114 protein-coding genes and 1 tRNA gene (1 of these 115 cut by a window edge) are annotated in these 112,459 nt (G+C 67.9%); 75 read left to right on the top strand and 40 right to left on the bottom strand.

From position 1 onward, the window contains the following. Window positions 1–483 carry the 5' portion of a sigma-70 family RNA polymerase sigma factor gene (locus tag ACSVDM_RS24050; RefSeq protein WP_439268070.1) on the bottom strand. It extends 399 nt beyond the left edge of the window, so only the first 483 of its 882 coding nucleotides appear in the window; its start codon is at window positions 481–483; the stop codon falls past the left edge of the window. A 172-nt stretch (window positions 484–655) separates the two neighbouring features. Between ACSVDM_RS24050 and ACSVDM_RS24045 the strand changes: the two genes are divergently transcribed. The 3 genes from ACSVDM_RS24045 to ACSVDM_RS24035 are packed head-to-tail and all read left to right on the top strand — an operon-like array spanning window position 656 to window position 2,788. After that, entirely contained in the window at window positions 656–1,813 is a 1,158-nt protein-coding gene (locus ACSVDM_RS24045) for a serine hydrolase domain-containing protein (protein WP_439268068.1), read from the top strand. A gap of 32 nt (window positions 1,814–1,845) precedes the next feature. Further along, on the top strand, window positions 1,846–2,271 hold the full coding sequence (locus ACSVDM_RS24040) for a DoxX family protein (RefSeq protein WP_439268066.1): 426 nt from the start codon (window positions 1,846–1,848) through the stop codon (window positions 2,269–2,271). Window positions 2,272–2,299: 28 nt separating this feature from the next. Continuing rightward, complete coding sequence (locus tag ACSVDM_RS24035; RefSeq protein ID WP_439268064.1) at window positions 2,300–2,788, top strand: carboxymuconolactone decarboxylase family protein; 489 nt, start codon at window positions 2,300–2,302, stop codon at window positions 2,786–2,788. Window positions 2,789–2,797: 9 nt separating this feature from the next. Here ACSVDM_RS24035 and ACSVDM_RS24030 read toward each other — a convergent pair whose 3' ends face one another. From ACSVDM_RS24030 to ACSVDM_RS24000, 7 genes are all read right to left on the bottom strand, one after another. Then, complete coding sequence (locus ACSVDM_RS24030) at window positions 2,798–3,703, bottom strand: hypothetical protein (protein WP_439268062.1); 906 nt, start codon at window positions 3,701–3,703, stop codon at window positions 2,798–2,800. A gap of 22 nt (window positions 3,704–3,725) precedes the next feature. Next, entirely contained in the window at window positions 3,726–5,798 is a 2,073-nt protein-coding gene (locus ACSVDM_RS24025) for a xanthine dehydrogenase family protein molybdopterin-binding subunit (protein WP_439268060.1), read from the bottom strand. Continuing rightward, window positions 5,795–6,787: an FAD binding domain-containing protein gene (locus ACSVDM_RS24020; RefSeq protein ID WP_439268058.1), complete on the bottom strand. Its 993-nt coding sequence runs from the start codon at window positions 6,785–6,787 to the stop codon at window positions 5,795–5,797. Before ACSVDM_RS24020 ends, ACSVDM_RS24025 begins: the two co-directional genes overlap by 4 nt. Further along, window positions 6,784–7,287 (bottom strand): 2Fe-2S iron-sulfur cluster-binding protein, encoded by a 504-nt coding sequence (locus ACSVDM_RS24015; RefSeq protein WP_439268056.1) that lies wholly within the window; start codon window positions 7,285–7,287, stop codon window positions 6,784–6,786. The genes ACSVDM_RS24020 and ACSVDM_RS24015 overlap by 4 nt, the downstream gene beginning before the upstream one ends. A 153-nt stretch (window positions 7,288–7,440) precedes the next feature. Next, complete coding sequence (locus ACSVDM_RS24010) at window positions 7,441–7,884, bottom strand: DUF4129 domain-containing protein (RefSeq protein WP_439268054.1); 444 nt, start codon at window positions 7,882–7,884, stop codon at window positions 7,441–7,443. Window positions 7,885–7,928: 44 nt separating this feature from the next. Beyond that, window positions 7,929–8,390 (bottom strand): hypothetical protein, encoded by a 462-nt coding sequence (locus tag ACSVDM_RS24005; protein ID WP_439268052.1) that lies wholly within the window; start codon window positions 8,388–8,390, stop codon window positions 7,929–7,931. A 157-nt stretch (window positions 8,391–8,547) separates the two neighbouring features. Next, window positions 8,548–8,862, bottom strand: a complete 315-nt coding sequence (locus tag ACSVDM_RS24000; protein ID WP_067639203.1) for a MerR family transcriptional regulator — start codon at window positions 8,860–8,862, stop codon at window positions 8,548–8,550. A gap of 111 nt (window positions 8,863–8,973) precedes the next feature. On the opposite strand from ACSVDM_RS24000, the gene ACSVDM_RS23995 reads away from it, so the two are divergent. From ACSVDM_RS23995 to ACSVDM_RS23980, 4 genes are all read left to right on the top strand, one after another. Further along, window positions 8,974–9,399, top strand: coding sequence for an Hsp20/alpha crystallin family protein (locus ACSVDM_RS23995; RefSeq protein ID WP_067489192.1), 426 nt, complete (start codon window positions 8,974–8,976; stop codon window positions 9,397–9,399). A gap of 180 nt (window positions 9,400–9,579) precedes the next feature. Continuing rightward, window positions 9,580–9,786, top strand: coding sequence for a hypothetical protein (locus tag ACSVDM_RS23990; protein WP_439268049.1), 207 nt, complete (start codon window positions 9,580–9,582; stop codon window positions 9,784–9,786). Between the two features lie 142 nt (window positions 9,787–9,928). Then, window positions 9,929–10,339, top strand: a complete 411-nt coding sequence (locus tag ACSVDM_RS23985; protein ID WP_439268047.1) for a helix-turn-helix domain-containing protein — start codon at window positions 9,929–9,931, stop codon at window positions 10,337–10,339. 128 nt (window positions 10,340–10,467) lie between these two features. After that, the gene (locus tag ACSVDM_RS23980) at window positions 10,468–11,649 is read left to right on the top strand and encodes a diguanylate cyclase domain-containing protein (RefSeq protein ID WP_439268045.1); all 1,182 of its coding nucleotides are present in this window, start codon (window positions 10,468–10,470) and stop codon (window positions 11,647–11,649) included. Between the two features lie 10 nt (window positions 11,650–11,659). Here ACSVDM_RS23980 and ACSVDM_RS23975 read toward each other — a convergent pair whose 3' ends face one another. After that, window positions 11,660–12,076 (bottom strand): hypothetical protein, encoded by a 417-nt coding sequence (locus ACSVDM_RS23975; protein ID WP_067639211.1) that lies wholly within the window; start codon window positions 12,074–12,076, stop codon window positions 11,660–11,662. Window positions 12,077–12,382: 306 nt separating this feature from the next. Between ACSVDM_RS23975 and ACSVDM_RS23970 the strand changes: the two genes are divergently transcribed. From ACSVDM_RS23970 to katG, 5 genes are all read left to right on the top strand, one after another. Beyond that, window positions 12,383–12,685, top strand: coding sequence for a hypothetical protein (locus tag ACSVDM_RS23970; protein ID WP_439268043.1), 303 nt, complete (start codon window positions 12,383–12,385; stop codon window positions 12,683–12,685). A gap of 36 nt (window positions 12,686–12,721) precedes the next feature. After that, entirely contained in the window at window positions 12,722–13,495 is a 774-nt protein-coding gene (locus ACSVDM_RS23965) for a GTP pyrophosphokinase (RefSeq protein WP_067639214.1), read from the top strand. A 41-nt stretch (window positions 13,496–13,536) separates the two neighbouring features. Beyond that, on the top strand, window positions 13,537–14,145 hold the full coding sequence (locus ACSVDM_RS23960; protein ID WP_356983358.1) for a class I SAM-dependent methyltransferase: 609 nt from the start codon (window positions 13,537–13,539) through the stop codon (window positions 14,143–14,145). A 77-nt stretch (window positions 14,146–14,222) separates the two neighbouring features. Next, complete coding sequence (locus ACSVDM_RS23955) at window positions 14,223–14,636, top strand: Fur family transcriptional regulator (RefSeq protein WP_174552199.1); 414 nt, start codon at window positions 14,223–14,225, stop codon at window positions 14,634–14,636. 29 nt (window positions 14,637–14,665) lie between these two features. Continuing rightward, entirely contained in the window at window positions 14,666–16,894 is a 2,229-nt protein-coding gene (gene katG / locus ACSVDM_RS23950) for a catalase/peroxidase HPI (RefSeq protein ID WP_439268040.1), read from the top strand. Window positions 16,895–16,943: 49 nt separating this feature from the next. On the opposite strand, the gene ACSVDM_RS23945 is transcribed toward katG, so the two are convergent. Both ACSVDM_RS23945 and ACSVDM_RS23940 read right to left on the bottom strand, forming a co-directional pair. Continuing rightward, window positions 16,944–17,447, bottom strand: coding sequence for a flavin reductase family protein (locus ACSVDM_RS23945; protein ID WP_439268038.1), 504 nt, complete (start codon window positions 17,445–17,447; stop codon window positions 16,944–16,946). A 220-nt stretch (window positions 17,448–17,667) separates the two neighbouring features. Further along, complete coding sequence (locus ACSVDM_RS23940) at window positions 17,668–18,723, bottom strand: hypothetical protein (protein WP_439268036.1); 1,056 nt, start codon at window positions 18,721–18,723, stop codon at window positions 17,668–17,670. A gap of 154 nt (window positions 18,724–18,877) precedes the next feature. On the opposite strand from ACSVDM_RS23940, the gene ACSVDM_RS23935 reads away from it, so the two are divergent. Beyond that, a complete protein-coding gene (locus ACSVDM_RS23935; RefSeq protein WP_439268034.1) occupies window positions 18,878–19,744 on the top strand; it encodes a class I SAM-dependent methyltransferase in 867 nt (288 codons plus the stop codon). Window positions 19,745–19,753: 9 nt separating this feature from the next. On the opposite strand, the gene ACSVDM_RS23930 is transcribed toward ACSVDM_RS23935, so the two are convergent. Genes ACSVDM_RS23930 through ACSVDM_RS23920 form a run of 3 tightly spaced genes read right to left on the bottom strand, consistent with a single transcriptional unit; the run spans window position 19,754 to window position 23,715 of the window. Beyond that, window positions 19,754–20,956, bottom strand: a complete 1,203-nt coding sequence (locus tag ACSVDM_RS23930; RefSeq protein ID WP_439268032.1) for an aminotransferase class V-fold PLP-dependent enzyme — start codon at window positions 20,954–20,956, stop codon at window positions 19,754–19,756. Between the two features lie 3 nt (window positions 20,957–20,959). Then, the gene (locus ACSVDM_RS23925; protein ID WP_439268030.1) at window positions 20,960–22,279 is read right to left on the bottom strand and encodes a pyridoxal-phosphate dependent enzyme; all 1,320 of its coding nucleotides are present in this window, start codon (window positions 22,277–22,279) and stop codon (window positions 20,960–20,962) included. Next, window positions 22,276–23,715: a Y4yA family PLP-dependent enzyme gene (locus tag ACSVDM_RS23920; protein ID WP_439268028.1), complete on the bottom strand. Its 1,440-nt coding sequence runs from the start codon at window positions 23,713–23,715 to the stop codon at window positions 22,276–22,278. Before ACSVDM_RS23920 ends, ACSVDM_RS23925 begins: the two co-directional genes overlap by 4 nt. A 178-nt stretch (window positions 23,716–23,893) precedes the next feature. Between ACSVDM_RS23920 and ACSVDM_RS23915 the strand changes: the two genes are divergently transcribed. The 6 genes from ACSVDM_RS23915 to ACSVDM_RS23890 all read left to right on the top strand — a co-directional run bounded on the left by ACSVDM_RS23915 (window position 23,894) and on the right by ACSVDM_RS23890 (window position 30,136). Further along, window positions 23,894–24,913 (top strand): glutathione S-transferase family protein, encoded by a 1,020-nt coding sequence (locus ACSVDM_RS23915; RefSeq protein WP_439268026.1) that lies wholly within the window; start codon window positions 23,894–23,896, stop codon window positions 24,911–24,913. 128 nt (window positions 24,914–25,041) lie between these two features. Continuing rightward, window positions 25,042–25,215 (top strand): CsbD family protein, encoded by a 174-nt coding sequence (locus ACSVDM_RS23910; protein WP_067639236.1) that lies wholly within the window; start codon window positions 25,042–25,044, stop codon window positions 25,213–25,215. A 187-nt stretch (window positions 25,216–25,402) separates the two neighbouring features. Further along, complete coding sequence (locus tag ACSVDM_RS23905; protein WP_439268023.1) at window positions 25,403–26,764, top strand: MFS transporter; 1,362 nt, start codon at window positions 25,403–25,405, stop codon at window positions 26,762–26,764. A gap of 46 nt (window positions 26,765–26,810) precedes the next feature. Then, window positions 26,811–27,470: a response regulator transcription factor gene (locus ACSVDM_RS23900; protein ID WP_357145058.1), complete on the top strand. Its 660-nt coding sequence runs from the start codon at window positions 26,811–26,813 to the stop codon at window positions 27,468–27,470. 16 nt (window positions 27,471–27,486) lie between these two features. After that, entirely contained in the window at window positions 27,487–29,163 is a 1,677-nt protein-coding gene (locus tag ACSVDM_RS23895) for a sensor histidine kinase (protein WP_439268021.1), read from the top strand. A 64-nt stretch (window positions 29,164–29,227) separates the two neighbouring features. Further along, entirely contained in the window at window positions 29,228–30,136 is a 909-nt protein-coding gene (locus tag ACSVDM_RS23890) for a TAXI family TRAP transporter solute-binding subunit (protein ID WP_439268019.1), read from the top strand. 202 nt (window positions 30,137–30,338) lie between these two features. On the opposite strand, the gene ACSVDM_RS23885 is transcribed toward ACSVDM_RS23890, so the two are convergent. From ACSVDM_RS23885 to ACSVDM_RS23875, 3 genes are all read right to left on the bottom strand, one after another. Next, the gene (locus tag ACSVDM_RS23885) at window positions 30,339–31,703 is read right to left on the bottom strand and encodes a serine hydrolase domain-containing protein (RefSeq protein WP_439268017.1); all 1,365 of its coding nucleotides are present in this window, start codon (window positions 31,701–31,703) and stop codon (window positions 30,339–30,341) included. 54 nt (window positions 31,704–31,757) lie between these two features. Continuing rightward, a complete protein-coding gene (locus ACSVDM_RS23880; RefSeq protein WP_439268014.1) occupies window positions 31,758–32,429 on the bottom strand; it encodes a cutinase family protein in 672 nt (223 codons plus the stop codon). Between the two features lie 149 nt (window positions 32,430–32,578). Further along, a complete protein-coding gene (locus ACSVDM_RS23875; protein ID WP_067639255.1) occupies window positions 32,579–32,938 on the bottom strand; it encodes an Rv2640c family ArsR-like transcriptional regulator in 360 nt (119 codons plus the stop codon). Window positions 32,939–33,037: 99 nt separating this feature from the next. Here ACSVDM_RS23875 and ACSVDM_RS23870 point away from each other — a divergent pair, with 99 nt between their 5' ends. The 5 genes from ACSVDM_RS23870 (at window position 33,038) to rph (ending at window position 38,657) form a co-directional block, all read left to right on the top strand. Next, window positions 33,038–33,550 (top strand): ArsI/CadI family heavy metal resistance metalloenzyme, encoded by a 513-nt coding sequence (locus tag ACSVDM_RS23870; RefSeq protein WP_439268012.1) that lies wholly within the window; start codon window positions 33,038–33,040, stop codon window positions 33,548–33,550. Between the two features lie 94 nt (window positions 33,551–33,644). Beyond that, window positions 33,645–34,214, top strand: coding sequence for a TetR/AcrR family transcriptional regulator (locus ACSVDM_RS23865; RefSeq protein ID WP_067639259.1), 570 nt, complete (start codon window positions 33,645–33,647; stop codon window positions 34,212–34,214). Between the two features lie 73 nt (window positions 34,215–34,287). Further along, on the top strand, window positions 34,288–35,322 hold the full coding sequence (locus ACSVDM_RS23860; RefSeq protein ID WP_439268010.1) for a medium chain dehydrogenase/reductase family protein: 1,035 nt from the start codon (window positions 34,288–34,290) through the stop codon (window positions 35,320–35,322). A gap of 29 nt (window positions 35,323–35,351) precedes the next feature. Further along, window positions 35,352–35,915, top strand: coding sequence for an ABC transporter permease (locus tag ACSVDM_RS23855; protein ID WP_067639263.1), 564 nt, complete (start codon window positions 35,352–35,354; stop codon window positions 35,913–35,915). A gap of 156 nt (window positions 35,916–36,071) precedes the next feature. Next, window positions 36,072–38,657, top strand: coding sequence for a rifamycin-inactivating phosphotransferase (rph, locus tag ACSVDM_RS23850; RefSeq protein ID WP_439268008.1), 2,586 nt, complete (start codon window positions 36,072–36,074; stop codon window positions 38,655–38,657). Here the strand turns inward: rph and ACSVDM_RS23845 are convergent. Continuing rightward, complete coding sequence (locus ACSVDM_RS23845) at window positions 38,654–39,346, bottom strand: LmeA family phospholipid-binding protein (protein ID WP_439268006.1); 693 nt, start codon at window positions 39,344–39,346, stop codon at window positions 38,654–38,656. The two genes, rph and ACSVDM_RS23845, sit on opposite strands and share 4 nt — an antisense overlap. A gap of 138 nt (window positions 39,347–39,484) precedes the next feature. Between ACSVDM_RS23845 and ACSVDM_RS23840 the strand changes: the two genes are divergently transcribed. Then, window positions 39,485–39,808 (top strand): hypothetical protein, encoded by a 324-nt coding sequence (locus tag ACSVDM_RS23840; protein WP_225279460.1) that lies wholly within the window; start codon window positions 39,485–39,487, stop codon window positions 39,806–39,808. 89 nt (window positions 39,809–39,897) lie between these two features. Next, entirely contained in the window at window positions 39,898–41,943 is a 2,046-nt protein-coding gene (locus ACSVDM_RS23835) for a heavy metal translocating P-type ATPase (RefSeq protein WP_439268004.1), read from the top strand. Between the two features lie 4 nt (window positions 41,944–41,947). Here ACSVDM_RS23835 and ACSVDM_RS23830 read toward each other — a convergent pair whose 3' ends face one another. Next, window positions 41,948–42,634: a ZIP family metal transporter gene (locus ACSVDM_RS23830; protein WP_439268002.1), complete on the bottom strand. Its 687-nt coding sequence runs from the start codon at window positions 42,632–42,634 to the stop codon at window positions 41,948–41,950. A gap of 107 nt (window positions 42,635–42,741) precedes the next feature. On the opposite strand from ACSVDM_RS23830, the gene ACSVDM_RS23825 reads away from it, so the two are divergent. Beyond that, a complete protein-coding gene (locus ACSVDM_RS23825; protein ID WP_225279459.1) occupies window positions 42,742–43,098 on the top strand; it encodes a hypothetical protein in 357 nt (118 codons plus the stop codon). 2 nt (window positions 43,099–43,100) lie between these two features. Here the strand turns inward: ACSVDM_RS23825 and ACSVDM_RS23820 are convergent, their stop codons facing one another. Further along, window positions 43,101–43,334: a hypothetical protein gene (locus tag ACSVDM_RS23820; protein WP_439268000.1), complete on the bottom strand. Its 234-nt coding sequence runs from the start codon at window positions 43,332–43,334 to the stop codon at window positions 43,101–43,103. A gap of 69 nt (window positions 43,335–43,403) precedes the next feature. After that, window positions 43,404–44,555: a lipase family protein gene (locus ACSVDM_RS23815; protein ID WP_439267998.1), complete on the bottom strand. Its 1,152-nt coding sequence runs from the start codon at window positions 44,553–44,555 to the stop codon at window positions 43,404–43,406. A gap of 164 nt (window positions 44,556–44,719) precedes the next feature. Here ACSVDM_RS23815 and ACSVDM_RS23810 point away from each other — a divergent pair, with 164 nt between their 5' ends. Together ACSVDM_RS23810 and ACSVDM_RS23805 are read left to right on the top strand one after the other, a co-directional pair. Continuing rightward, entirely contained in the window at window positions 44,720–45,901 is a 1,182-nt protein-coding gene (locus ACSVDM_RS23810; protein WP_439267996.1) for a sensor histidine kinase, read from the top strand. Then, window positions 45,898–46,563 carry a response regulator transcription factor gene (locus ACSVDM_RS23805; RefSeq protein WP_439267994.1) on the top strand — a complete coding sequence of 222 codons (666 nt, stop codon included), beginning with the start codon at window positions 45,898–45,900 and terminating at the stop codon, window positions 46,561–46,563. Before ACSVDM_RS23810 ends, ACSVDM_RS23805 begins: the two co-directional genes overlap by 4 nt. An 18-nt stretch (window positions 46,564–46,581) precedes the next feature. Here ACSVDM_RS23805 and ACSVDM_RS23800 read toward each other — a convergent pair whose 3' ends face one another. Then, on the bottom strand, window positions 46,582–47,352 hold the full coding sequence (locus tag ACSVDM_RS23800; protein WP_439267992.1) for an ankyrin repeat domain-containing protein: 771 nt from the start codon (window positions 47,350–47,352) through the stop codon (window positions 46,582–46,584). Window positions 47,353–47,515: 163 nt separating this feature from the next. Here ACSVDM_RS23800 and ACSVDM_RS23795 point away from each other — a divergent pair, with 163 nt between their 5' ends. From ACSVDM_RS23795 to ACSVDM_RS23770, 6 genes are all read left to right on the top strand, one after another. Beyond that, window positions 47,516–48,061 (top strand): DUF4822 domain-containing protein, encoded by a 546-nt coding sequence (locus ACSVDM_RS23795; protein ID WP_439267990.1) that lies wholly within the window; start codon window positions 47,516–47,518, stop codon window positions 48,059–48,061. A gap of 99 nt (window positions 48,062–48,160) precedes the next feature. Beyond that, on the top strand, window positions 48,161–49,483 hold the full coding sequence (locus tag ACSVDM_RS23790) for a PE-PPE domain-containing protein (protein ID WP_439267988.1): 1,323 nt from the start codon (window positions 48,161–48,163) through the stop codon (window positions 49,481–49,483). A 34-nt stretch (window positions 49,484–49,517) separates the two neighbouring features. After that, entirely contained in the window at window positions 49,518–50,438 is a 921-nt protein-coding gene (locus ACSVDM_RS23785) for a LysR family transcriptional regulator (protein WP_439267986.1), read from the top strand. 266 nt (window positions 50,439–50,704) lie between these two features. Continuing rightward, a complete protein-coding gene (locus ACSVDM_RS23780; protein ID WP_439268085.1) occupies window positions 50,705–51,907 on the top strand; it encodes a PP2C family protein-serine/threonine phosphatase in 1,203 nt (400 codons plus the stop codon). Between the two features lie 38 nt (window positions 51,908–51,945). Further along, window positions 51,946–53,499 carry a sensor histidine kinase gene (locus tag ACSVDM_RS23775; protein WP_439268083.1) on the top strand — a complete coding sequence of 518 codons (1,554 nt, stop codon included), beginning with the start codon at window positions 51,946–51,948 and terminating at the stop codon, window positions 53,497–53,499. Further along, window positions 53,496–53,939, top strand: a complete 444-nt coding sequence (locus ACSVDM_RS23770) for a response regulator (RefSeq protein WP_067488980.1) — start codon at window positions 53,496–53,498, stop codon at window positions 53,937–53,939. The genes ACSVDM_RS23775 and ACSVDM_RS23770 overlap by 4 nt, the downstream gene beginning before the upstream one ends. Before the next feature lie 6 nt (window positions 53,940–53,945). Here the strand turns inward: ACSVDM_RS23770 and ACSVDM_RS23765 are convergent, their stop codons facing one another. Then, the gene (locus ACSVDM_RS23765) at window positions 53,946–54,392 is read right to left on the bottom strand and encodes an ATP-binding protein (RefSeq protein WP_439267984.1); all 447 of its coding nucleotides are present in this window, start codon (window positions 54,390–54,392) and stop codon (window positions 53,946–53,948) included. A 162-nt stretch (window positions 54,393–54,554) separates the two neighbouring features. On the opposite strand from ACSVDM_RS23765, the gene ACSVDM_RS23760 reads away from it, so the two are divergent. Continuing rightward, window positions 54,555–54,926 carry an STAS domain-containing protein gene (locus ACSVDM_RS23760; RefSeq protein ID WP_439267982.1) on the top strand — a complete coding sequence of 124 codons (372 nt, stop codon included), beginning with the start codon at window positions 54,555–54,557 and terminating at the stop codon, window positions 54,924–54,926. Between the two features lie 54 nt (window positions 54,927–54,980). On the opposite strand, the gene ACSVDM_RS23755 is transcribed toward ACSVDM_RS23760, so the two are convergent. Next, the gene (locus ACSVDM_RS23755) at window positions 54,981–56,534 is read right to left on the bottom strand and encodes an acyl-CoA carboxylase subunit beta (protein WP_439267980.1); all 1,554 of its coding nucleotides are present in this window, start codon (window positions 56,532–56,534) and stop codon (window positions 54,981–54,983) included. A gap of 352 nt (window positions 56,535–56,886) precedes the next feature. Between ACSVDM_RS23755 and ACSVDM_RS23750 the strand changes: the two genes are divergently transcribed. The 9 genes from ACSVDM_RS23750 to ACSVDM_RS23710 all read left to right on the top strand — a co-directional run bounded on the left by ACSVDM_RS23750 (window position 56,887) and on the right by ACSVDM_RS23710 (window position 64,831). Beyond that, the gene (locus ACSVDM_RS23750) at window positions 56,887–57,048 is read left to right on the top strand and encodes a hypothetical protein (protein WP_439267978.1); all 162 of its coding nucleotides are present in this window, start codon (window positions 56,887–56,889) and stop codon (window positions 57,046–57,048) included. Between the two features lie 194 nt (window positions 57,049–57,242). Next, entirely contained in the window at window positions 57,243–58,505 is a 1,263-nt protein-coding gene (locus ACSVDM_RS23745; RefSeq protein ID WP_439267976.1) for a PucR family transcriptional regulator, read from the top strand. A 7-nt stretch (window positions 58,506–58,512) separates the two neighbouring features. Continuing rightward, window positions 58,513–59,226, top strand: a complete 714-nt coding sequence (locus ACSVDM_RS23740) for an alpha/beta hydrolase (protein ID WP_439267974.1) — start codon at window positions 58,513–58,515, stop codon at window positions 59,224–59,226. 455 nt (window positions 59,227–59,681) lie between these two features. Next, window positions 59,682–60,092, top strand: coding sequence for a DUF3592 domain-containing protein (locus tag ACSVDM_RS23735; protein WP_439267972.1), 411 nt, complete (start codon window positions 59,682–59,684; stop codon window positions 60,090–60,092). Between the two features lie 80 nt (window positions 60,093–60,172). Then, entirely contained in the window at window positions 60,173–61,081 is a 909-nt protein-coding gene (locus ACSVDM_RS23730) for a TIGR03564 family F420-dependent LLM class oxidoreductase (RefSeq protein WP_439267970.1), read from the top strand. Window positions 61,082–61,171: 90 nt separating this feature from the next. Continuing rightward, a complete protein-coding gene (locus ACSVDM_RS23725; RefSeq protein ID WP_439267968.1) occupies window positions 61,172–62,263 on the top strand; it encodes a mechanosensitive ion channel family protein in 1,092 nt (363 codons plus the stop codon). 57 nt (window positions 62,264–62,320) lie between these two features. Beyond that, window positions 62,321–62,394: transfer RNA gene (locus tag ACSVDM_RS23720), tRNA-Pro, on the top strand. 347 nt (window positions 62,395–62,741) lie between these two features. Next, window positions 62,742–62,903, top strand: coding sequence for a hypothetical protein (locus ACSVDM_RS23715; RefSeq protein WP_439267966.1), 162 nt, complete (start codon window positions 62,742–62,744; stop codon window positions 62,901–62,903). 1,286 nt (window positions 62,904–64,189) lie between these two features. After that, a complete protein-coding gene (locus tag ACSVDM_RS23710; protein ID WP_439267964.1) occupies window positions 64,190–64,831 on the top strand; it encodes a hypothetical protein in 642 nt (213 codons plus the stop codon). Window positions 64,832–65,017: 186 nt separating this feature from the next. Here ACSVDM_RS23710 and ACSVDM_RS23705 read toward each other — a convergent pair whose 3' ends face one another. Together ACSVDM_RS23705 and ACSVDM_RS23700 are read right to left on the bottom strand one after the other, a co-directional pair. After that, window positions 65,018–65,533, bottom strand: coding sequence for a type II toxin-antitoxin system Phd/YefM family antitoxin (locus ACSVDM_RS23705; protein ID WP_439267962.1), 516 nt, complete (start codon window positions 65,531–65,533; stop codon window positions 65,018–65,020). A 3-nt stretch (window positions 65,534–65,536) separates the two neighbouring features. Next, on the bottom strand, window positions 65,537–65,827 hold the full coding sequence (locus ACSVDM_RS23700) for a type II toxin-antitoxin system RelE family toxin (protein ID WP_439267960.1): 291 nt from the start codon (window positions 65,825–65,827) through the stop codon (window positions 65,537–65,539). Between the two features lie 1,762 nt (window positions 65,828–67,589). Between ACSVDM_RS23700 and ACSVDM_RS23695 the strand changes: the two genes are divergently transcribed. After that, window positions 67,590–68,225, top strand: coding sequence for a hypothetical protein (locus ACSVDM_RS23695; protein ID WP_439267958.1), 636 nt, complete (start codon window positions 67,590–67,592; stop codon window positions 68,223–68,225). Here the strand turns inward: ACSVDM_RS23695 and ACSVDM_RS23690 are convergent. From ACSVDM_RS23690 to ACSVDM_RS23675, 4 genes are all read right to left on the bottom strand, one after another. Beyond that, on the bottom strand, window positions 68,200–69,393 hold the full coding sequence (locus tag ACSVDM_RS23690; protein WP_439267956.1) for a hypothetical protein: 1,194 nt from the start codon (window positions 69,391–69,393) through the stop codon (window positions 68,200–68,202). The two genes, ACSVDM_RS23695 and ACSVDM_RS23690, sit on opposite strands and share 26 nt — an antisense overlap. Before the next feature lie 412 nt (window positions 69,394–69,805). Next, entirely contained in the window at window positions 69,806–69,991 is a 186-nt protein-coding gene (locus ACSVDM_RS23685) for a DUF2795 domain-containing protein (protein WP_067489007.1), read from the bottom strand. Between the two features lie 103 nt (window positions 69,992–70,094). Then, window positions 70,095–70,991 (bottom strand): glycosyltransferase family 2 protein, encoded by an 897-nt coding sequence (locus ACSVDM_RS23680; protein WP_439267954.1) that lies wholly within the window; start codon window positions 70,989–70,991, stop codon window positions 70,095–70,097. A gap of 2 nt (window positions 70,992–70,993) precedes the next feature. Further along, a complete protein-coding gene (locus ACSVDM_RS23675) occupies window positions 70,994–71,869 on the bottom strand; it encodes a glycosyltransferase family 2 protein (RefSeq protein ID WP_439267952.1) in 876 nt (291 codons plus the stop codon). 177 nt (window positions 71,870–72,046) lie between these two features. Here ACSVDM_RS23675 and ACSVDM_RS23670 point away from each other — a divergent pair, with 177 nt between their 5' ends. The 9 genes from ACSVDM_RS23670 (at window position 72,047) to ACSVDM_RS23630 (ending at window position 82,428) form a co-directional block, all read left to right on the top strand. Continuing rightward, window positions 72,047–73,024: a glycosyltransferase gene (locus tag ACSVDM_RS23670; protein WP_439268081.1), complete on the top strand. Its 978-nt coding sequence runs from the start codon at window positions 72,047–72,049 to the stop codon at window positions 73,022–73,024. A 31-nt stretch (window positions 73,025–73,055) separates the two neighbouring features. Next, the gene (locus tag ACSVDM_RS23665) at window positions 73,056–74,267 is read left to right on the top strand and encodes a glycosyltransferase (protein ID WP_439267950.1); all 1,212 of its coding nucleotides are present in this window, start codon (window positions 73,056–73,058) and stop codon (window positions 74,265–74,267) included. Further along, window positions 74,264–75,226, top strand: coding sequence for a UDP-glucuronic acid decarboxylase family protein (locus ACSVDM_RS23660; protein WP_439267948.1), 963 nt, complete (start codon window positions 74,264–74,266; stop codon window positions 75,224–75,226). The genes ACSVDM_RS23665 and ACSVDM_RS23660 overlap by 4 nt, the downstream gene beginning before the upstream one ends. Before the next feature lie 80 nt (window positions 75,227–75,306). Next, the gene (locus tag ACSVDM_RS23655; protein WP_439267946.1) at window positions 75,307–76,929 is read left to right on the top strand and encodes a carbamoyltransferase family protein; all 1,623 of its coding nucleotides are present in this window, start codon (window positions 75,307–75,309) and stop codon (window positions 76,927–76,929) included. Continuing rightward, complete coding sequence (locus ACSVDM_RS23650) at window positions 76,926–78,023, top strand: glycosyltransferase family 2 protein (protein WP_439267944.1); 1,098 nt, start codon at window positions 76,926–76,928, stop codon at window positions 78,021–78,023. The genes ACSVDM_RS23655 and ACSVDM_RS23650 overlap by 4 nt, the downstream gene beginning before the upstream one ends. A 3-nt stretch (window positions 78,024–78,026) precedes the next feature. Then, window positions 78,027–78,590, top strand: a complete 564-nt coding sequence (locus ACSVDM_RS23645) for a D-sedoheptulose-7-phosphate isomerase (protein ID WP_067489020.1) — start codon at window positions 78,027–78,029, stop codon at window positions 78,588–78,590. A gap of 64 nt (window positions 78,591–78,654) precedes the next feature. Further along, window positions 78,655–79,605 (top strand): glycosyltransferase family 9 protein, encoded by a 951-nt coding sequence (locus tag ACSVDM_RS23640; protein WP_439267942.1) that lies wholly within the window; start codon window positions 78,655–78,657, stop codon window positions 79,603–79,605. Then, entirely contained in the window at window positions 79,598–80,938 is a 1,341-nt protein-coding gene (locus ACSVDM_RS23635; RefSeq protein ID WP_439267940.1) for a UDP-glucose dehydrogenase family protein, read from the top strand. Before ACSVDM_RS23640 ends, ACSVDM_RS23635 begins: the two co-directional genes overlap by 8 nt. Window positions 80,939–81,117: 179 nt before the next feature. Next, on the top strand, window positions 81,118–82,428 hold the full coding sequence (locus tag ACSVDM_RS23630) for an FAD-binding oxidoreductase (RefSeq protein ID WP_439267938.1): 1,311 nt from the start codon (window positions 81,118–81,120) through the stop codon (window positions 82,426–82,428). A gap of 177 nt (window positions 82,429–82,605) precedes the next feature. Here ACSVDM_RS23630 and ACSVDM_RS23625 read toward each other — a convergent pair whose 3' ends face one another. Further along, a complete protein-coding gene (locus tag ACSVDM_RS23625) occupies window positions 82,606–83,907 on the bottom strand; it encodes a replication-associated recombination protein A (RefSeq protein ID WP_439267936.1) in 1,302 nt (433 codons plus the stop codon). Between the two features lie 234 nt (window positions 83,908–84,141). On the opposite strand from ACSVDM_RS23625, the gene ACSVDM_RS23620 reads away from it, so the two are divergent. After that, window positions 84,142–85,275: a metallophosphoesterase gene (locus ACSVDM_RS23620; protein ID WP_439267934.1), complete on the top strand. Its 1,134-nt coding sequence runs from the start codon at window positions 84,142–84,144 to the stop codon at window positions 85,273–85,275. A 108-nt stretch (window positions 85,276–85,383) separates the two neighbouring features. On the opposite strand, the gene ACSVDM_RS23615 is transcribed toward ACSVDM_RS23620, so the two are convergent. Then, a complete protein-coding gene (locus ACSVDM_RS23615) occupies window positions 85,384–86,055 on the bottom strand; it encodes a nuclease-related domain-containing protein (RefSeq protein WP_439267932.1) in 672 nt (223 codons plus the stop codon). Between the two features lie 299 nt (window positions 86,056–86,354). Between ACSVDM_RS23615 and ACSVDM_RS23610 the strand changes: the two genes are divergently transcribed. Beyond that, window positions 86,355–87,431, top strand: a complete 1,077-nt coding sequence (locus ACSVDM_RS23610; RefSeq protein WP_439267930.1) for an alpha/beta hydrolase — start codon at window positions 86,355–86,357, stop codon at window positions 87,429–87,431. 134 nt (window positions 87,432–87,565) lie between these two features. Then, a complete protein-coding gene (locus ACSVDM_RS23605; RefSeq protein WP_439267928.1) occupies window positions 87,566–88,123 on the top strand; it encodes a DUF6968 family protein in 558 nt (185 codons plus the stop codon). 130 nt (window positions 88,124–88,253) lie between these two features. On the opposite strand, the gene ACSVDM_RS23600 is transcribed toward ACSVDM_RS23605, so the two are convergent. Further along, complete coding sequence (locus ACSVDM_RS23600; RefSeq protein WP_439268079.1) at window positions 88,254–88,553, bottom strand: winged helix-turn-helix transcriptional regulator; 300 nt, start codon at window positions 88,551–88,553, stop codon at window positions 88,254–88,256. A gap of 150 nt (window positions 88,554–88,703) precedes the next feature. Here ACSVDM_RS23600 and ACSVDM_RS23595 point away from each other — a divergent pair, with 150 nt between their 5' ends. Next, on the top strand, window positions 88,704–89,567 hold the full coding sequence (locus ACSVDM_RS23595; RefSeq protein ID WP_439267926.1) for an NAD(P)-dependent oxidoreductase: 864 nt from the start codon (window positions 88,704–88,706) through the stop codon (window positions 89,565–89,567). Between the two features lie 231 nt (window positions 89,568–89,798). After that, on the top strand, window positions 89,799–90,545 hold the full coding sequence (locus ACSVDM_RS23590) for a dienelactone hydrolase family protein (RefSeq protein WP_439267924.1): 747 nt from the start codon (window positions 89,799–89,801) through the stop codon (window positions 90,543–90,545). 19 nt (window positions 90,546–90,564) lie between these two features. Here the strand turns inward: ACSVDM_RS23590 and ACSVDM_RS23585 are convergent, their stop codons facing one another. Genes ACSVDM_RS23585 through ACSVDM_RS23570 form a run of 4 tightly spaced genes read right to left on the bottom strand, consistent with a single transcriptional unit; the run spans window position 90,565 to window position 95,584 of the window. Further along, window positions 90,565–91,812, bottom strand: a complete 1,248-nt coding sequence (locus ACSVDM_RS23585; protein WP_439267922.1) for a cytochrome P450 — start codon at window positions 91,810–91,812, stop codon at window positions 90,565–90,567. 24 nt (window positions 91,813–91,836) lie between these two features. After that, the gene (locus ACSVDM_RS23580) at window positions 91,837–93,129 is read right to left on the bottom strand and encodes an NAD(P)/FAD-dependent oxidoreductase (protein ID WP_439267920.1); all 1,293 of its coding nucleotides are present in this window, start codon (window positions 93,127–93,129) and stop codon (window positions 91,837–91,839) included. Then, window positions 93,126–94,349 carry a cytochrome P450 gene (locus ACSVDM_RS23575; RefSeq protein ID WP_439267918.1) on the bottom strand — a complete coding sequence of 408 codons (1,224 nt, stop codon included), beginning with the start codon at window positions 94,347–94,349 and terminating at the stop codon, window positions 93,126–93,128. Before ACSVDM_RS23575 ends, ACSVDM_RS23580 begins: the two co-directional genes overlap by 4 nt. Next, the gene (locus ACSVDM_RS23570; protein WP_439267916.1) at window positions 94,346–95,584 is read right to left on the bottom strand and encodes a cytochrome P450; all 1,239 of its coding nucleotides are present in this window, start codon (window positions 95,582–95,584) and stop codon (window positions 94,346–94,348) included. Before ACSVDM_RS23570 ends, ACSVDM_RS23575 begins: the two co-directional genes overlap by 4 nt. 214 nt (window positions 95,585–95,798) lie before the next feature. Here ACSVDM_RS23570 and ACSVDM_RS23565 point away from each other — a divergent pair, with 214 nt between their 5' ends. From ACSVDM_RS23565 to ACSVDM_RS23540, 6 genes are read left to right on the top strand one after another with little or no spacing between them, the layout of a single operon-like run. After that, entirely contained in the window at window positions 95,799–97,451 is a 1,653-nt protein-coding gene (locus tag ACSVDM_RS23565; RefSeq protein WP_439267914.1) for an AMP-binding protein, read from the top strand. A 39-nt stretch (window positions 97,452–97,490) separates the two neighbouring features. Further along, the gene (locus tag ACSVDM_RS23560; protein WP_439267912.1) at window positions 97,491–98,279 is read left to right on the top strand and encodes a ferritin-like domain-containing protein; all 789 of its coding nucleotides are present in this window, start codon (window positions 97,491–97,493) and stop codon (window positions 98,277–98,279) included. Continuing rightward, window positions 98,279–98,815 carry a PaaI family thioesterase gene (locus ACSVDM_RS23555; RefSeq protein ID WP_439267910.1) on the top strand — a complete coding sequence of 179 codons (537 nt, stop codon included), beginning with the start codon at window positions 98,279–98,281 and terminating at the stop codon, window positions 98,813–98,815. The genes ACSVDM_RS23560 and ACSVDM_RS23555 overlap by 1 nt, the downstream gene beginning before the upstream one ends. Further along, entirely contained in the window at window positions 98,812–99,078 is a 267-nt protein-coding gene (locus tag ACSVDM_RS23550; RefSeq protein ID WP_439267908.1) for an acyl carrier protein, read from the top strand. Before ACSVDM_RS23555 ends, ACSVDM_RS23550 begins: the two co-directional genes overlap by 4 nt. Then, on the top strand, window positions 99,075–99,908 hold the full coding sequence (locus ACSVDM_RS23545) for an SAM-dependent methyltransferase (RefSeq protein ID WP_439267906.1): 834 nt from the start codon (window positions 99,075–99,077) through the stop codon (window positions 99,906–99,908). Before ACSVDM_RS23550 ends, ACSVDM_RS23545 begins: the two co-directional genes overlap by 4 nt. A 3-nt stretch (window positions 99,909–99,911) precedes the next feature. After that, window positions 99,912–100,754, top strand: coding sequence for an acyl-ACP desaturase (locus tag ACSVDM_RS23540; protein WP_439267904.1), 843 nt, complete (start codon window positions 99,912–99,914; stop codon window positions 100,752–100,754). Window positions 100,755–100,810: 56 nt separating this feature from the next. Here ACSVDM_RS23540 and ACSVDM_RS23535 read toward each other — a convergent pair whose 3' ends face one another. Then, complete coding sequence (locus ACSVDM_RS23535) at window positions 100,811–101,278, bottom strand: PaaI family thioesterase (protein WP_439267902.1); 468 nt, start codon at window positions 101,276–101,278, stop codon at window positions 100,811–100,813. A 155-nt stretch (window positions 101,279–101,433) separates the two neighbouring features. Here ACSVDM_RS23535 and ACSVDM_RS23530 point away from each other — a divergent pair, with 155 nt between their 5' ends. Further along, window positions 101,434–102,654, top strand: coding sequence for a cytochrome P450 family protein (locus ACSVDM_RS23530; protein WP_439267900.1), 1,221 nt, complete (start codon window positions 101,434–101,436; stop codon window positions 102,652–102,654). 97 nt (window positions 102,655–102,751) lie between these two features. Here the strand turns inward: ACSVDM_RS23530 and ACSVDM_RS23525 are convergent, their stop codons facing one another. Both ACSVDM_RS23525 and ACSVDM_RS23520 read right to left on the bottom strand, forming a co-directional pair. Next, window positions 102,752–103,453, bottom strand: a complete 702-nt coding sequence (locus ACSVDM_RS23525) for a hypothetical protein (protein ID WP_067639477.1) — start codon at window positions 103,451–103,453, stop codon at window positions 102,752–102,754. Window positions 103,454–103,541: 88 nt separating this feature from the next. Continuing rightward, window positions 103,542–104,474, bottom strand: coding sequence for a PDR/VanB family oxidoreductase (locus ACSVDM_RS23520; RefSeq protein WP_439267898.1), 933 nt, complete (start codon window positions 104,472–104,474; stop codon window positions 103,542–103,544). Between the two features lie 145 nt (window positions 104,475–104,619). Between ACSVDM_RS23520 and ACSVDM_RS23515 the strand changes: the two genes are divergently transcribed. The 8 genes from ACSVDM_RS23515 to ACSVDM_RS23480 are packed head-to-tail and all read left to right on the top strand — an operon-like array spanning window position 104,620 to window position 112,386. Continuing rightward, window positions 104,620–105,780 carry an acyl-CoA dehydrogenase family protein gene (locus ACSVDM_RS23515; RefSeq protein WP_439267896.1) on the top strand — a complete coding sequence of 387 codons (1,161 nt, stop codon included), beginning with the start codon at window positions 104,620–104,622 and terminating at the stop codon, window positions 105,778–105,780. Window positions 105,781–105,792: 12 nt separating this feature from the next. Then, window positions 105,793–106,317 carry a YiiD C-terminal domain-containing protein gene (locus ACSVDM_RS23510; protein ID WP_439267894.1) on the top strand — a complete coding sequence of 175 codons (525 nt, stop codon included), beginning with the start codon at window positions 105,793–105,795 and terminating at the stop codon, window positions 106,315–106,317. Continuing rightward, window positions 106,314–107,234 carry an alpha/beta hydrolase family protein gene (locus ACSVDM_RS23505; protein WP_439267892.1) on the top strand — a complete coding sequence of 307 codons (921 nt, stop codon included), beginning with the start codon at window positions 106,314–106,316 and terminating at the stop codon, window positions 107,232–107,234. Before ACSVDM_RS23510 ends, ACSVDM_RS23505 begins: the two co-directional genes overlap by 4 nt. Before the next feature lie 8 nt (window positions 107,235–107,242). Further along, window positions 107,243–108,373 carry an ABC transporter ATP-binding protein gene (locus ACSVDM_RS23500; protein WP_439267890.1) on the top strand — a complete coding sequence of 377 codons (1,131 nt, stop codon included), beginning with the start codon at window positions 107,243–107,245 and terminating at the stop codon, window positions 108,371–108,373. Window positions 108,374–108,404: 31 nt separating this feature from the next. Beyond that, window positions 108,405–109,772 (top strand): ABC transporter substrate-binding protein, encoded by a 1,368-nt coding sequence (locus tag ACSVDM_RS23495; protein WP_439267888.1) that lies wholly within the window; start codon window positions 108,405–108,407, stop codon window positions 109,770–109,772. After that, window positions 109,772–110,629: a metallophosphoesterase gene (locus ACSVDM_RS23490; protein WP_439267886.1), complete on the top strand. Its 858-nt coding sequence runs from the start codon at window positions 109,772–109,774 to the stop codon at window positions 110,627–110,629. The genes ACSVDM_RS23495 and ACSVDM_RS23490 overlap by 1 nt, the downstream gene beginning before the upstream one ends. A gap of 1 nt (window position 110,630) precedes the next feature. Continuing rightward, window positions 110,631–111,584 carry a carbohydrate ABC transporter permease gene (locus ACSVDM_RS23485; protein WP_439267884.1) on the top strand — a complete coding sequence of 318 codons (954 nt, stop codon included), beginning with the start codon at window positions 110,631–110,633 and terminating at the stop codon, window positions 111,582–111,584. Beyond that, window positions 111,574–112,386, top strand: coding sequence for a carbohydrate ABC transporter permease (locus ACSVDM_RS23480; RefSeq protein WP_439267882.1), 813 nt, complete (start codon window positions 111,574–111,576; stop codon window positions 112,384–112,386). The genes ACSVDM_RS23485 and ACSVDM_RS23480 overlap by 11 nt, the downstream gene beginning before the upstream one ends. Window positions 112,387–112,459 lie beyond the last annotated feature (73 nt).

Genomic DNA, 112,459 nt, shown 5'->3' with positions numbered 1-112,459 from the left:
ACGGCGCGCCTGGCTGGCGAGCTTCTTCACCGTCTGTGGCGTGCGGTCGACGATAGGAGCGATCTGTTCGTAGGGCATGGCGAACATGTCGTGCAGCACGAAGGCGAGCCGTTCGGCCGGACGCAGCGACTCGAGCACGACGACCAGTGCCAGGCCGACCGAATCGGCGAGCACCACTTCCTGTTCGGGGTCGGCGACGGTCTCGCTCGTGATCACCGGATCGGGCAGGCGATCGTTGTCGAGCGGTTCCTCGCCGCGGCTCTTGCGTGAGCGCAGCATGTCCAGGCAGACCCGTCCGACGACGGTGGTGAGCCAGCCGCCGAGGTTGTCCACCTCGGCGGTGTCGGTGCGGGCCAGCCGCAGCCAGGCCTCCTGCACCGCGTCGTCGGCCTCGGTGAGCGAGCCGAGCATCCGGTAGGCGACCGCCCGCAGGTGTGCGCGGTTGTCCTCGAACTGTTCGGCCAGCAACTGTGCGTTCTGCACGGGTCCTCCTCGATGTCGTCCCACCGTTATGACGAAAGCGGGACGCCGAGTGTGACCGTAGTGCCGTGACCAGTGTTTTTCCACCACCGGGTCACGTTCTGCCCGTGGCTTACGTCAGTGCGTCAGAACACGATCCGCCGCGGCCGGAAGCCGCGGCCGAAAGGAGAACATCATGGTCGAGGTGCACGGCTTCGTCGCCGAGGGATACGAACAGGTGCGGGCCGAATTCGCGGCCGTAGTGAGCGAGGAGGGTGACCCGGGCGCACAGTTGGCAGCGTTCGTGCGTGGTCGTCGAGTGGTCGACCTCTGGTCCGGCTCCGAGGTGTCCGGCACGACGCTGACCGGGCTGCATTCCACCAGCAAGGGCGCCGCCGCCCTGGTGATCGCGCTGCTGATCCAGGACGGTGTGCTCGACGTCGATCGGCCCGTGGCCGACTACTGGCCGCGGTTCGCCCAGTCGGGCAAGGAACGGATCACGGTGCGCGACATGCTGGTTCACCGCTCCGGCGTGGTCGGGGTCGACGGTGGCTTCACCGTCGCGGAACTGGCCGACGACCGGGTGATCGCCGAACGACTCGTCGGGCAGCGGCCCTATTTCGAGCCGGGCACCGTGCACGGATACGGCGGGTTCGTCACCTACGCCGTCGTCGGCGAGGTGGTGCGGGCCGTCACCGGCGCCACGGTGCGGGAACTGTTCGAGCAGCGCATCCGCGCGCCCTTCGACCTCGACATCCACCTCGGCCTGCCCGCCGACCTGGAGCACCGCTACCTGCCGATCCTGCCCTGGCGCGCCACACCGGAGGCCGAGGCCGCCTTCGCCGCGAATTCCCCCGCGCCGCACAGCATCGCGGGCATCGCCTACAACCTCAACGCCCACGGCTTCACCGCCGCCGATGTGATGGCGCTGCCCAACGACAGCACCGTGCGCAGGCTCGGCCAGGCCTCGGCGGGCGGGGTCGGCAGCGCCGCGGGTATCGCGGCGATGTACGCGGCGGCCACCACCGGGATCGACGGACGCGAACCACTGCTGTCGCTGGAGACCATCGCGACGGTGTCCACCATCCACTCCGGCGGTCGCGACCTGGTGCGCGGTGACAGCGCACCGTATGCGCTCGGTTTCGAAGCCAAGAGCCTGCTCACTCCGTTCCTCGGCGCCTACGCCATCGGGCACACCGGTTCCGCCGGCTCGGACGGGTTCGCCGACCCGCACAGCGGCTTGACCTACGGCTACACCCGCCGTCGCGCCGCCTTCGCCTTCAACGCCCCCGAGAACGCCCGGCTCGCCGCCGTCCTCCACCGGGCCGCGACCCACGTCGCGGCCGCCGCCTGACTGATTCCCTTACCGCACAGGAGAACTCACTGATGACTACAAACCTGTCCCGCGTCGCGAAATTCGCGCGCTGGGTGCCCGTTGCCGCAGTCCTCGCCGAAACCGCCGTCGGCGCCTACTGGGATCTCGCGCGGATCTCCTACGTCCGCGAATCCTTCGACCACCTCGGCTACCCGATGTACTTCGCCACCGTCCTCGGTGTCGCGAAAACGGCCGCGCTGGCCACCATTCTCACGCCCGGCCACCCGCGCACGAAGGAATGGGCCTACGCCGGATTGGTCTTCGTCTACGGCGGTGCGGCGGCGTCACACCTGGCCGTCGGCGACGGCCCCGACAAATGGGCCATGCCCCTGTTCTTCACCGCCGCCACCTTCGCCGCGCGCGCCTGGCTGCCCGCCGGTGGATCCACCACCGCGGCCCTGCGTTCTCTCACCGGCTCCCGAACCCGCATCGCCTGAGAATCACACCACCGGAAAGGAAACCATCATGTCCGACCGTTCCCGCCTGCCCAACCCCCAGCAGCTCGTCCCCGCCCTCGCCGAGGTCGGCGCCGCACTGTTCAAAGCCGTCGGCAACGGCGCGATCCCCCGCTCGACCGTCAGCCTGATCCAGTTGCGCGCGGGCCAGATCGTCGGCAGCACCTATCTGACGGCCCTGCACACCGGAAACCTGCGCGCCGCAGGGGAATCCGAGGACCGGATCGCCGTCGTCGCCACCTGGCGTGACGCACCGTCGTTCACCGAGCCCGAACGGGCCGCGCTCGCACTCACCGAGGCCGTCCTGCTTCCGGCCGCGAACGGCGAACGGGTCACCGCCGAGCTCTACGACGCGGCCGCGAAGCATTACGACGAGACGGGTCTGGCCACCCTCGCCATGGCGATCGGGCAGGTGAACTTCTTCGTCCCGCTCGCGCTCATCGGCAAGCCGCTGCCCGGCCGCCCGCCGGCCGAGCAGTGGACCCCCGTGCCCGCCTGATCCGGCACCTCAGAACAGGCTGGTCTGCGCCGGTTCCGGGGTGACGCTGATCGCCGGATCGAGTTCGATCCGGCGACCGACGAGGCGGGAGTCGTTGACCAACACCAGTTCAGCGGCTCCCGCCGGATCACGGCAGGCCAGGGTGTGGCCGTGGGCGGCCACCGCGTCGAACACGTATTCGCCTGCGCCGGCCGTGATTTCGATGGGATCCGGGAATCGGCCGCTGGCCTGGATGGTCGCGTAGAAGTCGCGACCGCCCGACCACGCGATATCGGTGCGGACGATGTCGTCGGGCAGGGCGCTCGCCGCGTGCGCGGCGGCCTCGGCCACTCCTTCTTCCACCGCCGACCACGGCCGTAACGGTCGGGTGAGGATCCGTGTCTTCGTGACGCCCGGCACCGATTGGCGAAGCCCGGCGCGCTCGGTCACCACCCGCTCGAGTTCGCGCACATGCAACCCGTCGGGCGAATCGGTGATGAAGCGGGCGGCCAGCGCACCCTGTTCGAACAGCCTGCGGTGCCTGCGCATCGCCGAGGCCGTCCCGACCTTGGCCATCCCGTCACCGAAGTACGCGATGTAGAGGTGGTGTGGGCGGGCCATGTAATCACGGACCTGTTCGGGCAGGGTGGCGAGCGGACCGCGATGACTGTGCACCACCGACCACCCCTCCCGGATCCGGCACCGTTCGCACTGGTGACCGGTGTCGATCCGCGCCTCGTGCGGGCAGGTCCGGCGCCCGGGTTCGCCGCCGAACGCACGGTAGCCGAGGCAGTAGCGGCCCTCGGTGACCCGGAACGCCAGCCGGGTGCCGAGACCGGGCAGCAGGTCGACGGTGCCGTCCGCGCGCAGCAATTCGTAACACCATCGGCCCTGCTCGTCCCAGCGCGTGCCGCAGTACAGGGCGGTGGAGGTCATCCGGCGAATCTAGGCGATGGGCTCAGACGGCGTCGAGGAGGTCCTCGAGGTGGATGGGAACATGGCGGACGCGGACGCCGGTGGCGTGGTAGATCGCGTTGCCGACGGCCGCCGCCGAGCCGACGATGCCGATCTCACCGATACCCTTGGCGCCCAGGGGATTCACGTGCGGGTCGTGTTCGTCGATCCAGCTGACGTCGATCTCGCCGATATCGGCGTTGACGGGAACGTGGTAGCCGGCCAAGTCGTGGTTGACGACCTCGCCGAAGCGGGTGTCGAAGACGCTCTCCTCGTGCAATGCCATGCCGATGCCCATGGTGATGCCACCGATGAACTGTGAGCGGGCGGTGCGCGGGTTGATGATGCGGCCCGCGCCGAACACACTCACCACCCGGGGCACCCGGATCTCGGCGGTGTCGGTGTCGACCCGCACTTCGACGAAATGCGCGCCGAAGGCGTGGGTCGAGAAGTCCTCCCGCGCCGGGTCTTTCGAGGTTTCCACCGTCGTCTCGGCACCGTCGGCCGGGTCGTCGCCGTAGCGGCGGCGGAAGTCCTCGGCAGCGGCGACCACCGCCGATCCCCACGACGCCATCCCGCTCGAACCACCCGCGACGGTTCCGGCGGGCAGCCGGGAATCGCCGATGCGCAGATCGATGCGGTCGCCGGTGACACCGAGGGCATCGGCGGCGATCTGGCCGAGTGTGGTCCAGGTGCCGGTGCCGATGTCCATGGCGTCGATGGCCACCTCGTAGCGTCCGCCGGTGAAACACACCCGCGCACTGTTGCCCGGATTCACATCGGCCGGATAGGTGGCCGCCGCGACCCCCGAGCCGACCAGCCAACGTCCGTCCCGGCGCGATCTCGGCTCCGGATCGCGGTCGGCCCAGCCGAACCGCCGTGCCCCGATACGCAGGCATTCGACCAGCCCACGACTGGAGAACGGGCGCCCCGATTCCGGATCGACCTCGGGTTCGTTGTGGATGCGCAGCGCGATCGGGTCCGCGCCGAGTGCGACGGCCAGCTCGTCCATCGCCGTTTCGGCCGCGTACATCCCGGGGCAGTGCCCCGGCGCCCGCATCCAGGACGACACCGGCACGTCCAGCGCCGCGAACCGGTGGGTGGTGGCGCGGGTACCGGACGCGTACATCACCCGCGACACGATCGCCGTCTGCTCGGCGAACTCCTTCACCTTCGAAACCTGTTGGACCACATCATGACTCAAAGCCGTCAAGGTACCGTCGTGATGGGCGCCGAGCCGGATCCGCTGCACACTCGGAGTGCGGTAACCGGCCAGGGAGAACAGCTGCTGGCGGGTGAGTGCCAGTTTCAGGGGTTTGCCGCCGGTGAACCGCGCCGCCATGGCCGCGAGCACGATATTGGCGTGCGGTTCGCCCTTCGACCCGAATCCACCACCGACATACGGTGCGATGACATGCACCTGCTCGGGTTCCAGCCCGAACAGCGGCGCCAGCGTCGAGCGCACCACGTGCGGGCCCTGGGTGGAGTCGTAGAGGACAAGACCATCCTCGGTCCAGTGCGCGATGGTGGCGTGCGGTTCCATCGGGTTGTTGTGCACCATCGCGGTGGTGTAGGTCTGGTCGACGGTCACCGGGGCCAGATCGAGTGCCTTCTCGACATCGCCGATGGTGGTGTCGGTGGCGAAGCCGCCGCTCACGTCCTCGGGTGCGTACAGGTCGGCGCGGTCGGCGTCGAAGACCACGTCGGCGGGGCTCTCGTCGTAGCTCATCCGGACCCGTGCGGCCGCCTCGCGCGCCACCTCGGGGCTGGTGGCCACAACCACCCCGATCAACTGGCCGCGGAAGGCGACCTCGTCGTTCTGCAGGATGAACAGTTCGTTGTCGTCGTCGGCGGCCAGCCGTGGGGCATTGAGATGGGTGAGCACCGCGACGACACCGTCCATCGTCTCGGCCTCGCGGGTATCGATCGCGCCGATCCGGCCGCGTGCGATGGTTGCCTGAATCGGGAAGGCATGCAAGGCATCCCGGAGCGGGTGTTCCATCGCGTACGGTGCCCGGCCGCGCAGCTTGGCCGGCCCGTCGACACGGGTGGGGGAACTGCCGATCGCGGGTGTCATCGCGCCCCCTGCTCGGTCAGGTCGCGCAAGGTCGCGACGAGGACTCTGCGTGCCAGTGGGATCTTGAAGGCGTTGTGCTGTTGTGGGCGTGCGGCGGCGAGTTCGGCGTCGGCGGCCTCGGCGAAGCTCGTCGCGGTGGCGGGACGACCGCGCAGCGCGGTTTCGGCGGCGTGGGCGCGCCAGGGTTTGTGCGCGACACCGCCGAACGCGATGCGGCAATCGCGGACCTGCCCGTCGGCGATATCGACGGCCGCGGCGACGGAAACCAGGGCGAAGGCGTACGAGGCCCGATCGCGCACCTTGCGGTAGGCGGAGTTGGCCACCCAGTCGAGGGCGGGCAGGTCGACGGCGGTGATGAGGTCGCCGTGGGCCAGGACGGTGTCGCGTTCGGGTTCGGTGCCGGGCAGTCGGTGCAGATCGACCAGCGGGATCTCGCGTTCACCATCGGCGCCGAGCACGCGGACCGTCGCGTCCAGCGCGGTCATGGCCACCGCCATGTCGGAGGGGTGGGTAGCGATGCACTGGTCCGAAGCACCGAAGACGGCTTGGTCGCGGTCGTATCCACCGATGGCCGAACAACCGCTGCCGGGCGTGCGCTTGTTGCACGGTGTTGTCACGTCCTGGAAGTACGGGCAGCGGGTGCGCTGCAGCAGGTTGCCCGCGGTGGTGGCCAGATTGCGCAGCTGAGGTGACGCGCCGGCGAGCAACGCGGCCGAGAGCATCGGGTAGCGGGCGCGGATGACCGGGTGCGCCGCGAGGTCGGCATTGCGCACCGTCGCCCCGACCCGCACGCCACCGTCCGGGCGTTCGGTGATGTCGTCGAACGGCAGCCGGCTCACGTCGACGAGCAGGCCGGGTGCGGTGATGCCGAGCTTGAGGTGATCGACGAGATTGGTTCCGGCGCCGAGGAATACGGCGTCCGGTTCGGCGAGCATCGTCGCCACCGCCTGTTCGGGCCCGATCGCGCGTTCGTAGCCGAAGTCCCTCACCGGGCGGCCTCCGCGATCGCGGCGACGATATGCGGATAGGCGCCGCAGCGGCACAGGTTGCCGCTCATCCGTTCCCGGATCTCGTCGTCGGTGAGCTCGACCGAACCGGTGAGATCGGCGGTGACATGACTCGGTGCGCCCGCCTTCACCTCCTCGAGCATGCCGACAGCCGAGCAGATCTGGCCCGGTGTGCAGTAACCGCACTGGAAACCGTCGTGCTCGAGAAAGGCCTGCTGCACCGGATGCAGCTCGTCACCGTCGGCGAGCCCGTCGGCGGTCACGATGGTGGCCCCGTCGTGCGCCACGGCCAGCGCCAGACACAGCGTGGCGCGACGCCCGTCGAGCAACACCGTGCACGACCCGCACTGCCCGTGATCGCACCCCTTCTTCGGAGAGGTCACACCGAGCTGTTCACGCAGGACGTCGAGCAACGTGGCCCGCGTATCGACACCGAGCTCCCGCGTATGCCCGTCCACGGTCAAACTGATCTGCGCACGCATCGAACGGCCTCTCGTCGTGGGACACCGACCTCACCACCGACCACCGCGGCACGCCCTCACGGGCCCGCCACCAGCTGCTACCCGAACAGGTGTGCTCCAGCACACATCGCCACCGTAGCAAAGACGCGGCGCGCGCCCCCACCTCGCCGGGCGCTAGGCGACGAGTTCGGCGGTGCGGCGTTGGAGGTCGGCGAGGACGGCGCGCAGGGATTGTTCGGCGCGGATGCGTTGCCAGCCGAGCATGTCGTGGGGGCTGAATCTGGCTTCTTCGAAGAGGGTGACGAGTTCGTGGGCGGAGGAGTCCTGCAGGACGCCGGTGGTGAAGGCGCGGGCCAGGACCTCGTTGGGGGTGTCGGAGATGAGGGGGGCGGCGGCGCGGTCGGCGGACAGGCCGCGTTCCATGGCGGCGTAGCAGGCGATGATGGCCTCGCGGGTGTCCTGGCCGGGGGCGATCATCGCGGCCAGACCCATTTCGGCGGCCCGGGTGAGCGAATCCACTTCGGGCGCGGGCAGTTCGGCGTCGGGCGGTGGGACGTGGTCGGGGACGCGACGCGCGGAACCGAACGCCGTGGCCAGACCGACCACCGCGATCGCCACCAGCAGCAGGGCGAGCGCGGTCGCGACGACGAGGGTGAGACCACTCAGATCCGGTGTGCTGAAAGGTGATTCGGAGCAGCGGCATCGAGCGAGGTCGGGCGGTCGCGTATCGGCGCGTCCTCGGGCGGCGTCTGCTCGGTTTTCGCGCCGGGCAGCAGGAACAGGGCGACGATCCCACCGGCGAACACCAGCGCCGCGGCGCCGACAGCGACCGGGACAAGAACCGACAGCCGTCCGACCCGCAACCGTGGCAGCCCGCCACCGGCGGTCTCGATCTGCGGCATCGCCAACGGCAAGCGGTGCTGGCTGATCAGGACCCCGGCCGTCAGAATGACCACCGAGACGAGCAACAGCACCGGCATCACCGCGACCGTCAGCGCGGAGGGCCGCTCCCCCGCCGCCGGGACGACCCCGGGAACCCGACCGCGCAGGGCGATGACAGCCCCGGTCATCAGGGCGATCACCAGCACCGATCGCAGGATCGGCACCCAACTCGTCACACGCACACTCGGTCTTTCGCAGGCGAAATTCGGCCGGACAGCCGCCCTGAAACCTAGGACCCGCCCTCACCCGGAAAAACCGTTAACCGAAGTCATTGGAAGATTCACGACACTTCCCGCACGACCCCATGCTCACCCACAGGAACAGACCACCAGGTCGGCGCTAATCCGGAGGCAGTTCGCCACGCAGACGAGCGTGCAGAACAGCGTTGGCGTCCTCGAGTTCGAGGATGCGGCCGATCCCCGCGAGGTTCACCCCCGCGGCGGCGAGCGCGACGATGCGCTGCAGGCGCGCCAGGTCGTTGCTGCTGTAGCGGCGGGTACCGCCGTCGCTACGCGCCGGGGTGAGCAGCCCGTGCCGCTCGTAGAGCCTCAGCGTCTGCACACCGACCCCCGTCAGTTCTGCTGTCACCGAGATCCCGTACACGGCCTGCGCCGGGTCGGGTAGCGGGGATCCCGCGTGCGGATCCAGCGACATCTCACTCCTCTCTTGCACTCTCGTGCCGAGAGTGCTAAAACAAATCTATGCCACATGGCATAGGTTACCTGACCTACGAGAGAGAAATGGAGTGAGTTGGAGGTGGCGACCATGCTGATGCGTACCGATCCTTTCCGCGATCTGGACCGTTTCACGCAGCAGGTGCTCGGCACCGCGGCCCGGCCGACGGTGATGCCGATGGACGCCTGGCGTGAGGGCGACGAGTTCTTCGTCGAATTCGACCTGCCGGGTATCGACCCGAGCTCGCTCGACCTGGATATCGAACGCAACGTTGTCACCGTGCGAGCATCGCGACCCGAACTCGACTCGAGCCGTGAGATGATCGCCGCGGAACGCCCGCGCGGGGTGTTCAGCCGTCAGCTGTTCCTCGGCGAGGGCCTCGACACCGACAACGTCCGCGCCGAATACACCGACGGCGTGCTGCGCCTGACGATCCCGGTGGCCGAGAAGGCCAAGCCGCGCAAGATCGAGATCGCACACTCCAACGGACACCAGCGCCAGGCCATCAACGCCTGACCCGTCCGGACGCTTCTCTGCGAGGAGGCGCGTCATGATCCCGCTGCCGGGTCCGCCTACCCAGCGCGGACCCCCGCCGCAACGGCGAGAACACCTCGAATGTCACGTCGCTCTTCCACCTCGGAGTGGGCCGGTCCGGCAGCCGGCCCACCCCGCCGAATCCGCATCTGGAGGTCGAGAATGATCCCTACCCGCGATGACGCCGACTTCGCCGAACAGCTCGCGGTGGCCGACGACGCCGACCGCGAAGCGGGCCTCGATCTGGACGCACTGACACCCCCGAGCGAATTCGTCCGCGCCGCCTGGGATTCCGCGAACCCGGCCGACGTATTCGACCAGTCGTGGATCACTCCGATGCCGGACGACGACTATCCTCTCGCCTACTGAGGCAGGCCACCGCATTTCGCCGTGGAACAAACGCCCGGGCCGAATTTCGTGATGGAAGCCACAAGTTAGCTGGCGCTATTGCCAGCGACACAGCGAGCGGCACAAGATGGTCTTCTGACCAACCTGATGTCGAGGAATCGCCGTGTCGCACTTCGCTACCCGCCTCAACGAGCTCTTCCGCAATCCACCCGAGCAGGTCGCGGACCGGTGCACCAACCGCCAGGTCGCACGCTCGTTGCAGGCGGCGGGGCATCGCATTTCGGCACCGTATCTGTCCCAGCTGCGGTCGGGCGGCCGCAGCAACCCTTCGTGGAGAACCGTTGCCGCACTGGCCGATTACTTCCAAGTGGAACCTGATTACTTCTTCGTCCGCGACCTGAACGAGTCGAGCGTCGACGACAGCACCCTGCTCGCGCGCCTGCAGCTCGACCGGCCACGCCTGTTCCTCGTGCAGACGATCGGCCTGTCCCGCGACTCGATCGACCTGCTCGTCACCATGGCCGAGCACTTGCGCGCGAGCGAGCGATTGCTGGATGTTCACTTCGACAGCTGAGCCCGCCTGACCCCGGCCGCACCGAATCGGTGCGGCCGAGCGGCCGCTTTCCGGCTCCGACGTGGCATGATCACCACCGACCGCATCGGCCGCGGCAAGGACGCCGCCCACCTGGAACCGGCTTCGCTATGAACCTCGACGACCACGCAGACGAGTGGGCTCGGCGCCTGGCCGAGCTCGGTCCGGTCTCGCGGGATTCGCTCGTCGAACAGGTCCGCCGCGTCGTCGCCGAGCTCGGTGAGGCATCGCACGAGTCCGCGTTCGAGGCAGGCGAACGAGCCGCGCGAGCGCTAGCCGACTTCGGCCTCACCGACCCGGCCGTCATCGCCGCGTCGGTTCCGGTACTACGCGCGGTCGCCGAATCGGCGAGACCGCGCGACCTCGCCACCGGCGATGCGCTGCTCGGCGGATTCGGCACCGGCTTCGCACGCGCCCTGTGCGCCGCGCCACCGCATGCCGAGGGCTATGAGATCGCCTTCCACCACTCCTCGATCGGCATCTCCATCGGCGACGAGAACGGCATGATCCTCGACGCCAACCCGGCCTTCGAACGGCTCATCGGCCGCGACCTGGCCGAGCTGCGCAGCACCACCGGTTTCACCATGTTCCCGGCCGACCGCCAGACCGAGGTGCGTGAACGGGTGATGCGCGCCCTCGACGACTCGCCCACCGGCAGCATCCAGATCGAAGGCCGATTCCCCCGCCAGGACGGGTCGATGGTGTGGACCTCCTGGACCGTCACCCGCTGCGCCTCGGCCGACGGCGAACGCCGGTACCTGCTCGGCTTCGGCGAAGACATCACCGAAAGACGCACGACCACAGAGCAATTGCAGTGGCAGGCGATGCACGACCCGCTCACCGCCCTGCCCAACCGGCGGTACCTGCTCGACCGGCTGCATACCGTCATCGATGAGGCGGATCCGGAGGCGAGGGCGGGGGTGTGCGCGCTGGATCTGGACAACTTCAAAGAGGTCAACGACTCGTTCGGCCACATCGTCGGCGACAAATTGCTCGCCGCCGTGTCGAACAGGCTGGAGTCGGCGGCCGCCGCGCACGGGTGCGTGCTGGCGCGTACCGGCGGCGACGAGTTCGTCGTCCTCGCCGAGCCACCGGCCGACCAGGACCTCCTCGACCGGCTGGTCGCCGCGCTCCACAAGGCGCTCAGCACCCCGGTCACCGTCGACACCGTGAGCATCGACGTGACGGTGAGCATCGGCGCGGTCCTCATCGCGCTGGTGGGCCAGGGGCCCGACCACCTGCTCACCCGCGCCGATCAGGCTCTCTACGCCGCGAAATACGCGGGCAGCTGAACGGTCCGAATCACTCCGGCGGCTCCGGTCTGCGGATCTCGTCGGGCACGGAACCACCGGCCACATCGGCGGCGATGCCGAGGTCCTCTTCGTAGCCGACCCGCGGAGCGACCTCGTTGCCGTCCTGATCGAGTTCGACCGAGGACGACCCGGCCGCCTGTGGCGCGGAACCGGGAACCACATCGGGTTCCTCCTCGGCCAGGCGTTCGTCCAGCCCACGCGGGGTGGCCTCTTCGGCCGGGGTCATCCCGTATTTCGTGACGCCGGTCCAGTGCTCGGGCGGGTCCATACCCGCTTCCAGCGGGTCTTCGCGCAGGCGGTCCTCGTCGAGGTCCTCACTGCTGTTGAGCGCGGCCGGATCGGTTTCGACCGAGTCGGGCGCGCCGGTGTCCTGGGGCGGGTCGTAGGTGTCGTCTGGTTCGGTCATGCCGTGGCCCTACCCCGCCGACCGCGCCGCAAACGGTACCGGTGTGCCAAAACGTAGCTGGCGCGGAGGTGCACACGAGCGCCGGAGCTCACGCCATGCCGCGAGACCACTACTTCCATGCTCGGTGACACGATTTAGCTGAAAAATTGCGACACGCAGATCGGTCCCATCCCATCCGTCCGCAGGACCGAATACATGACGGGTCACCGCCCCATCGGCGGGTGGCGATCCTCGCGCGTCACCGCCGACACGCCCCACTCCCGCTGCCCCCGTTGATATTTCGAGCCCGAACGCGAGGAATTCTCGATGATCACCGACGCACAACCCGACCGCTGCCCCGAGATCGCTCCCCCGGAACCCACTCCCGCGCCGGAACCCACACGCACCGACCTCGCCCCTCTCGCGCTGCCCGCCCTCGGTACCTCGGTGGTGATGCTCGGCCTCGGCGCACTCGCGGTATTCCCCCTCGGGCGCTGGATGCACGACTACGGCATCGTGCTCGTCCTCACCGCCTACATGCTCTACATCGCCTGCTTCACCGCCGTGGCAGCGTGGGGATTCGCCCAGCTCAACCACCATCGGCTCGACGAGGACGAACCGGGGCTGTGACGTCCCCGCGGTGCCCTCGGCGACGTAACGGGCACAATGGTCGGGGTGAAACCTTGGCAATCCGACACCGGCTCGGCATCCAACGGGCAACTGGTCGATGTCGACGACGTGCGCGCGCTGCGCGACCAGTTCGTCGACTTCATGCTCGGGTACAAGTTCGCGATCGACGAGGTCACCACCAAGATCAACATCCTGCGCGAGGACTTCAACAACACCCACGCCTACAACCCCATCGAGCACGTCGGCTCGCGGCTGAAGTCGCCCGAGAGCGTGCTCGAGAAGGTGCGGCGCAAGAACTACGCGATGAACCTGGCCGCCATCCGCGAGAACGTGCTCGACATCGCCGGTGTGCGGGTGGTGTGCAGTTTCATCTCCGATATCGCCACCATCCGGGACCTGCTGGTCAGCCAGGCCGACATCACCGTGCTCGAGGAGCGCGACTACATCACCCACCGCAAGCCCAACGGGTACCAGAGCCTGCACCTGATCGTGTCGATCCCGGTATTTCGCGCCGGGCACACCCAGCGGGTCCCGGTGGAGATCCAGATCCGGACCATCGCCATGGATTTCTGGGCCAGCCTCGAGCACAAGATCTATTACAAATACCGGGGTGAGGTGCCGCCGAACCTGCGCAGCGACCTCGCCCAGGCAGCCGAGGCGGCCACCCAGCTCGACGAGAAGATGGAAGCGTTGCACCGCCAGGTCGATCGAGCCGCCGAGCCCAAAACCGCCGCCGGTGACGCCCTCGACCTCAGCGTGCTCTATCACAGCCTCACCAGCCGGCCATTTCCCGGAGATCTCCGCGCCTAGTCCGTGAATCGCGCTAGGGTCGGCCGCAGGAGGAGTCGATCATGAGCGCATCGAAGGACCGCACGCCCAGTCAGTGGGAGGAGATCGTCGCCGCCGACCCGTCGCATTCGGCGAGGTACGTGCAACGATTCCGCACCCTCGCGGCCGAGGGCACCGACATCGTCGGTGAGGCGCGGCTGGTCGACGCCATGCTCGGACGTGGGGCGCGCGTGCTCGACGCGGGCTGCGGACCCGGCCGGATCGGCGGCTACCTGCACGACGCGGGGCACACCGTGGTCGGTGTCGATGTGGACCCGGTGCTCATCGACGCCGCGCGCGCCGATCACCCCGGCCCCACCTGGCTCGTCGGCGACCTCGCCGAGCTGGATCTGCCCACCCGCGATTTCGACGCCATCGTCTGCGCGGGCAATGTGCTCACCTTCCTCGCACCGTCCACCCGGATCGCGGTGCTCGAGGGCTTCGCCCGCCATCTCGCACCCGCGGGCCGCCTGATCACCGGCTTCGGCGCCGAGCGCGGTTACGAGTTCGCCGACTTCCTCGACGACACCGAAAAAGCCGGTCTCACAACCGATCTCCTGCTGTCCACCTGGGACCTTCGACCCTTCCGCGACGACTCCGACTTCCTCGTCGCGGTGTTCTCACGAACCTGACCCGGAACAAATACTTGACTGATTCAAGAAAACGGGGAAGACTTCGTGGCGTGCCGACGGACCAGGAATTCCAGCAGATGCTGCGGGGAGTTTCACTGCGCGTCACAGCTCCGCGTGTCGCGGTGCTGGGCGCTGTGCACGAACATCCGCATGCCGATACCGATTCGGTGATCCGGGCGGTCCGCTCGCGCCTGCCCGGGGTGTCCCACCAGGCGGTCTACGACTCGCTGCGCACCCTGACCGGCGCCGGACTGCTGCGCTGCATCCAGCCACGCGGCCTGGTCGCCCGATACGAGTCGCGCGTCGGCGACAACCATCACCACCTCATCTGCCGGGACTGCGGCGCGATCTTCGACGTCGACTGCCAGGTCGGCGAAGCACCCTGTCTCACCGCGGCCGACGACCACGGCTTCGCCATCGATGAAGCCGAGGTCATCTACTGGGGCCTGTGCCCCGACTGCGCGCACGCACCGTCCACCCCTAACGAGTAGTCCGCACCACCCGTCCAGGAAGGAATATCGTGACCTCCGATAGCCGCCCACCCACTCCTGACACCGAGACCTCGAGCACCAGCGAGAGCGAGAACCCCGCGATCCCCTCGCCCGAGCCCAAGGCGCATCGCCCGCTGACCAATCAGGACTGGTGGCCCGAGCAGATCGACGTCTCGGTCCTGCACGCGCACTCGTCCAAGTCCAACCCGCTCGGCGAGGACTTCGACTACGCCAAGGAATTCGCCAAGCTCGACGTCGAAGCGCTCAAGGCCGACATCGCCGCGGTCCTCACCGATTCCCAGGACTGGTGGCCCGCCGACTACGGCAACTACGGCGGCCTGTTCATCCGGATGAGCTGGCATGCGGCCGGTACCTACCGGATCGCCGACGGCCGCGGCGGCGGCGGGCAGGGCGCGCAGCGCTTCGCCCCGCTCAACAGCTGGCCCGACAACGCCAATCTCGACAAGGCGCGCAGGCTGCTGTGGCCGGTGAAGCAGAAGTACGGCAACAAGATCTCCTGGGCCGACCTCCTGGTCTTCACGGGCAATGTCGCGCTGGAGTCGATGGGCTTCAAGACCTTCGGCTTCGGCTTCGGCCGCCCCGACATCTGGGAGCCCGAAGAGATGTTCTGGGGCCCGGAAGACACCTGGCTCGGCGACGAGCGCTACAGCGGTGACCGCGAGCTCTCGGGACCGCTCGGTGCGGTGCAGATGGGCCTGATCTATGTGAATCCGGAAGGCCCCAACGGCAGGCCCGACCCGGTAGCGGCGGCCCGCGACATCCGCGAGACCTTCGGCCGAATGGCGATGAACGACGAGGAGACCGCGGCGCTGATCGTCGGCGGGCACAGCTTCGGCAAGACCCACGGCGCGGGTGACGCGAGCCTGGTCGGACCCGAGCCCGAGGCCGCCCCGCTCGAGCAGCAGGGTCTCGGCTGGAAGAGTTCCTTCGGCACCGGCAAGGGCAAGGACGCCATCACCAGTGGACTCGAGGTCGTCTGGACCGCGACACCCACCCAGTGGAGCAACGGCTTCCTGAAGAACCTGTACGGCTTCGAATGGGAACTCACCAAGAGCCCCGCGGGCGCGTGGCAGTGGAAGCCGAAAGACGGTGCGGGCGAAGGACTCATCCCCGATCCGTTCGGCGGTCCGGCCCGCACGCCGACGATGCTCACCACCGACCTGGCCCTGCGCGAGGACCCGATCTACGGTGAGATCACCCGGCGCTGGCTCGATCATCCCGAGGAGCTGGCCGAGGCCTTCGCCAAGGCCTGGTACAAGCTGCTGCACCGCGACATGGGTCCGCTGAGCCGCTACCTCGGCCCGTGGGTGGCCGAGCCGCAGCTGTGGCAGGACCCGGTCCCGGCCGTCGACCACGAACTGGTCGACGACAACGATGTCGCGGCGCTCAAGCGCACCGTGCTCGACTCCGGTCTCACCGTCGCCCAGCTGGTCAAGACGGCGTGGGCGTCTGCGGCCAGCTTCCGCAGCACCGACAAGCGCGGCGGCGCCAACGGTGCCCGCATCCGGCTGGAACCGCAGCGTGACTGGGAGATCAACGAGCCGGCCGAGCTGGCCAAGGTGCTCGAGGTGCTCGAGCGCATCCAGCAGGACTTCAACGCCTCGGCTACCGGTGGCAAGAAGATCTCGCTGGCCGACCTGATCGTCCTCGCGGGTTCCGCGGCGGTCGAGAAGGCCGCCCAGGACGCCGGTCACACGGTGACGGTGCCGTTCCACCCGGGACGCACCGACGCCACCCAGGAGTCCACCGACGTCGAGTCGTTCGCCGTGCTCGAGCCGCGCGCCGACGGTTTCCGCAACTACGTGCGTCCGGGTGAGAAGGCGCCGCTCGAGCGTCTGCTGCTCGACCGCGCGTACATGCTCGATGTGACCGCACCGCAGATGACCGTGCTGGTCGGCGGCTTGCGTGCGCTCGGCGCCAACCACGGTGGCAGCTCGCACGGTGTGTTCACCGATCGCCCGGGGGTGCTGTCCACCGACTTCTTCGTGAATCTGCTCGACCAGAACACCGAGTGGAAGCCGGCCGAGTCGGGGGAGAACGTCTACGAGGGCTTCGATCGCAAGACCGGCGCCAAGCGCTGGACGGCCACGGCCAACGACCTCGTGTTCGGCTCGCACTCGGTCCTGCGCGCGGTCTCGGAGGTGTACGCCCAGAGCGACGCGGGCGAGAAGTTCGTGCGGGACTTCGTCGACGCCTGGGTCAAGGTGGTCGACAACGACCGGTTCGACCTGCGCTGATCCCCGCCGACGGCCCGGAACCCACCACGATTCCGGGCCGTCGTCGTGTTCAGGCGGGGTGACCCGGCTTCAATTCGGCGACCGCGCTCAGATGCAGGATCGCGTGGTCGCTCGACGGCGCTTCGGCCGCGACGGGCGCGAGGAGCACGCCGAGATGGTCGCCGAGGTCGATGCGCTCGAGGATCTCCCCCGCGAACCAGCCGGCCGCGCTGGTGAGGATCGGCAGCCCGTGTGGGCCGGTGTGCCAGTCACATCTGGCGAACTTGTCGGTGTCGTCCCCGGTCGTGGTGGCGAACAGCCCGGCCACCTCGAAATGCCGGGCCGCGATCAGATGCACGGCGAGATGTGTTGCCGTGTTGGCTGTTTCGTAGGTGTGGTTGCTCTTGGACAAGCCGACGAGGAACCGGCGCGGCTCGATACTCACCTGCGTGGCGAATCCGACGAGGCAGCCCGCGCGATGGCCGTGCGCGCTGGTGGTGACGATCCAGACGGGCGCGTCCGCGGCTGAGATCACCGCGTCGAAGGAGTCCGTGGGGTCGGTGTCGGCAGACATGGAGTCGAGTCTAGAACTCCTCGTCACGGCCGACGACACGCGAAATCCACACCGATCATCGCTCGAGCCGGATCCGGATGCCCGCCATGCGCTCGGAGCCACCGCGCTGCCCGCCAGCCCGATGCGAGCGACCAGGCCGTACTTGCGCTTCATCAGACCGGTGAAGTGCGCGAGGCAGTGCGCCGCCTCCTGTGACACGCACGAACGAAACCGTGGCGGCCTAGGAGTCGTCGTCCGCTTCGTCGTCGTCCTCGTCCTCGTCGGGATCGACCAAGCCCACATCCAGGTCGACCGAGAAGCCCGGAATCGACAGTGGGTCGCCGGATTCGTGCATGGTGAGGTACTCGGTGCCGAGGCCGAGCCGGTGCAACAGGACCGTGGTGACGGTCGCGGCGGCGCGGGCATCGGTTGACACGTCGGACCAGCAGCGCAGCGCGGTGCCATCGGGGCGATCGGTGAAGCCGAGGGCGGCCAGGTGGTGGCGCGTGGCATCGGTGACCGCAGCGGACACGCGGATCTCGTTGGAAGACAGCGTGAATCGCACCTGACGGTCCGGGGAGTGCTCGAGGTCGTAGAAGTCGAGCACCAGGGGTTGCGGGCCCGGGCCGAGGGCGCGCATCGCGAGATGGAGGCTGGTCACGAGGTCGGTGAGCAGGCCACGCAGGTGCGCGAGGGTGTACACGCTCCACACTTCGGCCCCGCGACCGGGCGAACCCGCGGACCACGTGTAGTCGACCTCGTAGTCGTCGGCGCTGGTGTACTCCAGATCGTGCTCGTCGGCGGGAACCCAGTCGTCCTCGTCGAGGAATTCCGGGTAGTGGTATTGCGTTTTCCAGTTCCACCATCGGCGGTTCCCGTCGACCTCGAGCGAGCGGATACCCAGCTCGAGGTCGCCGTCGGTCGCCAGTTCGAGGGTGTACAGCGTCGGCCCGTCGATCCAGCCGACGTCGAGATCCTCCGAGAGGCCGCTGTACCAGGTGGGCTCACCCCACGCCGCCACCGCGCGATCGAGGTAGGTGCGGAACTGTTCGGGCTCGACCTTCGCGACGGGAACGGAGAACAGTCGGCACGGCTTGTTCTCGTCGTAGGGATCGTCGTCGCCGAAAGTATGGGTACCTGCGGGCATGTCGGGAATGTCGACCGAGCCGTCGCTCGCGAGTGTGCCGCCCATCGCGCGACAGGCGCGTTCGATGTCGGTGCGCGTGCAGTCACGGAAATCAGCGGCGCGCAGCCGCGCGAACAGGTCGGTCAAGCGGGTGTCGGGCAGGAGCTCCATACCGAGCACAGTAGGCCGGGGTACCGACAGCTTCTCGGTGGAAGCTGTTGCAGGGGTTGTTGATTCATAGCCACGCACCGATTGCCGCCACCGCGGATCCGCGATCGGCGTGTCCCCATTCGAGTTGAAAATGATGTTCAGTAGCATGTGCGCTATGACGATCATTCATGAGCGCCGCGGGGGGCGTGCGGGGACCGGGACCTCGACCGGGGAACCGGCCGCGGCCGAGGCCGTATTCCTCGACGCGACGCTGGCGTTGCTCGAGCCGTTGGCGGTCGCGCCGGGCCAGATTGTCGTCGATGTGGGGCCGGGGGCCGGAACGTCGACCGTCGCGTTGGCACGAGCTGTCGGTGAGGCAGGGCGTGTGTACGCGGTGGACCTCGATCCGGCGATGCTCGAGCTGACCATCGAGGCCGCGCGTGCGGCCGGAGTCAGCGACCGGGTCCGCGCGGTCCTGCACGACCTCGAGGACGGCGCACCACCACTACCCGAACCGGCCGACGTGGTCTGGTCGTCCTGGTGTGTGCACCACGCGCACGACTGGGACGCGGCCGTCCGGTCCCTCACCCGGCTGCTGCGACCCGGCGGCGTCCTCGGCATCGCCGAAGGCGGTCTGCCCACCCGCTGCCTGCCGTGGGACGTCGGAATCGGCAGGCCGGGCCTGGAGATTCGGCTCGACGAGGCGCACGACCAGCAGTTCACGCGCTGGTTCTTCGACCGCCCGGCAGCGGTGCGACCGCGCCGCGCCTGGACCACGATCCTCGCCGACGCCGGTCTCCTCGACGTCACCGCCTCGACGGCGTTGGTCGACCTGCCCGCTCCCCTACCCACCGAAGTCCGCCGGGTCGTGCTCGACGAATTCGCCGCTCGGGTGCGCCGGGCGGCACCGTACCTCGACGACACCGACACAGCGGTCTGGCAGCGACTCCTCGACCCGCACGACGAACACTGGCTGGGCACCCGCGACGACCTCACCCTCCTCAGCGCGCGCACCGCATTCCGAGGCCGCACCCCCGCCTGACCAGATCGCTCAGCTGCTCATTCCCTCGCACCGACGCACCACCTCGAGCACCCGGTCGATCTCGCCGGGGGTGTTGTAGACGTGCACACTCACCCGCACGGCGTGGTCGTCGGAATCACGGCCCGCCTGGCAGTGCCCGTCGGCGCGCACCATGATCCCCTCGTCGGCGAGCACGAAGCCCAGGTCGTCGGAGCGCACCGCGCGATGCCGGAAGGTCACCAGTGCCTCGCGCCGCTGCACGGTCGATTCGGCGGTGAGACTGTCCTGACAGCCGAGCACCTGCACTCCCGGCAGTCGGGCCAAGCCGTCGGTGAGTCGCAGGGTCAAAGCGCTTGTCCACGCGCCGATCTCGGCCGTTCCGGCGGCATCGAGCCAGTCGAAGGCGGCGGCCATGCTGACGATGCCCGCCGTGTTCGGTGTCCCCTCCCACCCGCGTAGGGCGAAGCGCGGGCCACGCCGATTGCGCGCCCACACCGCCCCTATGCCGGGCAGTGCCAGCATCTTGTGCCCGGAGAACACCACGAAATCCACATCGAGGTCGGCGACCGACACCGGCCGGTGCCCGACGCTCTGCGCGGCGTCGAGACAGATCGGCACATCGGGTCCCACCGCCTGACGCACCCGGTGCACGTTCATGTCGACACCGAAGACGTGATGCACGTGGGTGACAGCGACGAAGCGGGTGCGGTCGGTGACCACCGACGGCAGGGCCCGATGGTCGTAGTCACCCGAGGCGGGGTCGACCGGCACCGCGACGATGCGTACGCGAATACCACCGCGCGCCAAGTCGTCTCGCATGTCGCGCCAGGGACGCAGATTGGCTTCGTGGTCACCGAACGGGACGATGATCTCGTCGCCGTCGAGGAGCTGATCGGCCAACCAGTCCTGCGCCACCGCCCGCAATCCGTGACTCGTGCCGCCGACGAACTCCACCGAGGAACCGGTCGTGGTGTCGCCCAGGGCGATTCGTACCCGATCGCGGGCACGCTCGATGCGGCTGGTCGTCGCGGTCGCCCACGGATAGGAGCCGCGCCCGACATTGGCATTGCCGGTGGTGAGGAAATCGGTGACCGCGTCGAGCACCGCGGTCGGTTTCTGGGTCGTGGCCGCGCTGTCGAGATAGGCCACGTCGGGATTGCGCGTGAGAATCGGGAACTGGGCGCGTAGTCCGGCCTGCCAGTCGGCCAACCGGTCGAGAACGTCGTCGGTCATGGCTCAGTCCCTGACCAGTGGTGCGCCGGCGTCGCGCCAGGCCACGACACCGCCGCGCAGACTCCGCGCGTCCCGGTGCCCCATCCGGGTGAGCAGGGCCGCGTAGCGCGCGGACTTCTCACCGACCGGGCACACGAGCAGCACCGGGGTGCCCGCACCGAACGGCAGCCCGCCGTGGACGAGTTCGTCGAACAGTTCGTCGACGATATTGATCGAGCCCTCGATGTGGACCGCGCCGTAGGCGAAGGCACCGCGCAGGTCGACGACCACCGGCCGGTCCCGGGCGATCCACTCACGCGCCTGGTCCACGTCGACGGTTGCCACGGCGGCGATCTCGGCGTCGGTCACCGTGCTCACCGAATTCGGGCGCACCGGTTGCTCGAGCAGATCGGGCCTGCGCTTGCGCACATAGCTGAGATAGCTCTCCACCCGATCGCACACGATGAACACGGCGGTGCGCCGCTCGGTGAGCTCCGCGTCGACGGCCCGCAGATGACGCAGCGCCCCGAAGTAGGCGGCACCCGCCGTCGGCCCGCCGAGGATCCCGCAGCGGCGGTTGAGAGTGAGCATGCCCTCGATCGCCTCCTGCGAGGTCACCGCGTCGATGGTGTCGTAGTTGTCCGGGTCGAACAGGCCGACTTCGTTGATCTCGTCGATATTGCGGATGCCGGGGATGAAATCGGACTTGTCGGCGACCAACCCGATCACCGAAACCGCCGGATTGTGTTCGCGCAGCACACCGGCCACCCCCGTCGAGGATCCGGCGGTGCCGATACAGGCGACGAAGATGTCGGGGCCCGCGCCGTCGAGGTCCTTGATGATCTCCGGTGCGGTCCCGGTGCGGTGCGCGTCGAGGTTGCGGGTGTTGAAGTACTGATCGGTGTGCAGGTAGCCGCCGCCGTCCTCGGACAGCATCCGGTACATGCGGCTGAGCGGGTCTTCGGTGTCGGTCGGGTCGAGGCATTCGGTCTGGCCCGGCAGCTCCTCGATGCGGGCGCCGAGCAACAGCAGCAGCTCTTTGATCTCGGGCACCTTCATGCGGTTGGTGACGCTCTTGAACGGCAGTCCGTGCATCGCCGCGATCACCGCCAGCGCCTTGGCGGTGTTGCCGCTGGACAACTCGACCACCGCGTCACCCTGTTCCACGGCTCGGGACAGGCCGTCGCGCACCATGTTCCAGGCCGGGCGGTCCTTCACCGAACCGAACGGGTTGAGCATCTCCATCTTCGCGTAGAGGTCGATATTGGTGAGCCCGTGTACGGCCGGATCGATCCGGACCAGCGGTGTGTCCCCGATGACGTCGAGAATGCTGTCGTACTTCATGCGCGGTTCCCTTCCACGGGCCAATACTGTTCATCCAGGCACCACGTCCACCCGCCCTCGCCGGGGCGGACCGCGATCGTGCGGGCGACCGGTTGCATCAGCGCGGAATCGGCCGCGAAATCCATGAAGTAGCCCGCGGTGTTCACGAACGCGAGCAGATCCCCCGGCACCGGAGTGCGCGCCAGGGTGACTTTGCGGCGGGTGATGAAGTCGTCTTCGAGACAGAGATTGCCCGTGAGGTACACACCGACCGGCTCGCCGGAACGTTCGGGCAGCAGCACCGGATCCATCAGCACCGCATGGTGTTCGGCGCTGATGTCACGGGAATTCGCGGCCACCCGGACCAGAATTTCGCCCTCCTCGGTGGTGCGCACCTCCGAGACCAGGGCCAGGGTGAGGCCGCATTGGTCGGTCAGCGAGCGACCGGGTTCGATGTGCAGGTCGTAAAGGTTTTCCAGCAGCAGGGTGGCCAATGTCCGGCCCAGCGAGGGCGATTCGCGGCGCAGCAGTTCGTCCAGGTAGTCCGCACCGGCGAGTTCGCGATGGGCGGGATAGAGGCCGAGGGTGCCGCGCAGCGTACCCGCCTGTGCGCGCAGGCCGTAACCGTGGCTGTGCCAGGTCATGGGTGGGCGTGTGCCGAGCACCGCGTTGCCGAGTTCGGTGGTGTAGCGGTGCCATTCGGCACGGTCACGCAGATAGCTCACGCCGAAACCGCCGCCGATATCGATCGCGGTGGGGGTGAATCCCCTGATCTGGGCTTCCCGCATCGCCAGCAGGCACCCTTCCAGGGCCAGGGCCTTCTCGTCGAGGCCGGTGGTGTCGAGGTGGTAGGCCATGCCACGCAGGTCGAGGGCGGCGCGGTGCCCGTCGAGAAGGTCGAGGGCCGAGGGCAGTTCGCGGATGTGCAGGCCGAAACGGCTGCGTCTGCTGGCAATGGTCACCCCCGGCGAGTCGAACGCCGACAGCCGGATCATCACCCGCGTTCGCGGCAATCCCGAACCGGTGACCAGCCGGGCGAGCTCGGCGAGTTCCTCGCGGGAGTCGGCGTTGACGACCGCACCGACCCGTGCGGCGAGCCACAGGAATTCCCGGTCCTTGGGACCGGTCGCCATGATGCGGTCACCGGTGAATCCGCACTCGAGCGCGTGCCGCAGCTCCCCGAGCGAGGCCACGTCGATTCCGCACTCCCCCGCCGCCAGCGCGCGGACGATCGCGCTCGACCGGTTCGCCTTGTGCGCGAAGAAGATGTTCCCGCTCAGCCGGTGCGCGCCGTACACGGCGCGGTAACTCGCCGCGTTCTCCTCCAGTTGTTGTGGCACAACCACGTTCAGTGGCGATCCGAGCGCGGCCACCAGCTCGGCGAGCCTGCCGGGAGTGTCGAGTATCGCGCGAAGCGACCCACCGATTCGCGGCGTCAAGACCAGGTCCGGTTCCACACTGCCCCCATCCGAGCCACGTTTGTTGACAATGATTTTCGCTAGGACATCATGTCCCCGACCCCTTTCCCACACAAGCCGGCGAGCGTCACTGCGCCACAACAGGTTCGATTTCCAGGGTAGCCACCACCGCCCGCAGGTGACCGGTTTCGCCCGTCCGATATGCGACACTGACCCGATGAGCGATGCCGACGCCGGTGCGGGCAGCTACGTCGAGAAGGGCGAGTTCCGCCGCGACACCAACTACATCACCACACGCATCACCACCGACGGCCGCGACGGCTACCCCGTCGAACCCGGCCGCTACCGCTTGGTCGCGGCCCGCGCCTGCCCGTGGGCCAACCGCACGCTGATCGTGCGTCGCCTGCTGGGGCTCGAGCCGGTGCTGTCACTCGGCCTGTGCGGGCCCACCCACGACAAACTCAGCTGGACCTTCGACCTCGATCCAGGCGGCGTCGACCCGGTGCTCGGTATCCATCGCCTGCGTGACGCCTACCTGGCCCGGTTCCCGGACTATCCGCGTGGGATCACCGTGCCCGCGATGGTCGAGATCGCGACCGGGCAGGTGGTCACCAACGACTACGCCCAGATCACCCTCGATTTCTCCACCGAGTGGAGCGCCTATCACCGGCCGGGCGCGCCGCAGCTGTATCCCGAACCGCTGCGCGACGAGATCGACGCGATCAACCGGGAAGTGTTCACCGAGATCAACAACGGCGTGTACCGCTGCGGTTTCGCCGGGGCGCAGGACGCCTACGACGCGGCTTACGACCGGCTTTTCGCCGCGCTCGACCGGGTGAGTGAGCGGTTGCGCACCCAGCGCTATCTCGTCGGCGACACCATCACCGAAGCCGACGTGCGGTTGTTCACCACCCTGGCCCGCTTCGATCCGGTCTATCACGGCCACTTCAAGTGCAACCGCACCAAGCTCAGCGAGATGCCGGTGCTGTGGGCCTACGCCCGCGACCTGTTCCAGACACCCGGCTTCGGTGACACCATCGACTTCGGCCAGATCAAGGAGCACTACTACGTGGTGCACCGCGACATCAATCCCACCGGCATCGTCCCGAAGGGCCCGGACCTGTCTAACTGGCTCACCCCGCACCACCGCGAGGAACTGGGCGGCCGCCCCTTCGGGGACGGCACCCCACCGCCCCCGCCGCATCCCGGCGAACAGGTACCCGCGATCACGGAGTGACCGGCCTCACCAGTGAAAATGGTTGCGCCTGATTGCCTTTCCGAATCCGGGGTATGCGCTCAGCGGGTCCAACGGACGGCCCACGGTCACCGACGCTGACCGAGCGATCTGTCTGGAAGGAACGAACTGTGAGTCTCGCGGACAAGGCGAAGCACAAGGCCGAAGAGCTCATCGGCAAGGCCAAGGAAGCGGCGGGCAAGTCGACCGACGACCGCTACCTGGAGCACGAGGGCAAGACCGATCAGACCAAGGCCAACATCAAGGACGCGGGCGAGAAGGCCAAGGACGCCTTCCGCCACTGACACCTGACGCCCCGCGAAACGCCTCGAACCCTTCGGTCCGGGGCGTTTCGTGCTGTCCGGACCAGACCCGGGCGGGCATCGTCCTAAGGGAATGTTAGGAACCTCCGTTGCGGCTTCCGTGGGGGCTGTGACAGCCGACACAGTGGTCTGCGACGGCGCACTGCCGCGCCGAAAGAGGAGGTCCAAGGTGACAACGACACAGGTCGGTGGTGAGAAGCGGGTCGTCGCGAATGTGTTGCGCGGGTCGATCGGCAATCTCGTCGAGTGGTACGACTGGTACGTCTACGCCGCGTTCAGCGTGTACTTCGCGAAGGCGTTCTTCCCCGACGGCGACCCGACGGCCCAATTGCTCTCGACGGCGGCGGTTTTCGCGGTCGGGTTCATCATGCGCCCGATCGGTGGGTGGGCGCTCGGCCGCTACGCCGACCGGTTCGGTCGTCGCGCCGCGCTCACCCTGTCGGTCACCGTGATGGCCGCCGGTTCGCTGATGATCGCGGTGACTCCCGGCTTCTCGACCATCGGCATCGCGGCGCCCGTGCTGTTGCTGCTGGCGCGGCTGCTGCAAGGACTCTCCGTCGGCGGCGAATACGCCACCAGCGCCACGTATCTGTCGGAGGTGGCCTCACCGGGGCGGCGCGGCTTCTACTCCAGCTTCCAGTACGTGACCCTGGTCGCCGGCCAGCTCACCGCGCTCGGTGTGCAGATCGTGCTGCAGCAGGTGCTCTCCGCCGAGCAGATGTACAGCTGGGGCTGGCGCATTCCGTTCCTGATCGGCGCGGGCGGCGCCATCGTGGTGATGCTGCTGCGCCGCGGCATGGACGAATCCGAGTCGTTCGAGGCCGCGACGAAAACCGCCGCCGCGGCCCCGAGCAGCTCGCGCGGTTCGCTGCGCGTGCTGCTGCAATACCCGCGCGAATGCCTGCTGGTCGTGGGCCTGACCATGGGTGGCACCGTGGCGTTCTACACCTACACGACCTACATGCAGAAGTTCATGATCAACACCTCGGGCATCTCCAAGGACACCGTCGCCTGGATCAACTTCGTCGCACTGCTGGTCTTCGTGGTGCTGCAGCCGATCGCGGGCGGACTGTCCGACCGCATCGGTCGCCGCAAACTGCTCATCTTCTTCGGCGTCGCGGGCACCCTGCTGACGGTGCCGATCATGACCACCCTCGCCCACACCGCCAACCCGCTGGCCGCCTTCGGCCTGATGATGCTCGCGTTGGTGATCGTCACCGGCTACACCTCGATCAACTCGATCGTGAAGGCCGAACTGTTCCCGACCAAGATCCGCGCGCTCGGCGTAGGCCTGCCGTACGCGCTCACCGTCGCCATCTTCGGTGGCACCGCCGAGATGATCGCGTTGGCGCTGAAGAAGGCGGACCTCGAGTCGCTGTACTTCTTCTACGTCGCCGGATGTATCGGGATCTCGCTGCTCACGTACTACTTCATGCGGGAGACCTCGGCCGAGTCGACCATCGAAGCCGAACGCCAGGTCCACGCCGCCCCGGTGGAGCCGGAACGGACGATGGCCGCCGTGCGTGGCTGACCGTGCGGTACACGCGCCGATCCAGGCCCTGTGGGAGGATCGGCGCGTGCGGCTTGCGGTGGTCGAAGACGACGACGGAGTGGGCGACGCCCTGGTGGAGGCGCTCACCGCACGCGGCTACCGCGCCGAGCGCATGCGCCGCGGCGCCGACCTGCTCATCGCCCACCGCGACTACGACGCCGTCCTCCTCGACCTCGGCCTGCCGGACGCCGACGGACTGCAGGTACTTCGGCAACTGCGCGAGGTGAGCGCCGTGCCGGTGCTGATCCTGACCGCTCGCAGCGACGAACGGTCCATCGTGCGCGGGCTGCGGGGCGGGGCCGACGACTATGTGGTGAAACCACCGCGGATCGCGGAGCTGATGGCGCGGCTCGAGACGGTGCTGCGGCGGGCCGCCGCCGTCGCCAACCAGAGCAGAACCGAAGTCGTCACCGGGGACGTGCGCGTCGACCTGCGCGCCCGCACGGTCGAGGTGGGCGGAACCCCGGTCTCGCTCACCCAGAAGGAATTCGAGCTGGTCGAGGCGCTCGTGGAGCGACCGGGTGCGGCGGTGAGCAGGCAGCAGCTGATGGACCGTATCTGGGGCGACGCGTTCGTCGCGGTCTCCCGCTCTCTCGATGTCCACATGACCGGGTTGCGCGCCAAACTGAACCGGCCGGGACTGATCACCACCATTCGCGGCTACGGGTATCGGTGGGGGCAGTGATCACCGGAGGACGCGCGTGCGCCGCCGACTGCTGATCGTGCTCACCGTGTTCGCCGCGCTGGCGGTGCTGGCCTTCGCGGTGCCGCTGTCACTCACCGCCGCCACCAGCCGAACCCAGCAACTGGTCCTCGGCCGTTCCGGCGATGCCGACCGTTTCGCCACCCTCGCCGACGGCGCCGGTTCCCCCGACGGCGTGCGCGCGCTCGCCGACGAAGTGCACCGCTATCACGAGCTGTACGGCGAGAACGTGCTCGTCGTCGACGCGCGGGGCTCGCCGATCGTCAATGCCGGTGTGGCGGTGACCGATTCGCGCATCAGCGCGGCGCTGGCGGCGGCGCGGCGCAACCAGCGTCCCCAGCACCAGGATCGGCTCACGCCGTGGAGTGCACCGGTCATGCTCGTCGCGCGCCCTGTCGGCACCGGTGTGCAGGTGAACGGGGCCGTCGTGATCGAGGCGTCGACCGCGGCGGCTCGTGCCGCGATCGCCAGGACCTGGGCTGTGATCGCGGTCGGCGGGTTGGGCGCGATGATCGGGTTCGTGCTGTTGGCGCTCGTTCTGAGCCGCTGGGTGCTGCGTCCGCTGGCCGCGATGTCGGACGCCGTCGCCGAGCTCACCGCCACCCTGCCCAAACCGCGTGGGCGCGCACCGATCACCAGGAACTACGGTGGTCCGCCCGAGGTTCGGGCCTTGGCCGAGTCTGTCGACGCCATGGCTACCGCGGTCGGCGACTCCGCCGACGCGCAACGTCAACTCGTCGCCGATACCGCACACGCCATGCGTAATCCCCTGGCTGCCTTGATGATTCGACTGGACTCACTCGAGTTCGCCGTGCCCGACACTGCGTCGGCGACTTTTCGCGGCGCCACCGCGGAGGTGGAACGGTTGACCGCGCTGCTGGATGATCTGCTGGAACTGGCCGTGGCGGAAGCACCCGCGTCGTTCGGGACCGCGGCTTCCGAGGAGGAACAGTGCGATCCGGCGCAAGTCGTCGCCGACCGCATCGATGCGTGGGTGTCGGCGTTCCAGGAGGCGGGCGTTCAGTTGGCTGCGGTCCCACGGTCGGCTCCTCGCGTTCAGCCGCTGGATTCGAGTGGTGCGTCCGGTGGGACCAGCGTGACCGCATCTTGTGTTTCCTCGTCGCAAGGCAGCGGCGAGATCAGCTCGGCCGCTACGCACGACCCACCGCCAGACGACAGCGGGGCGATCAACTCGGCCGCAGCGCACATTCCACCGTCGAACGACAACGGCGCGATCGACTCGGCGACTGCGCACCTTTCGCCATTGGACGACATCGGCGCGATCGACTCGGACGCCGCTCGGGTTTCGGCACCAGGCGGCGGGGCGGTGTCCGCGGCGATCAGTTCGGCGGCGCTGGCGCAGATTCTCGATGTGGCGCTGAGCAATTCCTGCCGATACGCGGGTGCCGGAGCACACACCCACGTCACCATCGAGGCCGAGCAGGGCTGGGTGACGGTGCGGGTCGCCGACGACGGGATCGGTGTCGCACCGGAGGAACTCGACAAACTCACCACCCGCTTCTTCCGCGGCACCACGTCTGTCCCGGGCGGTACCGGGCTCGGACTCTCGATCGCGCAGGCATTGGCCAGAGCGCACGGTGGCGAGCTGGCCGTGGAGGCGGTGCGGCCACACGGACTCGCCGTGGCGATCCGGCTACCGGCGGTGCTTCGATGAGCGGCGCCGTGCTGAGCAGGCACTGTCCGATGCGGGCGGTGACCCGGTGAGCGGCGCGGTGCCGATGACGCGTCGTCGGATGCTCGCGCTGACAGCGCTCGCCTCGGCGGCGCTCTTCGGCTGTGGCACGGGCGACCGGTCGACAGTGCGCTTGGCCTCCGGCGAGGACGGCGGCTTCTATTTCGCCTTCGCCCGACTACTGGCAGACGCGGCCGCGAAGGAAACCGACCACGTCCGGATCGAGCCGGTGGAAACCGCGGGCTCCCAACAGAATCTGCGGATGATCGCCGACGGCGAGGTCGAAACCGCACTGGCACTGGCGGATTCGGTCGGCGACTTCGGCGGCCGGGTACTGGCATTGGGCCGCGTGTACGAGAACTACCTGCAGTTGGCGGTTCGTGCCGACAGCGGCATCGAACAGGTAGCCGACCTGCGTGGAAGACGGGTGAACCTCGGCGCGGCCGGTTCGGGTGCCGCGGTGACCGGTGCGCGTCTCCTGACCGCGGCAGGCCTGGCCCCGGCCGCCGATGTGGTGATCGAACACCGTCCCCTGCGCGAGGCCACCCGGGCATTGACCGACGGCGACATCGACGCCTTGCTGTGGGCAGGCGGCGTACCGACCGCCGCCCTCACCGTGCCCGATCCGATGCGGCTGCTCGACCTCGGCGCACTGGTCGCACCGATGCGCGCGGAGTACGGCCCCGTCTACGACCACGTCGCCATCCCCGCCGACGCCTACCCGGGCAGCCCCGCCGTCCACACCATCGGCGTCACCAACCTGCTCCTCGCCACCGCGACCCTGCCCGACGAAACAGCCGCCGCCATCGTCGAACTCCTCCTCTGGCACGCCGATGCCCTGGTCCCCGCCGAGGCCGCGGGCACCCAATTCCTCGACGGCCGTTTCCTCATCGGCACCGGCACCGTCCCCCTGCACCCCGCCGCCGCCGAGGTCTACCGCCGCTGGCACGGCTGACCGGGTGCCGCGATGCTTTGCAGGGCGCGCATCCTCGCGGCGGGACCGACGAGAGCCGAGGGAGGATCTTCGACTCGTCGGTGATCGCGACGGACTTGTCGAACCGCCCCACCCCAGCCACCGGGCCGGCGGTCCGTGACAGGGCCGCCGTCGCCGCTGCCGGCCGAACGAATCCCGAACCGTCCGCGGCGGACCGATAGGGTCAGCGCGCTCCGGGTATCGCGTCGGCGAGCTGATCGGCCGCGTCCAGTGCCAACCCGAAGATGTCGGCGGGCAGGGTTCGGCCGTGGCAGACGGCGATATCGCAGCCGGCGTAGGCGCCGGTGCCCAGCAGGATCGCCGAGAGGTTCTGCGCGTCGAGCAGCAGCGCGCGTTCCTCCGGTGTCGCGCCGGTCCGATGGATCGGGTCGGGCGCGATGTTCGGGTCATCGAGGGGGTCCGGCTGGTTCTCGACGGCGGTGACGATCCGGTGGAACAGCATTCGATTGTCGGGATTGCTTGTGCCGGTGAGGAACCCTGTGAGATTGTTCGGATCGATGGTCGCGGGTACGCCGAGCCGGACGATTACCAGGTCACGGCTGGGAATCACCACGGCCAACTGGCCGAGGGCGCCGGAGAAGGCGATCGTGTCGTGTGGGAGGCCGGGGAACAGTCGATGGTTGTAGTGGGCGGGCACCGGCACGTTCACTCCGCGGAAGGTCTCTCCTGCGTTCAGCCACAACAGGAAGCCGTACCCGCCGTTGGCCGCGGTCGGCGTGGCGGCCTGGCGCAGGTAGCCGGCGTCGATCAGCCGGTTGCCCGCCCATTCGCCCTGTTGCAGAACGAGTCGCGCGATCCGGGCCAGGTCGGCGGGGCGCATCGCCAGACCACCGGCGACGGCGGTGGTGGCGTCGCGATCACGCAGCCACACCCAGTGATCGCGGGGAATACCCAACGGGCCCATCAGTTCTCGCTGCACGAAGTCCTGATAGTCCAGGCCGGTGGTGATCTCGATGATGCGTGGGAGCAGGCCGAGCACCGCCTGCGCGTACTGGAAGGTGGTGCCCGGTTCGTAGTCGATCGGGGCCGCCAGGATTCGGTCGACGGTGCTGGTGGCGATCGACGCGACGTCGACGGGCCAGGAGAAGTGCAGGCCGGTGGTCTGCGTGAGGACCTGGCGCGCCGTGATCCGCGCGTGCGCGGGGTCGGCTGTGGGGAAGAACCGGCCGATCGGGTCGTCGAGCCCGAAGTGACCGAGGGTCACCGCCCGACCGACCGCGATGGCGGTGACCCCTTTGCTCGCGCTGAACAGCGGCATCGGCAGGTCGCCGGTCGGAGCGTGGTCGGCCACCAGGCAGCCGTGCCGGTAGACCTGGATGGCGTGGGCCTTCGCACCGATGCCGAAATCGATCGCGGCGGCCAGCGCGGCCGCGTCCATGCCGACCTCGGCGGCGGCGCGCCGTTCGGGTACGGCACCGGGTGCGGGCTCTACGCACCGGGTCTGCGCCTGCGCGGTTGGCGGGTGGACCACCGCGGGACTCAGCGCCAGCGCGGCGGCGAGTACGACCATGCCCAATCGGGACGACATGAACAAGACCTCCAGGGGTGACGCGGCCCTGAAGGCCGGTCGTCGATCGATGGGTCAGACCCGGGCGGCGACGAAGGCCGCGGCTTCCTGGGCGTACCCCTGGTATTGCAGGTGGACGTTCCAGTCCGCTCCCTGTGGGTCGCACACCGGGTCGTTGTCGTTGCACACGTCGTAGGTGCGATCGGCGTACACGCCGGTGACCTCACGTCCCACCCCGCGAACAGGGTTGCCGAACAACAGGATCGCCGCGATCCTCGGTGCCAGTTCGGCGGGCAGGGTGGCCACGATCGGGCCGCCGACCCGGGCGCCCTCGCTGCTGATCCCGATCGAGTTGTCCACCACGTTGGCGCCCTGGGAGTAGCCGACGAGCACGAACTTCTGGGCCGGGCAGGCCGCTGCCCGTTCGACCACATGATCGACCAGGTCGCGGTTACCTGCTTGCACGGAGGCGGGCTGGTCGTAACCGGCCGGGTACTGCACCCGGTAGGCGTTCGTCGACTGTGACAAGGCGGCATCGATGGCCGCGTAGACCGGGTTGCCGACCACGGAGCCCAGCCAGTACTGGCTCCACAGGCCGCCGGGTTCGTTGGTTCCGCGCGCGGCGACGACGTGCACGTCTACGCAGCCCGCCGCCTGGGCGGGAGCGGTACCCACCACGGTGGTCATGGTGCCCGCCAGTACGGCGGCGGAAAGTGCCAGGCCCACGCGGGCGCGGATGTCGATCACGGCTCGTCCTTCGCATCGGTCGTCGATGGTCGAGAGCGTATGCGGACCGACCCGGGCCGATCGGTGCACGGCACGCGCTTTTGGCCCGGTTCACACCGAATGCGACGACCACGCCACCGTTCGGTCACCGATTTCCAGGGGCCGTCGGCTCAGCTGCAGCAGTTGGGGTCGAGCACCGTGCACAGCGCGGACAGCGCCTCGCGGCGTGCCCGGTGGAAGGTGTTCATCCCGCGTCGCTCGGATTCGACGAGACCGGCCTTACGCAACTGCCCGAGATGATGCGAGACGGTCGACTCGCTCAGCTCGACGGCACCGGCCAGGTCACCACCATTGCTCTCCCCTGCCGGAGTGGTGAGCAGCAATGACAGCAGTTTCACCCGTACCGGGTCGGCGATGGCCTTGAGCCGCAACGCCACCTCCAGCGCGGCGGCATCGTCGACCGGTGCCGCCGCCACGGGTGCGCAGCAGACGGGAGCGGACATATCGATCACGGGTAGCGCCTTGGGCATGTCGACGACTCTACGCTCGGTATTGACATATGTCGAAAAGGTGAGCACACTCGAGCTCGCAAGTTCTTCGACATATGTCTCACAAGCGGAGGTTCGATCATGTCCCGAATTCAACTGGCCCTCAATGTCGACGATCTCGACCAGGCCGTGCGTTTCTACTCGACCCTGTTCGCCACCGAGCCGGCCAAGCGCAAGCCCGGCTACGCCAACTTCGCCGTCACCGACCCGCCGCTCAAGCTGGTGCTGATCGAGAACGCGGGCAAGGGCGGCAGCCTCAACCACCTCGGCGTGGAGGTCGAGTCGTCCGAGCAGGTGCACGGCGAGATCGCGCGCCTGTCGCAAGCGGGGTTGTTCACCGAGGAGCAGATCGCCACGACCTGTTGCTTCGCCACCCAGGACAAGGCGTGGGTGAGCGCGCCCGACGCCGAGCGGTGGGAGGTCTACACCATCCTGGCCGACAGCGAAACCTTCGGTAGCGCACCGCAACTCGCCGAAGTGGAGCAGGGCGACGCGTGCTGCGGCACTGCAGCGGAGGCCGAGGCGGAAGGCGCCTGCTGCGGCACCGAGGCCAAGCAGAAGGCGGTGGCGTCGGGCGCGAGTTGCTGCAGCTGACGAGTCGGCCCGGTGCGAGAATGCCTGAGCCGGGCCAGAACTCGATGTTCCGCGGAGTTGACGCGTCCGAAAGAGTGAGTGTACAGTCACTCACATGAGCAAGAGCGGAGCAACACTCTCCCGGTCCGACATCCGCCGCGACGCCGTGGTCGACGCCGCGATCGTCGAGTTCGCTCGCACCGGCTACCACGGCACCCCGATCAGCACGGTCGCGGCGACGGCACAGATCTCCCCTGCCTATGTATTCAAGCTGTTCCCCGGCAAGGTCGCCCTGTTCGTCGCCGCGCTCGAGCGGTGCTTCGACCGGATCGCGGCGGCCATGTCGGCCGGTGCGGCACAGTCGGCCGGCGACAGCCCCGAGCAGATCCTCTACGACATGGGCGGCGCCTATGCGCAGTTGATCAGCGATCGGAGCCTGCTCATGCTGCAGGTCCACGCCCAATCGGTGGCCGAGGTGCCCGAGATCGGCGCGGCGATGCGCGCCGGGCTCGCCCGGATCACCGAACTCGCCAAACACCGCTCCGGCGCCGCGGACGAGCACGTCCAGCGGTTCATCGCCTTCGGCCAGCTCTGCCACCTCATCACCACCCTCGGCCTCGACGGTGACGACAGCCCGTGGGCGAGGATCGTCACCGCGGGCATCCGGCACCCCGACGCCGGCTGACCAAACCGATGCCCCCTCGCGGGGCATTTTTTCGACCCATCGAGTGATTGACCAGTCACACACTAGGAGAATCATGTCTGTCATCGCCACCGAAATCGTCCTGCCCGATCGGGTCGATCCCGATGGTCTGCTGGTGACCCGGCGTCCGTTGCCCGACCCCGGTCCCGGTCAGGCCGTGGTCGCGGTCGAGGCGAGCGGTGTCTCGTTCGCCGAGCAGCAGATGCGGCGCGGCAAGTACTACGACCAGCCGCCCTTCCCCTTCGTTCCCGGTTACGACCTGGTCGGTACCGTCCTCGCGGTCGGTGCCGGTGTCGAGCCGGACATGGTCGGCCGCCGGGTCGCCGCACTGACCAAGATCGGCGGGTGGAGCAGTCACGCCGTGCTCGATGCCGCCGATCTCGTCGCGGTGCCCGACGGGCTCGCTGCCGATGCGGCGGAAACCTTTGTCGTCAACGGCATCACGGCCTGGGAGATGTTGTTCCGCATCGCGAAGGCGCGCACCGGGCAGACGGTGCTGGTGCACGGCGCCAACGGGGGCGTCGGCTCGACACTGGTGCAGCTGGCCCGCGCGGAGGGCATTCAGGTCATCGGCACGTCGTCGGCGCGTCATGCCGAGGCTGTGCGTGCGCTCGGCGCCACCTGGGTGGACTATCGCGGTGATGTGGGTCAGCAGGTCCGGGCGCTGGCACCCGGTGGCGTGGACGCGGTGTTCGACCATATCGGCGGCCCGGGGATCGCGGATTCGTTCGCGCTGCTCGCGCCCGGTGGCACCCTGGTGTCCTACGGCACCGCGTCGACCAAGGACGACGAGGGCAATTCGCGGCTTCCGGTCCTGCGGTTGCTCGTCCGGTTGCTGGTGTGGAACGCGTTGCCCAACAAGCGCAATGCGCATTTCTTCAATCTGTGGGCGGGCAAGCGCGATCTGCCGCGTTTCCGTGCCCGCATCGCCGAGGACCTGTCGGACGTTTTCGATCTCGCCGCGCGCGGTGTGCTGCGCGCGCAGATCGGTGCGCGCGTGCCGCTGTCGGAGGCCGGGCGAGCGATGCGGCTGGCCGAATCGCGCACCGTCGTCGGCAAAGTCGTCCTGGTCGCCGACACCGAGTCCTGAAATCCCCCACTGATCCTGGAGAAATTGCGATGTCCGCTCTGCGTGTTCTGCTCGACAACCGTCCGTCCTACCTCAGTTTCGGTGCCGCGTGGCTGCTCGGGCACGGCGCTTACGCCGTATCCCACGGTGATTCACCGCTCGTGCGGCTGCCCGCCGCGGTGCCGGGCGCACTGCTGGTCGGTGGCCTGCTGATCGCGATGGTGGTGACCAGTGTGGTCACGATGCGCGCCAAGCGCGGCGCCACCGGGGCCGAGGCGGTGGTCGGCAATCTGCTCGCCGCGTCGTGGCTGGTGGGTTTCGGAGCACTGTTCTTCGTCATCACGGCGCTGAGTTCGGCGCTGGCCGACGACAACGTGCGAATGCTGCTGTGGCCCACGGGTTCCGGACTCGTCGTCGGCCTGCTGTATCTCGCCGGCGGTGCCGCTTACCGTGACGTGTTGCAGTACGCGCTCGGTGCGTGGCTGGCATTGACGTCCTCGGCGGCGCTGTTCCTGACGGGTGCGAGCCCGTATTGGGTGCTGGCGCTGGCCGGTGGTGGCAGTTACCTGGTCGCGGCCGCACTCGAACCCCGTCGCCGCGCTGTCGCTGCTTGAATCAGCGTTCGGCCGTCGTCGAGCCCGGCTCGGCGGCGGTTCGCCGCGTTTCCCTTCCCCTTCTCACTGTATACACGATCGCGGCCGCTCATGAGACATCGAAATGTGGTCCATAATCGCTCGCGTACTGCTGAAATCGCAGGTGAGGAGCGGGTTATGGGTGTTGTTCTCGAGTTCGGGCAAATCGACCGTTCGCAGGTGGGAATCGTCGGGGGCAAGGGTGCGAACCTGGGTGAGCTGGCGCGCATCGAGGGAGTGCGGGTGCCCGAGGGGTTCTGTGTGACGACCGAGGCGTTCGATCGGGCACTGGCGGGCGCGTCGGCGGTCCGGGAACGGATCGGCGAACTGGCGGCCCTTTCGCCCGACGACCGGGCCGGGATCGCCGCGGCAAGTGCGGCGATCCGCGAGGCTGTCGAGGAACTGCCGGTGCCCGAGGACGTGGCGGCCGAGATCGTCGCCGCGCATGCCCGGCTCGGCACCGACGCCGCGTACGCGGTGCGTTCCAGCGCCACGGCCGAGGATCTGCCGACCGCGTCGTTCGCCGGTCAGCAGGACACCTACCTGAATGTGATCGGTGCGGCGGCGGTGCTCGATCATGTCCGCCGGTGCTGGGCGTCGCTGTTCACCGACCGGGCGGTGACCTACCGTCTGCGAAACGGGTTCGACAGCAGCATGATCCGGATGGCGGTCGTGGTGCAGCGGATGGTGTTTCCGCGTGCGTCGGGCATTCTGATGACGGCCGACCCGGTGACCTCGGATCGGACCGTCGTCTCCATCGACGCCGGTTTCGGTCTCGGTGAAGCACTGGTTTCCGGTCTGGTGAACGCCGATGTGTACAAGGTGCGCGACGGGGAGATCAGCAAGACCATCGCCACCAAGAAGATCGCCGTCGAACCGGTGGGCTCGGGCGGCACCGAGGTGCGCGATATCGACGAGGATCGCCGTAACGAACCCGTCCTCTCGGATGCCGAGGTGCTGCGACTGGCCGAACTGGGCCGGCGCATCGAGGCGCACTTCGGCTCGCCCCAGGACATCGAGTGGTGTCTCGACGACGAGATCCGCCTCGTGCAGAGCAGGCCGATCACCACCCTGTTCCCGATTCCCGAGGCGGCCGACGACGCCCACCGCGTGTATGTGTCGGTGGGTCATCAGCAGATGATGACCGACGCCATGAAACCACTCGGGATTTCGCTGTGGCAGCTCACCAGTCACGCGGCGATGCGGGACGCGGGCGGGCGGTTGTTCGTCGATGTCACCGAGCGGTTGGCCTCGCCGACGGCCGGCCCCGCGCTGGCCGAGGCGCTCGGGAAGTCCGATCCCCTGATGGGCGACGCGCTGCGCACCGTGCTCGAGCGCGGCTTCGTTCCCGTTGTGCCGCAGACCGATCCGGTTGCCGTGCCACCCGCACCCGCCCCGATCGACACCGACCCGGCGATCGTCGACGAACTGATCGCCGACTGCGAAACCTCGCTCGCCGTGCTGAAACGCGACATCGCCCCCTTGTCCGGGTCGGCCCTGCTCGATTTCATCCACGCCGATATCGCGGAATTGCGCCGAGTGCTGTTCTCCCCGCGCGGATTGCAGATCATCACGGCCGCCATGGAGGCGACCGAATGGCTCAACGACCGCCTGGGCGAATGGCTCGGGGAGAAGAACGCCGCCGATGCGCTCACCCAGTCGGTGCCGGGCAATGTGACCTCGGAAATGGGGTTGGCGTTGCTCGATGTCGCCGATGCCATCCGCCCGCATCCGCAGGTGATCGAGTATCTGCGTGCGGTCGAGGAGAGCGGCACGAACGATTTCCTCGGTGAACTCGAGCAGCGTTCGGGCGGCCCGGCGGCTCGGGTCGCCATCACCGAATTCCTCGACAGATACGGCATGCGGTGCGTCGGCGAAATCGACATCACCCGGACACGGTGGAGCGAGGACCCGACCACTCTCGTGCCGACCATCCTCGGCAATGTGCGCAACTTCGGAAACGGCGCGGGCACAGAACGTTTCGAAGACGGTTTGCGCGACGCCGAAGCGCAGCGGGCACGGATCCTGCGGGAATTGCGTGCGCTGCCGGACGGGGAGAGCAAGGCCTCCGAAACCGAGCGGATGATCGATCGGGTCCGCACTTTCGCCGGTTACCGGGAGTACCCGAAGTACGGCATGGTCAGCCGCTATTTCGTGTACAAGCAGGCATTGTCGCGTGAAGCGGGGCGACTCGTGGCGGCCGGTGTACTCCAGGAACCCGACGACATCTACTACCTGCGGTTCGACGAACTGCGTGAGGTGGTGCGCGTCCAGCAGGCGGACCAGGCCCTCGTCGCCCAGCGCAGAGATGCGTTCGATATCTTCCGGACGCTCAGTGCGCCAAGGGTTCTCACCTCCGACGGTGAGGCGGTGACCGGGGCGTATCGGCGCGAGGACCTGCCCGAGGGCGCTCTGCCGGGGATGGCGGTCTCGGCGGGAACGATCGAAGGGCGAGCCCGGGTGGTCCTCGACATCGGTCAGGCCGATCTGGAAGCGGGCGACATTCTCGTCACCGCCTACACCGACCCCAGCTGGACACCGCTGTTCGTCGGTATCGCCGGCCTGGTCACCGAAGTGGGCGGCCTGATGACCCACGGCGCGGTCATCGCCCGCGAATACGGGCTACCCGCCGTGGTCGGGGTGGAACACGCGACCGACCTGATCCGCGACGGGCAGCGCATCCGGGTGAACGGCGCCGACGGCTATGTCGAAATCCTGACCTAGCCGTCGGCGAGACGCACGTTCTCGGCCGCCGCGGTGACGTGCAGACCGTCGGCGGCCGGGGTGATCGCGGTGATATGCGCCCCGAGCGGCAGGCTCTGCAACGGAACGACGAAGGTCAGGCTCCGCTGGATCAGGCCGAGAGAAATCGTCGGACCCCCGGCCGCGTGGCGCACGGACACGGGTGTCACCTCGATGCCGTCGGCGGTCGGTGCGACGGTGACGATGACCGTGGCGGGCACCATGATCCCGGCGACCGGGAACCGGCCCGCCACGCTCAAACCGTCCGACCCGAATTCGATGGAGTCGACGTCGTCGGGAGCGAACCCCCGTACGACGTCGTAGGGAACGACAGCCGTCGCCGTGGCCGTCGCCGCCACCAGGTTCGAGGTCCGGTTGCCGAGCACATCACCCAGCGGTGCGGACACATCGCGCAGGGTGACATCGAGGTCGCGCACGGTGATGTCGTCGCCGGTCCAGTCGCCTACCGCGATGTCGATGACCGGGTACCGGCCGTCGAGCGCCTGGGTGAGGAACGGGAAACCACGGATGTCGACACCGGGCTGTCGCGTGAGCTGGTATTCGGCGGCGATCTGGCGTCCGATCGCGTTCTGTGCCAGCACGAGCGCGACCCGATCGCCTACCACCAGTGCGATCGCCGCCACGATCAGCAACGTCAACAACGTGCGCACGCCCAATCCCTTCGCCGCACCGGTGTAGCCAGTGGTCGCCCATGCTACGGCGCGGGCGCCTGTTCGTCCGGCCCGATTGGACCGCGACGCAGTGGGTATTGCCGTCCACACGCAGTCCATCGGAGGGAAGGATCGACCATGGCGTACCCCGCCCACCAACGCTCCCCCATGTCGCGCCGCACCGGGCGCGAATTCCCCGACCACGCCCGAACCACCCGCAGCCACGCCGGTGAAGGCCTGGAGGACGGGTACAACTTCCCCGGCATCATCCTGTGCGCGATGGCCGTGATCGCCCTCGGCCTGTGCCTGACGGCCGCCGGATACGGCTTCGCGGGCTGGGGTGCCATCGCCGCCGTGGCCGCCGCGACGCTGGCCGTCGCGGGTGTCGCCTGGTTGCTGCTGGAACACCGACGCGTGAAGTCCAAGGAAGGCCTGAATCTCACCGATCAACGCGGTCACTAGCCGAGCCGCGCTCGACGCCCCCGGCCTGTGTCAGGTCGGGGGCGTTTTCCTGTGCGGCCCCCGCGACGCTCGGGGGTAGCGTCGGCGTCATGGCCGACGACCACCGGATGGGCAGCGGTTCGGACACGATCCACGACGAGCACCACGACATGTCTTCGGGTCATCACGGCGACCACGTGGCCATGTTCCGGCGGTTGTTCTGGGTGATGCTGGCCTTGGCCGTGCCGGTGGTCGCCGCCGACATGATGTTCGCCGAACTCGTCGGCTACACCGTGCCGACGGGGTTGCGGTGGGTGTCGCCGGTCCTCGGCACCGTCATGTATTTCTGGGGCGGCCGACCGTTCCTCACCGGGGCCGTCGACGAGATCCGGGCGCGCAAACCCGCCATGATGCTGCTGATCTCGCTGGCCATCACCGTGGCCTTCCTCGCGTCCTGGGGCTCGACGCTCGGCGTGCTGCACCACGAGCTCGACTACTGGTGGGAACTGGCGCTGCTGATCGTGATCATGCTGCTCGGGCACTGGATCGAGATGCGCTCGCTCGGGCAGGCCTCGAGCGCGCTGGAATCGCTGGCCGCGCTGCTGCCCGACGAGGCCGAACGCGTCCGCGACGACGGCTCGACCGACACCGTCCGGGTCGACGAACTGCGCACCGGTGACCGCGTCGTCGTGCGACCGGGCAGTCGGGTGCCCGCCGACGGGCTCGTCGAGTCGGGCAGTGCCGATGTCGACGAGTCCATGATCACCGGCGAATCCCGGCCCGTGCGCCGTGAAGCGGGCGACAAGGTCGTCGCGGGCACGGTCACCACCGATTCGGCACTGCGGGTACGCGTCACCGCCGTCGGTGCCGATACCGCCCTCGCCGGCATCCAGCGACTGGTCGCCGAAGCCCAGAATTCCTCCTCCCGCGCCCAGGTACTCGCCGATCGGGCGGCGGGCTGGCTGTTCTGGTTCGCCGCCGGGTCCGCCGCGATCACGGCCGTCGTCTGGCTGGCGCTGGGCCGACCCGAGGATGCCGTCACCCGGACCATCACCGTGCTGGTCATCGCCTGCCCGCACGCGCTCGGCCTGGCGATTCCGCTCGTGGTGTCGATCGCCACCGAACGCGCCGCGAAAGCCGGAGTGCTCATCACCGATCGCCGTGCGCTCGAAGCGATGCGCACCGTCGATGCGATCCTGTTCGACAAGACCGGCACCCTCACGCGTGGCGCGCCCGCTGTCGTCGGTGCCACCGCCACCCGGTCCGGCCTCGCGGACGACGAAGTTCTCGCCTTGGCCGCGGCCGCCGAATCCGAGAGCGAGCATCCGCTCGGACGCGCCATCGTCGACACCGCGACCGAACGCGGTATCCACGTCCCCGCCGCCACGGAGTTCACCGCTCACAACGGTGTGGGTGTGCGTGCGACGGTCGACGGTTCGACGATCGAGGTCGGCGGTCCAGCCCTCCTGCACCGCCACCACCTCGAGCCCGCCGAGGCCACCGCCCGCTGGTCCGCGCAGGGGTCGACGGTGCTGCACGTACTGCGCGACGGCGAGCTGATCGGCGCGCTCGCCCTGGCCGACGAGGTGCGCCCCGAATCCGCGCAGGCGATCCAGGCGCTGCATCGCCGGGGCATCCACGTCGCCATGATCACCGGTGACGCCGAACCGGTGGCGCGCGCTGTCGCCGAGCAGCTCGATATCGACCAGGTGTTCGCCGGGGTCCTGCCGAAGGACAAGGGCGACAAGGTGCGTTCGCTGCAGGAGGCCGGGCACACCGTGGCCATGGTCGGTGACGGTGTCAACGACGCGCCAGCCCTCGCGCAGGCCGATGTGGGTATCGCGATCGGCGCGGGCACCGACGTGGCCATCGCCTCCGCGGGTGTGGTCCTGGCCTCCGACGACCCGCGCGCGGTCGTCTCGGTGATCGAGCTGTCACAGGCCACCTACCGCAAGATGATCCAGAATCTGGTGTGGGCGGCGGGCTACAACATCATCGCCGTGCCGCTGGCCGCCGGTGTGCTCGCGCCGTGGGGTGTCACCATGCCGATGGAGGTCGGGGCGCTGCTCATGTCGGCGTCCACGATCGTGGTCGCGCTGAACGCTCAGTTGTTGCGACGCATCGACCTCGACCCGGCCACCGTGGTGCGGGAGTGAGCATTCATCCGATGGCGAAGGCGACGAAGAAGCCAGCCGCCGTCGCCATTCCGACCCACCAGCCGCCCTCCCGATAGGCCTCCGGCACAAGGGAATCGGCGAGCATCGCGATCGTCGCACCGCCCGCGAAAGCCTGCACCGCGCTGATGGCGGTGCCGGAGATGGTGTCGGCCAGCGCGTTGCCGAGCACGGTGACCCCGACGAGCACGGCCGAGGTGACCGCCCACAGGCCGAACGTGCGGCCCGGTGAGAATCCGTGCTGGTCGCGCAGGAACGCGACCGCGCTCACCGCTTCGGGCACGTTGCCCACCGCGATGGCGACCAACAGCACCAGCCCCCCACCCCCGACCAACGACACACCCAGCGCCGTGTTCTCGGGAATTCCGTCGAGCACCGTACCGAGCAACAGCGCCCACCCGATCGCGGCCCCGCCCAGCTTGTTCTCGATCAGATGGTCGGCGACCACATACATCCCGGCGCCCGCGAACAGCGCGATTCCCGCGATCACCGCCCCGTCGCGCCGGAACGCGGGCGCGAACAACTCCTCCGACACCGCCGCGATCATCGTTCCCGCGCCGAACGCCATCAGGGTCGCCAGCACCGGCCGAGGCAGCGTCCACCGCACGCCGATCGCCACCCCGATCATCAGCGGAACCACGGTTCCCAGCCCGTAGAGCAGCGCAGTCAGCATGCGCAGAGCCTATCGAGACAGTGGCCGCCGCCGGGGTTCATGGCGCGTGGCGCGTTCGGCGAGGACACTTGGGAACAAATACGCCGATGTTCCGAGGAGGACTGATCATGGCGGATGACAGGCCATTCGATGCCGATGATTTCGAACGGGTGCTGCGTGGGGCGAGCGATGAGATCCGCGGATTGATCGGGAAGGCGGGGGGATTCCTGGATCAGTCGGTGCTGAATTCGCTGTTCGGGCAGTTCACCGGGCCCCAGCAGGCGTCCGAGCCCGAGACCACCGGGGACACCGGGGGCGGGGTGTGGGCGATCTACACCATCGATGAGGACGGGCAGGCGCGGGTGGATCAGGTGTTTCCGAGCGAGCTCGAGGCGCTGCGGGCGCATCGCGACAACACCGATGAGCATCGTCGGGTGCGTTTTCTGCCCTACGGGGTTCCGGTCAGCGTGCTCGACGCGCCCTGACCTTATTCGGTTCCCTTGCCGCCCTTACCTTTTCCCTTCCCTTTGCCTTTACCTTTCCCCTTGCCCTCACCTTTTCCGCCGGGCTCCTTCTCGTCGTCGACGACGGTCCCCTCGTCTTGGGCGGCGACGACCGGGGGCTGGACGGGTTGGACAGGATGGGCGCTCGCCGCACCCCCTGCCAGCAGGACCGTGAGAACTCCGACCGCCGCGGCGGTGGCGAAAGTGTGAGTCGACAACGTGAGCCCCTTCTCGTGGTGGAAAGTGCTACCTCTGCGATCAACCGGTCCAGCGTAACCGCTCGCCGGTCAGCTGTTCGGCAGGACGGCGTGGAGGAATCCCCGCGCATCGGCGGCCGCGGCGTCGAGCAGGGTGAAGTGGTCCGCGCCGGGGTGCAGCGTCAACCGGCTGTCGGCGCCGTCGGCGCGCAGTTGCTCCTGGAGCAACACGGTCGTCGGCGCAGGTTGCACGGTGTCGATGCCGCCCTGCAGGAGCAGCACCGGCCGCTGATGCCCGCTGGTCGGCGCGCTCAGGTAGTCGCCCAAGGCCGCGATCAGCGGCGAACCCGCCAGCGGCTCGGTGAAGAGCAGGCCCACCGGCTTGCCCGTCACAGCCTCCTCGAGCGCCGCGACGCAGCCTTCCCCGGCCCACGCGACGGCGAGCATCTGGCGGCCGTGTTCGCTCAGATAGTCGGTGACCCGCAGGTCGGGGCGGGCGTGGTCGAGTCCGGCCAGGATCATGACCAAGCGGGCGTGCAGGCCGTCGAGCCCGGGTAGGGCGGGGGTTTCCGGGCGGGCGAGCGCTCCGATGAGGTCTTCGACATTGCTGGTCGGGCCGTAGGCGACAGTTCCGCGTAGATCGGTGTCGGCGGCGTAGGTCGCCCACAGCTGGGCGGCCGCGAGCACGGATTGCCCGCCGATGGAATGGCCGGCCGCGACGAACGACCGTGACAAGGCGGGATCCACCGTGTGGGTGGCACGCACGATGTCGAGGACGGCATGACCGGCCGCCCTTTTCGCGAGGTACTCATAGGTGCCCGGCCCACCGAGACCGATGTAGTCGGTGGCTTCGACGGCGTACCCGTCCGCCAGATACGCCGACAGGTGCGATGTCTCGTCGAAGGTGTCGGCTACACCGTCGTTCAGGTTGGGTGCGCAGCCTTCGGTCATCCCGCTCGTGCCGTGCGCCCACGACACCACCGGCCACCCTCCGGCCGGTGGTGTGCCCGCGGGCACGTACACGGTGCCGCCGCTGACCTCGCCTTGCCCGTTGTGCCCCGTGGTCCGGTAGAGGATCCGGTATCCCTTGCCCGCGTGGGGAATCAGCTCGTCGGCCGCCAGCACACGCGACGACACGATCGACCCGGGCTCCGCCGGTGGTCCGGCGGTGGCATGGCCGGTGGTCGCCGCCGAAAAGACGAGCAGCGCAAGGAAGAACGGGTATCGCATCGGGATCGTCATACCACCGATCCTCGCCCCGATCTCCCGACCGGCGCGTCCACCGAAACCGGTAGCCGCCTACGCATCTCGACGTACTTCACCGACCTCAGCACTACGCCGGATCGACTACCCATCCACTCCTTCACACGTACGCGCGCCCCGCACGGCTCCCTTACGATCGCCACATGAGAGCGTGGATCGCACGCAGGCCGGCATGGGTTGTCGACCTGGTGCTCGCGGTGTTCGTCACCGCCGTGCAGGTGCAAAGCCTCGGTATCCCCCTCGGTGCCGAACCGGTATCGCGCCCGGTCACGGATCTGGGCGGTTCCGCCTACGCGCTGCTCGCCGCAAGCGGAGCCGCGCTGATACTGCGCCGCCGTCTGCCGGTGACCGTCTTCCTGCTGACCGGTGCGCTCAGCCTCGTCTACTTCGCCCTCGACTTCCCCGACCGGCTGTCGTGCCTGGCGCTTTTCGTCGCCACCTACACCCTCACCGCCCACGGAGAAGGCAGACGTCCGGTACAGATCGCGACGCTGGGCACCGTCGTGCTCGCGCTCGGCTGGCTGATCGCGGCGGCCGATGTGCGGCCCGACGTCGCGATCGGCTGGGTGTTCTTCCGTATCGGCGCCACGGTCATCAGCCTGACCCTCGGCACCTCGATGCGTTCGCGCCGGATCATCGCCGCCGACGCCCAGCTGCGCGCCGACCTCGCCGAGCGGCACCGTGAGGAGGAGGCGCGAGCCCGGGTCGACGCCGAACGGTTGCGGATCGCCCGCGAAGTACACGACACCGTCGCCCACGCCATCACCATCATCAATGTCCAATCCGGCGTCACCGCACACATTTTGGACAAACGCCCCGAACAAGCACGCGAGACGTTGCGGATCATCGAAGAGACCAGTTCCCGTGCGCTACGCGAAATGCGCGCGATTCTCGGTGTGCTCACCGGTGACGACCGGCGCGAACCCGCTCCCGGTCTGGATCGGCTCGACGGGCTGGTTGCGGTGGCCCGCGATGCCGGTCTCGACGTGGTCGTCGACCACGACCCGGCCCGCGCGTCGCTGCCGAGTGCCGTCGACTCCGCAGCGTTCCGCATTGTTCAGGAATCGATGACGAATGTGATCCGCCATGTCGGCCCCACGACCGTGCGCGTGCACGTGGAGCAGGGAGACGAAGAACTGCGCGTCCGCGTGACCGATTCAGGCGCAGGCGCGGTCGGCCACACCGACGGCACCGGACGCGGAATCATCGGCATGCGGGAACGTTGCGCGCTGCTCGGCGGCGAACTGTCGGCCGGTCCGCGTCCACAAGGCGGCTTCGAGGTGCTGGCCCGGCTGCCGTTGCACCCGGTCGGAGTGCACTCGTGACGATCAAAGTGCTTCTCGCCGACGACGAACGCCTGGTGCGTTCCGGATTCTGCGCCCTGCTCGACCTCGAGGACGACATCACCGTGGTCGGGGAAGCCGAGAACGGCTCGCAGGCCTGCGACGTCGCGTGCGCCACCCGGCCCGATGTCGTCCTCATGGACATCAGGATGCCCCGCCTCGACGGCATCGAGGCCACCCGCCGGATCGTCGCCACTGCGGGCCTCGAACAGGTCAGGGTTCTGATCCTCACCACTTACGACACCGACGAGAACGTTTTCGACGCCCTGCGAGCCGGCGCGGCGGGCTTCCTGCTCAAGGACGCCGGGCCCGCCGAACTCCTGCACGCCATCCGGGTCGTCGCGGCGGGCGACGCCCTGCTGGCCCCGCGCGTCACCCGCAGACTCATCGGCCATTTCACCGCGCGTCGCCGTGCCACCGAATCCGCGACCCACCGCCTCGCGGTCCTCACCGACCGGGAACGCGAAGTGCTCGCCCTGGTCGGCCGCGGCATGAGCAACGACGAAATCGGCGCCGCCCTGTTCGTCAGTCCCGCCACCGCCCGCACCCATGTGGGCCGGATGATGACGAAACTCGGTGCGCGCGACCGCGCCCAGCTCGTCGTCATCGCCTTCCAGACGGGCCTGACCAGCCCCGACGACTGAAGGGCCGTGTGCTTCCGGTCAGGAATGGTTGCGCAGGATCTCGACGATCGCGGTCTGGCCGAGCCGCTCCGCGTTCTCGAGCACCGTGCGGCCCTCGGCGTCGGGGATGTTCGGGTCGGCACCGGCATCGAGGAGAGCGGTGACCGTGTCCTGGTATTTCTGGGAGCCGTCGCCGTAGATCACGGCTTCCTGCAGAGCCGTCCAGCGGGGCGTGTTCACGTGGTCGACGTCGACACCCGCCTCGATCAGGATCCGGACCGTCGAGACGAATCCGTGCTCTGCCGCCGGGATCAGCGCGGTGCCGCCGTATCGGTTCAGGCTGCGCACGTCGGCACCGTGCGCGAGGGTCATCGTCAGGATCTCGTCGTAGCCTTCGGCGCCCGCGTACAGGTAGGCCGAATCCTGCATGTCGTCCTTGGCGTTGACGTCGGCACCCGCGTCGATCAGGACTCGTGCCGCGGCGGTGGCCTGATTCTTCACGGCCGTCACCAGCGGCGTGCGGCCCTCGTCGTCGCGCGCTTCCAGGGGTGCGCCGCGGTCGAGCAGTTCTCGCACGCGAACGCCGTCGTCGGCGGCCGCGGCCTCGTGCAGCGGTCCGGCGAGCGCGGGATCGGACGGTGCCGACGTCGGCGCACCGGTCGTACCCGCCGCGGTGGTCGTAGCCGCTGTGGTGGTGGTCTGCGTGGTCGACGGCGCGTCGGACCCGGTGGACGAGTCGGTCGAGCACGCGGTGGAGAGCACCGCCGTCCCGGCGAGCGCCAGCACAGCCATGCGGATCGAGGTGATCATGTGGAGCCTCCTTTGCCGAGCATCCGATACATCGGCGAGCCGACCTGCTCCGGCCCCGGTGGACAGGCTCGCCGGTCGAGTTCACGCCCCTGACCACCCACGATGGCTACGCTCGACGCTACGTCGACCGACGCGATACGAGCCATCAGCGGAAAGGTTACCCGTGAAGATCTCCCAGATCGCCTCCGTCATCACCGCCGCCGCCCTGATCGCCGTGCCCCTCGCGGGCTGCTCCGACGACAGTTCCGACACCGCCGCCACCACCTCGGCCGAGACCACTTCGGCGATGTCGACCTCGGCGGCGACCACCACCGCGAACTCGACGCGGACACCGTCGCAGATCCTGTCCGCGCACCCCTGGGAGACCACCGGCGCCGTCGACCAGGACGGCAACGAACTGCCGCTCACCGACGCGAACGTCCAGAACTACGTCGGCTTCGCCTATTTCGACGCCGACGGAACATTCGAGATGTACACCCTCGACGACAAGCCGAAGATGCACGGGGACTGGACTGTTTCCGCCGACGGCAAGACCCGCCATATCGTCGCGAAGAACGACGACGGCACGGTGATGTTCGAGCGCGACTCCGAGATCACCGAACTGACCGATTCGATGTTCACCTACCGCACCTACCCGGACCAGAACGACAAGTCGAAGTACGTCGACATCATCCACACACCTACCGACCACCCTGAACCGCAGCGGTAGTCCGGACAATCCGGACACATGCTTGTACCCCGGCGGCCACGGCTGCCACAATTGCTCAGCGGTTGCCGAGGTTTCTCCCTGATGCCGAAGGGGTAGTTCATGAGGCCGAATGCGAGATTTGCCGATGTGCCGAAGAAGCGTGGTCGGCATCGGAAGCGTTCGGCGGCACGGGTCGGTGCTTCCGCGGCATTCGTGACCGCGCTCGGCGTCGGCTGGCTCGAGGCGCAGAGCCTGTGTGCGGTGGCTTTGGCGGCGACGTCGGCGCTGATCGTGCCCGGCACCGGGACCAGCGACCCGTCTGTGGCACACGATTTCGAGAGCAACGCCTACCAGAACTTCATCGATCCCGGTGCGCAGGGCTGCACCGACAACACCTGCCCGGGTGTCGATTTCGTTCCGGTCCCCTACGACGCCTCGCTGTGGCCGGTGATCTCGTCCAAAGGGCCCGGGGCGTCGTCCGCGAAATGGGACACCTCGGTCGCGGGTGGGGTCGCCACGCTCGATCAGCTCACCCGCCGGCAGCTCGGCGCGCCGGGTACCGTGACCGTGTTCGGCTACTCGCAGGGTGCCACGGTCGCCAGTGCGGAAAAGGCAGCGTTGGCCGGGCTTTCGCCCGAGGACAAAGCGCGGTTGTCGTTCGTGCTGATCGCGAATCCGAACCGGCCCAACGGCGGAATCATCGAACGCCCGGTCCTTTTCGGTGGGATACCGGTCGCCGACATCACCTTCGGGCCACCGACACCCACCGACACCGGCATCGCGACCACCGACATCGCCATGCAGTACGACGGCATCTCCGATTTCCCGGCCTACCCGCTCAATGTGCTCGCCGACGCCAACGCGCTGCTCGGCACACTGCTCATCCACCCGTCCTACCTGCAGCCCAAGGGCAACGGCGCGGGAGGTGCGCCGAAGGCGGGCGCCGCGATCTACGGATACCCGGACCGGTCCGAGTTCATCGCGCAACAGAACTGCGACGAGCTTCCACAGCACTGCCAAAACCACGGCGACACAACATATGTCACCATTCCGAACCCTCAGGGCGCACTACCGCTGCTGTATCCGCTGCGCGCCATCGGCAAGCACACGAACCGCGCCGATCTCACCGAACCGGCCGCCGCACTGGCCGAGCCCGCCCTGCGCGTACTCGTCGAAACCGGATACGACCGCACCGACTACTCCGCGCCGACCCCGTTGCGGTTCGACCAGCCGCTCAACCCGCAGAAGACCGCGACGCTGGCCACCGATCTCCCCGCCGCCATCGACCAGGGCATCGCCGAGGCCACCGCCGAAATCGAGAACCCCACCCACAACACCGACCGCACCCTGCCGGTGGAGACGGTCCTCGCCAACATCGACGATCTGCTCCCACCCGATCCGGTCGTGTCGCTCGTCCGCGATTTTCTTCCAGCCGCGCCCTGACCAGGCGCTATTCGTCAATCAATACACTGGACGAATGAAGCATCGGCACGGTGATGGCAGTCTCGACCTGGTTCAGTTGCGAACCTTCCTGGCCGTCTACCGCTCCGGCTCGCTCACCGCGGGCGCCACCCAGGTCGGCCTGTCCCAGCCCACCGTCACCAGCCAGCTGCAAACACTTGAAAAAGCCGTGGGCCGACCACTTTTCGACCGCCTACCGCGTGGAGTATCTCCCACGGCCACCGCTCACGAACTGGCCGCCCGGATCGCGGACCCGCTCGACGCCCTCGCCGAGGTCACCGGCACCACCACTGGTCACCCGCCGCCTGAACCACCCGTGCTGCTCGGCGGGCCCGCCGAGATCCTGGCCACCCTTGCCCTGCCCGCCCTGGCACCGCTGATCACCGAGGGCATGCGATTGCAGGTGGTAACCGGCCTCGCCGACGACCTGCTCGCCGAATTACGCACCGGCGCTCTGGATCTGGTCATCTCCGCCATCCGGCCGCGTGGCCGGGCCGTCGTCGCCGAACCCCTGGCCGACGAGGAATTCGTCCTCGTCGCGAACCCGGCCACCGCCGCTCGCATCGACACCGGACGCCTCGAACGCGGCGACGCCACCGCACTCGCCCACGTCCCCCTGGTGAGCTATGCCCCCGATCTGCCGATCCTGCGCCGCTATTGGCGCCACGTCTTCGGGCGCCGCCTCGAACGCCGCCCCGCCGTCGTCGTTCCCGACCTGCGCGCGGTCCTCGCCGTGGTGACAGCAGGCGGCGGCGTGAGCGTGTTGCCACGCTATCTGTGCGCGTCCGCCTTGGCCGCCGGAACCGTTCTCGCGCTTCTCGATCCGGAAGACCCGCCGATCAACACCGCCTACCTTGTCGGCCGTTCCACTCGCACCGAACGCCCCCACGTCGCACTCGTCCGCACCCGCCTTCGCGAGGCGGCGCCGACCTGGTGATTCACCGGGCGGCCGGGCACCCCGAATCGGGTGGGCGCCGAGCGGTTCGGTGATCGGATAAGATCGCAGAGCTCTTTCGGTCCAGCCAGCGGCTGAAGGAGCCAGTTTGCGCTGCGGGCGCTCGGGATCGGAGACATTCGTGCACACCGCTGGATTTCGGCTGTCCACCTGCGGGAGAAGACCCACTCGCCGAAACAGTGTGAGCGTCGGGACCGGCATTCCCACGGGTCGCCGTGCCGCGCAGTGACACAGCCGCCGCCGATCTCCTGGTCACCGAGGCCGCGACCCTGCCGGGCCGGGCAACCCGGATCCTGCTCGTCGAGGACGACCCGGGTGACGCGCTGCTGGTAGAGGAGCTGGTGGCCGATCTCGGCGCCGGACCGCGCCTGGAGTGGGTGCGCACCCTGGCCGAGGCGGGCGAACGGCTGCGCACCGACACCCCCGATTGTGTCCTGCTCGACCTGCACCTGCCCGATGCCAACGGGCTCGAAGCACTGGCGCGACTACACCAGATCGACGACCAGATCGCCGTCGTGGTGATGACCGGGCTCGACGAGGAGCAGACCGGGCTCAACGCCCTGGCCGCGGGCGCGCAGGACTACCTCGTGAAGGGCCGGGTGGAGCCCGAATTGTTCGGTCGGGCGGTGCGTTACGCCATCCAGCGTAAGCACGCCGAGCGCACGACCGCTGCCCTGCGGGCCAGCCAGATGCGGGCGCAGGAGAACGCGCGTCTGGAACGCGGCCTGCTGCCCACTCCCTTGCTCGGTGCCGACCGCGCCGTCGAGGTGCTCGCCCGGTACCGGCCCGGCGCCGACCACTCCCTGCTCGGTGGTGACTTCTACGACGCCGTCCAGGACGCCGACGGCGTGGTGCACGTGGTGATCGGCGATGTCGCGGGTCACGGCCCCGAGGCCGCCGCAACGGGTGTCGCGCTCCGATTGGCCTGGCGCACATTGGTTCTCAGCGGCGTCACCGGTGCCCGTCAGCTCTCTTTGCTCGAGGAACTGCTCGTGGCCGAACGCCGCGACGAGCAAACCTTCGCGACGGCGACCGTGTTGCGGCTCGACCCGGTGACCAGGCTGGTTCAGGTGCGCCGAGCGGGCCACCCGGGGATGCTGCGGCGCGCGGACGGCGTCTCGAGCTGGTTGGAAGTCGACGGTGGCCCGGCCCTCGGGTTCGTCCCGGGCCACGGGCAGTGGCCTGCGCACGAGCTGAGTCTTGCCGAGAACGCCGGGCTGATGCTGTTCACCGACGGACTGTTCGAAGGCCACGTCGGCGACGGCAGCCGACGACTGGGCGAGGACGGCCTGCTCGAACTCGCCAACACCCTGCCCATCGCACACCCGGACGAATTCGTCGACGCACTGATCGAACGAGTGGAAGACCGGGCCGCCACCGCGGGCGGCCTGGACGACGACGTGGCCATCCTCTATGTGCGATGGCGCGACAACGGAAGGCTTGCGCAGTGACGACCACAGCCCATGACCAGAAACGGTTGATCAGCCGGATGACGGCTCAGGGCTGGTTCCAGCTCGTCTTCGCCTCGATGATCGTCGCCGTGATCGTCGGCGCCGTGGCAGGCGCCCAGGTCATCGCCCACACCAACCGGGTCACCGACCGGCTGGTGGCCCAAACGCTTCCGGCCGCCGCCGAGGCCGCGCGACTACAGGGCGCGCTGGTGAACGAAGAAGCGGGCATCCGGGGCTACGTGCTCACCCGTGACCCCCTGTTCGTCTCGCACTACACCAGCGCCAGGCAAGACGAGGCGAGAGCCGTCGAACGGCTCGAGCAGTTGATCGAGGGCCGTCCCGAACTCCAGGCCGACCTGACCGCTCTGCTGACCGCCGCCGACCTGTGGCGCACCGCGTATGCCGAGCCGGTGATCGCCCAGGGCGGCGCACCGAACCGGACAGACATGGGTATCACCTACTTCGGTGAGTTGCAATCACGGTTCGCCACCCAGAACGACAATCTCACCGCCGCCGTCGACCGCGACAACAGTCGGCTCGACACCGCCCGCACCACCCGCAACCTGGTGCTGTCAGGCATCGTGGTCGCCTTCCTGGTGACGGGAGCGGCGCTCACCGTCCTGGTGCGCCGCCTCGTCGTCCGGCCGCTCGGCTATCTCACGGAGTCCTCCCGCCGCGTCGCGGCAGGCGAATTCGACTCCCGCATCGATCCCGTCGGTCCCTCCGACATCGCGCTCGTCTGCGCCGCCGTGGAGAACATGCGCGACCATATCGTCGCCGAACTCGCCTCCTCGCGCGTGCAGGAATCGGTGCTGCACCAGCAGAAACAGGAACTGGCCGACCAGGCGGAGGAACTGCGGCGCTCCAATACCGAACTCGAGCAGTTCGCCTACGTCGCCTCCCACGACCTGCAGGAGCCGCTGCGCAAGGTCGCCTCGTTCTGCCAGCTGCTCGACAAACGCTACGGCGACCAGCTCGACGAACGCGGCAAGCAGTACATCGACTTCGCCGTCGACGGCGCCAAACGCATGCAGATACTCATCAACGACCTGCTCACCTTCTCGCGAGTCGGGCGCGTATCCGACGGCACCGAACCCGTCGAGCTCGCCGACAGTCTCGACGCCGGGCTCACGGCGCTGTCGTCGAGCATCGAGGAGACCGGCGCCGTGATCGAGCGACCGGAGCAGCTGCCACGAGTCGAGGGCGAACCGACACTGCTGGTCATGCTGTGGCAGAACATCATCGGCAACGCGATCAAGTTCCGCACCCCGGGATCGACGCCGCAGATCCGGATCACCTGCACACCGGACGACACGGGCTCGGGTTGGCAGTTCAGCGTCGCCGACAACGGCATCGGCGTCGACGCCGAATTCGCGGACAAGGTTTTCGTCATCTTCCAGCGCCTGCACGCCCGCGACGCCTACAGCGGAACCGGTATCGGGCTGGCCGTCTGCAAGAAGATCGTGGAATTCCACGGCGGCCGGATCTGGATCGACACCGACTATCACGACGGCACCCGCCTGTGTTTCACCCTTCCCACCCTCGACGAATCCACCACCGCATCCGACGCCCGGAAAGAGGCTATCGCGTGACCGTTCCCGGCCAGCCCATCGATATTCTGCTCGTCGAAGACGACCCCGGCGACGAATTGATGACGAGAGAGGCGTTCGAAGACAACAAAATCGGCAATACCCTGCATGTGGTAAGAGACGGTGAGGAGGCCCTCGACTTTCTCTACCGTAACGGCAACTACGCGGATGCGCCGACACCCGACCTGATCCTGCTCGATCTGAATCTCCCGAGATACGACGGCAGGCAGGTATTGGAGAAGATCAAGGCCGACCCCGAGTTGTCACCGATTCCGGTGGTCGTGCTGACCACATCCGCCGCCGAGGAGGACATTCTGCGCAGTTACAAGTTGCATGCCAATGCCTATGTGACCAAACCGGTCGACCTCGACCAGTTCATCGCGGCCATCCGGCAGATCGACGAATTCTTCGTGCAGGTCGTCCGGCTGCCGAGGGTGCGCTGACCGGCTTCACGAGCAGGCGATGAGCATGGTGACGACGGTGCCGGATTCGGTTGTCTCGACGTCGAATTCGCTGCTCACCGCGCGCATGATGGTCAGTCCCCGGCCGCGCGACTCGTCGGCGACCGCGGCACCCGGCCGCCAGCTGCCGTGGTCGGTGACGACCACACGAATGTGGTCGTCGGTGACCGATGCGTCGATTTCGACCGGTCCACCATCACCGCGATGTCCGTGCTCGACAGCATTGGTACACGCCTCTCCCGCGGCCAGTACCACATCGTCGACCAGTGTTTGCCGCACCGGAATGTCGCTCAGCCAGGTACGCAGCGCACGACGGACCTCGACCAAACGATCAGCCTTCGCGGAAAATTCCAGATAGAAGGGTTTCAGGGTGTTCTCCTGACCGGACGGGCGCCTCGGCACCGAGCTGTGTGCTGTCGGTCTCGCTTCTGGCATTTACCCCATCCGATCCACTGCTAAGCAGGGCGCAAGTGTGATGCATACTTCCGGCGAGGATAGCGCGAGGACATGAGACCTCTTCTGTAAGGTCCGCTTTCATCGGGTAAGTTGAGTAAGATGTGTTCGCCGACCCGGCGACACCGAGGCAAGAGGTGGAAAGTGGCGAATCGCGACCAGAACGGAATCCCCGACCTCGATGTGCAGGTACGCGCCGAAGACGGATTCGAAATCCTCACCGTTCGCGGCGAAGTCGACATGGCATCGGCGCCGCAGTTGCAGGCCGCGCTGGAAAAGGCACAGCAGGGTGGAAATACGCTCGTCGTCGACATGACCCAGGTGGGATTCCTCGGGTCGGCCGGACTCAGCGCACTGCTCGTCGTGTCGAAAGCGGCACCGGGCCAGTTGCGGGTGGTCGCGTCCCGTGAGGTCGCCCGCCCCATCGAACTGACCGGCCTGGACAAGCTCCTCGCCGTGTACAGCACCCTCGAAGCGGCCTTCGCCGCCACCGACGGGGCTCCCTCCGCGCTGTAAGCGCACGCCGGGCGGCGCCCGGATCGGTCGTATGCGATCCGGGCACCGCGGCACTCACATCGGATAGACCGAGTGCTTACGTGGGTTGAATTCCCGTGCCACAGGCGGTTTGTCGCGCAACAGGCGGAGCGCGTGGCGGATCTCGAGCCGGGTACGCGCCGGTTCGATGACGGCATCGATATAGCCGCGTTCGGCCGCGATCCAGGGCGTGGCGACCGTCTCGTTGTACTGGTTGATCATGAATTCCCGTGCGGCGGCGCGATGTTCCTCGGGGACCGCCGCCAGCTGCCGCTTACCGATCAGGTCGACCGCGCTCTCGGCGCCGATCACCGCGATCCGCGCCGTCGGCCACGCGAAGCTCACGTCGGCGCCCACCTGACGCGCCGCCATCATCCCGTAGGCACCGCCGTAGGACTTGCGCACCACGAGATTGATGATCGGCACGGTGGCCTCGATGATCGCCCTCGGCACCCGGCCACCACGGATGATCACGCCCGCCGCTTCCTGATCGAGCCCCGGCAGCACACCGGGTGTGTCGACGACGAACACCAGCGGGATGTTGAACGCATCGCAGAGCCGGATGAAGTAGGTCGACTTGTCCGAGCACGCCGCGTCGATCGAACCACCCAGCACGAGCGGCTGATTGGCGATCACGCCGACCGGATACCCGTCCACCCGCGCGAAGCCGGTGATGAGGTTGGGGGCGAAAGCCGCACGGATCTCGTGGAATTCGCCGTCGTCGAAGATCCGCAGCAGGATCTCGTGCATGTCGTAGCCGGTGCGATCGGAGTCGGGAATGATCGTGTCGAGCTCGCGGTCCGAGCCCGTGATGTCCGGCTCCAGACCGGGATTCACGATCGGCGGCTGCTCGAGACAACTCGACGGCATGTAGCTGAGGTAGGCCCGCGCCCAGGCGTAGGCATCCGCCTCGGTCTTCGCCACGTGGTGCAGCGTGCCGCGTTCGGCCTGCACCGCGGCCCCGCCGAGGTCCTCGGCGCTGATGTCCTCACCGTTGACGGCTTTGATCACCTCCGGCCCGGTGACGAACATGTACGAATCCTCGGTCCCGATCAGCACATCGGTATTGATCGGCCCGTACACCGACCCCGCCGCGCACTTGCCGAGAATGATCGACACCTGCGGCACATACCCCGACAGCTTCTCCAGTACCCGGGAGATGTCACCGAACGACGCGATCGACCCCACCGCGTCCTGGATGCGCGCACCGCCGGAGTCGTTGATCGTCACCACGGGGCAGCCGGAATCGAACGCCAGCTTCAGCGCCCGCATAAACTTGCGCGCCGACACCACACCCACCGATCCGCCGTACACGGTCTGGTCGTGCGCGATCACCACCACCGGCCGCCCGTCGATCAGGCCCCGCCCGGTGACCAGGCCGTCGCCGTAGAGCGCGTCGGGCTGGTCGGGCTGGCGCGCCAAGGCGCCCACCTCGATGAACGTCCCGGGATCGAGCAGCATGTTCAGCCGCTCCCGCACGCTCGGCACGCCCTTCTTCGCCCGCTTCGCGACGCCGGCCGCACCCGCGGGTTCCTCGGCGATCGCCAGGATCTTGACCAACTCGTCGAGCTTCGCCTGCGTTGTCGCCACGCTCGCTGCCACCTTCCAACCACCTGTAGTACTCCGGGCGAACCTAGGCCCAATCGCGCGCGCACACGACGCCTGTGTGCGGTATGTGGACAGGTCACAGTGATCGGTGGCGATCCCTCGTGGTTCCGACAACCCCGTTGTGGTCCGCGCCGAACCTGTGGTCCATACCTGATCGCGCGGCACAAGGCGATATGACGACCGCGCCGAATTGTTGTGGATTTCTCCGAGAATGGCGCGTCGAACCAAATGGAAACGTCAAAAGCCGTCGCCGACACGTGAATTCGAGATTGCCGCCGTGATCTGATCGAGATGTCCCGAACGTGGGATGTTCACCGAACGCGAGGAAGTACGTATGAACTCCAGAATTGCCCGCCCGATTGCCGTTGCCGCCCTTGCCCTCTCGGCCGCCGCGCTCGGCACCGGCACCGCGACCGCGGCCGGCCCTGTCGCCGGGTCGGTCGAGGTGTGCGCGCCGCTGCCGCTTGGCCCGCTCGAGCTGAGCCTGTGCCTCTGACCGGCTAGATCGGTGCGGTGAGCTGGTGTGGGCGGGCGTCGGGGCCGCCCACACCGGCGTGTATCCGGTACTCGTCGTAACCCTAATCATTCCGCTATTCTCTTGACCTTTGTCACAAGCGAAGCCCGGACGTGACAATGGCCTACGCGGTAGTTTGGTCACTTGCCCAGCGATCTGGGTGGGAAGGATTCATCATGGCTGTCACAACTTCCATCGAACCGTTCTTGACCGCTTCGGGCCGCCCGGTGTCAACCCCGTTGAAAGACGTGCGCACAATCTCGCGCCAGATGGTGGTGCATTTCATCGAAAACGTCGTCCCCTGTGCGACGCTGCCGGGCGAAGCGCTCGACGGCGACGTCACCACCGTCACCAGGGTCTGCCTCGAGCTCACCCGAAGCATGCTCGACGGTCGCGACCTCCCCGGCCGGGTGGAGCGCGTGCAGTCCGCCGCCGCCGACTGGGCGCGCGAGGGCATCCCGATCGACACCATCCACCACGCCGTCCACGAAGGCTTCAAACTCGGCTTCGACCTGGTGATCACCAATGTCACCAACCACGACTACGACACCGTGGTCGGCGTGGCCCGGCGCCTGATGGACGCCCAGGACATGATCACCTCCGCCGTCTCGGCGGCCTACGTGCGCGAGCTTCGCGCCGTCGTCAGCGAGCACCACACCGCCGTGCACACCCTCACCTCCGCGCTGCTCGGCGGGCAGAACACCTCGACGATGGCCCGCGAATGCGGCATCGAAGTCGCCGACGAATACCACGTGATGGCCCTGGAGCTGCCACCGCACCCGGAGGAATCCGAGCCCGGCCTGAACGCGAAAGTCGTTGCGCGGCGCAAGCTGCGGCGCGTGCAGGCCGAACTCGCCAACCGCTGCGACGGCAAGGTGCTGTCGCTGCTCAGCGTCGACGGCGGCACCCTGCTGCTGCCCGCCACCGAGTTCACCGAGCCCGAGCTCGACGAGCTGATCGTGCACCTGTCCACCGCCGCCCAGGTGCCGGTGCGCGCCGTGGTGATGTCGGCCGCGCCGGGCGAGATCCCGCGCGCCGCGGAACAAGTCCACGAGCTCGTCGAGATCGTGCACCGCCTCGGCGGCCCGAGCAAGGTCTACCGCCCGCACGAACTGGCCTTCGAATACCAGCTCACCCGCCCCGGCCCCGCCCGCGACTACCTGAGTTCGGTCGTCGATTCGCTCGAAGCGCATCCGGAGCTCATGCAAACCCTCGAGGTCTACATGGCCACCAATATGCAGCGCTCACGCACGGCCCGGAAGATGTTCATCCACACCAATACCGTCGACTACCGCCTCAAGCGGATCAGCCAGATGACGGGCTTCGACCTCAACGACGTCACCGGATTGTGTTACCTGCGGGCGGCGCTGCTCATCCGCGCGCATCGAGGAACGGCGTCGAGCGATATCTCCCCTGACCGGGGTTCCCGCGCCGGCTGAGGGCCGTGTGCCCCCCATTTCTGGGGTCTGGGTTCTGCACGGCGGGTTCGACGATCACAAGTCCTGGACCGACAAGGGCGATCTCGAAGCCCTCACCGCGAACACCGACGCCATCTACGTGCTCCCCGAAACCAGTTGGTGCAGTGCCTATTCCGACTGGTGGAACTACGGTTCCTACGGCGCGCCCGCCTGGGAGAAATACCTGATGGGCGACGTGCGGACCCTGCTGGAATCGACCTACCGCGCCAACACCACCCGCGCCATCGCGGGCAACTCGATGGGCGGTCTCGGCGCCATGAAATTCGCCGCGAAGTACCAGGGTTGGTTCCGTTCGGCGGCCAGTTTCAGCGGCAACGTCGACCCCCTGCACGACTCGGGCGCTCCCGGTGAACCGGACAAGCCCGGCCAGGGATGTGCCGCGGACTGGAAACGCGTCTGGGGTGACTACACGGCCCAGCGCCACATCTGGGAGCAGAACAACCCCTACACCCAAGCAGCCGAGCTGACCGGTATCCCCCTGTTCGTCAGCTACGGCAGGAACGGGCTCGTCGAATCCGCTGTCTACGAGCAGAACTCGCGCTTTGTCGCCAAACTGGAGAACACGCCCGGCGTGGATGTCAGGGAACGCTATGACGCAGGGGCCGGACACGACTGGCCGGCCTGGTCGTCGGCGATGTCCTGGGCGCTGCGGGATCTGCTGCGCTCCGTGGGCGTCGGCTGATCGGTGCCGGACTGCCGGCTGAGGGAGGGGACATCATGCACTTCGTCCCGGCGCTGTTGCTGGCGATCATCGGCGCGTCCACGGTGGGGTCGGCGCCGATGGCGGGCGCTCCGCTGCTCGCCCTCGCGGCGGTGATCGCGGTGTACGGGCTTCGCGAATACCTGTGGACGCTTCGCGAGATCGGTCGAATTTCGCCTTCGCTGTCCCGGCGCGAGCGTGTGTGGCGCGCGGCGCGGCTGTCGGGGAATTCGGGCGCAACCGGCGGGTCGAGCGGTTACGGCGGATCGAGCTACGGAAGCGGACCGAGTTGCGGAGGCGGGGGCGGATCGAATTGCGGGGGTGGGGGTGGATCGAGCTGCGGAGGCGGTGGCGGCGGCTGTGGTGGCGGCGGGGGCGGTGGTGGTGGATGACCGGGCGAGGAGAAATGCGCGTGAACGTCGTGGGAAGGGAAGACTGTGGCGACGGAATGGTTGTTCGCGCTGATTCCGGGTTGCTTGGGCTCGGTCTTCTTCGTCATCGGCTTGGTCTTGATCCGCCGTACTCGAAAGTTGAAGAGTTCCGGCGCGAAAGCGGTCGGCACCGTAGTCCGATTGGCGACCAGTTCGGGACAGAACGGCACCCTGTATCACCCGGTGGTCCGGTGGGTGACGGCTGATGGGCGCACCGTGGAGGAACGCGCCGTCATGGGTAAGTCGTGGATTGTGAATTTCCGGCCCGGCACGCCGGTAGTCGTCCATTACGATCCGGATCGTCCGGCGAAGATGGTCATCGAGGGCTACAGCGGCGGTTCGGAATGGTTGTTCTGCCTGTTGGGCGCGGGTGTGCTCGGTGTGACTGTCGCGGTGTGCCTGGTGGCGGCTTTCTGAGCCCGGCTGCCCTTTCGATCATGGTGATCGGATAGCGACATTTCGGAACAAAGCCTCCCGAGGGCCCGGTTGGACCGGGCATGACTCTCGGAATCGCGCTCGCCGTCGAAAACGCCACCAACTACGTCGACGACATCGTCGAGCAGGCACGCTATGTCGCCGAACAGGGTGTGCCCGCGGTGTGGTTCGGGCAGCGGATGGACTACGACTCCCCCACCCTCGCCGCGATCGTCGGGCGTGAGATACCCGCCTTGCAGGTCGGTACCTCCGCCATTCCGGTGACGGGGCGGCATCCGCTGCTGATCTCGTCGCAGGCACAGACCGCCCAGGCCGCCACGCACGGCCGCTACCATCTCGGTCTCGCGGTCGGCTCCACCTTGTCCGCGAGTGCCTTCGGTCAGCCGTTCGATCGGCCCATCGCCCGGTTGCGCGAGTTCCTCACCGCGTTGCGGCAGCTTCTCGACACCGGCACCGCCGACATCCACGGTGAACTGTTCACCACCACCCCGGCGCTACCTACCTCGGTTCCCGGCGGCGAGCGGCTTCCGGTGCTGGTGGCCGCCATGGGCCCGCAGGCACTGCGAGTCACCGGCGAACTCGCCGACGGCACCCTGCCCTACCTCGCCGGACCCAAGACGCTGAGCGAACACATCGTTCCCGAAATAACCAGGGCCGCAACCGCTCCCCCGCGGATCGTCGCCTTCGTGCCTGCCGTCGTCACCGCCGATGTCGAGACGGCCCGTTCCGAAGCGTTGCGGCACTTGGCCTTCTACGAGCAGATCCCGTCCTATCGCCGCGTCCTCGACCTAGAAGGTGTCACCAGGGCGGCAGATCTCGCACTGATCGGTGACGAGGACACCGTCGCCGCGGGCATCCGCCGCTACTTCGACGCGGGCGCCACCGAAGTCGTCCTCACCGCGACCGACCTCACCGGCCAGCCCGACCACCGCCGCACCGTTGCCCTACTGGGCGAACTGGCCCGGCGGTGATCCGCTGCCATCAGAACGTCATGTCTGAGGCCGCGACACCCGGGTAAGCGACCGGCTGAGGCGAGTCGAGAACGAGAGGAGTTCGATCTCGTGGAAGACCTGTTGCGGCCGATGCTCGTGGTGTTCGGCACGATCGCGATCACCGTGGCCGCCGGCCTGGCGATCGACCGGCTGCTGCGCTACAGCGCCCGCCGCCGTCCCGGTGTCCACCTGAATTCGGTACGCCGGGTCCGGGTGCCCCTCCAATTACTCCTCGGCACACTGCTTTTGCGTGCCCTCTACCCCCTGGCCGACGTGGATCCACGCCGCGACACGGTGGTCCAGAATTTCCTCGCCACCGCCGCGCTGATCGCGGCGGCGTGGTTGGTGATTCGCGCCACCGACGCCGTCGCCGAGCACCTGCTGCGCCGCTATGCCCAACGCACAACCGAGGTTTCGCGGGTGCGGCAGTTGCGCACCCAGCTCGGACTGGTGCGCCGCATCATCACCTCGGTGCTCGTCGTCACCACCGCGGCGGTCGTGATCCTGCTGCTGTTCCCCAGCCTGCGCACACTCGGCACCTCGATGCTCGCCTCGGCGGGCGTCATCGGCATCATCGCGGGCGTGGCCGCCCAATCCACCCTCAGCAACCTGATGGCCGGGCTGCAGATCGCCTTCGGCGACTCGGTCAAGATCGGCGACACGGTGGTCGTCGAAGGCGAATGGGGCGTGGTCGAGGACATCACCCTCGCCTTCCTCACCGTCCGTATCTGGGACGACCGCCGCCTGACCATGCCGGTCTCCTACTTCAACAGCAAGCCCTACGAGAACTGGTCACGCGGCGGCTCCGAAGTCACCGGTACCGTCGCCCTCCACCTCGACCACTCCACCCCCATCCCCGCCCTCCGTGAACACCTGCACACCTACCTGCGCCAACGCCCCGACTGGGACGGCCGCACCTGGAGCCTGCTCGTCACCGACAGCACCCCAACCAACATCGTTGTCCGAGCCGCCATGTCCGCCGCCGACGCCGACGACGCCTGGACCCTGCGCTGCGCCGTCCGCGAGGAACTCCTCACCTGGCTCTCCGACCACCACCCCCACGCCCTCCCCAAAATTCCCACCCTCATCACCAACCCCACCGACACACTCCCCGAACCAGTCTCGACGACGTCCCGAAACGGCCATCTACCAGCCGATTAGTACTCACGCGGACTGTTGCGGTAATCTTTCCGAGCACCCGGCGACGGGGGCAAGGAACGGGCTGTGGCGCAGCTTGGTAGCGCACTTGACTGGGGGTCAAGTGGTCGCAGGTTCAAATCCTGTCAGCCCGACAGTAGAAAACCCTCTCTGACCTTGGTCGGAGAGGGTTTTGCTGTTTGCCCACCACACGGAGAGCGGGACCAGAACCGGGACCGAAGGTCGTTCAAGAGCGCCTGCGGCGGCGCATGCGCGCCGCCGCCGCGCTTCGACGCGCAGCGGGCTTGCTCGTACCTGCAGGAGGTCGATCGGGTACGGCTCCCGTCGCGCCCACACTTCACGGTTGTTCAAGAAGCGAGCTCGTAGAGGAACAGGCCGCCTTCGGTATGCGCGTGCTCGTCGCCGACGTGCCGACGCGCCGGGCGGTGCCGTGATCGAGACGCCCTCAGTTAGACCCGCCCCCCGGAAAGGACCTCCTTAAATGCTCAGCATCAACTACGGCGTCCGCCTCCACCAGTGCGAAAACTGCCTCGAGCCTGCCGACCAGATCGCCACCGACTACGGCGACTACTGCAACCGCTGCTGGTTCACCTACAAGGTCACCGACCCCGAGTTCCGCGACGTGCTCGAAAGCTGGGGATAGCACTCGGGCCGGGGGCTTCGGCCCCTGGGTTCCCGGTCCGCCGTCAACGAAGCGGTAGCGGGTCGCCAACGACGTCGGCCCCAGGCCCGGCACACCTGCCCGGCGAATTGCCGAACGGAAATCGGTACATCACCGCCGGGACGATGAGCACCGAATACGCAGGTCAGAGGAATTCAGAGTCATCCTTCACGCGGTTCCCGAGCACCAGTCGTCAGGTAGGAGGCGAGTTGCCGAGCAAAGGAAGCCGCGGTGAGGCGGTGGTATCGCGACCGATGGCCGCGTGGCCCTGTTCTGGGTTGGCCTGCATTGTGATCCCGCGCCCCTCACACCTCAAGGGCGCCGATGCGTCAGCTTCGCTGATTGCTGAACAACCCTTGACCTGCGAGCCTCGCGCGTGAACGGCAGGCCGTAGCGGGCAGGCGGTGAGCCAGCCCCTATGTGTGCAACCCAACCCAGAACAAGGCCAAGGAGTCGCCTTATGGACTCACCACTAATTTTCCAACTGGACAAGGCTACTAGTTGCGGCCGCGATGTAGTGATTTCTCGCCTCGATCGTCACATCCCAACGAGAGTTGGCCTCCGCACGCCGATCCGACTCTTCAAAGTCTTTCCCCCCGACTCAACGAAATCGTGCAGCGCGGCCAGCGGTACGTGAAACGCCGTCATTTTGTCGAGAATGTCAGTTGGCCCCGCCATCTGTGCGCCCGCACGTGGCTCCAAGAGGCGAGACCACATATCCGATATTCGCTGCAGTTCTTCCGTCGTTGGAGTCGAAATGGTGCCTGTCTCCGAAGCCTTTTTCAGGAATAGGCGACACTCGCCCAGAACATGGTCCGCTGCAACGAGGTAAGCGAGATGCACCGCAAACTGCCGGTCCCTTACCCCCTGAGACCTCGAACTGGTAGCCAGCTTGATCTGACTACGGGTGGTCAACAAGTTCGCCCCAAGAGTCACTGCGCCACCCAAGAGGACGCCTGAAAGGCCGATGATCGCTGGCGCTAGCTCGAATGCCATGTAGCGCAGGCTAGTACGATCATCGACCGTCACGCCACGGTTCCGCGACCTTTGCCGCGTTGCCCTGGTCGGTGGCGGCCTGCGTTCTGTTCCCGCACCCTTCCATCATCAATAGCGCAGATGGCGTCCCTGCGGGATGTGTTCCGCTAGGACCTGACCCCGGAGCCTCTACGCGAGAAGTGCCGGTCCAACGGGGGCAGGAGGGAAGCCACCAGGCCGAACCATCTCTGCAGCCAGACACAAGGTTGCTCAAGCTAGGCTAAGCTGCGGCGATGCCAGTGCATCAGTCGATAGGCATCATTTTAGCCGCCATCGTTGCCTTGATAAGCATGCCCAAGATAGTTGGAGAGCTCTCAGCCCAGCAGCGTCTAACGCGGAAATTAAAAGACTACCTCGATATTGCCGAAAATATTCAGAACTCATCGACCAAAACAAGAATTTCCGAAGAGGCAGAGTTGCTTGCAATGCGGCTTGCTGCCAACCTGGCCATACGGCCAACTAGGCAAGACTGGATTGAGATTGCAATCGGCGGCGGTGTCTGGGCTGCATGGATTTTCATTTACTTGGCCATCAATGATCACTTCTCGAACGACTGGATTTTTACTCCAATCTTTATTGCAATATTTCTCATTGGAATGGTCGGTTCTACCCTGGTTTCGATACGTATTCAGACCCTTCAATTCAATCGCATGTTGTACGTCCGGCTCGACTCTCCTTCGAATCCACCACTCCTTTCTGTACCGTCCATACGGGACTATTTCCTCCGTGGCACAATTGATCCCGACCTCGTAATTGAAAGAGCTAGGTCCGAGAAGTCGGACCCCGATAACCGTCACGTATCGACTAAGGATGTAACAATGGCGATTGAGTTCCTGGAAAAGAAGTATTACAAACGCGCTAACCGAAGGCGATAATGCCGTTGGTGTGCAACCCGCCCCGGGACAGGGAAAGATCTACCCCCAGCGCTGGCGGAGACTGGGGGTAGGGCTCGTGCGATATTCGACTCAAGAAAATCTCTACGACTATAAGGGGGAGCGTCGCGAGATTCTCCGGGACATCTGTCCGGCATCGGTGGATCATCGGTGAGTAGGCCAGGCTAGCTAGTCATCCAACCCGTCGAAGGCTTCTTCGATCGACACCATGTCGTTCTCACGCCGAGCTATTGACAACTGATCTTGCAAGTCCTCGATTTGGTCAATCAAGTCCTCAAACCGATCGTATGACAACACTACTGCCGCGGGTTTCGAGCTCCGAACGATCATGACATCGCGATCGTTGCACACATTCAGAAGTTCCGCGAAACTGGAACGTGCTTCACGGACTGAGAAAACCTTGAACAACGATTGGATTGGCCGTTGTAGCGGCTTCGTGATCGAAACCGGTACGGATGGAATTGAACTCTGAACTTCATCTAGGTGTTGCCGCACAACAATTTGGAATGCTCTTACTCTATCCTCGGATCCCGACAAGAAGTCGAACAGGATATGCCTTCCGAACTGGAGCTGTTGATCTACGCGAGGGAAGATCTGCAGGGCTTCATGGAAGCCCTCCAGTGCATCATCCGGCGACAGTTCAGCGTCAGAACCGGTGCCGGAGACCTTGGCGTCTGCGCTCATACTTTACCTCCTGCGGTAAATATCTCCTCGGTTTCCGATGTCAGTTACATCGACAGTCTTCTTCTTGTCGTCAACAACGTAGACGGCTCGGTACTGACCCACTCGGATACGGTATGAGGAGTCGGGTCCGGTCAGCTTGCAGCAGCCATCCGGGCGAGGGTTATTTTCCAAGGATTTGATTGCATCCCGGAGCGCGTCACGCTGCGCTGCCGGTTCCAATCGGTTCAGACTGCGTTTCGCAGAGCGTTCAATCTGAACGGTGTAGGTGCCAAATTGGTCGGGGGATTCTGCCACGACGAGAACTCCTTAAAGGCTATGAACATTGTTCTGCTCATGGGTAGTCCAATCTGTGCGTCGTGGTAGGGGCGATCTCCTACATCATAGTGTACGCGAACGTGTACGCGCAAGTGGACACGTTCGCGTACACGAGTGGAGTGTTGTCTGCGGCAGCGGAACACCAAGCGGTTCCATTGGGTTCAGGACGACCCATGAGCTTGGCCAAAGGGGATCGCATCAACCGAGTAGCCGGTGGATAATCGAACGTATGTGCTAATCGATCCGGTCCTACCTGAGCCACGGGCGCTCGACGGAACCGACTCCTCGATACTGCCCAAACGGTCACCGGCTCGGACCGCCGAGTATTCGTCGGTGCGGTGCCCTGCGTTCGGATCGGTGGTCACCATCGAACGCACACGTGCCGGGTCTGCAACACCACGATCTACAGCTCACCGCTACACACCGACTGCGATCACTACACATAAGCGGGGACTCCCGGAGATGCGAAGTTGTCACGGCCTTGCCACATCTCACCCACACGACCCCGGGCATAGCAGGACCCCAACGGAAGCGTTTCGCCACTTCACGAAGGGGTACGGACGTCGGCATATCGCCAGCGGACACGAGCTTTTCTACTCGTAATGGAGCGGCCGCGCTCTGCCGCCTACGTGGTGTCGCCTTTCCTGCACCGGACGGCAGGGAACCGATCCGCCGGCTTCTGCACCTCGGAGACTTCGCCCGCGCCCAGTGCGGCTAGATGCCGTTCCCGCATCGGGGCGTAATCGTCGGGCGGTTTCGATTCGGTGCCGGTACTGCCCTAACGCGGCGGAATCCGAAGGCGTTGCACAGAACAGTGGTGGAGATCACACAATCGGAGCTTGGGCGGATTTCGGTGACTACTCGCGAATCCTGTACTCATCCTGTCATTTTCAGAAATCTATCCTGTACTCATCCTGTACTCACTTGACCTCTGAGGAAGATAAGCAGCCGCAACTTCTCGCGAAATCATCCTGTCAGCGGCGACTTATCCTGTAGGTCGAGACCGCCTTATCCTGTACCTCGCGCCGGGCAATGTTCCACAGACGGTGTGAGGTCAAGTAGTAGCGGCGAGTGGCGTGCGCGTGCTCCAATGTCTGTGCCCCACTTGGAATACCGACTCACTGAATGGGTGCGGCCCCGCATCGTCGGAAGCGAATGGGGGCCGCGAGTCCATGATTAGCCATAGCCACAGACAGGACCATCATGCCCGATTCACGCCTCCCCGTACAGATCAGTAGTCCGCATCCGAAAGATCCGGATTCAGATCTCCGAGAGATGACAGTCAGGCTGTCGCTCAGTCTCGGCGTCGCATGTGCCGTTGGACTAGTGACGGACTGGGACAAAGCGCAAGTCGTTCTCGTCGCGTGCCTCGCACTCTTTAAGAGCGAGACGCGCGGACTCGGCTAGGGACCGCAGCGGGACCAGAACGGGACCACACGCTACGAACGATGCCGAACAACCCCCATGTCAGCGCCGATCGGTGCATCAACGAAAGATGCTTCTGACCAGGCGATTTCGCCCACCTGCTGGACTGGGGGTCAAGTGGTCGGAGGTTCAAATCCTGTCAGCCCGACAGTGAAAACCCCTCTGACCTGAGTCGGAGGGGTTTTCTTGTGTCCGGGTTTGTCGTGGCTTGCCCGGATCACAGTGACAACCGGTCAGCAGCCGCCCTTGACGCCGTCGTACGGCGGTTCAGCGCTGCGGCTACGCTCCGATCTGTGACGTGGACGGCGGCAGTCTCGTGAGTAGCAGCGGTGTGGTCGAGGCAGCGCGCGTCGCCATGTCCGCACAGCACCCGGCCGGCTCGTCGGAGCCGTGCGCCTATGCCGTCGTGCGGATGTTCGACGCCACCGTGGGGATCGCGTATCTACCCGACGTCCAGGAAATCGAACGCCGCCGACGGCTCGGTCTCGGCGCGGTCACCCGATTGGACCTGTTGGACGCCGTGATGAATTTGCCGGTCGGGCTGCCGATCTCCGTCGGTGATCTCACCAGCCGTGAGCGCCGGATCATCGGGCAGGCGCCGGCCGGTGTCGTCGAGGTCGAGGGCGGCAACTACGTCCGACGTGCCAGGGCGCCGATATCGGCCCGGTTGGCCGTGGTGGCGAGCCGAACATGGCAGGAAGGGCTGCGCTCGGCGGGTCGGTTCGCCCCGTTCTGTAGCCGTGCGATGCTGCTGCGGTCGGTCCCGACCGATCTCGCGGAAGCGCAGATGCAAGCCTCGTTCTTCGGGATCGGCATCTGCGTGTCCGACGCATCCGGGCCGCGAACACTCGTCGAACCGCAACTGTATGTGCGACAACGGCATTCGTGCGGCCAGTGGTTGTTCGCCGAGAAGCTGTACGAGAAGACTAGCGCGTCCGAACTCGCGCGGTAGTTCCCGGCATCGACCACCACTCGGGTAGCTCTGCCCAGGAACGCAGAGTACTCGGCGGCTGGAACGCACCGGGCTGCCTGATCCGCGCATCGAGCACCGCGGCGTAATCCACGGCTGCCGAGCACATGTTCTTCCACCAGGTCGCCCGCCCGTCCATTGTCGGCTGGTCGTAGAGGTCGTTCGCCCACGATGCCCACACGTGCACATTGTGGCGGTGCGCGTCGAGAGTGTCGTCTCGGCCGACGAACCGGTCCATCGGCCGTCCCTGACACGATAGGCACGTACACACCGGCGGCCGGCTGTCGGCGAACCGCTCGACGAGCGTCGAGCCCTTGTAGAAGGACATCAGTTCGGCGAGCAATACGGTCGGTGAGGGGTCATTCCCCCCGCCGAATGGCCGCTGTCCGAACGGGATGACGTGGCGAAGGCTGCCGCCGGTGCCGAGGGACGTTGCGTAGGCGCCGTGACTCATGGCGTCGAAGCCGGTGAGATCTGTTCGCAGCACGGCGACATCGCCTCCCTCGGCCACCAGTCGACGCAAATTCTGGACCGCCTCCGCGTTTCTTCGCATGGGGTCGAACTGTCCACCGAGCAGCACCGCCTTGGGCCGTCCGAGCCCGGCGGCTGCCGCGATGAGGTGGTCGATGTGATCGTCGCGCAGCCAGGCGATATCGATCGGCAGACTGACGATGACATCGTCGCGCCCGATCCGGTCGGCCGTACGGATCACCGCCCTCAGCGCGTCATAATCCCCGGCGCCGAGGTAGCCGGTCGGCGTCAGCGCCAGGTCCGCCCCGCAGTCGCGCTGAGCTTGCAAGTAGTCGTCGAGTGACAGTGGGAACAGATGTTGCGACTCGTCGTCATCGAGCACGAATGGCTCGTGCTCGGTGGCCAGGGCACGGCGGTACCCTTCGGGATCTCGGAGCAGCAGCAGGTCCGGATGCTGGCGGCGCAGGGTCTTGATCCCTGCGGCCGCCGTCTTGCCCGTCAGCACCAGCCCAGCGAACGGGGCGGGGAGGGGCACGAGCGCGCGGGCGGTATGCATGTTGGCGTGCAGCAGGATTCGATCGTGCAGCACGGACACCGGCTCCGGCAGCGACGTAGGCCCGGACCGGCGCGCGATATCGGGCACCTCGGCCCCGCCGCCGTCTTCATTCGATCCACCCATCCTCGTCATCGAACGACCACCCCCAACTGCCTCGCCGACCGACTCCGAAAATGATTGTCCCAAGCCGACGGTGCCTTCCGCACCTAATCGCGTGAACGACGGGAATCCGTCGCAGCAGTGACACCACCGCCCTTATGCGCCCACCGAGTACGCGTACGCCGCAACCGCACCGCAAGACGCACGACGAAATCCCTCTGACACTGAGTCAGAGGGATTTCGTTTTTTGCCGTTTCGACGGCGGTCAAAGTCCAAAGAAAGTCACGTTTTTGAACTTTGTCGCCTGCCTAGGGCGCGAGACGGCGCCCGGCGTGCGGCGCTCGGTGACCGCGCAATCGCCGCGAGGACGCGCTTGTTGTTCGCCGGCCGAACCGACCGCGTCGGTCCGGCCGGTTCTCGGGTGTGATCGCGGGGATCAGGAGATCGCTTGGCTTACGGCGTTGGGCCCGTCGAACGTGCGGTCGGGCAGGTCCTGCAAAGCGTCGAGGATGTCGGAATCCGCACCGTTGCTGCGGGCGGTGTTCACGATGCCGTCGCGATCGCAGGGGTAGTCGATGCCGGACAGGTACTTCTGGACCTGGATCGGATTGATCTGGCTCATGCTGTGCTCCCTTCGGTTGGATAGCGGACAACGTGGGGGCCTTACCACCGCGCTCGGCTTTTAAGCAGGTGCGAAGAGGTCGATGGTTCGTGCGGCACGCCGACTAGCCGACGTAGCGGCGGGCGGTGGAGTTGCGTTGGGAGGCTTCGAGCTGGACGAGGCCCGCCTCGACCTGGGCGGGCAGGACCTTTCGTTCGCGCAATACCCATGGCAGCCCGCGTAGGGCCGCGAATACGGCGGCGGCCGTCGTTCGGTCGGCGGGGGCCGATCTGAGTATGTCGGCGGTACGGCGGGCCGCGCTGCGGGCCGGTCGGCGCAGCCACAGGGTCCACAGCGTGTTGCGGATTCCGAGCCCGCGACGGTGGGTGGCGTCGCGGGTGCGGGAGGGCTCGTGGTGGATGATCATGTCTTCCACCCAGCACATCCACCATCCGCGTGCCGCGAGATCCAACGCGAGCAGCTCTTCCTCGCCCGCGAACCACAGGCGCCGGGAAAAGCCGCCCACCTCCTCGAACGCGCGCACGCGGAAGGCGGACAGGCCGGCCATCACTCCCAGGAGCGCGGGCCCGGGCAGCCAGTCGGGGCCGGCGATCGGCGAATCGCGGAATTCGGGAGTGATCGGGTCTTCGCGCAGGTCGGGTGCGACGAGACAGCGTCCCGTCACCGATCCCAGGCCGGGATACTCGTCGAGCAGATCCGCCGCGCGAGTCAGCGCACCGGGCTGCCAGCGGGTGTCGTCGTCGCAGAAGGCCACATACGGCGTTCGCACCCGTTCGACGGCGAGGTTTCGACCGAGAGCGCCCAGGTTTTCGGCGGAGCGGATCAATTGCACCTGCGGGTAGTTCGCCGCGACCGCGTCGGCCGTGCCGTCGGCGGAACCGTTGTCGACGAGGATGATCGGTGCCGCGTCGGGCAGCGTGGTCATATGCGCGAGGGTCTGTAGCAGCTGGTCACGCCGGTCGCGGGTGATGATGACAACCGTCATCCGGTGTGTCGACATCGTCAGCTCCTTGTGTGGGCGAGTTCGAGTGTCCTGGCTCGGGTTTCGATCTCCGGGGGCAGAGGACGCCGCTGTGCCAACGCTTTCGGCAGCCGTTGGACGATCTGGGCGACGGTCAACAGCGTCTGCGGCTCGCGCACGATCCGGCGAACCAAGCCGAGCGACTCCGCGGCGCAGTGCCGTAGTGGTCGCCGCATCCAGGTGATCAAGGCGTTGTTGCGCTGTTCGGCCCGCCGCCGCCACGCCTGCGGTGGTCGGTGGGTGGAGGGGTGATGGTGGGCCCGCACCGTCGGCACGTAACACAGATGCCAACCGCGGGCGGCCAGGTCGAGCGAGAGCAAGCGTTCCTCGGCACCGAAATGCAGCAGCGGGCTGAATCCGGCGGCCTGCGCATACGCGTCTTTCCGCACGATCGCCGCACACGCAAGAAAGCCGAGAACCGACGGACCGGGCAGGTCCGGATCGTGTCCGAGCGGGCTTTCGGCCATCAGTTCGTTGACGGGGTCGTCTCGATGTTCCGAGCCGACGAGGGTGCGGCCGGCGATCAGGCCCACCTGCGGATAGGAATCCAAGATCCGTTCGGCTTCGGCGAGCGCGTCGCTTGCCCACCAGGAGTCGTCGTCGCTGAAGGCGACGTACGGTGTTCGGGCGATCGCCACGCCGAGATTACGGGCGGCCGCTCCACGATTGTCGGCCAACCGGACAACGTGTACGCCCGGGAAGGTTTCGGCCGTGTCGGCGGTGTTGTCGTCGGATGCGTTGTCGAGTACGACGATCGCCGGGCGCGGTCGAAGCGTGCACAACTCGGTGAGCGTTCTCGCCAATTCCGTCGCGCGATTTCGAGTGGCGATGACGACCGTGATCTTGCTCGTACTCATGACGCCCGCCCCGGCAGCAGCTCGTCGAGCGGCTCCGAAATCGATGCGTCCATCGTGCAGAAATTTGCCCATCCGATGACGAATACGCACATGCCTCGACACATACCCGGTGTCCGCCGCGCCAATCAGCGGGGCACCGCGCGGTTTGATCACGCGGCGAACGGCAAGAACTACGGCATGATCGACATGATCAGACCGCGCAGAATTCTTCTGTGGCATGTGCACGGCTCGTGGACCACCGCCTTCGTCCAAGGGCCGCATCATTATCTGTTACCGGTAACCGACGAGCGCGGCCCCTGGGGCCTTGGCCGGTGCGGGCGTGACTGGCCGAATGCCGGAGAGGTCACCGTCGGCGCGTTGCGCGACATCGAGGTGGATGTGATCGTGCTGCAGCGTCCCGAGGAGATCGACCTCGCGCATCGATGGCTCGGGCGGCGACCCGGCGTCGACATCCCCGCCGTCTATGTAGAGCACAACACCCCACGTCCCAGCGCGGCGCTCACCGCGCATCCGATGGCGGGGCGAACCGATATACCGGTCGTGCACGTCACCCATTTCAACGAGGTGATGTGGGACAACGGCACGGCGCCCACGCGTGTCATCCCGCACGGGATCGTGGATCCCGGTGAGCTCTACACCGGCGAACTGCCCCACGGTGTCGCGCTGATCAACGAGCCGACGCGGCGCGGGCGGATCACCGGCAGCGATCTGCTGACCCGCTTCGCGCGCGAAGGGCCGGTCGATCTCTACGGGATCGGCGCGCAGGACTTCCGGCCGCAAGGGCCGACCGCGCATCCGGTCAACGGGATAGCGGATCTGCGGCAGTCGGCATTGCACCCCGAGATGGCCAAGAGACGGGTCTACCTGCACACCGCGCGGTGGACTTCGCTCGGGCTGTCACTGCTGGAAGCCATGCACCTGGGGATGCCGGTGGTGGCGCTGGCGACCACCGAGGCCGTCAGCGCGGTACCGCCCGAGGCGGGCGCTCTCTCCACGGACGTCACCGCCCTCACCGCGAGATTTCGCGAATTGCTGCACGAACCCGATCTGGCGGTACTCGCGGGGAAATCGGGACGGCAGTTCGCGCTGGAGCACTACGGCCTCGAGAGCTTCCTGCATCGCTGGGATCGCCTACTGGCCGAGATCACCGAATAGAGGCGGCATCCAGGTCAGGAAAGGCGGAGACATGAAGATCGCGATGGTGTCCGAACACGCCAGCCCGCTCGCCACCTTGGGTGGCGTCGATGCCGGCGGGCAGAACGTGCACGTCGCGGAGTTGTCCGCGGCCCTGTGCCGGCTGGGTCACGACGTCACGGTGTACACACGGCGCGAGAGCGCGCGGGTGCCCGACACTGTCACCACCGCACCGGGCTATCGCGTGGTGCACGTTCCGGCGGGACCCGCGCATCCCGTGCCGAAGGACGAACTTCTGCCCTATATGCCGGAATTCGGAAATTTCCTGCGCGCGCGGTGGCGCGACGACTGTCCCGATGTGGTGCACGCCCATTTCTGGATGTCGGGTCTGGCCGCTCTGGCCGCGGTTCGCGACACCGATATCCCGGTGGTACAGACTTTTCACGCACTGGGCGTCGTGAAACGTCGGTATCAAGGCAGCGCCGACACCAGCCCGCCCGACCGGCTGCGGCTGGAACAGCAGGTGGCCGAGCAGGCAGACCGAATCATCGCCACCTGCACTGACGAAGTGTTCGAACTCGCTCGAATGGGTGTTCCGCGCCACCGGACGTCGGTGGTTCCCTGCGGCGTGGACCTCGACCAGTTCTCCCCCGAGGGCCCGAAAGCCGCGAGAACAGCTGAACACCGCCTCATCAGTGTGGGGCGACTCGTGCCGCGAAAGGGTTTCGACGTCGCCGTCACCGCCCTCGCCGAGCTGACCGGGACCGAACTGGTACTGGTCGGCGGACCGGACGGCCGACTGGCCGACGACCCGGAAGCGCAGCGGCTGCTGAGATCGGCCGACGATCTCGGCGTCGGCGACCGGCTGCACATGCTCGGCCAGGTGCCTCGAACGCAGATGGCTCCCCTGTTGCGTTCAGCCGACGTCGCGGTGTGCACACCGTGGTACGAGCCGTTCGGCATCACCCCCCTCGAGGCCATGGCGTGCGGTATTCCTGTCGTGGCCGCCGCCGTCGGCGGTCTCATCGACACCGTCGTCGACGGCGGCACCGGCACCTTGGTTCCCCCGCGTGATCCCTCCGGGTTGGCAGCGGCGATCCGCGAACTGATCGACGCGCCCGCACTCCGGCGCCGGTACGGTGCGGCCGGGCACGAGCGCGTCCATGCGCGCTATTCGTGGGACCGGGTCGCGGTGGAGACGCTGCGCGCCTATCGCCGGACCGCGGGCGCACGCGTCGCCGACGAGCGAAAGCAAGCACAGTGAGTACCGGCGCGACGCGCGCGTTGGTCACCGGCGGTTGTGGTTTCGTCGGCTCCCATCTGTGCGAGCAACTCCTCGCGGCGGGCACCGACGTCGTCGCCGTCGACAACTTCGCCACCTCCACCCCCGAGAATGTGGCGGGTCTACTGCATCGGCCGGGCTTCGAACTGCTCCAGCACGACGTCACCGAGCCGTTGCCCGACATCGGCTCCTTCGACGTCGTCTACCATCTCGCGTCGGCCGCCTCGCCGCCGGACTATCTGCGGTTACCGATCGAGACGCTGCGAGCAGGCTCGCTGGGCACGACCAACGCCCTGGAACTCGCCGAGCGGGATCACGCGCGTTTCGTACTCGCGTCCACGAGCGAGGTCTACGGCGATCCCGCGGTGCATCCTCAGCCCGAGAGTTATTGGGGCAACGTCAATTCCATCGGCCCGCGCAGCGTGTACGACGAAGCCAAGCGGTACGCCGAGGCGTTGACGATGGCGTACCGCCGCGAGCGCGGGGTCGACACCGGCATCGCCCGGATCTTCAACACCTACGGCCCACGCATGCGTGCCGACGACGGCCGGGTGGTGCCGACATTCATCGCGCGGGCCTTGGCGAACGCACCGCTGACCGTGGCGGGCACCGGTGAGCAGACCCGATCGCTGTGTTACGTCGAGGACACCGTGCTCGGGTTGCGCGCATTGGCCGGGTCCGATCATCCCGGACCGATCAACATCGGTAATCCGCACGAGTTGTCCGTGCGGGCGCTCGCCGAAGAGATCCGCATCGCCACCGACAGCTCGTCGACGCTGGAATACATCGAGGAGGCGGTCGACGATCCGAAGCGGCGCTGCCCGGACATCTCGCTGGCACAACGCGAATTGGGCTGGCAGCCGATGATCACCCGGACCGAGGGGTTGCGCCGCACGATCGAGTGGTTCGCCCGGCAGCGATGCGTGGCGCGGACGGTTTAGCCCCGACTTAACCGGGTAGCGCGAACGCAGGTACCGGCGGGGGTGCGGTCTCCCGCCGCCTCGATGAGAAAGGCGAGCCGTTGCGCATTCTCGGAATCAACGCAGTGTTCCACGATCCCGCCGCGGCGCTGATCGTGGACGGCGAAATCGTCTCGGCGGCGGAAGAGGAACGGTTCAGCCGCCGCAAGCACGGTAAGCGGCCGGTGCCGTTCTCGACGTGGGAGCTGCCCGAGCAGTCGGCCGCGTGGTGCTTGGCGCAGGCGGGCATACGTCCCGATCAGCTCGACGCGGTGGGTTACTCCTACGATCCGGGGCTGGTCGATCATTCGCTCGACGGTCTCGATCAGCAGAGCGAGCAGACTCGCACGGATTACGCCCGCCGCGCGCCCGCCTTTCTGCGCGCCGCATTACCCGGTCTGGATCCATCGATCGTCCGCTTCGTCCGCCATCACGTCGCGCACGCTGCGTCGACAGCGCTGGCGGCGCCGCTGGGTGATTCGGCGGTGTTGGTCGCCGACGGACGCGGGGAGAGCACGTCCTATCTGGCCGGGGAATACCGGGACGGCAAATTCGTCGAACTGGCGTCGCAGCGGCTGCCGCATTCGCTGGGGTTGATGTACGAGGATCTCACCCAGCACCTCGGATTCGAGCGTTCCAGCGACGAGTACAAGGTCATGGCGCTGGCCTCCTATGGCGAGCCGCGATTTCTCGACCGGTTCCGGGAACTGCTGTACACCACCGGTGACGGCGGATTCCGTACCGAACCGGTGCCGTGGGACAGCTTCGCACCCGCCGGGCACGGTGGTGACTTCAGCAGCGAGCACGCCGACCTGACCGCATCCGTCCAGCGCCGGTTGGAGGACGTGCTGCTCGAGCTGATCACGTGGCTGCATCGGCAAACGGGTCAACGCAACCTCACGCTGGCAGGCGGTATCGCCCTGAACTGTGTGGCCAATACGCGCCTGCACGACGAAGGACCGTTCGACAACGTCTGGGTCCAACCGGCCGCGGGCGACGCGGGCACCGCGCTGGGCGCGGCATTGCAATTGGCCGCGGAGTTCGGTGAACCCGTCGCCCCGATGCGGGGTGCCGACCTCGGCCGTGAATGGAGCGACTCCGAACTCGAATCCATTCTCCGTGCGGCGAAGGTCCGCTACACCCGCTCGGACGATGTGGCGGCCGATGTGGCGCAAGCCCTGGCCGACGACGGCATCGTCGCCTGGTTCCAGGGCCGTGCCGAATTCGGCCCGCGTGCGCTCGGGCACCGCTCGCTGTTGGCCCACCCCGGTCGGGCCGCGAACCTCGAGCGTCTCAACGATGTGAAGGGTCGCGAGCAGTTCCGGCCGGTGGCCCCGATGGTGCTCGCGGACCGAGCGCCCGAGATCTTTTCGCGAGGGCCGCTGCCCAGTCCCTACATGTTGTTCGTCCACGATGTCGCCGCCGACTGGCGCGAGCGGATTCCGGCGGTCACCCACGTCGACGGCACCGCGCGGGTGCAGACGGTCGACCCCGCCGACAATGCGCTACTGGCCCGGATGCTCTCGGAATTCGACAAGCGCACCGGTGTGCCCGTCGTGGTCAACACGAGCCTCAATACCGCGGGCAGACCGATGGTCGATTCCCCCCGCGACGCACTCGAATGCTTCGGTTCCGCGCCGATCGACCTGCTCGCCATCGGCCCGTTCCTGGTGTGGCGCCGATGAATTCATCCATCGACTACAGCATCGTCATCCCGACCACAGGCCGCGAGAGCCTGCGGGTATTGCTGGGCGCTCTCGCTGCCGCCACCGGTCCGCAGCCCAGGGAGATCATCGTCGTCGACGATCGCCCGGACGGCGGAGATCTTCCCCTGGTGGATACCTCGCCGCAGGTGCGGGTGCTCCACTCCGGTGGTCGCGGGCCGGCCGCCGCGAGAAATGTCGGCTGGCGGCACGCATCGGGGACCTGGGTGGCTTTCCTCGACGACGATGTCGTCACCACACCGGATTGGCCCCACCGTTTGGCTGAGGACCTCGCGGGTCTCGATGAGACGACGGCCGCTTCCACCGCGCACATCGAGGTGCCGCTGCCGACCGATCGCAAACCGACCGACGAGGAACGGGGAACGGCGGGCTTGACCGTCGCGCGCTGGATCACCGCCGACATGGCCTACCGCAGAGCGGTGCTACTCGCGGTCGACGGATTCGACGAACGCTTTCCCCGTGCCTTTCGCGAAGACGCCGACCTCGCGATGCGGGTGTGCCTGGCCGGCTACCGGATCGCCCAGGGTGAGCGGGTCACCAGCCATCCGACGCGCAGGTCGGGGCCGATGGCCAGTGTTCGAGCCCAACGGGGAAACTACGACAACGCGCTGATGCGGCGAAAGTTCGGCCCTCGGTGGCGGCAGCGAATCGGCGAAAGACCCGGCATGCTCGGCCGCCACGCGTTCACCACCGCACTGGGCGCGGCCGCCGTGGGTTCAGGCGTGGCGGGCCGTCAGCGCTGGGCTCTCGTTTTCGCGGCGGCATGGGCCGCGCTGACAGGCGAATTCGCCGCGCGCCGAATCGTGCAGGGGCCTCGAACCGCAGGTGAGATCGGGCGAATGGTGGTGACCAGTGCGCTGATCCCGCCCGCCGCATGCTGGTATCGGTTCCGCGGCGAGATACGGCATCGCAACGCGACGCCCTGCGCGCCGCCGGCCCAGCTGTTCGACCGGGACGACACCGTCATCGGGGACGCTCCCGACCTCGCCGATCCGTCGATGGTCTCGGTGGCAGAAGAACTCGCCGCCGGAAGTGAGTCCGCGAACAGGAGGTAGGCCTTGAACGAGGATCATTTCGCCGTCTTGTCCAGTGCGTTGGAGCGGAACCGTTCCTTGGCACCGGGACTTCGCAGATGGGGTCGCGAACTGGCCGCGGTATTCGACAACGGCGGCAGATTGCTGGCCTGTGGCAACGGGGGCAGCGCCGCCGAAGCCCAGCATCTGACCGCGGAACTGGTCGGGCGCTTCCGAAACGAACGACGGCCGCTCTCGGCGATCGCGCTGCACGCCGACACCTCCGCGGGCACCGCGATCGTGAACGATTACGGCGAGGCCGAATTGTTCGCGCGTCAGGTCCGGGCACACGGCAGGACCGGGGACGTGCTCGTGCTGCTGTCCACCAGTGGAACCAGCCAGAACGTGGTCGCGGCGGCCAAGGCCGCGCAGGAGATAGGCGTCACCACCTGGGCGATGACCGGACCCGCGCCCAATCCCCTGGCCGCGCTCTGCGACGACGCGCTGCCGGTCGACGCGCCGAGCACGGCCACCGTGCAGGAGGTTCATCTGGTCATGGTGCACGCGCTGTGCGAGTCGCTCGACGAGGCGCTGGGAATCCCGACATGAAGCCCGTGGTCGTGGTCGGCGCGAGCTCGCAGTGGTACCCACGGCGCACGACGGAAGCGGGGTCGTGGCCTTGACCGGCACGATTCTCGTGCTCCGCGCGCTCGGCCTCGGCGACCTGCTGACGATCGTGCCCGCTCTGCGTGGGCTGCGGACCGCGTACCCCGACGATCGCGTGGTGCTGGCCGCGCCGGAACCCCTGCGCCCCTTGGTCGACCTGATCGACGCGGTCGACGAGTTGCTGCCGACTCCAGGCTTGGGCTCGCTGCGGTGGAGCGGCGCATCACCGAGGATGGCGGTGAACCTGCACGGCAGTGGGCCGCAGAGCATTCGGGACCTGGCGGCGGTGCGCCCGGCCACGATGCTGACTCATCGGCACCCGGATTTTCCCGAGATCCCCGGACCCCGGTGGTTCGCGGAATTGCACGAGGTGCAGCGGTGGTGCCGGCTGCTGGCGTACGCGCGTATCGACTCCGATCCGCGCGCGCTGGCGCTGCCCAAGCCGGATATCGCCGCCGCGGAGTCGAACGTGATCGTGATCCATCCCGGCGCGGCGTCGAACGCGCGACGGTGGCCCGCTGAACATTTCGCGACGGTGGCCCGGGAGCTCAGCGCCGATGGTCATCGAGTGGTGGTCACCGGTTCGGCGGATGAAGTCTCGTTGGCGACCGCGGTCGCCCGCGAGGCGGGACTCCCGCCCTCCGCGGTGTACGCCGGCCGTACCGACTTGGCCGAACTCGCCGCGATCGTCGCCGACGCGGCGCTGGTGGTCTGCGGCGACACCGGTGTCGGTCATCTCGCCACCGCCTTCGGCACACCGTCGGTCCTGCTGTTCGGACCGACCCCACCGCGTGTGTGGGGGCCACCCCCCGACGCGCGCAGCCACGTCACGCTCTGGGCTGGTGTAGTCGGCGATCCACATGCCGACCGACCGAATCCCGGACTGCTCTCCATCACACCGCAGCAAGTGCTTTCGACCGCGGCGACACTGATCGGACAGGAGGCGCGCCATGGGTAACCGCGTGGGTGTGGTCGGTGCGGGCTATGTCGGCCTCACCAGCGCCGCATGCCTGGCACATCTGGGCCATCATGTGACCTGCCTGGACAACGACGAATCCAAGGTCGAGGCCCTACGCGCGGGCACCGTCACGATAGTCGAGCCGGGCCTACCCGAACTGGTCCGCGAAGGACTCGCCGAGGACCGCTTGACCTTCACTTCCGACCCGCAGTCACTTGCCGAGTCCGAAGTGGTCATGCTGTGCCTGCCCACCCCCATGGGCACCGACGGCACAGCGGATCTCAGCATCCTCGAGGACGCGCTGGTGACGCTGAGTCCGATCCTGTCCCCGGGTTGCGTGCTCGTCACCAAGTCCACCGTCCCCGTCGGCACCGCCACGCGCATCCCCGAGCTGACCGGCCACCGGTATCCGGTCGTCAGCAATCCGGAATTCCTGCGCGAGGGTTACGCCGTGCACGACTTCCTGCACCCCGACCGCGTCGTCGTCGGTGCGGATGAGCCGGATCACGAGGCGGCCGAGCACGTCGCCGGTCTCTACGAGGGAACGGATGCGCCGGTCCTGCGATGCGACACGGCCAGCGCCGAGCTCGCCAAGTACGCCAGCAACGCGTTTCTCGCCGTCAAACTCTCCTTCGTCAACACCGTGGCCGAACTGTGCGAACACGTCGACGCTGACATCTCGAAGGTCACCGACGCGATGGGCAAAGACGCGCGTATCGGGCCGTCGTTCCTCGCACCCGGACCCGGTTGGGGCGGTTCGTGCCTGCCCAAGGACACCCGCGCCCTCTTGGCGGTAGCCCAGGCCTCCGGTGTGGACTTCGCCATCGTCCGCGACGCTGTGCGTGCCAACGACCACCAGCGCGCGATGGTCTTGCGCAAGGTCCGTCGCGCTGTCACCGGTACGGTCGACGGCTCCCTCGCGGGGATGCGGATCGGGGTGTTCGGGCTCGCGTTCAAAGCCGGCACGGGCGACCTACGCGACTCCCCCGCCGTGGCCATCGCTCGTCAGCTCGCCCACCACGACGCCCTCGTGACGGCATACGACCCCTGCGTGCCGCAATCCGGCGCACACGACCTCGCGGCGGGCCCCGATGCGATCCAGGTCGTCGACGACCCCTACCTCGCCGCGAAGGACGCCAACGCGATCCTCATCCTCACCGAGTGGCCCGAGTTCCGAACGCTCGACTGGAAGAAGATCGCCGACGCCGTCGAACACCCGGTCATCGTGGACACCCGCAACCTGCTCGATGAACAACTACTGGACGGCACAGAGTTCACGGTGGCGGGCATCGGGTCATCCGCCCCAGCCGGATTCAGGGATCGGTCGAAGTAGCCGGGGTAGGTGCGGCGCCCTTGCGGCTTTCGTCCTGAGCGCGATGGAAGAACGGCTGGGCCCGCCGACCAAGTCGAGGCCGAAATCCGGTTCACCCATCGCATGTCACACTTGCCTGCCTTACGTCGTCAACCAGGCAGCAACCTGAGACCACAGCAACAGCAAGCGAGGACATGGCAATGGGTATCGAGGAAATGCGTAACGCGGTCCGTGGACGTGTGCTGCTGCCCGGTGACGCGGGATTCGACCAGGCGGTTCAGCCGTGGAATCTGGCTGTGGCGCAGCCGGTTTCGGGCGTCGTCGCAGTCGCCGACGCCCACGACGCCGCCGACTTGGTGAAGTTCGCGCGCAGCGCGAACCGGCAAGTAGTCACGCAGACAACCGGGCACGGCGCGACCGGCGGAATCGAGGACGCGATCCTCCTCCGCACGGGCGCCCTGGACCGTCTGGAGATCGACGCCGAGCGCCGGACGGCCAGGGTCGGTACCGGCGTGCAATGGGGTGCCGTCCAGGCCGCCGCCGCCACGCACGGATTGACCGGGCTGGCCGGTAGCAATCCCGTCGTCGGCGTCACCGGCTACACCCTCGGCGGCGGATTCGGCTGGCTCGCACGCAAATACGGCTGGGCCGCCGACGCGGTGCGCGCCTTCGAGATCGTCGACGCCGACGGCCGATGCGCGCGGATCACCGCCGATTCCGACCCGGAGCTGTTCTGGGCACTGCGCGGCGGCGGCGGCGATTTCGCGATCGTCACCGAGATCGAGTTCGACCTGTTCCCGCTGCCGCGCCTGTACGGCGGCCGCGTGATGTGGCCCGCCGACCGCACCCGCGCGGCGTTCGACCTCTTCACCGAGCTCACCACGGACGCGCCGCCCGAACTGTCGGTCTGGTTGCAGCGCTACCAGATCCCCGGCGCCGCACCGACCGTCGCGATCGACTTCGCCTACCTCGGCGAGCCGGACGAAGGCCGCGCGCTGACCGCCCGGCTCGACAGCATCGAGGGAATCCTCGCCGACACCCGAGGCGCGTTGACCCCGGCCCAGATCGGCCGGATCACCGCCGAACCCACCGATCCCAGCCCGTCGCTGTCGCGCGGTGAACTGCTCACCGATCTCGATGACGCGGTGGTCAAAACCCTCATCGAGGCTCCGGTCGCACCGCTGCTCAACATCCAGCTCCGCGGCCTCGGCGGCGCCCTCGCCGAACCCCGGCCCGAAGGTGGCGCCCGCGGGCCCGTCACCGAGCCGTACGCGCTCTACATGCTCGGCCTCGGCCTTCCGCATCTGCTCGACGACATCCAGACCAGATTCGCCGAAATCCTCGACGCCCTCGGCCCCCACATCACCGGCTCCAAGCCCTACACCTTCCTCGCTCCCGGCGAGACGGCTTCAGCAGCCTTCGATCCGGAAACCCTTGCGCGCCTACGTCAGATCAAAACCACCCGCGATCCGCACAACACCATCCGAGCCAACTTCCCACTCCACCACTGAAACCCGAGGCTCGGAGGATCCACATGCGTCGTGGGTTCTCCGAGGTCGTCGTGGTCGACAGCCGCGAGGTCCGAATTCGCCACGATCGGTGCGGACCCCCCGGTGCCGAGGGCTTGCCGCGGCAGACTGACGAAAAGTGGCTGTCACCGGTTCGGTTGAGCCAAGCGATGATTCACGTCAGGAGCCGGGGCCGCTGTCCTTGCGGAGTCGCGCCCAGTGGCGGAGTCGTTCGGTGATCGCTGCCTCGTACCCGCCGGTGGTCGGCTCGTAAAAGGTCTGCTGTGGCATGCCGTCGGGGAAGTAGTTCGCCCCGGAGAAGCCGGTCTCGGTGTCGGGGTCGTACTGGTAGTTCGCCCCGTAACCCAGGTCCTTCATGAGCCGGGTCGGGGCGTTGAGAATGTGCGCCGGTGGCATCAGGGAGCCGGTGCGTTTCGCCGCGGCGCGGGCTTTGCCGAAGCCGCGGTACACCGCGATCGACTTCGGCGCGGTCGCCAGATAGAGCACCGCCTGCGCGATCGCGAGTTCGCCTTCGGGTGAGCCGAGCCGTTCGTACACATCCCATGCGGCGAGGGCCTGCCGCACCGCGGCGGGATCGGCGAGGCCGATGTCCTCGGTGGCGAATCGGGTGATGCGGCGGGCGATGAACAACGGGTCCTCGCCACCGTCGAGCATCCGCGCCAACCAGTACAGCGCCGCATCGGGGTCGGAGCCGCGCATCGATTTGTGGAGCGCGGAGATGAGGTTGTAGTGGCCTTCCTGCGACTTGTCGTACAGCGGTGCCCGTTTCTGCACCGCGGCGGCGAGGGCGAGCGGGTCGACGGGCGCGGGCAACGCCTGCACCTGCTCGATCATGTTCAGCAAGTACCGGCCGTCCCCGTCCGCCATCGCGACGAGCGCCTGCCGGGCGTCCTCGTCGAGTGGCAGCGGGCCGAGCAGGGTTTCGGCCCGACCGATGAGCGCGCGCAGGGCGGTGGCGTCGAGGCGTCTCAGGACGAATACCTGACAGCGTGACAGCAATGCGCCGTTGAGTTCGAAGCTGGGGTTCTCCGTGGTCGCGCCGACGAGGACGATCGTGCCGTCCTCGACATAGGGCAGAAACGAGTCCTGTTGCGCACGGTTGAAGCGGTGGATCTCGTCGACGAACAGCAGCGTGCCCTGTCCGACCTCTTTCCGTCGCTGTGCCGCGTGGAACACCTTCCGCAGGTCCGCGACACCGGAGAACGTCGCCGACAACGGTTCGAACGTGAGGTCGGTCCGTTCGGCGAGGAGCCGGGCGATGGTGGTCTTCCCGCAGCCGGGCGGGCCCCACAGGATCATCGACGCCAACCGGTGCGCGGCGACCATCCGGCCGATCGGGGCGTCCTCGGCCAGCAGATGGTCCTGACCGACGACATCGGTCAGGGTCCGAGGCCGCAACCGGTCCGCCAAGGGGCGGGAAGCGTCGTCGGCCTCGAACAGCGACGGCGGCTGTTCGCTCACGATTTCTTTCCTGGGTTCACATCGAGGTGCGGGGTGAACGGCCGCCCGTGGCCGACGTGGGCGAGCGCCCCCGCGGTCTCGCGGGCGACTTGCTGAAGCTCCTCCCCCGAGAGGGTCATCGCTCTGCCTTTCCGAAGCTACCGGTCGTCATCGACATCTCGCGTTGTCGCACAATAGCCGTGTCACGCCGAAACCGCGTCCCGCCCCGGGGGTGCCTTGTAAGAACGGGATTTCGTGAGCTCCGCTGTCTTTCTGGTACTGATCGTGTTGATTCCGGCGGTGCTGCTCGCTGTGCCGTGGTGGGCGCTGATCGCTGCCCCTACCGAACGCAGTGGTCCGCTGTACCGGGTCGGCACTGCGGCTTTCGTCGCCGGGTACATCTGTCTGCCGGCCGCGCTGATCCTCGGGCACGGGCCGCCGCGGATCGACTCGGCAGCGATCGTCGGGGACGTCCTGCTCGGGGTGGTGTGGGTGCTGTTCAGCTGGTCGGTGATCGGGCTGGTGGTCCGTGGTGGGCTGCGGATGATCGGTGCGCGGGGAGTTCGTGCGAGTCGAGTTGTCGCGCTCGCCGTGGTGGTGGTGTCGGTCGTGCTGACCGGGTACGGCGTCTACGAGGCGCGGCGGGTGCCGCAGGTGCGCACCGTCGACGTCGCGATACCGGGGCTGGCGCCGGGCCTCGACGGATTGCGGGTGGTGGTCCTCACCGACACCCACTTCGCCGCGCTGGACCGGGAGGGCTGGTCGCGACGGGTGGTCGAGGAAGTCAACGCGCAGCGACCCGACATCGTAGGACTGGCGGGTGACCTCGTCGACGGCTCGGTGGACGAACGACGCCATCAGGTTGCTCCGCTCGCCGGGGTGCGGGCGCCGCTGGGGCGGTTCTACATCACCGGCAATCACGAGTACCTCGGCGACGCCCAGTCGTGGCTGGACTACATGACCTCGATCGGGTGGCAGCCGCTGCACAACGCGCACCGGACCGTCGAACGCGACGGGAACAGGTTGACCGTAGCCGGGATCGACGACCCAACGGGCGACGATGTGCCAGGCCACGGCCCTGATCTCGCGGCCGCGCTCGCGGGCACCGACCCGGGGTTGCCGGTGGTTCTGTTCGCACATCAGCCCAGCCAGGTCGCCGACAGTTCGGCGGCTGGGGTGGAACTGCAGATCTCCGGACACACCCACGGCGGTCAGATCTGGCCTTTCCATTACCTGGTCCGACTCGACCAGCCGGTCGTCTCCGGATTGAGCAGCCACGCGAACGGCACCCAGCTCTACACCAGCCGTGGTACCGGGTACTGGGGGCCGCCGATGCGAGTGTTCGCGCCCAGCGAGATCACCGTGCTGGTCCTACATCCGCAGAGGTGAAGGGGCGACAGCTCCCCAGCCCCCGCTGATCTCGCGGCGTTCGATTCTCACCGAGGACGATCACACAGGCTTCGTCGGACACCGCGCCGAGCAGAACGCGCTTGCCTTTCAGTAGCAGCGCAGTGGAGGCGCACCGGGAACACCGTCGTCGAGGTGGACAGGTTCGCCGAGCGCGGCAGCGATCGTCTCCCGACGGCCGTCGTAGCGATGCGCGACACCGAGGCGCGTCAGCAGGGTATGCACCCGGTCCGCGTCCCACTGCACCTTCTGGTCGTCCAACCGGTGCAGGTAGTACCGGAACACGTCGAAGTCTTCGACGATGATGTCGGTCTTCTCCGGATGGGCGTCGACCTCCAGCGACGGAACATCCTGGCCGGGGAGCAGCATCACCACGACCAGGCCCCAGACGAAGCAGGGCCGCCGGGTCGCGCTGGTGGCCCAGTTCTTCACCGCCGAGGAGTTCATGCGGACCTGGCTGACGGGGTCGTGGTCGTAGCCGTTGCCGTAGATGTCGGCGACCTCACCGTCGTCCATCACCCACGGACCGTTCGGCGGAATGATCAACGTCCCGTGCTGAACGCTGCGGAATCCCTTGATCTCGACCGCGATACACCGCTGACGGGTGAAGATCAGCGCGTCGAGCCGACGGCTGTGACCGCGGTACGGAACGTTGACGTCGAGCAACACCACACCGGCCTGGGCCGGACTCCACGCGACCCAGTCCGCGAAACGCTCCTCGGCGGACGACAACTCCGAATCCGGGTCGACCAACAGCAACACAACGACCTCCCCGACAGACCGGCCCTGAGGGTTCATAAGGCCGGTCTCGCGCACCGATCTCTACCTCCGTGCCAGTGTCGCACGCCGCACCGATACGTCGAAGTCGTTCGCACACAAAGGTTTACAGCCGCGAACACCGACCTGGGACCAACGCGATGAACAGTGGCGCCGAAGCGATGACCTGGCGCGCCGAATCCTGCTTGCCCCAGATATCCGAAAGACCAAACCGCGGACGGGGGCAGCGCGAACTTCCGCTAGGGCCGTTTCGGGTAGCCGATCCGTTCCCGGCACACCCTGCGATGTCCTCATCTGGAGGACGCGACCGGCACGAGAGGTTCTCGACAGTGCGACAACATCGTCCCACCCGCACAGCAACCCTGCGATCGACCCTTGTCTGCCTCCTGATCGTCGGCGCACTCGGCGGCTCGGTCACCTCCGCGACCGCGGCACCCGAGCCGGCCAGGGTGTTGTCCGCCGACGCGGTCGACGACCGGCAACTGAACGTGACGGTGTACTCCCCGGCCATGAACAGGCCGATTCCGCTGCAGGTCATCCGTGCTGCCGACACCTCGAATCCGCGGCCGACGATGTACCTCCTGAACGGCTCACAAGGCGGCCCCGGTGGAAGCGGCTGGGACGCGCAAACCGATGCCGTCGGCTTCCTGCGCGACAAGGACGTCAACGTCGTCACCCCGGTCGGTGGTGCCAGCTCCTACTACACCGACTGGGAGCGCGACGATGCGGCGCTGGGGCGCAACAAATGGCAGACCTTCCTCAACGAGGAGTTGCCGCCGGTGATCGAGGACTTCCTGCGCGCCGACGGCAACCGAACCCTGGTCGGGGTTTCGATGAGCGGAACCTCGGTGCTGAATCTGGCGATCGCCAAACCGGGGTTCTGGCGCAGCGTGGCCTCCTACAGCGGCTGCGCTCAGACCTCGGACCCCATCGGGCAGGAATTCGTGCGGATCACGGTGGAGAACTGGGGCGGCGGGCAGAGCGTCGAGAACATGTGGGGCCCACGCTCCGGGCCGCTGTGGCGCGCCAACGATCCGCTGGTCAACGCGGAAGGGCTGCGCGGCACCGCGATCTACCTGAGCACCGGGAGCGGGATCCCCGCCGCACCCCACGACACGCCGGCCGATCCGCGCGTGCGGGACGGCAGAATTCCGCTGCCGATCCAGATCGCCTTCGGTGGGCCGATCGAGGCCGCGGTGCACTTCTGCACGATGAACCTCGCACATCGACTGCGCGAGCTGGACATCCCGGTGACCTTGGACGAGCGGCCGGTAGGTACGCATTCGTGGGGCTACTGGGAAGACGATCTGCGCACTTCCTGGCCGTTCCTGGCGCAATCGATCGGGAGCCGCACACCCTGAGCCCGGACCCACCGTATCGCGGGAGTCCGGAGTGGCGCGTTGAACCTCCGTTCCCCGATGCGGACCCGGCCGACGGCAGACCGGGCATGCATCGCCGTACACACGCGGAGTCGGTTCCGCAATCGGGAGGATCAGTGAACAACGAACTGGGCCAGGTAGTCGTCGCGACCACCGTGGTGAACGGCGAACGGGAGGTGCGCATAGAGGTGGGCGATCCGCGACCGGACAACTCGGCGCACGACTGGCTGTGCACATATCGGATCGACGGCAGCCGCGAACACACGGTCCGCGGACCGGACAGGTTGGCCGCCGTCTACGTGGCGCTGCTGGAGGCCGAGAACACCGCGGCCCGAGCCGTGCCGGGGGTACGTCGGCTACAACACGCCGCACGCGCGGTGGTGGCCGACGCCCGCGAGTTCGGTGCCCCGCTGGGAGCCCGTGCGGTCCACACTTCCGCGGGCCCGGTGGTGATCACCATCGGGCGGCCACGCCAGGATCCGAACCGTCCACACACCTACCTGTGTCCCTTCCGGATCGACGACCGCACCGAAGCCTTCGGGCAAGGATTCGATGAGATTCGGGCGGTGATGTCAGCGATCCGCAGCGTCGGCGCGATCGTCGGGATACCGGGCGACTGGCTTGCGCCCGCGGAAAACACTGTGCCAGAAGGGTTTCCTCGATCAACGCGATGAGCCACTCGCGTGTCGTTGGTCCCGTGCGACAGGCTCCTCTTCATGAGCGCGTAGAGCACCACCCCGGTGAACATCGCGGTCGCGACGACATCCGACACCGTGCCGGAAGTAGTCCCCGACCTGAACCGGCTCAGGAACCGGACCGGACGACCTCTTCACCCATGAGGTGTTCGCGACCCCACGCCTCCAAGGGGAGCAGTGCGTTGTTGAGGAGCTCGCCGAGTGGGGTCAGGGAGTACTCGACGCGGGGTGGGACCTCGTTGTACACCGTGCGATGGACGATCCCGTCGGCCTCCAATTCGCGCAGTTGCGTGGTGAGGACCTTCTCGGTGACGCCGTTCACCGCACGGCGCAACTCACCGAAGCGGTGGGGGCGTTCGCTCAGCGGCCAGAGGATCATCATCTTCCACTTGCCGTTGAGTACCGACATGGTGGCGTCGAGTCCGCATCGGTACGCGCCCGGCCTGCGTGTGATCGGCACGATGGTTCCTTTCCTCTACCTGTTCGCTATCCCGGAAGTGCGTACCCACTTCGGTGTGCGTACTTGTTCGGCCCGGATGCCACGCCAACACTAAAGCGCATGTCCGACAACAAAAATAAAACGCTCACCGTCCTCGGGCTCGGCGACATGGGCTCGGCCCTCACCCGTTCGTGGCTCGCGGCGGGATACACCGTCACCGTGTGGAACCGCAGCCCCCGGCGGGCCCCGGCGGGGGCGGCGGTCGCCGCGACCGTTGCCGAAGCCGTCGGCGCGAACACGCTCGTGGTGGTGTGTCTCCTCGACGACGCGTCGGTGCGCGCGACGTTCGACGGCGTCGATCTGACCGGCCGCGACATCGTCAACCTGACCACGAGCACACCCGCCGAGGCCCGTGCGCTCGCCGAGTGGATCACCGCGCGCGGCGGGAATTTCCTGGACGGCGGGATCATGGCCGTCCCCTCCATGATCGGCGCAGCCGGCTCGGGTGCGTACGTCTTCTACAGCGGATCGGCGCGGCTGCACGAGACCCATGCCGAGGCCTTGGCGGTGCCGGCCGGCGTCACCTACGTCGGCACCGACGCCGGTTTCGCAGCGCTGTACGACATCGCACTGCTCAGTGCGATGTGGGGCATGTTCGCGGGCGCCACACACGCGTTCGCTCTCATCGGTGGCGAGGACATCTCACCGGTCGAATTCGCGCCACTCATGGTGGCCTACCAGCAGGCGATGGCCGGGTACGCCTTCGGCACGGCCGCGCAGCTGGCGAGCGGGGACTACACGCAGGACGTGGAGTCGAACCTGGCGATGATGGCCACGACGAACGACACACTGCGACGTACCGCCCTGGAACAGCGCGTCAGCCCGGAACTTCTCCAGCCCTTCATGACGCTGATGGAACGTCGAGTCGCCGAGGGCGGCGGGAAGGAGTCGACCACCGGCGTCGTCGACCTGCTACGCCGCTGATCGAGCGGCTCCTGTCGGTGAGCGGCGGCGACTGTTCCCGTGCGGCTATAGTTCGTGTCGATGACTACCGGGACGGCCTTGCGCCACACACGGATCGGTGACCCGGTGCTCTTCTGAGCACCGCACGGGCCCGTGGCCCGTTGTCCGATCGAAGATCCAGCGCCGCTGCGCGGGCTCCGCCTCCTTCGTGTTGATCACAGGCTCCACACATCAACCACGACAGGAGAATCCATGCATACCAAGACGCTGCAGATCCCCACCCTCGACGGCCACGCGGACGCGTTCGCCGCCTTCCCCGACTCCGGCGAGCAGTACCCGGGCGTACTGATGTACCCGGACGGTTTCGGTGTACGGCCCGTGCTGCGGGAGATGGCCGAGGAACTGGCCGGGCACGGGTACTACGTGCTCGTCCCCAACTTCTTCTACCGGCACGGCCCGGCACCGGTGATCGAACTGCCCGCACACATCGGCGAAGACGCCCGCTCTGCCTTGTTCGCCCAGCTGATGCCCTTGATCGAGGCACACACCGCCGAACGTGCGCTCCGCGACGCCGACGCCTACCTGGAGTTCCTCACCACCCGACCCGAGGTCAGCGCCGGACCCGTCGCAGTGACGGGTTATTGCATAGGCGGGCTACTGGCGGTGCGCACCGCCGTAGCCCACCCCGGCCGGGTGGCGGCCCTCGCCGCATTCCACGCCCCCGTAGGCGCCGACGGACTGGACAATCTCTCCGAACTCGCCGCCGAAGTCCATTTCGGCCACGCCGAAACCGATCTGACGCCCGAAGATCTCCGTCGGCTCGACCAGGCATTGGCTGCCGCGGGCGTCGAATACACCTCCGAGATCTACCCCGGCACCGTCCACGGCTTCACCATGTCCGACACCGACGACTTCGATCCCTCCGCACTGCGACGTCATTGGGATCGGCTGCTCCCCCTCCTCGGCCGCGCACTTGGCAACGGTGACGGCTCCCGGTAGTCGCCGACCAACTCGTCGTTCAGGCCGGGGTGACCGCCACCGGCAGCGATTCCAGGCCGCGGATGACCACATTCGGCTTGAACGGCGGATTCTCGCTGCGCAGTTCCAGCGAGCCGACCTTGCGCAACAGCACGTCGAGCAGGATCTCCATCTCGAGCAGTGCCAGCGGGGCACCGAGGCAGTAGTGGATGCCGAGACTGAAGCCCAGGTGCTTCTTGGCCGGGTTCTTCGGATCGGAGTAGCGGGTCACGTCCAACCGCTCCGGGTCGGGGAAGGCGGCGGGGTCGTGGTTGCTCGAGTTGATCAGCACCACAACACCTTCGCCTTGCTCGAACCGGTGGCCGGCGACGGTGATCGGCCGGGTCGCGGCGCGCGTGGTGATCTGCACCGACGGGTCGAGGCGCAGCAGTTCGTCGGGTGTGTGGACGAGCATCTCGGGACGTTCACGCAGCACCTGGATCTGGTCGGGGTTGCGCAGCAGGCGCAGCATGCCGGTGCCGATGAGATTGGCGGTGGTCTCGTGCCCGGCGACGAAGGTGGTGATGCAGGTGGCGAGCAGCTCCTGTTCGGAGAGCACGTCACCGCGATCCTCGACCTGGGACAGCGCGCTGAGCAGATCGTCGCGCGGGCTGACGCGGCGTTCGTTCAGCAGCTCACGGAAGTAGCCCATGAATCCGCGCGAGGCCGCGCTGCGCGCCCGCAGGCATTCCTCGGGCAGCGTGTAGTCGTGATCGAAGCCGCGGGCCAGGTCCTGCGACCAGCGGTGCACCTGGTCGTAGGCCTCCTTCGGCACACCGATCAGCTCGCAGGCGATGATCAACGGGAGCGGGTAGGCGATCAGCTCGACGAGGTCGAATTCGCCCGCGGCCACGGCGTCGTCGACGAGTTGTTCGCACAGCTGCTCGATCCGCGGCCGCAATCGGGTCACCATGCGCGGGGTGAATCCCTTGGTGACGAGGTTGCGCAGGCGGGTGTGGTCCGGCGGCTCCATCCACAGGAACGACGTGGGCAGTTCCTCGGGGGCGTTCTCCGGCAATACCGTCGGGTGCATCATCGCCGCTTCCTCGGCGTGGCTCCACGCGGTGGTCGACAGCACCGCCGCGCAGTCCTCGTAGCGGGTGAGCACGTGGTGGCCGAGCGGGGTCTGGTGGATCGGGCCCGCTTCGCGCAGGACGCGGGCGGGGCTGTAGGGGTCGGCGCGGCCGTCAGGGCCGAACAGTTGGAGCAGGGCGGTCTGGACGGCGTCGGTGTCGATCGTGGAGGTCATGGGTTGGTCTCCTCGTTGGGGTGGTCAGGGCAGGAGGATGCGGCGCAGCGTGCCCGGCGCGGTGAGCGCGGCGGGTGGGTCGACCAGGTGGGCGACTCGCAGGAAGGTCCTGGCCACGCGCGGATCGTGGTGGGCCACGCGCTGCACCCTTGTCACGAAGACGTCGGTGAGCCGGGTGCGCAGGGTGCGCCTACCCTCGACGCCCGGATTGCGCAGATCCGAGCCGGCGGCCAACTGCCAGGCCACCGCGACGGCGTCGGCGGCGGCCGCGTAGAAGCGTGCAGGCAGGTCGTCGGCGTCGAGGCAGTCCCGCAGGGCGGCGGCTTGCAGCGCGGCCACGGTCATGCCCTGGGCGTAGAGCGGGTTGAACGCGCACTGGGCGTCACCGAGCACGAGCAGCCCCGCGGGCGCGGCACTCTGGCGGTCGAAGCGTCGGCGCACGGCGGTGCGGAAGCGGTACGGGACCGGTTCGCCGAGCGCGTCGGAGCCGACCACGATGGTGTGGATATCGGGCGCCGACAGCGACGCGGCGTACGCGCGGAAGCCCTGCTCGTCGGTCGGTGGATGGTCGCCGAGCATCCCGGCGAGGGTGACGTGCCACCGGTCGCCCTCCACCCGCACCGCGCCGCCACCGCGCCCGTCGGCGCCGGTCGACACGATCACCGAGGCCTGGCCGTCGAGCTGGCCCGGCCGGTGCCGGAAGAACCGCGACGCGTAGCCGAGATCGACCTCCAGGCGTTCCTCGTCGGGCACCTCCGCACCGATCGCGGTGAGCCACAAGTTGATTCGTGAGCCGCGGCCGCTGGCGTCGACGATCAGATCGGCGGCCAGGGTCTGCTCCCCCGCCGGGCCGGTCACCCGGACGGCGCGCACCCGCTCGGCGTCGCCGATCAGGCCCTGCACGGTCGTCCTGGTCAGCAGTTCGATGCCACGCATCCGCAGGGTGCGTCTGCGCAGCACGGTTTCGAGCAGCGACCGGGTCGCGATCAGCGAGGTGAGTCCGGTCGCGCCCGCCGCCAGCCGGGAACCGCCGACATACCAGCGGGTGCCGACGAGCACCTCGGCCACGGTCGCTCCGTCGGCGATGGCCTCCTCGGTGAAGCCCGGATACAGCTCCTCCATGATCCGGCGGCCCCGGTCGAGCAGGCCGTGCAGATGCCAGGCCTGCGGAACACCGCGGCGCACAGTCTCTTTCGCGTCCAGCTCGTCGCGTTCCACCACGGTGACCCGGTCGAAACGCTCGGCGAGCACCCGCGCCGCCAGCAGCCCGGCGACCCCGGCGCCGATGACGAGCGCGTGCTGCCGCGGCGCGGTCACAGGGTCACCGGGAGGTGGCGGACGCCGCGGTGGATCAGGCTGGGCCGGTACTCGATCGGCTGCTCGGCCAGGGCCAGCTCGGGCGCCCGGTCGAGCAGGGTGCGGATCGCGGCCTCGGCCTCGATGCGGGCCAACGGCGCGCCGACGCAGTAGTGGATGCCGAGGCTGAAGCCCAGATGCTTACGCGGCGGGCGGTTTCCGGTGAAGCGGGTGATGTCGAAGGTGTCGGGGTCGTGGTAGACCCGTTCGTCGCGATTGGCCGAGCCGGTGAGCACGACGACGCCGTCGCCGCGGCGGAAGCTGTGCTCGCCGACCCGGGTGTCGGCCAGCGCGACCCGGATCGTGAACTGGGTGGGCGCGTCGTAGCGCAGCATCTCGTCGATGGCAGGGCCGATCAGTTCGGGCTGTGCACGCAGCAGCGCGAGCTGATCGGGATGGCGCAGCAGGGCGAGCATGCCGTTGCCGATCAGGTTGATCGAGGTCTCCATGCCCGCCACGAGCAGCAGCAGCGACATCCCGATCACCTCGGGCTCGGTGAGGAAGTCACCGTCCACGCTGGCCGCGACCAGTTCGCTGAGCAGGTCGGTGCCGGGCTGCTGCCTCTTCTCGGCGATGAGCCTGGCGAAATGGCCCATGCAGGCGATGGCCGCGTCGGTGCGGGCGCTGATGTCGTCGGGACCGAGCAGCGAGTCGGGGTCGCTGCCGCGGGCGATGGCCAACTGCCAGGCGCGGAAACCGGGGCCGTCGGCGGCGTCGGCGCCGAGCAGCCGGACCGCGACCATGGCGACGGCCAGCGGGACCGCCAGATCCTCGAGCACATCGAGTTCGCCGCGCTCGAGTGCCGCGTCGACCAGGCCGTCGACCACCGTGCCCGCCACCGGTGCCATCTCGCCGATCATCTTCGGGGTGAACGCCTTGGCCACCAGCTTGCGGTAGCGGCCGTGCTCGGGCGGGTCCATGCGGACGAAAGAGCCGGGGATGGCGGCGCTGGTGTCCCGGAAGGGGCTGATGCCCGCCGCGTAACCGTGCCCCCAGTCGGCGCCGGTGAGCACCGCCGCGCACTCCTCGTAGCGGGTCACCAGGCGCACCGGCACCTCGCCGAGCTCGTACGGGAACAGCGGGGTGGCGGTGCGGACCCGCGCGTAGGCGGGATACGGGTCTGCGCGGTGGTCGGGCGCGAAGGCGTCGAAGGTGAGGTCGGCGGGGACAGCGGTACTCATCGGCCCTCCAGGCTGATTCGCAGTTCGGACATGCCGCGCACGACCACATTCGGGCGGTACGGCGGTTCGGCGAGCAGGTGCATCCGCTCGACCCGGGTGGCGACGGCGCGCAGCACGGCCTGCATCTCGAGGCGGGCCAGCGGCGCGCCGAGGCAGTAGTGCAGGCCGAGACCGAACGACAGGTGCCGTTCGGGTCGCTTGCCCGGCAGGTAGCGGCCGATGTCGAAGCGGTCGGCCTCGGGAAAGGCTTCGGGGTCGCGGGCGGCCGAGCCGATCAGCACGATCACCGCGTCACCGGGCACGAAAGTCTTTCCGGCGAGCTCGATCTCGTGCCGAGCGGTGCGGGTGGTCAGGTGGACGGGTGGGTCGTAGCGCAGCACCTCGTCGACGGCGGGCGCGCACAGTGCGGGGTCCTCGCGCAGCCGCTGGAACTGGTCGGGATGGCGGATCAGGGCGAGCAGTCCGTTGCCGATGAGGTTGACCGTGGTCTCGTGCCCGGCCACCACAAGGATGAGCAGGGTGCCGATCAGTTCGGTCCTGGTCAGCCGGACGCCGGCCTCCTCGGCGTGCACCAGTGCGGTGATCAGATCGTCGCGCGGGTCGGCGCGGCGCTGGGCGACCAGGTCGCCGAAGAACGCGTCGAACGCGTGCACCGCCTCGGTGCGCGCGGCCAGTTCCTCGGGGCTCAGCAGGGTGTCTGGGTCGAGGCCGCGCGCGATGTGGGCGGAGATCTCCCGCACGTGGGCGTGGGCTTCGGCGGGGACGCCGAGCAGTTCGCAGATCAGGGTCAGCGGCACGGGGTAGGCCAGCGCCTCGAGCACGTCGGTCTCACCCTCGGCCAGCATCGCCGTGAGCAGCCCGTCGACGAGCCGGTCGGCGCGCTCGTGCAGGCCGGCGACGGTGCGGGCGGTGAACGCCTTGCCGACCAGGCCGCGCAGACGGGTGTGGTCCGGCGGTTCCATCCACAGGAACGAGCCGGGCAGCTCCACCTCGCTGTCGCCGTGCAGCAGGTCCGGTTCCTCGGCGTGGCTCCAGCGCGGATCACTGAGGATCGCCTGGGCCTGCGCGTGTCGGGGCACCAGGTGGGTCTCGCGCGGGCCCGGCACGAACGGCCCTGCAGCGCGCAGGGTTTCGTAGCTGGGATACGGGTCGTGGCGGCAGTGCGGCGCGACGCTCTCCAGCACCGCGATCTGCACCGGGGTCGGGTCGTCGACCGCGACATGATCGGAAGTCACCGGCAGCTCCTAGGGGCGATTTCGGTGCGGGGATTTCGCCGCTCATCGTCGTCGCGCGGTGGCCCCGAATTCGCGCAGTATTGCCTGCTCCGATCGGGCGATAGCCGAATATCTTTATCAGGCAGGGCAATTGGACGATCGACGGTAATTATCGGCGCGCGTAATTCGTTATTCGTTCAACGCGATGTCAGCTGGCACTGTTGTCGTTTCCGGCATGAATTCCTCGCGTTCGAGCGACACGCTCACCACCCTGCTGGCCGGGGTCGCCGCCGAACGGCCGCGCGTCACGGCGACGTTCTGGTCGGTGTCGGAGCAGCTGGACAACGCCGAGATGCAGGCACGCGCCAAGGCGACGGCGACCGCGTTGGTGCGGCACGGGATCGGGCGTGGCGAGCCCGTCGGCGTGCTCAGCCCCAACGCGCCGGAGTTCCTGACCTCCCTGTTCGGCATCGCCGCGGCGGGCGCCGCCGCCACTCCGCTGCCGCTGCCCGCCGGCGCACGGGCGACGGCCGCCTATCCGACGAAGCTGGCGGCGATCACCGCGGCCGCGGGCATGCGCACTGTCCTGGTCTCGCCCCGGTTCGCCTCGATGATCCCGCTGATCGGGGACATCGGCGTCGAATTCGTCGACACCGGCGCGCTCGTCGACGAGGTCACCGCCGACGAAGACATCTTGCCGACGCCGGGCCCCGACGATCTGGCCATCGTGCAATTCACCTCCGGCAGCACCGCGCTGCCCAAGGGTGTGCGGCTCACCCATGCGAATGTGGTGAGTGGGCTGGCCGCCATCCGCACCGGTATCGATCTCGGACTCGACGATCAGGGCGGGTTCTGGTTGCCGCTGTTCCACGATATGGGCCTGTTCGGCACCCTGTCGGCGGTGATACGTGGCATCCCGGCGCATGTGTGGTCGCCGATCGCGTTCGTGAAGGATCCGGCGCGCTGGCTCGCCGAGTTCGCCGCGACGCAGACCACCATCACCGCGATGCCGAACTTCGGCTACGAGGCGCTGCTTGCGGCGATCCCGCCGGAGCGGGTCACCGACTACGACCTGCGGCATTGGCGGATCGCGTTCAACGGCGCCGAACCGATCGCCGAATCGGTGGTCAGCGCGTTCTGCGAGCGGTTCGCGCCCGCCGGTTTCGCGCCGTCGACGATGTTCGGCGTGTACGGCATGGCCGAGGCCACCCTCGCCGTCGCGTTCCCACCGCTGCTGCGCGAGCCGGTCTTCGAGTGGGTCGACCGCGCCCTGCTCTCGGACGCCGCGGTCGCCGATGTGGTCGCGCGGGACGCCGACGGAGCGCGGGCGGTCGCCTCGGTCGGTGGGCCCGTCGACGGGATCGCCGTGCGAATCGTGCACCCCGACACCGGCGCCGACCTGCCCGACGGCCGGGTCGGCGAGATCCTGATCCAGGGCGCCCCGGTGACCGACGGCTATCTCACCGCCGACCCCGAGGCCGCCGCCGACCGGTTCGTCGACGGCTGGCTGCGCACCGGCGACCTCGGCTACCGACGTGGCGGCGAACTGTTCGTCGCCGGCCGCTGCAAGGACATGATCACCGTGCGCGGCATGAACTACTACGCCCAGGACGTCGAGGCCGCCGTCCGTGACCTCGACGGCGTCCACAAGGGCCGCTGCACCGCCGCCGTCGATCCCGACGGCGACGACGTGATCGCCCTCATCGCCGAAACCGAACGCACCGGCGCCGCGGCCGACGCCCTCGCCGACGCCATCCGCGCCGCCGTCACCGCCCACCTCGGGCTCGGCGCGGTCCAGGTGCACCTGGTCGCGCCGCGCAGCATCCCCCGCACCAGCAGCGGCAAGCTCCAACGTCTCGCCGCCCGCGAACTGATCGGCCGGCGATGACGCCGCGCCCGGCTCCCCTTCGATCGAACGGAGTGCCTCGTGCACAGCTTTGACGTGTTCCGCCACTACGAACGCCTGCACTGGAAACTGAGCGATCTCGACCTGCCCGCCGTCGACCCGACGCTGGTCCGCCCCGAATACATCACCCTCGCCAAGAGCGCGGCCATTGGTGAGTCCAATGTGATCGCCGCGGTACACGGCTTCCTCAACGAATTCGTCGACGACTACGACTTCTCCACCTTCGCGGTGGTGTGGGGCTACCAGGAAGTGCAGCACCACTACGCGTTCCGTTCCTGGCTCGGCGCGATCGGCGAGGACGTCGAGGACCGCGCCGTCGACGCCATGCGCGAGCCCTACGCACCGGGCAGCACGCCCTCGGCGACCTTGGCGACCAACATCATCTCCGAACTCACCGTCAACCACGTGTACCGCGCGGTGTCGAGCTGGGTGGCCGAACCGGTGCTGAAGGAGTTGCTGCTCAACGCCAGTCGCGACGAAGCCGGGCACGCGCGCGAATTCATCCACTACACCAACGAGCGATTGAAGAAGCGCCCCGAGGAACTGCCCTCGGTGCTCGAGACCTTGTACGTCTACAGCTCCGAGGCCAAGATCAAGCACCCGGTGAGCACCTTCAAGGCGGGCATCGCCGAACTCGGTGACCACGAGACCATCGACACCGGCTTCGAGCTGTTCCTCGAGCAGGTCGCCGCCGAAGGCGAGCTGGAGGTGCTGCACGACAAGGTGCGCCGCACCTTCGCCTCCATCACCGGGCTCGACCTGTCCAGCAACGCGAAGGTGCGTCGGGCGCTGGCCGACGCCATCGCCTGATGACGGCCGCCGACGCCGTCGTGGTGCCGTGGTCGGTGATCCCTGACTACCACTGCTTCGGCTGCTCCCCGCACAATGCCGCCGGGTTGCGCCTGAGTTTCACCCCGCGCCCCGATGGCGCGCTGGAGGCCGGGTTCCGGCTCGGCCGAACCTTCGAGTCCTATCCCGGTGTCGTGCACGGCGGCCTGATCGGCGTGGTGTGCGACGAGGTCATGGGCAATCTCATCGTGCTCGCGCGCAACGTACCCGCCTTCACTGTCTCCCAGCGCACCCGTTTCCTCACACCCCTGCTGATCGATCGCGACTATCGCTGCGTGGCAACACTTCCGCCCGAGCGCGGGCCCGGCCCGATCGCCGCGCACGCGGAGATCCTCGACGCCGACGGCAAGGTGTGCGCGTCGTCGACGGCCACCTATCAGCCCTTCGATCTGCACGCGGTCCGCGACCACCTCACCCTCGACGACGACGAAGTCGCCCTGCTCGATCACGCCCTGTCCACGGCGAACACCTTCTCCCCGAACGGAGCCCGGCCATGACAACCACTTCCGCCGACACCATCCTGCGCACGGTCACCGAGATCGCGATCTCCGAAACCGGCTTACCCGCCGCCGAGCTGACCCCCGACGCCGACCTGCGCGCCATGGCCGGTGTCGATTCGGTGCGGGTGCTGCGGATGATCGCCCGCATCGAGCGCACCTTCGACATCGAGCTCGAGGACGAAGACGTCTTCGGTATGTCCACCCTTGCCGAGGTCACCGCCGTGGTGGAACGCTCGGTGAGTGACGGGCGGCCGGCATGACGGTCGTCGCCGACACCAACCAGCACTACGATCTCGATCCCGATATCTTCGGCGAGTTCCTCGATCCGCTGCGCAAATACAGTGCGGCACTGTACGAATCCGCCGACGACACCCTGGAGACGGCACAGCGCAACAAGCTGCGTTTCGTCGCCGAGCGGCTCGGGCTGCGCGGCGGGGAACAGCTGCTCGACGTGGGCTGCGGCTGGGGTTCGCTGATCCTCTACATGGCGAGCGAATTGGGTTGCCGCACAGTGGGAATCAGCCCGGCGCCGCGGCAGCACGACTACATCGCCGCGCAGGCCGCCGCCCGTGGGGTGAGCGAGCTGGTGCGCACCCGCGTCGGGCATTTCGAGCAGCTCGACCTGCCAGCGCGTGGCTTCGACGCCGTCACCCTGCTCGGTTCGATCGTGCACATGCCCGATCCCGACGAGGTGTTCCGCCGCGCCAAGGCGGTGCTGCGCCGCGGCGGCACCCTCTACGTCTCGGAGAGCTGCTTCCGCAATGCGGCCACCCGCGCCGCGTTCGACGATCGCGACGGCACCGGGTTCGTCCGCGAGGACATCTTCGGTTTCGGTGAGCTGCGCCCGCTCTCGGAGCTGGTCGCGGCCGCCGAGAACGCGGGCTTCTCGGTGATCTCGGTCGACGACCTCACCGAGAACTACCGGCGCACGATCGAGGACTGGATCGCCAATGTCGACGCCGCCGCCGACCGCATCGACGCGCACGGCGCCGGCCTGGCGGCCAAGCTGCGCCACTATCTCGAGATCGCCAACGCGGGCTGGGGTTACACCACCAAGCATTACGCGCTGGTCTGCCGGAATGCCAGGTAGGACATGATCAGCACATCAGGACTGCTGCCCGTCACCGAGCTGACCGCCGCGGTCGACGGCTTCCTCACCGCCTCCCCCGCGACCCGCGCCTGGGACGTGGAGACCGCCTTCGACTGGGCCGCCGCCGACGCGGGCAGGCTCACCGAGGGACAACGATCCGCGGTCCAGTTCGTCACCCTCATCGAAGACCACCTGCCCGGCTATTTCGATGTCTACCACCGGCATTTCCCGGTCGACGACAGCGTGGATCTGCCGACCTTCGAACACAATCGGGAGCTCTACCACTTCACGGTGCGGTGGGCGCTCGAGGAGGACACCCACGCCAGGGCGCTGGCCCGCTACCAGGAGGCCGCGGGTATGGCCGAACGGTCGACGCTGCGTTCGGAATTGGCGATCGAAGGGCACAAACCGTTCGACCTGCCCTACGACCATCCCGTGCAGTTCTTCGCCTACGCGCTGGTGCAGGAGAAGGCGACGCAGATGTACTACCAGCAGCTGCGCGACGTCGTCACCGATCCGGTGCTCGCCGCGGTCCTCACCCGGTTGTCCCGCGACGAGGCAAGGCATTTCAGTTTCATGGCCGAGGTGGTGACGCGATACCTGCGCCACGACGGTGACGCGGTGGTGGCGCCGATCCGCGACGTCATCGCCCATTTCCGGATGCCGCTGTCGGACACGCTGCGCGGCTACTGGCGGTGGGCGCTGCGCATCGCCGAAGTCGCCGACTACGACCACACCGCCGCGTACGAGCACCTCGTGAAGGTGATCGACCGCGCGGTCGACACGCGAACCGAGCCGATCGACGAGCTCGTCAGGTTCGTCGAGAGCTGTCGTTCGCTGGCCTGATCCGACGGCACCGGCCCCGCCCCCGATCGGTTCGGGGCGGGGCCGGTGCCGTGTGGTCAGTTGCCCTGTGCCAGTACGAGAATCGTCGTGGTGCCGTGGGCGATGAGCTTGCCCGCCGCGTCGGTAATGCGCCCCTCCGCGGTAGCGGTGCGCCGCCCGACGTGCACGGCGGTGGCGTCGCAGGTGAGCCTGCTGCCGTCCAGTGTCACGGCCCGGATGAAGTTCACCTTCAGTTCCAGCGTGGTGTAGGCGACGCCGTCGCCGAGCTCGGTGAACACCGCGCTGCCCATGGCGGTGTCCATGAGGGTCGCCAGAACACCACCGTGCACCGTGAACATCGCGTTGATGGTCGCCGGATTCGGGTCGAGATAGTAACGCGTGTGCCCTTTCGACGCGCTTTCCAAGCGAATTCCGAGTGAATCACCGACACCCAGTTTTTCCCGCAGTCCGCGTTCGAATACCGCGGTCAATTCGTCGACCCGCCGCTGCGCGGTCGCGTCGACGTCCATGTCGGTACTTGTCATGATTTTCCTCCCTGCGGACGATTTTCCCGTCTCATTCGAGCAGCCTTCGGTGAATTGCGGTTTGCCGCAGCCCATTCCATGCCGAACTCCGATTGCCTGATCGGGATCGCGCGCACCCGGCGAATCGTTGGCCGGGCGCCGGTACCGTCGGTGAGATGGCCGACACCACCGCTGCTCCCCGCGTCGAGTCCATCGGCGCCGACTTCTTCGACGATCCGCACGCCCACTACCGGCGCTGGCGCGCCGCGGGCCCGGTCCATCGGGTCCGCTTCCCCGACGACGTGGTCCGCTGGGTGATCATCGGCTACGCCGAAGCCCGTGCGGCGCTGGCCGATCCGCGCCTGGCCAAGGATGTCGGGGCAGTCGAGGCGATCCTGCACGAGAAGCGCCGCGAAACGCGACCGGATCCCAATGTGAGCGCGCTGCTGAGCCACATGCTCGGCACCGACCCGCCGGCGCACACGCGCCTGCGCAAGCTGGTGAACAAGGCGTTCACCGCCAAGCAGGTCGCCGGGCTGCGTCCCCGGATCGAGCAGATCAGCGAGGACCTCCTGGATGCGACCGCCGACCGTGACGAGTTCGATCTGATGGAAGAGTTCGCCGATCCCCTTCCGGTGACCGTGATCTGCGAGCTGCTCGGGGTGCCGTTCGCCGACCGTGCGGATTTCCAGGCGTGGACCCGTGCGCTGGTCACCGTCGTCGGCGAGGACGAAGGGCGCCCGGCCGCGGGCGCCGCCATGGTCGGCTATCTGACCGACCTGGTGCGAGCCAAGCAGGCCGACCCGGCCGACGATCTGCTCTCGGAACTGGTACTGGCCGACGACGACGGAGACCGGCTCACGGACAAGGAGCTGGTGTCGATGGCGTTCCTGCTGCTGGTCGCCGGCCACGAGACCACCGTCAATCTGATCGGCAACGGTATGAACGCGCTGCTGCGCGACCGGGCGCAGTGGCAGGCGCTGTGTGCCGATCCGGCGGCGGTGCCCCTCGCGATCGAGGAGTTCCTGCGTTTCGACGGACCGGTCGACATGGCCACGGTGCGCTACACCGCCGAGCCGGTCACCCTGGGCGGCACCGAGATCCCGGCGGGCGAACTCGTCTACGTGTCGGTGTCAGCCGCCAATCGCGATCCCGCACGGTTCGCCGATCCGGACACTCTCGCCACCGACGGGCATACCACCGGGCACCTGGCGTTCGGCCACGGCATCCATTTCTGTGTCGGCGCTCCCCTGGCCCGGCTCGAGGCCACGATCGCCGTCACCGCCCTCCAGCGCCGTTACCCCGACCTGCGGCTGGCCCCGGCCGCCCTGACGCCACGCTGGCAGACCAGCACGCTCATCCGCGGTCTGCTCGCGTTGCCCGTGCTGACGCGCTGATCGCAGCGACGCCCGGACGGCGAAAGACCCCGCCCGATCACAGGATCGGGCGGGGTCGGTGTCCCCCGGTCGCTCTATACCGGGTCTTCGACCACCCCTACTTCGCCGGTGCGTTGAACGGCTGGTTGATGGTGGTGAAGTACTGGATCGCCGCGCCGATGGCCACGGGCGCGGTGATGAAGATCTGCCCGGCCAGGGTGCCGAGCGCGCCGACGGCGAGGATGCCGCCGATGCAGCCGACCGCGGCGGCGGGCAGGAACGGGCCGAACAGGCCGACGATGGTGGCCGCGGCGACGGTGGCGCCGACGATGCCGCCGAGCACGCAACCCACCGCGGCGCCGCCGATACCACCGACCAGGGTGCCGATGGCGGCGCCGGTGGAGATGGTGGTGGTCAGCCTGGTCCAGGCCGCCACCTCACGCTCGTATTCGCTCTTCCAGGGTGCCTTGTCCTCGAACGGCAGGGCGACCGGCTTGTAGACGGCCTGCGAGGCATCCAGCTGCGGGCTCAATGTGGCCGTGTTGCCCGCGATCTCGGCCACGATGGGCAACTCGAACTCGTCCAGCCGGAAGGTCAGCGGGGTGGCGGCGACGGTGGTGCCGTCGGGCGCCTTCACCTTGAACGCGCCGTCCTCGACGACCATGGAGCCGGCACCTGTGGTGATGACGGACTTACCGGCCACTTCCTGCGCAGTGAACTCGATCGGGGCGGGGGCCTGGGCCGACGCCGAGCCGGTGATACCGGCCGTGACGCCGATCGCGGCGGCGAGCAGCGCCGCGGCCGCAGCAGATTTCCTCATCGTATATTTCTTCCTCTCACATTCCCGGACGGGAATCGGGCGCGTCCGTTACGCGCACGTTCTGGGGGACAACCGATTCCGCGCGCGCTCACAGGTCGAGCACCAGGACGCCGGAGCGGGCCCGCGAGACGCAGAGCATCATCGTGGCGCCGCTGTCGCGTTCCTCCGGGGTGAGCAGCGAGTCGCGGTGATCCACCTCGCCGCCGAGCACCGGGGTCTCGCAACTGCCGCAGGTGCCTTCGCGGCACGAGGTGAGCACCCCGATGCCCGCCGATTCGAGGACGTCGACGATGGACCGGTCGGCCGCCACGCGCAGCGTCCGGCCCGTCTGCGCCAATCGGATCTCGAAGGCGGTGTCGGCTTCCGCGGGCACGACCGGCCGTGGCACGAAGCGTTCGGTGCGCACGGTGACACCGCCCCGCGCGCCCGCTGCCTCGACCGCCGCCAGCAGCGGTTCGGGACCGCAGCAGTACACGGTCGCGCCCGGCCGGTCGGCCAGGATCTGCGCGATCGGCAGCAACCCGGCCTCGTCCTGCGGCACCAGCCGCACCCGGGGGTTCACGGCGAGGACGTCGGCGAAGGCCATGTGCGCGCGGCTCCGGGCGCCGTAGTGCAGCGTCCAGTCCGCACCCGCCCGGTCGGCGGCGGCGATCATCGGCAGGATCGGGGTGATCCCGATCCCGCCCGCCACGAAGGTGTACCGGGCGGCAGGTGTCAGCTCGAAGTTGTTGCGGGGCAACGAGACCGACAGTGTGGTGCCGGGCAACGCTGTCCGGAACAGTGCGGCCGAACCGCCCCGGCCACGGGGTTCGTGCAGCACCGCGATCCGCCAGTGGTCCCGGTCGGCGGGGTCGCCGCACAGCGAGTACTGGCGCACCCCGGCGGCACCCACCGCCACGTCGATGTGCGCGCCCGGCGTCCAGGCGGGCAGCTGCTCGCCGTCGACCGCGGCGAGCACCAGGGCGAACACCGCGTCGGCTTCCTCGGTGCGGTCGATCACCCGCACGCTCACTTCGGTCATGCCCATCCCCTCGGCGGAATCGTTGTCGAGATCACCGTGGTGCAGCGGCGCCCGGTTCGCCGCCGTGGCATGGCGAGACGATTGGACCGATCGACGTTCACTATCGCCCCGGCCTCCGACCTGCCCGCCGCCTGAAACTGGCGGCATGACTCCCGTGTCGGAACTGGTCGACAGGACCAGGCAGTTCGTTCGAGATCACGTCATTCCGGTGGAACGCGAGGTCGTGGTCGGTGGCCGGGTCACCGACGACACCCTGCGCCTCGATTTGCAGAAGAAGGCCAAGGAAGCCGGTGTCTTCGGTCCCCTGTCCGATCCCGCCTACGGCGGCCTCGGCCTCGACACGAGGGCGCAGGCCGAGGTGCTCGAGGCGGCGGGCGCCAGCCTGCTCGGCCCACTGGCGGTCAACGCCTGGGCTCCCGACGACGGCAACATCCACCTGCTGGCCGCGGTGGCGAACCCCGAACAGCAGCAGCGGTATCTGGCCCCCCTGGCCTCCGGCGAGGTGCGCTCGGCCATCGCCATGACCGAGCCTGCCCCCGGCGCGGGCTCCGATCCGCGGATGCTGGCGACCGTGGCCGAGGAGACCGACACCGGCTGGGTCATCAACGGCCGCAAACACTTCACCACCGGCGCCCAGGGCGCCGCGTTCACCATCTGTGTCGCCGCGACCACGGACGGTCCGACGATGTTCCTGGTCGACCAGGACAATCCCGGCCTGCGGGTGGGACGGCGGATGCCGACGCTGGATCACACCAGCGCCCCGGGCGGACACTGCGAGGTCGAGTTCGTCGATTGCGAGGTCGAGGAGTCCGCGATCCTCGGCACCGTCGGCGGTGGCCTCGACCTGGCGCAGGCGCGGTTGGCGCCGTCGCGGCTGGTGTTCTGCATGAACTGGCTCGGACTGGCGGTACGCGCCCAGCAGCTGGCCGCCGAGCACATCACCGGCAGGCAGTCGTTCGGGGTCCCGATCGCCGACCACGGCATGGCCCAGGGCCTGATCGCCGACAACGAGATCGACATCGCCGCCGCGCGCAGCCTGATCCGCGCCACCGCCGCCACGATCGACGAGCACGGCGCCACCTCCGGGCAGGCCAGGCACGAGGCCTCGATCACCAAGACCTTCGTCTCCGAGGCGGTGTGGCGGGTGCTCGACCGCGCGGTGCAGCTGCATGGCGGGCTGGGCGTCTGCGAGGACTACCTGGTGGCTCGATTCCTGGTGGAGGCCAGGGCTTTCCGCATCTACGAGGGTCCGTCGGAGGTGTTGCGCTGGTCGATCGCGCGACGCGTCCTGCGCGGACCGCGCTGAGAGGACGACGAGATGACCCGCAGTATCGCCGGATTCGGCGCCGCTTACCCCGCCCTCGACCCCGACGCCGTCGACTTCGGCTATCTGCGCGACGCCTCGCAGGCGCTTGTGCCGTTCGGCGCGCACGTCGGCACCGTGATCACCGAGATCTCGGCCACGCGTTCGGTGGTGGAGATCCCCGCCGAACCGGTGATGTGCAATCACATGGGCACCGTCCATGCGGGCGCGCTGTTCACCGCCGCCGACATCGCGGGCGCCGCGGCCTTCGTCGGTGCGGCCGCGCACCGCCTGCACACCATCGACCGGCTGGTCCTGCGCGGCGGCACCGCCGCCTACCGGAAGCCGGCGCGTGGCCGCATCCGTGCGGTCGCCACCGTCGAAGCCGCCGAGCTGGCCATGATCCTGGCCGCCACCGCGAACGCGCGTTACGGCCTGTCCGGACGCGCCGAACTGCTCGACGACAACGACGTGCTCACCGCCGAATTCACCTTCGACTACGTGTGCGATGTCCGCATCGCCGGAACGGACGACCAATGAATTCCGCAACGCCCAGCGATTCCGCGACCGGGGGCGGACGGGTGGCGGACGGGCCCGCGACCTCGCCTGACACCAGCACAGTCGAGACCGTCGACGGTGTGCGGTTCACCGTGCGCCGGCTGGCCGCCGCGGACCCCACCGCCCCGGTCGTGCTGATCCTGCCCGCGATGGCGATGAAGGCCCGCAACTACCAGTCGCTGGCCAAGGCGCTGCACGCCACCGGGCTTTCGGTGGCCACCGTCGATCTGCGCGCGCACGGCGAGGCCGAGCCCGCGCTCGGCGAGCACACCGATTTCGGGTACCGCGAGATGCTCGAAATCGACCTGCCCGCCATCGTTTCCGCGATCGAGGAGCACTTCCCGCAGGCGCCGCTGCACCTGTTCGGGCACAGCCTGGGTGGCCAGCTGGCCCTGCTGTTCGCCGCCGCCGAACCCGAGCGGGTCGCGGGGGTGACCGTGATCGGCACCGGCACCGTGTTCTGGTGGGCGTTCGGTCCGCGCCGCTGGTTCGAGGCGCTGAGCCAGATCCAGTGGATCGGCCTGGTCGCCCGCGTCAAAGGTTACTGGCCGGGTGGGGTGCTTATCCCGGCGCCGATGCCGGGCGGGGTGATGGTCGACTGGTCGATCCACTCGCTGACCAGCTACTACCGCCCTCGCGGCACCACCCGTCGCTACAACTCGCTGCTGGCGGAGATGACGTTGCCGGTGCTCGCGATCTCGCTGTCCGAGGACGTGCTCGGCCCGAAGTCCAATGTCGACTTCCTGGTGTCGCGCATGCCCGCCGCACAGGTCACCCAGTGGCACATCGACGCGGACTCCGCGGTCGAGCACCGCGATCACTTCGCCTGGTTGAAGGATTCGCCCGCGATCGCGACCCAGGTGTCGCGCTGGATCACCACCGGCTCCGCGCCGGCCTGAGGAGAGACGTGGCACGACTGCAGATCCAGGCGGTGTCGAAGAAGTTCGACACCGACTACGCGGTGCGCGAGGTGAGCCTCGACATCGCCGACGGCGAATTCATGGTGCTGCTCGGCCCCAGCGGCTGCGGCAAATCGACCCTGCTGCGGATGATCGCCGGACTGGAGGAACCGAGCGAGGGCCGGATCCTGGTGGGCGGCACCGACGTCACCGACGCCGCGCCGCAACGACGCGACCTGGCGATGGTGTTCCAGAGCTACGCGCTCTACCCGCACCTGTCGGTGGCCAAGAACATCGGCTTCCCGCTACGGGCCCGGCGCAGGCCGCGCGCCGAGATCGCCGAGCGGGTGGCGGAGGTGTCGGCGACCTTGGAGTTGTCGGCGCTGCTGGACCGTCGCCCGGTGGCGCTCTCCGGTGGACAGCGGCAGCGAGTCGCGTTGGCGCGGGCCATGGTTCGCGACCCGGGCGCGTTCCTGATGGACGAGCCGCTGTCCAACCTCGACGCCAAACTGCGCAGTGCGACGCGCGCCGAACTGATCGCGCTGCACCAGCGGTTGGGGGCGACGTTCCTCTACGTCACCCACGACCAGGTGGAGGCGATGACGATGGCCTCGCGCATCGCGCTGCTCAACGAGGGCCGGGTCGAGCAGTGCGGCACGCCCGCCGAGCTCTACGACCAGCCCCGCTCGACCTTCGTCGCCGGATTCCTCGGCGCGCCACCGATGAATCTGTTCCCCGCCGTCGTCACCGCGGCCGAGGGCACGCTGCGGGTGACCGCCGACGGGGTCGACGCCGCCCTCGCCATCACCGACGATCTCGACGCCGCCACCCCGGTGATCGCGGGCATTCGCCCCGAGCGCCTGCGCATCGATCCCGCGGCCAACGACGTCCGCGGGACGGTGCGCATGGTCGAGAACCTCGGCAGCGAGGAGCTGGTGCATCTCGACGCGGGCGCGACCAGCCTGTGCGTGCGTGCCGCGCGCCCGGCCGGGGTCGCCGCGGGCGAGAACATCACCCTGCGCGTGGATCCCGCCGACATCCACCTGTTCGACCCCGACACCGGCTTGCGGCTGACCTGGCGTGCGCCGCAATCGGATTCGCCGAAGGCCGTGGACGCGGCGGCCGTGCCCGTCCCCTGATTTCCCGCACCACTCGATGAGGAGAACCACCATGAAACGCACCCTGCCCGTCCTGGGCGTGGTGTTCACCACCGCCGTCGCCCTGAGTGGCTGCGGTCTGGGCGGCACCGTGTCCTCGGACACCACTTCGACCGCGCAGATCCCGGAGCTGAGTCCCGACCAGCAGGTCTCGATCACCTTCGAGTCCTACAACTACGGTCTCGCCGGTGCCTGGACCGATACGTTCAACGCGCTGATCGCCGACTTCGGCAAGAAGTACCCCAATATCAAGGTGACGGCCCAGAAGCCGCAGGGCAACAGCCCGAACCCGGCCACCGACACCATCTCCAGCATCCAGAACCAGATGGTCGCGGGCACCCCGCCCGATGTGGCGCAGCTCGGTTTCTCCGATCTGGACTTCACCATCAACCAGCTGCAGGCCAAGCCGCTCGACACCCTCGTCGGCACGCAGGAGGTTGCCCGCAACTTCGACGGTCGCCACGCCTACGCCCCGCGCGCCCGCGTTCTCGACGACTGGAACGGCCACACCTACGGTGTGCCGTTCGTGTTCTCCACCCCGGTGTTGTATTTCAACGCCTCGCTATTCACCGAGGCCGGGCTCGATCCGGCCGAACCGCCGGCCACCTGGGCCGAGGTCGCCACCACGGCCGCGCAGATCGCCGACCGCACCGGCAAGGGCGGGGTGTACATCGACTGCCTGACCAAGACCGCCAAGGACTGGTGCTTCCAGTCGATGGTGCGTTCCAACGGCGGCCGGGTCATCTCCGAGGACCGGCGCACCCTCACCTACGCCGACGCGCCCGTCGTCGAGGTGACGCAGATGGCGCAGAACCTGGTGAACTCGGGCAGCATGCCCAAGCTCAACCAGAAGCAGGGTTACGAGGCGTTCGCACGCGGCGAGATCGGCATGATCCTCGAGACCAGCGCCATCCAGGGCACCTTCGTCACCGGTGCCAAGGACAAGTGGGACCTGCGTTCCGCGGCGATGCCCGCGTTCGGTGACAAGCCGACCGTGCCGACCAATTCCGGTGCGGGCCTGCACATCCTGTCCAACGATCCGGCCAGGCAGCGCGCCTCGTGGGAGCTGATCAAGTTCCTCACCAGCGAGGAGTCCTACATCAAGATCGCGCAGAACATCGGCTACCTGCCGCTGCGCACCGGTCTGCTCGACCAGCCCGACGGCCTGCGGGACTGGGCCGCGAAGAACCCGCTGCTGAAGCCGAACGTCGCGCAGCTCGCCACCATGGAGCCGTGGGTCTCTATGCCCGGCAACAACTATCTGCAGATGCGTGACGGCATGATGGACGCGGTCGAGGCGATCGTCTTCCAGGGCAAGGATCCGCAAGCGACCCTGACCGCGGCGCAGGCCGAGGGCGCCAAGCTCCTCCCGGCGGCATGATGAGTGATCTGACCATCGTCCAGCTCACCGACACCCACCTGCGTCCGGCCGGTGAGCTCGTCCACGGTGTCGTCGACACCGACGCCAACCTCGCGCGGGTGCTCACCCAGCTGCGCGCGGCCGGGCAGCACGTGGATGCCCTGGTGCTCTCGGGTGACCTGTCCGACAACGGGTCACCCGAGGCGTACCGGCGGCTGCGGGCGGCCGTGGAGCCGGTCGCGGCCGAGCTCGGGGCCGAGATCGTCTATGTGATGGGCAATCACGACGAGCGCGTCGGCTTCGGCGAGGAACTGCTCGACCTGGCCCCCGGTTCGGTGGATCCGGCCCTTCCGCACGATTCGTGCGTCGAGATCGCGGGCCTGCGCGTCATCGCGCTCGACAGCACGACACCGCTGCGACACGAGGGCAGGCTCGAACTCGAGCAGCTGGCCTGGCTCACCGAGCGGCTGCGCGTGCCCGCGCCGCGCGGCACCCTGCTCGTGCTGCACCATCCGCCGATTCCCTCGCCGGTGGCCACCGCCGACTTCCTCAAGCTCGAGGACGCCGAACGGCTGGCCGACGTGCTCGCGGGCTCCGACGTGCGGATGATCCTGTGCGGGCACAATCATCTGACCGCCGCGGCGGCGGTGGCGGGGATCCCGGTGTGGATCGGTCCGGCGCTGTCGTACCGGATCGATCCGATGGCGCCGGTGGGCAGGCATCGCGGGCTGGCCGGATTCGGTTACAGCCGTATCGATCTCGTCGGCGAGACGATGCTCGCGACGGCCATCGAGGCGACCCCGGCGGTCTCGGTCTACGACCGGCCCGAGGCCGAGGTGCTCGAGCAATTGGCGGCGATCGCCGCGCGGACGCGGTGACATGTTCGTCATCGACGACCGGCAGGACCCGGCGCAGGCGGTGCCGAACACCGCCGCGCCGGGTCCGCGCCGGGTCACCCGCCGCGCGCTGACCCGCCTCGTCGCGCCCTACCTGTATCTCGCGCCCGCGCTCGTCCTGTTGGTCGTGTGGACCTATCAGCCGCTGGCCCAGGCGGTCGAGCTGTCCACGTATTCGTGGAACTTGCTGCCGACCGCGCCGATGAAGCCGGTCGGGACAGCCAATTACGAACGGCTGCTGGATCTTCCGGCGTTCTGGGGATCGCTCGGCCGCACCGCGACCCTGATCCTGGGGTTGCTGCCGTTCACGGTGCTGTTGCCGGTGCTCATCGCGCTGGCGAGCAGGCGCGTGCACGGCCGGGCCAGGACCGTCTATCAGGCGCTGGTGTTCGCGCCGTTCCTCGTCGCGCCGGTCGCTGCGGCGGCGGTGTGGCGGTGGCTGCTGCATCCGGGCAGCGGCTTCGTCGACCAGCTGCTCGGCACCGGCCACAACTGGGTCTACGACGCCTCGACCGCGCAGGCGGTGATCATCGCGATCACGGGGTGGCAGCTGCTCGGTTTCGCGACGCTGGTGGTCTGGGCCGGATTGGCCGGGATCAGCGGCGACTACAGCGAAGCCGCGCGGGTGGACGGGGCGACACCGGGGCAGATCCGGCGCTGGATCACGATGCCCCTGCTCTCCCCCACCTTGTTGTTCCTGGTACTCACCACCGTGCTGCTCAGTCCCACCCTGTCCTTCCCGCTGATCGACTCGATGACCCAGGGCGGTCCGTCGCAGGCCACGACCAACATCTACTACCTGCTCTGGGACTACGCGTTCCACAGCTTCGACGCCGGGCTCAGCGCCGCGGCGGGTGTGCTGTTGTTCGTCGGCTTCGGCGCACTGGCCGCGGTCCTGGTCTGGATATCGGAAAAGGTTGCTGTCCATGATGATTGACCGTCTGCGCGTGGCGGGCAGCCACCTGCTGCTCGCCGGCACGGCGCTGCTGTGCGTATTCCCCATCTACTGGCTGTTCGCCACGGCACTCCGCCGGCCAGAAGACGTCACCTCGCTCGCGCCGTTGCCCTGGCCGCTGTCGATCGACAACTACCTCGACGCGGCGCAGAAGGTGGATGTCGCGGGCCTGATCGCCAATACGTTCTTCGTGGCGATCCTGTCCGCGGCCGGGCAGCTGCTCATCGCGCTGCTCGCCTCGTACGCGTTCGCCATGTACACCTTTCCGCTGCAGCGGCTGATGTACCTGGCGTTCGTCGGCGTCTGGCTGGTGCCGTTCCAGGTGACCATGCTGCCCAACTACATCCTGCTCAACGAGCTGGGCCTGATCAACACGCTCATCGGCTGCGTGCTGCCGACCCTGTGCTCAGCGCTGGGCGTGCTGCTGTTGCGCCAGCACATGTCGGCATTCCCGAAGGAGCTCATCGCGGCCGCGAAAATGGACGGCCGCTCCTCCTGGGCCATCCTGTGGACCGTGGTCGTCCCCAACCTGCGCCCCGCGCTGGCCGCCCTCGGCATCCTGCTGTTCATCAACGCCTGGAACGAATACTTCTGGCCCGCCGTGGTGCTGCGCCAGTCCAACGACGTCCTCCAACTGGGCCTGCGCAGCTTCATGGGCACCGAAGGCGACCAGTGGGGTCCCATGATGGCCCTGGCCAGCCTCGCCTGCCTACCGGTCCTGCTGCTCTACCTGGTGTTACAGCGCCACATCGTGAACGCCTTCGTCCGCTCGGGTCTCAAGTGAGATCAGGGCGTCACCGACAATGGCCTGGTGGGATTCGAACTGTGCAGTGGCGGGGGGGGGGGGGGGGGGGGGG

The organism is Nocardia sp. JW2 (assembly GCF_051843015.1).
In the GTDB taxonomy this organism is placed as follows: domain Bacteria; phylum Actinomycetota; class Actinomycetes; order Mycobacteriales; family Mycobacteriaceae; genus Nocardia; species Nocardia coubleae.
Note: the sequence above shows the minus strand (reverse complement) of the source record. Positions and strands in the feature narration are given on the sequence as shown.

Bases quoted from the DNA above. Each gene is read 5' to 3' on its own strand.
- ACSVDM_RS23710 (WP_439267964.1), top strand. From the start codon at position 64,190: ATGCCAGTGCATCAGTCGATAGGCATCATTTTAGCCGCCATCGTTGCC.
- ACSVDM_RS23815 (WP_439267998.1), bottom strand. From the start codon at position 44,555: ATGACGATCCCGATGCGATACCCGTTCTTCCTTGCGCTGCTCGTCTTT.
- ACSVDM_RS23860 (WP_439268010.1), top strand. From the start codon at position 34,288: ATGTCTGTCATCGCCACCGAAATCGTCCTGCCCGATCGGGTCGATCCC.
- ACSVDM_RS23800 (WP_439267992.1), bottom strand. From the start codon at position 47,352: ATGATCACCTCGATCCGCATGGCTGTGCTGGCGCTCGCCGGGACGGCG.
- ACSVDM_RS23830 (WP_439268002.1), bottom strand. From the start codon at position 42,634: ATGCTGACTGCGCTGCTCTACGGGCTGGGAACCGTGGTTCCGCTGATG.
- ACSVDM_RS23715 (WP_439267966.1), top strand. From the start codon at position 62,742: ATGCTCAGCATCAACTACGGCGTCCGCCTCCACCAGTGCGAAAACTGC.
- ACSVDM_RS23840 (WP_225279460.1), top strand. From the start codon at position 39,485: ATGGCGTACCCCGCCCACCAACGCTCCCCCATGTCGCGCCGCACCGGG.
- ACSVDM_RS24045 (WP_439268068.1), top strand. From the start codon at position 656: ATGGTCGAGGTGCACGGCTTCGTCGCCGAGGGATACGAACAGGTGCGG.
- ACSVDM_RS23535 (WP_439267902.1), bottom strand. From the start codon at position 101,278: ATGACAAGTACCGACATGGACGTCGACGCGACCGCGCAGCGGCGGGTC.
- ACSVDM_RS23865 (WP_067639259.1), top strand. From the start codon at position 33,645: ATGAGCAAGAGCGGAGCAACACTCTCCCGGTCCGACATCCGCCGCGAC.
- ACSVDM_RS23930 (WP_439268032.1), bottom strand. From the start codon at position 20,956: ATGACCGACGACGTTCTCGACCGGTTGGCCGACTGGCAGGCCGGACTA.
- ACSVDM_RS23665 (WP_439267950.1), top strand. From the start codon at position 73,056: ATGAAGATCGCGATGGTGTCCGAACACGCCAGCCCGCTCGCCACCTTG.
- ACSVDM_RS23595 (WP_439267926.1), top strand. From the start codon at position 88,704: ATGTCCGACAACAAAAATAAAACGCTCACCGTCCTCGGGCTCGGCGAC.
- ACSVDM_RS24035 (WP_439268064.1), top strand. From the start codon at position 2,300: ATGTCCGACCGTTCCCGCCTGCCCAACCCCCAGCAGCTCGTCCCCGCC.
- ACSVDM_RS23520 (WP_439267898.1), bottom strand. From the start codon at position 104,474: ATGACCGAAGTGAGCGTGCGGGTGATCGACCGCACCGAGGAAGCCGAC.
- ACSVDM_RS23525 (WP_067639477.1), bottom strand. From the start codon at position 103,453: ATGAGGAAATCTGCTGCGGCCGCGGCGCTGCTCGCCGCCGCGATCGGC.
- ACSVDM_RS23540 (WP_439267904.1), top strand. From the start codon at position 99,912: ATGATCAGCACATCAGGACTGCTGCCCGTCACCGAGCTGACCGCCGCG.
- ACSVDM_RS23685 (WP_067489007.1), bottom strand. From the start codon at position 69,991: ATGAGCCAGATCAATCCGATCCAGGTCCAGAAGTACCTGTCCGGCATC.
- ACSVDM_RS23990 (WP_439268049.1), top strand. From the start codon at position 9,580: ATGATCCCTACCCGCGATGACGCCGACTTCGCCGAACAGCTCGCGGTG.
- ACSVDM_RS23890 (WP_439268019.1), top strand. From the start codon at position 29,228: ATGACGCGTCGTCGGATGCTCGCGCTGACAGCGCTCGCCTCGGCGGCG.
- ACSVDM_RS23565 (WP_439267914.1), top strand. From the start codon at position 95,799: ATGAATTCCTCGCGTTCGAGCGACACGCTCACCACCCTGCTGGCCGGG.
- ACSVDM_RS23960 (WP_356983358.1), top strand. From the start codon at position 13,537: ATGAGCGCATCGAAGGACCGCACGCCCAGTCAGTGGGAGGAGATCGTC.
- ACSVDM_RS23485 (WP_439267884.1), top strand. From the start codon at position 110,631: ATGTTCGTCATCGACGACCGGCAGGACCCGGCGCAGGCGGTGCCGAAC.
- ACSVDM_RS23945 (WP_439268038.1), bottom strand. From the start codon at position 17,447: ATGTCTGCCGACACCGACCCCACGGACTCCTTCGACGCGGTGATCTCA.
- ACSVDM_RS23885 (WP_439268017.1), bottom strand. From the start codon at position 31,703: ATGTCGTCCCGATTGGGCATGGTCGTACTCGCCGCCGCGCTGGCGCTG.
- ACSVDM_RS23675 (WP_439267952.1), bottom strand. From the start codon at position 71,869: ATGAGTACGAGCAAGATCACGGTCGTCATCGCCACTCGAAATCGCGCG.
- ACSVDM_RS24015 (WP_439268056.1), bottom strand. From the start codon at position 7,287: ATGCGTGCGCAGATCAGTTTGACCGTGGACGGGCATACGCGGGAGCTC.
- ACSVDM_RS23745 (WP_439267976.1), top strand. From the start codon at position 57,243: ATGGCTGTCACAACTTCCATCGAACCGTTCTTGACCGCTTCGGGCCGC.
- ACSVDM_RS23995 (WP_067489192.1), top strand. From the start codon at position 8,974: ATGCTGATGCGTACCGATCCTTTCCGCGATCTGGACCGTTTCACGCAG.
- ACSVDM_RS24040 (WP_439268066.1), top strand. From the start codon at position 1,846: ATGACTACAAACCTGTCCCGCGTCGCGAAATTCGCGCGCTGGGTGCCC.
- ACSVDM_RS23690 (WP_439267956.1), bottom strand. From the start codon at position 69,393: ATGGGTGGATCGAATGAAGACGGCGGCGGGGCCGAGGTGCCCGATATC.
- ACSVDM_RS23955 (WP_174552199.1), top strand. From the start codon at position 14,223: ATGCTGCGGGGAGTTTCACTGCGCGTCACAGCTCCGCGTGTCGCGGTG.
- ACSVDM_RS23650 (WP_439267944.1), top strand. From the start codon at position 76,926: ATGAATTCATCCATCGACTACAGCATCGTCATCCCGACCACAGGCCGC.
- ACSVDM_RS23555 (WP_439267910.1), top strand. From the start codon at position 98,279: ATGACGGCCGCCGACGCCGTCGTGGTGCCGTGGTCGGTGATCCCTGAC.
- ACSVDM_RS23970 (WP_439268043.1), top strand. From the start codon at position 12,383: ATGATCACCGACGCACAACCCGACCGCTGCCCCGAGATCGCTCCCCCG.
- ACSVDM_RS23585 (WP_439267922.1), bottom strand. From the start codon at position 91,812: ATGACCTCCACGATCGACACCGACGCCGTCCAGACCGCCCTGCTCCAA.
- ACSVDM_RS23630 (WP_439267938.1), top strand. From the start codon at position 81,118: ATGGGTATCGAGGAAATGCGTAACGCGGTCCGTGGACGTGTGCTGCTG.
- ACSVDM_RS24000 (WP_067639203.1), bottom strand. From the start codon at position 8,862: ATGTCGCTGGATCCGCACGCGGGATCCCCGCTACCCGACCCGGCGCAG.
- ACSVDM_RS23705 (WP_439267962.1), bottom strand. From the start codon at position 65,533: ATGAGCGCAGACGCCAAGGTCTCCGGCACCGGTTCTGACGCTGAACTG.
- ACSVDM_RS23495 (WP_439267888.1), top strand. From the start codon at position 108,405: ATGAAACGCACCCTGCCCGTCCTGGGCGTGGTGTTCACCACCGCCGTC.
- ACSVDM_RS23505 (WP_439267892.1), top strand. From the start codon at position 106,314: ATGAATTCCGCAACGCCCAGCGATTCCGCGACCGGGGGCGGACGGGTG.
- ACSVDM_RS23925 (WP_439268030.1), bottom strand. From the start codon at position 22,279: ATGAAGTACGACAGCATTCTCGACGTCATCGGGGACACACCGCTGGTC.
- ACSVDM_RS23590 (WP_439267924.1), top strand. From the start codon at position 89,799: ATGCATACCAAGACGCTGCAGATCCCCACCCTCGACGGCCACGCGGAC.
- ACSVDM_RS23515 (WP_439267896.1), top strand. From the start codon at position 104,620: ATGACTCCCGTGTCGGAACTGGTCGACAGGACCAGGCAGTTCGTTCGA.
- ACSVDM_RS23510 (WP_439267894.1), top strand. From the start codon at position 105,793: ATGACCCGCAGTATCGCCGGATTCGGCGCCGCTTACCCCGCCCTCGAC.
- ACSVDM_RS23855 (WP_067639263.1), top strand. From the start codon at position 35,352: ATGTCCGCTCTGCGTGTTCTGCTCGACAACCGTCCGTCCTACCTCAGT.
- ACSVDM_RS23775 (WP_439268083.1), top strand. From the start codon at position 51,946: ATGACGGCTCAGGGCTGGTTCCAGCTCGTCTTCGCCTCGATGATCGTC.
- ACSVDM_RS23790 (WP_439267988.1), top strand. From the start codon at position 48,161: ATGAGGCCGAATGCGAGATTTGCCGATGTGCCGAAGAAGCGTGGTCGG.
- ACSVDM_RS23530 (WP_439267900.1), top strand. From the start codon at position 101,434: ATGGCCGACACCACCGCTGCTCCCCGCGTCGAGTCCATCGGCGCCGAC.
- ACSVDM_RS23810 (WP_439267996.1), top strand. From the start codon at position 44,720: ATGAGAGCGTGGATCGCACGCAGGCCGGCATGGGTTGTCGACCTGGTG.
- ACSVDM_RS23480 (WP_439267882.1), top strand. From the start codon at position 111,574: ATGATGATTGACCGTCTGCGCGTGGCGGGCAGCCACCTGCTGCTCGCC.
- ACSVDM_RS23575 (WP_439267918.1), bottom strand. From the start codon at position 94,349: ATGAGTACCGCTGTCCCCGCCGACCTCACCTTCGACGCCTTCGCGCCC.
- ACSVDM_RS23490 (WP_439267886.1), top strand. From the start codon at position 109,772: ATGAGTGATCTGACCATCGTCCAGCTCACCGACACCCACCTGCGTCCG.
- ACSVDM_RS23835 (WP_439268004.1), top strand. From the start codon at position 39,898: ATGGCCGACGACCACCGGATGGGCAGCGGTTCGGACACGATCCACGAC.
- ACSVDM_RS23680 (WP_439267954.1), bottom strand. From the start codon at position 70,991: ATGTCGACACACCGGATGACGGTTGTCATCATCACCCGCGACCGGCGT.
- ACSVDM_RS23600 (WP_439268079.1), bottom strand. From the start codon at position 88,553: ATGTCGGTACTCAACGGCAAGTGGAAGATGATGATCCTCTGGCCGCTG.
- ACSVDM_RS23935 (WP_439268034.1), top strand. From the start codon at position 18,878: ATGACGATCATTCATGAGCGCCGCGGGGGGCGTGCGGGGACCGGGACC.
- ACSVDM_RS23550 (WP_439267908.1), top strand. From the start codon at position 98,812: ATGACAACCACTTCCGCCGACACCATCCTGCGCACGGTCACCGAGATC.
- ACSVDM_RS23825 (WP_225279459.1), top strand. From the start codon at position 42,742: ATGGCGGATGACAGGCCATTCGATGCCGATGATTTCGAACGGGTGCTG.
- ACSVDM_RS23545 (WP_439267906.1), top strand. From the start codon at position 99,075: ATGACGGTCGTCGCCGACACCAACCAGCACTACGATCTCGATCCCGAT.
- ACSVDM_RS23765 (WP_439267984.1), bottom strand. From the start codon at position 54,392: ATGCCAGAAGCGAGACCGACAGCACACAGCTCGGTGCCGAGGCGCCCG.
- ACSVDM_RS23975 (WP_067639211.1), bottom strand. From the start codon at position 12,076: ATGACCGAACCAGACGACACCTACGACCCGCCCCAGGACACCGGCGCG.
- ACSVDM_RS23785 (WP_439267986.1), top strand. From the start codon at position 49,518: ATGAAGCATCGGCACGGTGATGGCAGTCTCGACCTGGTTCAGTTGCGA.
- ACSVDM_RS23875 (WP_067639255.1), bottom strand. From the start codon at position 32,938: ATGCCCAAGGCGCTACCCGTGATCGATATGTCCGCTCCCGTCTGCTGC.
- ACSVDM_RS23965 (WP_067639214.1), top strand. From the start codon at position 12,722: ATGGTCGGGGTGAAACCTTGGCAATCCGACACCGGCTCGGCATCCAAC.
- ACSVDM_RS23635 (WP_439267940.1), top strand. From the start codon at position 79,598: ATGGGTAACCGCGTGGGTGTGGTCGGTGCGGGCTATGTCGGCCTCACC.
- ACSVDM_RS23730 (WP_439267970.1), top strand. From the start codon at position 60,173: ATGACTCTCGGAATCGCGCTCGCCGTCGAAAACGCCACCAACTACGTC.
- ACSVDM_RS24030 (WP_439268062.1), bottom strand. From the start codon at position 3,703: ATGACCTCCACCGCCCTGTACTGCGGCACGCGCTGGGACGAGCAGGGC.
- ACSVDM_RS23610 (WP_439267930.1), top strand. From the start codon at position 86,355: ATGTCCTCATCTGGAGGACGCGACCGGCACGAGAGGTTCTCGACAGTG.
- ACSVDM_RS23940 (WP_439268036.1), bottom strand. From the start codon at position 18,723: ATGGAGCTCCTGCCCGACACCCGCTTGACCGACCTGTTCGCGCGGCTG.
- ACSVDM_RS23870 (WP_439268012.1), top strand. From the start codon at position 33,038: ATGTCCCGAATTCAACTGGCCCTCAATGTCGACGATCTCGACCAGGCC.
- ACSVDM_RS23980 (WP_439268045.1), top strand. From the start codon at position 10,468: ATGAACCTCGACGACCACGCAGACGAGTGGGCTCGGCGCCTGGCCGAG.
- rph (WP_439268008.1), top strand. From the start codon at position 36,072: ATGGGTGTTGTTCTCGAGTTCGGGCAAATCGACCGTTCGCAGGTGGGA.
- ACSVDM_RS23915 (WP_439268026.1), top strand. From the start codon at position 23,894: ATGAGCGATGCCGACGCCGGTGCGGGCAGCTACGTCGAGAAGGGCGAG.
- ACSVDM_RS23670 (WP_439268081.1), top strand. From the start codon at position 72,047: ATGATCGACATGATCAGACCGCGCAGAATTCTTCTGTGGCATGTGCAC.
- ACSVDM_RS23750 (WP_439267978.1), top strand. From the start codon at position 56,887: ATGAACTCCAGAATTGCCCGCCCGATTGCCGTTGCCGCCCTTGCCCTC.
- ACSVDM_RS24025 (WP_439268060.1), bottom strand. From the start codon at position 5,798: ATGACACCCGCGATCGGCAGTTCCCCCACCCGTGTCGACGGGCCGGCC.